Below are 104,293 nucleotides of genomic sequence, written 5' to 3'. Positions count from 1 at the left end.
CACGCGGCCGGACCCGCGACCCTGCCACCGGACATTCGTTCGGACTTTCTGTTATCGGCGCGTCGCCGGGTGGTCTCCCAGGTGTCGGCACCCGACCCGCCGACCTGGACAGAAAGCGTGGGCACGTGAACAGCGACGACAGGACGACCATCCTCCCGGCGAACGGTGCCGAGAGCGGTGCACGGAGCGGAGCCTCCGGCCGACCCGGCGGCCGCGCCGCGCGCCGGGCCGCCCAGCGGCACACGGAACGCCCCGGAGACCGGGGCCGCCGGGCCCGACGGCGCGGTCCGGTCGGCCCGGTCGCCGCCGTCGCCGCCGCCGTGGCCGGCACTGGACTGCTCGCCGCCCTGGTCGGCGCCGGCTACGCGGCCTACGGCGGCAAGCAGGCCGACCGGGACGCCACCGGCCAGGCGCTGGCGGCGGACGCCGCCCTGATAGCAGCCGAGGCCGGCACCCACGACGGCATCCAGGTCCCCGGCGCCGGGGGAGCGGGCCCCGACGTCGCCGCGCCGCCGGTCACCCCGGCCGCCACCGACGCGGCACCGGCCCCGACCAGTGCCGCCGCGACCACCCCCGCCGCTCCGGCGTCCCCGACGGCCCTGGCGACCGCGACGCCGACCCGGACGGCCACCGGGAGGCCGAGCCCGAGCACGCCCGTGACCGCTCCTGCTCCCGCCAAGTCCGCCGGCACCCCGGCCGCCGCGCAGCGCACCGGTGCCCCCGCCCCCACGAGCGCCTCGGCGCCCACCCCGGTCGGCGGCGGCGCCGCTCCCTCCTCCGCCCAGCAGGTCGTCGACCTGGTCAACGTCGAACGCGCCAAGGCCGGCTGCGGCCCGGTCAGCGCCGAGCCCCGGCTGGCCGGCGCCGCCCAGTCGCACAGCGACGACATGGCGGACCGCAACTACTTCGACCACGCCAGCCCCGACGGCGAGCACGCCGACCACCGCATCGAGGTGACCGGCTACCGCTGGAGCACCTGGGGCGAGAACATCGCCCGCGGCCAGAAGGACCCGGCCGCGGTGATGGATTCCTGGATGAACAGCCCCGGTCACCGTGCGAACATCCTGAACTGCGCGTTCAAGCAGCTCGGGGTCGGTGTGCGGACCGGTTCCGGCGGCCCCTGGTGGACCCAGGTCTTCGCCGCCCCGGCCTGACCGGCCCTCCGGCAGGGTCCGTTTTCCGATTCCGCGCAAATTGTTGTTATCTGATCACTCACCACAGGTCTCCGAGGAGGCAGCGGCGAACGGAACACGGCAAGACGGAGTGCGGACCATGAACGCTGACGTGCAGAACAGGACCGGGACCACCCTGGTACGCGCGGCCCAGGCGGGCGACCGGCAGGCCCAGGAGGCGCTGGTCGCCGCCTGGCTGCCGCTCGTCTACAACGTCGCCGGGCGCGCCCTGGACGGTCACGCCGATGTCGACGACGTCGCCCAGGAGACCATGATCCGCGCCCTGGACGGCCTGGACGGGCTGCGCGAGCCGGAGTCCTTCCGCTCCTGGCTGGTCGCCATCACGATGAACCAGATCCGTCGTCGCCACGCCGCCGGCCAGCAGCAGCCCACCGTCGGGGGCCTCGACGAGACCTGGGAACTCGCCGACCCCAGGGCCGACTTCACCGACCTCACCGTCCTGCGCCTCGGCCTCTCCGGCCAGCGCCGGGAAGTCGCCGAGGCCACCCGCTGGCTCGACCCCGACGATCGCGAACTCCTCGCCCTCTGGTGGCTGGAGGCCAGCGGCGAACTCACCCGCACCGAACTGGCCGAAGCCCTCGACCTGACCCCGCAGCACACCGCCGTCCGCGTGCAGCGGATGAAGAAGCAGCTCGAAGCCGGCCGGATCGTCGTCCGCGCCCTCGGCGCCTACCCCCGCTGCCCCGAACTCGCCGACGTCACCACCGGTTTCGACGGCACCCCCAACTCCGTGTGGCGCAAGCGCATCGCCCGCCACATCCGCGGCTGCGCCACCTGCGACCGCCTCGGCCGCGACCTCTTCCCCGCCGAAGGACTGCTGGCCGGCCTCGCCCTGGTGCCGATCCCGCTCGGCTCGCCCGCGCTGCTGCACTTCCAGCACACCGCGGCCACCGTCGCCACCACCGCCCCGACCGCCGCGAGCACCCACGCGGGCTGGGCCGGGACCGCCGCGCGCAAGGCCGTCCTGGCGAGCGGTGCGGTGGCGGTGGTGACCGTCACCACCCTCGCCCTGGTCTGGTCGCACCCCGCCGACACCCCGAGGGAGGCGACCCCCGAACCCACCACCCCGGCCGCCGCTCCCGCAGCCCCGGTGCCCCCCGCGACCCCGGCCGCCGCCCCGGTCACCCTGTCGGCCACGCCCACGCCGACCCCCAGCGAGACACCGACGGCCACGCCGTCACCCACCGCCACCCGGTCGGTGGCCCCGCCGCCGCCCAGCCCGGAGCGCCAACTCGTCGACCTCGTCAACGCCGAACGCGGCAAGGTGGGCTGCGCCCCCCTGCGGATCGACCCCCGGCTGCACGCGGCCGCCCAGAAGCACGCCGACGACATGGTCGCCCGTGGCTTCTTCGACCACGTCAACCCGGACGGCGTCCGCACCGACGCCCGGCTGACGGCCGTCGGCTACCGCTGGTCCCAGTGGGGCGAGAACCTCGACCGGGGTCCGACGTCCCCCGCCACGGTGGTCGCCCACTGGATGGACGGCGGCATCCACCAGACCAACATGCTGGACTGCGGCTTCAAGGACGTCGGCGTCGGTCTGGCCACCGGCCCCGCCGGCGCCTACTGGACCCAGGACCTCGGCGCCCCGCTGTCCTGACACCGCACCGCAGCACCGTCGTACCGACACGTTGTCGCGCTGCTGCGAGCTAGGCGGGGGTGACCCCGACCAGTCCGTCGGCCGAGCCCGTCACGTACCCGGTCGCCTCCCCGACCACACCGCCCGCGTCCCCGACCTGCCCCGGCAACGCGTCCGGCGCGCTGGTCAGCGATCCGGACAGTCCGTCCTGCCCCCCGACGGCACTGGCGTGCGCACTCGGTGCGGTGAGCGAGGCCACGAAACCCACGGCGAGCGAGGCGACGGCGAGCATGCTGCGCTTCTTCATGGCGGGTCCAACGACGATCCGCCGGGCGGGTTACGAGGACGGCGGCGGATTCCCTCGTCCGTGGCCGTGCGGCCGGGGCCGCGGCACAGCCGCAGCCCGGTGACGGCCGGTCGGCCGAACGGTGGCGCCGCGGGCCCCGGACGGGCTGTCGGGCCCCGGGCCTTTTCCGGTGGCGGGAGGCGTGGGAGGGCGGTGGGATGGGGAGGGGTCGGGAATGATTCCGGCAAATCGGTTGAATCACCACACTTTCGGTCTCATCGACGTCGGTCTCATCGACCAGGACCCCCCACCGCGACACGAAGGGCACCCGATGCACGCAGCCGAGCTCACGCCAGCCGTCCTCGCCGAGCTGCGCCGCCCCCGGCGCTACCCGGCCGTCTCCGTTCTGCTGCCCACCCACCGCAGCGAGCCCGACAACACCCAGGACCCGGTCCGCCTGCGCAACCTCGTCGCCGAGGCGAAGAACCGGCTGCACGCCGACGAGGCGGTCAGCCGGGCCGACCGGCTGGACGTCGTCGAGCAGCTGGACCGCGCGCTCACCGAGGTCGACCTCGTGCACGCCGAGGACGGTTTGGTGATCTACGCCGCCCCCGGTGAGCACCAGGTGTGGTCCCTGCCGCGCCCGGTGCCCTCCCGGGTCGTGCTGTCCGAAACCTTCCTGACCCGCAACCTGGTCTCCGCCTACACCGCCGGTGCGCCCTACTGGGTGCTGACCGTCGCCGCCGACCGGGTCGCCCTGTTCAGCGGCAGCGGGGCGCACCTGGCCGAGCACACGGGTGCCGCCTTCCCGCTCGACCAGGTCCGGCCGGACTGGGACGTCGAGCGCCAGGAGCGGATCGGGGACGTACCGAGCACCTTCCGCGACGAGGAGACCCGCCGCTTCCTGCGTTCGGCCGACACCGCGCTGGCCGCCGTGCTGGAGGCCGACAACCGCCCGCTGTACGTGCTCGGCGAGGCCGCCGCGATCTCCCTGCTCGACGAGATCGGCACCGCTGCCAAGCGGGCCACCGCCCAGGTCTCGCACGGCGGCCTCGGCCACGCCGCCGCCGCCGCGGTGGCCGAGGCCGTCCGGTCCACGGTCGCCGAGCAGGGCAGCAAGGCCGTCACCGAGTTGCACGAGCGCCTCGACCAGGCCCAGGGCGTGAAGGGCCTGGCCGCCGGCATCGACGAGGTCTGGCAGACCGTCGCCGAGGGCCGCGCCGCGCTGGTCGCGGTGGAGGAGGACTACTGGCAGCCCGTCCGGGTGACCGACAACCACCTCGTCCCGGCGGCGGCCGGTGAGCCCGACGTCCGCGAGGACATGGTCGACGAGATCGTGGAGCGCGCCCTCGACACCGGCGCCAAGGTGCAGTTCGTCCCCACCGGCGAACTCGACGCCCGCGGCCACATCGCGGCCGTCCTGCGGTACTGACCCGCCCGGTACTGACCCGCCCGGTACTGACCCGCTCGGTGCGGGCCCGGCACGGCACCGGGCCCGCACCGCCGTGTCACGGCCGCGTCAGGACCGGTGGAACGCCCGCCCGGCGGCACCCGAGGAGACCGACCCGACCCCGGGTATCAGCCCGCCGGTGATCGGCCGGGCGTCCGCACCGCGCAGGGCCGCCCCGCCGCCCGCGCCGTACCACCGCGCTGTCCACCGGTCGCAGCCCCCGGCACCTACCCGTCGCCGCTCGCCACCCATGAGAGGACCCCCGTTCTCTGATCGTGCTCGGGACGCTAGCAGGAGCCACTGACACTGAACCCAGGTCGGCCAGGTCGGCCCGGACGGTCCTCAGCGGGTCGTGGTCGAGGAGGGAGTGCTCCCCTCGGAGGTCCGGATCGAGTCCAGCACCTGCTGCACCTGCTGGATCGTCACGTGCGACGGCTCCCGCAGGCAGGCCGTCAGCTGGATCAGCACCAGCGTGCCGGTCCGGGCGACGGCCCGATGGCCGATGAGCTCGCGGGTGCCGCCGAGCGTGAGGCATTCCTTGTCGAGCGTGACGTCGGAGGTGACGGCCAATGAGGTGGTGAACTTCCCGACCAGGTCCGGTTGGTCCACCAGCCGGAGGGTGAGGAGGGCGCCGCCGACGGGCAGCAGCGTGTCGGACGGGCAGGCGATGCCCGCGGTCCGGCAGGGGGACGCGGGGCTGATCGGCCCGGTGGCCAGGTAGCCGATGCCGTTCCGGGGGTCGCCGTTGAAGGTGCTCTGGCTGTACCAGCCGCTCGGCAGGTCGAGCGCCAGGTTCGGGTACGACGAGAAGCGGACCTGCGATCCGGGCGTCGGCACCATGGTCGGTGTCGCGCTGGGGCCGATCGTCGGAGTGGGCGGTACCCCGCCCGGCACCGTTTCGGCCGGTCCGGTCACCCCCGGTCCCGCAGCCGTCCCCAGTCCTGCCGCCACCCCGCGCTCCGGCGTGGGCGCGATCGCGGGCGCGGCGGCCAGCGCCGCGGCGACCAGCCCGGCGGTCAGTCCGGCCCCGAGCCCGGCGGCCCGCCGTCGGCGCCGGGTGCCGATGGCGCGGGCGCGTACCCGTTCCATCCGGTCCTCGGGCGTGGCGAGCTCCGGTACGGCCTGGTGGAGCAGGATCCGCAGCTCCTCGCCCTCACCGCCGTCCGGCCTCGGGTCGTCCGGGTCCAGCAGGTCAGTACCGATCACGGGGTCCCCCCGCCAGCAGCAGTTCCCGGGCCGGCAGCCGGCCGCGCAGCGCGGCGAGCGCGCGGTGCGTCTGGCTCTTGACCGTGCCGGTGCTGCAACCCAGGACCTCGGCGGTCTCCTCGACGCTGAGGTCCTCGAAGAAGCGCAGCACCACCACGGCCCGTTGGCGCGGCGGCAGGGCACGGACGGCCTGGGCGACCACCTCTCCGAGCACCACCCCTTCGTACGGGTCCGCGCTCGCCGGCGGCGGCTCCGGCAGTTCGCCGTGCGGCAGTTCGCCGGTCCAGCGGCGGCGCCACCAGGAGACGTTGCAGTTGACCAGCACCTTCCGCAGGTAGGCCTCGGGCCGGTCGATGGAGATCCGGTCCCATTTGGGCCAGATCTTGGCGAGCGCGGTCTGCAGCAGATCCTCCGCCTGGTGCGGGTCGCCGGTCAACAGCCAGGCCACCCGCAGCATCTTCGGGCCGCAGGCGGAGACGAACTCCTCGAAGTCCGGTGTGCCATCCCTCATCCCGCCGTCCCCGCCATGGTGTCCGTGCCGTCCCTGTCAGCCGTGGCGGCCTGCTGGGCCGCGATCGTGGTGTCCTACTCACAGCTGATGAACGTGCTGGACGGTGTTTCGGGTTGTCTTCCGGGCACGGGGATTTTCGGCCGGCCGGCGCGGGGAGGTTGGACGGCCCGCGAGCCGGCCGGGACTCGGCCGGGCGGCGGGCGGGCCGTGGGCACCACGATGGCCGCGTCGGTCCCGTCCGGCCAGAGGCGCTCACGGGGCGTCCGGGCGCACGATGCGGCGCGCCAGGGGCGTACGGGTGGGACGCAGGGGGCGGCGGACCACGGACCGGGCCAACCGGGTGACGGCGGGTCAGAGCGTCCCGGAGCCGTGCGGCGCCTCGGTGGGGACACCGCGGGCGGCGGCCGCCGGGTCCGAGGTCACCGGGGTGACCGTCCAGTCGGGGTGGCCGGGCATCGGCGGGGTGCGCAGCCCGTACAGCCAGTCGGTGAGGAAACCGGAGAGGTCCTGGCCGGAGACCTCGGAGGCGGTGCGCAGGTAGTCCCGGGTGGTGGCGGTGCCGTACCGGTGCCCGCGCAGGAAGGTGTGCTCGATCCGGTCGAAGGTCCCGGCGCCGACCCGCTCGCGCAGTGCGAACAGCACCAGCGCGCCGCCGGTGTAGCGCTGGCTGTCGAAGAGCTTGGCGGCGCTGGGAGCGGCGACCGGTCCGGAGTCGTGCCGCCACTGGTCGCCGAGGCCGTAGAGGGCCCGCATCCGGTCGACCAGGGTGGTGTGGCCCCAGGCGTCCGGCCAGCCGCGCTCGTAGCGGTAGACCAGGGCGTAGTAGTCGGCGTGCCCCTCGTTGAGCCACAGGTCCGCCCAACTGGCGGGGGAGACGCTGTCGCCGAACCAGGAGTGCACCAGCTCGTGCATCTGGTGCGAGCCGATCGCGGACTCGGGCTGGCGCAGGAAGTCAGGCTTGTAGAGGGTGAGGGTCTGGGTCTCCAGGCCGGTGAAGCCGAACGCGGCGGGGTCGTCGGTGTCGGCCGGCAGGAGGCCGTAGGTCTCGAAGGGGAACGGCCCGAGGTGCTGCTCGGCCCAGGTCAGCTGGTCGGTGGTGAGCGCCAGGGCGGGTTCGAGGTCGGCGGCCCGGGCGGTCGGGACGACGTCGCGCAGCGGCAGGCCGTGCGGGCCGGTGCGCTCGCGGACGGTGTAGTTCCCGACGGAGACCTGCACCAGCTCGGTGGCCATCGGCTCGCGGGAGGCGTAGCGCCGGGTGGTCCGGCCGTCGCCGAGCCGTTCGGTCTGCGTCAACTCCCCGTTGGCGACGCCCAGCAGGCCGTCGGGCGCGGTGACGGCGATGGTGAACCGGGCCTTGTCGCTGGGGTGGTCGTTGCACGGGAAGACGGTGTGCGCGCTGTCCGGCTGGCCGGCCACCGCGAAGCCGTCCGGGGTCGGGACCCAGCCGGTGTGCGGGAGCCTGGCGTGCGGGTCGGCGGTGTACTCGACGGTCAGCCGCGCGGTGGTGCCGCGGTGCAGGGGCCGGGGCGGGGTGATGGTCAGCTTCTCGTCGTGGGCGGCGAACCCCGCCGGGCGCCCGTCGACCCGCACGGCGCGCACGGTCAGGCCCAGCGCGTCCAGCTCCAGGTGTGCCAGGGTGCGGGACGGCCGGGCGGTGATCACCGCGGTCGCGTCGACCGTGCGGGTATCGGCGCGGTAGTCGAACGACAGGTCGTAGGCGAGCGCGTCGTACCCGCTGTTGCCGAGTGAGGGGAAGACCGGGTCGCCGAGGCCGTCCGCGGCGGTGGCGGCCGGGGTGCCGGCGGACAGCAGCACCGCACTGAGCACGAGTGGGAGGACGAGGCCGACACGGGGCCTGGACAGGGTGATCACCGCACTTCGGGAGTCGTGGCCTCGGGGGGCCTGGCTGCGGGATTCGTGGCTTCGGGAGCCCCGGTGAGGAGCGGGGCCGGGCGGCGGTACGTGCGCGACGCACCGGGCACGGACCCTAGCGGACCGGGGCGCCCGCCAGGCGCCGCCGCCCGGACGGTTGTCGACACGAGTCCATCCCCCGGACGGCCTACAGCGATGGCGGGGCCGCCGCGCGCTGGCTAACGTTCGAAGTGCTTCGCCCCCTGACGGACGAGGCCACGGCCGTCGGAGAACCTGGCCAGGTCCGGCGGCCGTCCTTCATGCCCGGGTGCACCCCGTAGGCTGGCGGCCGAGACGACGCCCGCGTACCGGATGCCAGGAGCCGCCGTGACCAGCCCCGATTCGCACGTTCTGGTGATCGGCGAGTGCGTCGCCGACATCGTCCGCACGGATGGCGCCCCGGACACCGTCCACCCCGGCGGCAGCCCCGCGAACGTCGCCTACGGCCTGGCCCGGTTGGGGCGGCCCGCCACCCTGCTCACCCAGCTCGGGGAGGACGCCAACGGCCGGCTGATCCGGGCGCACCTGGAGTCGGCGGGGGTGGTGGTCCGGGCCGCCGGGGTGGCGCGGACCCCCTCGGCCGTGGTGCGTCTCGACGGGCAGGGGCGGGCGCGCTACACCTTCGACATCGGCTGGACGTTGCCGCCGACCGAACTCGCCGAAGCGCCGGGCGCGATCCACCTCGGCTCGATCGGGGCGGTCACCGACCCGGGCGCGGCGGCGGTGCTGGCGCTGGTCGAGCGGTGGCGCGGCCGGGCGCAGATCAGTTACGACCCGAACGTGCGCCCCGCGCTGATGGGCGAGCGGGCGCGGGCCGTGCGGCGGGTCGAGCGCTGCGTGGCGCTGAGCGACGTGGTCAAGGCGAGTGATGAGGACCTGGCCTGGCTCTACCCCGGTGAGGATGCGGAGGCGGTCGCGCGCAGCTGGCTCGCCCTCGGCCCGGCCGTGGTCGCGGTGACCCTGGGCGCCGACGGCGCGTTCGCGCTCACCGCCGGGGGCGGGCACGCGCGGGCCGCAGCCGTTCCGGTGCCGGTCGCCGACACCGTCGGCGCCGGGGACTCCTTCACGGCGGCTTTCCTGCACGCCCGCGCGGCCGGCGCCGACCTCGCCGGCTGCCTCACCCAGGCGGTGACGGCCGCCGCGCTGACCGTCTCCCGCCCCGGCGCCAACCCGCCCTCGACGGCGGAGCTGACGGCCGCCCTGGCGCAGGCGAGTTAGGGCGTGCTCTAGCCGGCCAGCTCCTTGCCGTACCAGATCTGGGCGTACGGGCCGCTGCTGTAGGCGGGGATCTCGCGGTAGCCGTGGCGGGTGTAGAGCGCGCGGGCCTCGACCAGGTCGAGGCGGGTGTCGAGGACGATCCGCCGGGCGCCGAGCGAGCGGGCGGCCTCGTCGACGGCGGCGAGCAGCCGGGCGCCGCCGCCGGTGCCGCGCAGGCCGGGGCGGACGAACACCCGGGTCAGCTCGACGGTGTCGGCGTCGCGCCGGCGCAGCCCGGCGCAGGACTGGGCCGCGCCGTCGTAGTGGCCTAGCAGGAAGAGGCCGTCCGGTGCGGCGAGGTCGTCGCTGGGGGAGCCGGCCAGCCCCGACTCCAGTTCCTCGGGGGTGCCTTCGCGGCCGAGGTGCAGGCGGTAGTAGCGGTTGGCCACGTCGTAGTAGTACTCGCGCAGCAGGGCCAGGGCCTCGGGTGCGGTGACGTCCGCCGTGGCGACGGACCAGAGGCGGGCGGTGCGGGGCGCGGTGTCGGTCATGGGCGCATGATCGGTGGTCGCGGGCCCGGTCCGCAATCGGGTTTCGCACGGCCGCCCGGTCGGCTCGGGTGCCCGGCCGGTTCGGCAAAGGAAGGGCAAGGAGCCCGGCGCGTCGTTGCCCCGCACGGGTGATGAGGGGGTTGGCGGGGGTGCGCTGCGGGGGAGCAGTGCGTCTATGAACAGATCATCAAATCATCGCATTAATGCGGGTTTGAGAGGGATTCAGGGACGCGGCGCCGGTGCTCGGGCGGGTGTGCGGACCGGTTTGCTGGCCACCGTCTGCCTCTCCGCCGTCGCCGCCGGCTGTGCGGGGCCGGCCGACCCCGCGCGGCCGGCCGTCGTCCCGCCCGCGCCGGGTGCCGTGCCCGTCGTCGAACACGGGGTCGGCCGCCCGCCCGAGGCGCTGCCGGTGCTGCCGGGCCTGGCCCGCAAGGAGGAGGAGGTCGGCACCGAGGCGGTCGCGCGCCGGGATTCGGAAACCCGGGCGGCCCTGGAGACCGCGCACCGCTGGGGCCTGGAGGCCCCGCCGCTGAAGGCGCCGCCACGCCCGGCGACCAGGCCGGTGCTGGCCCAGTCGCAGGGCGTGAAGCTCAAGGAGGGGCGGCCGCCGGTGGTCTACCGGGTGCCGACCGACGAGAAGGTGGTCTTCCTCACCGTCGACGACGGCTCCGAGAAGGACCCGGAGTTCTCCCGGATGGCCGACGAACTCGGCATCCCGCTCAGCACCTACGTTTCCGACTACCTGGCCCGCGAGAACTACGGCTACTTCCGCGACCTGCACGCCCAGGGGGTGGAGATCAACAACCACACCATCAACCACCGCAACCTGAAGGTCCTCGGCTACGAGGCCCAACGCGACGAGATCTGCCGTCAGCAGGACCAGCTGGAGAAGCAGATCGGCGTCCGCCCCCGGCTGTTCCGGCCCCCGTACGGCGAGTACAACGACGACACGCTGCGCGCGGCGGCGTCCTGCGGGGTCCAGGCGGTGCCGCTGTGGAACGAGGAGGCCTTCCCGGACCACATGGAGTGGCGCTACGACGACCGCAAGCTCCACTCGGGCGACATCATCCTCACCCACTTCCGGGGCACCGACCTCTGGAAGGCCTCGATGCCGGACCTGCTCCGCAAGGTCGTCAACGACGTCACCGCGCAGGGCTTCGCCCTCGGCCGGCTGGACGACTACCTGTAGGAGTTCGCCCGTCGAGGGCTCCGAGGATCAGCCGAGCGAGAGGGCGTCGAGGTACACCCAGGCGCCCTCGTGCCGGACGAACCGGCTGTGCTCGGTGAGCACGCCCTGCTCGCGGCCCTCGGTCCAGTGCGCCCGGAAGGCGACCGTGCCCTCCGCGTGGAAGGCGCCGCCCTCGGTGGTGGCCACCACCTCCAGGCCGGTCCAGCGCAGCGCCGGGTCGAAGTCCACCTCGGCGGGCCGGGTGTCCGGGTGCCAGGTGCGCAGCAGGTAGGCCTCGTCCTGGGCGGCGAAGGCGCTGTACCGCGAGCGCATCAGGGACTCGGCGGTGGTGGCCGCCGTCTGGCCGCGGTGCAGCCGCCCGCAGCAGTCGCCGTAGGCGGCGGGCAGGCCGCAGGGGCAGGGGGAGGAGGGCAGCAGCCGGGGCGCGGAGGCGGCGGCGCGGGGCGCGGGGTGACGTCGGGACATGCGGTCCATTCTCTCCCTCCGGCCCCGGCCGCCCCGACCGGGGCCGGTGGGGCGTCCGGGTGCGGGTGCTCAGCAGTGGGCGGAGTCCGGTTCGCCGAACCAGGCGTGCAGCGCGCGCAGCAGCCCGTCCGGATCCTCCTCCCCGGGAGCGGCGGCCCAGGCGACGTAGCCGTCCGGGCGTACCAGCAGCGCGCCGGCGGGTGGTTGCGGGCAGTCGGCCGTGAGCACGTCCACCCGGCCCTTCCAACCGGCCGCGAGGTCGGCGAGCCGTGGCGGGCCGTCCGCGAGGTCGAGCAGCAGGGCCCGGCCGCCGCGGGCCAGTTCGGCGAGCCGGGTGGGGCCGGTGGCGGTGGTCAGCGGGAGGTCCGGCGCGAAGCCGCCGGCGAGCGGGTGCGGGCAGTCGGTGTCGTACCGGACGTCGCTGCCCGCCATGAGCGCGGCGATCCGCCCGAGGTTGTCCTGGTACGCGAGCAGCTCGCCGAACAGGGCGCGCAGGGCGGTGACGGCCGGGCCCGGGGACATCAGGGCCATCTGGGCCTGCGAGTGCATGAAGACCCGTTCGCCGATGGGGTACCGCTCGCGGTGGTAGCTGTCCAGCAGGCCGGGCGGGGCCCAGCCCTGGAGGTCGGCGGCCAGCTTCCAGCCGAGGTTCGCGGCGTCCTGGAGCCCGAGGTTGAGGCCCGGACCGCCGGTGGCGGCGTGCACGTGCGCGGCGTCGCCGACCAGCAGCACCCGGCCCTCGCGGTAGCGCTCGGCGAGCCGGGTGTTGTGCCCGACCTGGCGGCGCGGGGTGTGCGCGCCGGGCGTGTCGGCCGGGGCGAGCGGCAGGTCGGCGCCGGTCACCCGGCGGACGCTGGCGCGCAGTTCGTCCAGCGTGGCCGGCACGGTCTCGTCGACGGGCGGGCCGGCCCACTCCATGGTGGCCATCATGGCGAGTTCCGGGCCCATCGGGGCGAGCACGAACACGCCGTGCGCGGTGCGGGTGTGGGTGAACGGGCGGAACGGCGTCGGGCAGCCGGGCAGCAGCACCTCGCCGGTGTCGAGCACCCGCAGTCCCTCGGGCGGGCGCACGTGGGCGATGCGCGCGACGGGGTCGGGCGAGGTGACCCCGGGGAAGCCGATCCCGGCCAGCTTGCGGACGGTGCTGCGGCCGCCGTCGGCGCCGACCAGGTAGCGGGCGCGCAGCCGCTCCGGCCCGTCCGGTCCGAGGACCTCGACGGTCACCCCCGCCGCGTCCTGGCTCAGGCCGGTGACCTCGCGGCCGTGGTGCACGGTCACGCCGAGTTCGCGGGCCCGCTCCGCCAGGGCCTGCTCGATCCGGTGCTGCGGCACCGGCAGGGCGTACAGCGGGTTGCCGTCGAGCTCCCGGAGGTCCAGCGGGAACGCGCCGAACACGAAGCGGGGCACCGGGGCCGGGGCGCCCGGGCCGCCGAGCCGCTCGTACAGGCCGCGGTGGTCCAGCAGCCGGATCACCTGGCCGACCAGCCCGTTCGCCTTCTGCTCCGACGAACGTTCGGCCAGCCGGTCCAGCACCACCGGCCGGACTCCGGCCAGCGCCAGTTCGCAGGCCAGCATCAGCCCGTTCGGGCCGGCGCCGGCGATGATGACATCGTGGGTCATGGTAAATCCCCCTGTGCGACGGTGAGTTCACGAAGACGACGGTTCGGGGAGGCCGGCCGCCAGCTGCCGCAGTGCCTCCGCCAGGAGCGTTTGCAGCGGTACCGGCGGGTCGGCGCGCAGCCATACGTCGCTGGCCGCCTTGAGTGCGGCCAGGACGCCGGCGGCGACCAGTCTGGGGTGGAGGCCGCCGGGGTCGACCCCGGTCCGGGCGGCCACCGCCGCGGTGAGCCCGGCCTCGGCGTCCGCGCCGGCACGGGCCAGCTCGGCCTGGAGGGCCGGTTCGCGCAGCAGTAGCCGCACCGCGGCGGTCCACCGCGGGTCCGGCTGCTCCGCCGCGCCGTCGAAGGGCGCGAGGGTGGCCCGGGTGAGCGCCTCCCAGAGCGGTTCGGCGGCGGGCCGCTCGCTCAGCGCCTCGCCGACGAGCCGGATGCGGTCGCAGTGCCGGGAGACGATGGCCTCGGCCTTGCTGGAGAAGTAGTTGTTGTAGGTGCGCGGCGACACCCCGGCCGCGGCCGCGATGTCCTCGACCCGGACGTTCTCCAGGCCCCGTTCCACCGCCAGGCGCAGTGCGGCCCAGCTCAGCGCCTCCCGGGTCGCGGCCTTCTTCCGTTCCCGCAGACCGATCTGACTCTTCGTCATGACCACCACTCTCCCCAGAAGCCTGCGCGCCGCGCAAGACTGCGCGGCACGCAACTTTTTCGGAGCCGACACCCCGGGCGGATCCGCCCCGGCGGGGTTGCGAGGAGTCGCGCGGCGGCTCGGCGAGTCGCCCTGCCCACCCGGTTGGTCACTGATAGTAGTGGCCTGGTTGCGGAGCGGTCTCCCGCGCCGGTTCGGCGGGACGGTTCGACAGGACGTCCCGACAGCACACCTCGACAGGACATGAGGAGCGGTCATGGGTGGCAGACAGCGTCCGCCGGGAGCGCGGACCCCTCGGCAGGGCAGGCCCGTCGCGGGCGGCCGGGTGAACGCCCGGGCGGAGATCGCCCGGCTGGAGGGTTATCTCGCCTGGGAGGCCGAGGTCGCGGCGGCCGAGCGGGACGCCCGGGCCTTCGCCGGGCAGTTCCCGTGGCTGCCCGCCGCGGAGCGGGAGAGCCTGGAGCAGGCCTACGCCGCCGACCGGCTGCGCTACGCCGAGGAGGTCGTCGACCGCGCCGTCGAGCGCTGCCGCCGGCTGGCCGCCCGCTACCGCAGCGAGTGCCGCCGGATCTGCGCCCGCTGGGCCGCGCTCTGCCTCTCCGTCACCCTGGCGGCGGCGCTGTTCGCCGTCGTCCCGGCGGCCCTGCGGGCCTGAGCCGGGCCGATCCGCCGGCACGCCCGAGGGCCCGCCGCGCCGATGACGGCGCAGCGGGCCCTCGGGCGTGCGCGGGGATCAGTGGTGGCCGTGGCCGCTGCTGATCTCCTGGTGCTCCTCGGCGGTGGGCTTGGCGATCTGGCTGCCCTCGCCGTAGAAGCCGCGGGACAGCTTGGCCCTCGTCCGGGCGAACAGCCCGGCCTTGCGGACCACCCCGTTCTCGTCCACCTCCGGCGGCAGATCCTCCGGCTGCGGCTGCTCGTGCGCGGTGAGGGTGTACATCCGGCCCGGCGGGAGCGGGGCGTGCACCTCGACGAACTCGCCGTGCTGGAGCCGGTTGATCACGCCGGTCTCCCGGCCGTGCAGCACCTTCTCCTTGTCGCGCCGCTGCAGGCCCAGGCACCACCGCTTGGTGACCACGAAGACGACCACCGGCACGACGAAGAAGCCGGTGCGCACCGCGTAGGTGATCGCGTTGATCGACAGGTGGAAGTGGGTGGCGAGCAGGTCGTTGCCGCCGCCGGCCAGCAGGATCAGGTAGAGGCCGATCCAGGCCGCGCCGAAGGCCGTGCGCACCGGTGCGTTGCGCGGCCGGTCGGCGAGGTGGTGCTCGCCGCGGTCCCCGGTGACCCAGGCCTCCAGGAACGGGTAGCACCAGATGATCAGCAGCACGGTCGGGAAGACCATCAGCGGGACGAACACCCCGAGGTTCAGGGTGTGGCCGCCCCAGACGCTGATCTCCCAGCCGGGCATCACGCGCACCAGACCCTCGGAGAAGCCCATGTACCAGTCCGGCTGGGCGTCGGTGGACACCTGGTCGGGCCGGTAGGGGCCGTACGCCCAGATCGGGTTGACGGTGGCGATCGCCGACATGAACGCGACCACGCCGAAGACCAGGAAGAAGAAGCCGCCGGCCTTGGCCATGTAGACCGGCATCAGCGGCATGCCGACCACGTTGTCGTTGGTCCGGCCGGGCCCGGCGAATTGGGTGTGCTTGTGGTAGAAGACCAGGATCAGGTGCGCCGCGAGCAGGCCGACCATGACCCCCGGGATCAGCAGGACGTGCACGGTGAACAGCCGCGGCACGATGTCCTGGCCGGGGAACTCGCCGCCGAACATGAAGAACTGCAGGTACGAGCCGACGATCGGCACGGCCAGGACGGCACCCTCCATGAACCGGATGCCGGTGCCGGAGAGCAGGTCGTCCGGCAGCGAGTAGCCCATGAAGCCGTCGAACATGCCGAGGAACAGCAGCAGCGCGCCGAAGACCCAGTTGATCTCGCGGGGCTTGCGGAACGCGCCGGTGAAGAAGACGCGCATCATGTGCGTCAGCATCGAGGCGACGAACACGATCGCCGCCCAGTGGTGGACCTGGCGCATCAGCAGGCCGCCGCGGACCTCGAAGCTGATGTCGATGGTCGAGGCGTAGGCCTCCGACATCTGGATGCCCTTGAGCGGGACGTACGAGCCGTCGTAGATGACCTCGCCCATGCTCGGCTTGAAGAAGAGGGTCAGCCAGACGCCGGTGATGATGATGATGACGAAGGTGTAGAGCGCGATCTCGCCCAGCATGAAGGACCAGTGGTCCGGGAAGATCTTGCGCAGATTGGCCTTGGCCAGGGAGTAGATGCCGACCCGGCCGTCGGTCCAGTCGGCCAGGGCCTCGGCCTTGTTCGCGGGGTTGGCGCGCGTGCTGGTCACCGGTCCCGGCTGCGACTGCTGGTCGGTTCTCACGACGGACTCCCCGGCGTCCTCGGCGTGCCGGGCTGGAGGCCCGCCGGCAAAGACGCCGGCCGGCGAAGTGTTGTGATCATGGGACCTCTCGATACGGGCCCGCCGGCTGAACCGGCACGCGGAGCGGGTGACCCACTGGCCCGTTGCTCAGGGTGATGGAGCGCTTACTCTGTCATGCTGTCGGCAGGGGGCCGACTGTGCACGTCCATCGGTCCGTACGGCCGCTCGTGTCGGGCCGGACGGGGGGTCCTGACGTCCGATCGGCCGCCGGACGGGTGGCGGTGCTGCGCCCGGGTGCCGCTGAACCGTTTCGGCGCGCGCCGCGTCCGGAGGTCGCGCGATTCCGGGCCTACGCTGCGCCAATGGTGGATCACCCTGAACTCTTCGAGGACGTCACCGCGGCCCTCGCCCGCGCCGGGATCGACGCCGGGCCGGGCCCGTCCCTGCTGCGGATCGGCCATCGGCCGCCGGGGGTGGCGGTCGGCTGGTCGCCGGGGGAGGGGCCGGACGGGCCGCCCTCCCGGGGGGCGCGCGAGGCGGTCAGCGGTGCGGTCGCCGTCGTGCTGCGCGAGTGCGGCTACCTGGTCGCCGAGACGGCCGGCGGCGAGCTGTTGGTGACGCCCGCCGCCGCACCGGTGGCGGTGCCGGCGGAGCCGGAGACGGTGCCGGAGCAGTGGTGGGGCTGAGCCGGGCCGGCTCGGCAGCCCTCATACCGAACCCTTACCTGAACGGGGGGTCCTGTTGACCGCGGCGGCTCTAAGGTTTGCCTAAGCTAAGTCGAAGCGCCCTGGACCCCCGTGTCCGGGGCGTTCGGCTGTGCCGCGCCGCCGCCACCCGCGGCGGGCCGCCGAGTTCAGGTACGACCCGGGGTGACCGGGGGAGGAGCCCGCTGCATGTGGGATGAGGCGTTTCCCAGCTTTCTGATCGGGCTGCGCGAGGGTCTGGAAGCCGGACTGATCGTGTCGATCCTGGTCGCCACGCTCGTCCGCTTCGGGCACAAGGCCCGGTTGCCGCAGGTGTGGACCGGCGTCGCGGCGGCGATCGCGCTCAGCCTCAGCTTCGGCGCGGTGCTCACCTTCACCGCCGCCAACCTCTCCGGCCACGCCCAGGAGGCGTTCGGCGGGGTGCTGAGCCTGATCGCGGTCGGCTTCGTCACCGCGATGGTGTTCTGGATGCGCCGCTCGGCGCGCACCCTCTCCGCCGAGCTGAAGGAGAAGGTCCAGGCCTCGCTGGCGATGGGCGCCGGCGCGCTGGTGCTCACCAGCTTCCTGGCCGTCGGCCGCGAAGGCCTGGAGACCTCGCTCTTCCTGTGGACCAACGTGCGCACCGCCGGGGAGTCCACCGGGCCGCTGCTCGGCGCGGCCGTCGGCCTGGTGCTCTCGGCCGGCCTCTGCTGGGGCCTGTACCGGCGGGCGCTGAAGATGAACCTCACCCGGTTCTTCACCATCACCGGCGTCGGCCTGATCGTGGTCGCGGCGGGCGTGCTCGGTTACGGCCTGCGCGACTTGCAGGAGTCCGGGCTGGTCGGCGGCGGCAGCTCGTACGCCTTCGACCTGAGCGGCCACCTGGACGCCTCCTCCTGGTACGCCACGTTGGTGCAGGGCACCCTCAACCTGACCGTCACCATGACGGTCCTCCAGGTCGTCGGCTACCTCGCCTACCTGTGCATCGTGATGACGCTGTTCGTCGAGGGCGTCCGCGGCGGCAAGACCGCTCCGGCCGCCGGGAAGGCGGCGCAGGGCGAGGCGACGCAGGGCGAGAAGGCCGGGGCGGCCGCGCCCGAGGCCGCCGGGCCGGCGCGGTCCGGACGGCCGCGCTGGGCCGTGCCGACCGCGCTGGTCGCGGTGCCGGTGGTGGTCGCCGGGGCCGTGATCGCGGTCAGCGACGGCAAGCAGGGCAGCTCCGCCACCGTGTCCGTCTCCGAGCAGGAGTGCGGCAAGGGCTTCAGCACCCCGCTGCCCGGCCAGCAGGTCTTCCAGATGCACAACACCGGGGACAAGGTCTCCGAGGTCTACCTGGTCAACCCGGCCAGCGGCGCCGTCTACGGCGAGATCGAGGGTCTGGCCCCCGGCACCACCCGCGCGCTGACCGCGACCATCGGCTCCGGCGACTACGCGTGGCGCTGTGTGCCCACCGGCGGCACGTCCGTCACCTCGGCCGCCGTGCACGTCACCGGCGGCGGCCAGGTCAAGGCCGTCAAGCCGGTCGCCGAGGACGACCTCAAGGGCCCGCTCGACGCCTACAAGGACTACGTCGACAAGGGCCTCGCGACCCTGCTGACGCAGACCCAGAAGCTCCAGGCCGACGTCCACGGCGGCGACCTCGCCACCGCCAAGGCCGACTGGCTCACCGCCCACCTCCAGTACGCCTCGCTCGGCGCCGCCTACGGCACCTTCGCCGACCTCGACGGCAAGATCGACGGCCGGCCCGACGGGCTCGCCGACAAGGCCCAGGACAAGGACTTCACCGGTTTCCTGCGCCTGGAGTACGGCCTGTGGCACGGCCAGTCCGCCGCCGACCTGACGCCCGTCGCCGACCAGCTGGCCGCCGACGTCGCCAAGCTCGGGCAGGACTTCCCCGGCCAGGACTTCGACCCCGGAGACCTCCCGCTGCGCGCCCACGAGATCCTGGAGAACACCCTCCAGTTCGAGCTCACCGGCGACACCGACCAGGGCAGCGGCACCAACCTGGCCACCACCCAGGCCAACCTGGCCGGCACCCGGGAACTGCTGACCGTCCTGCAGCCGCTGCTCGACGAGCGCGACCCGCAGTTGCTCCCCCGCGTCGACGCCGGGATGAAGCGGGTCGGCGACCTGGTCGCCTCCGCCCACAAGCCCGAGGGCTGGACCGCACTGGAGCAGCTCCCCGCCGACGCCCGCCGCCAGCTCAACGGCGCCACCGGCCAACTGCTCGAAGACCTCGCCCCCATCCCCGCCCTGCTCGAGATCCGGAAGGCCGCCTGATGACCGACCACACCGCTGCCACCGGAGGCTCCTGCCCGTTCCCGCACGCCGCCGCGCCCGCCCCGGCCGTCGCCGAGGGCGGCTGCCCGGCCGGCCCGGCCCGCCGCAGCTTCGTCCGGACCGCCCTCGGCGCCGGCGCCGGAGCGGCCGTCATGGCGGGCGGGGCGTTCACCCTGGCCGCCGGTCCGGCCTCCGCCGGGGACAGCCGCCAGGCGAAGAGCGGAGTCGTCCCGTTCCACGGCGACCACCAGGCCGGCGTCACCACCCCGGCCCCCGGCTACGCCGCCTTCGTGTCCTGCCAGGTGATAGCCCAGGACCGCAACGGCCTGGAGGACCTCCTCAAGACCCTGACCGAGCGGATCCGCTTCCTCACCGCCGGCGGCACCCCGCCCGACCTCGGCGTCGGCGCGCCGCCCGCCGACAGCGGCATCCTCGGCCCCACCGTGCCCACCGACAACCTGACCGTCACGGTCGGCGTCGGCGCCTCGCTGTTCGACGACCGGTACGGGCTGGCCAAGGCCAAGCCGACCAAGCTGGCCCCGATGAAGACCTTCCCCAACGACAATCTTCAGGCCGCCGAACTCCACGGCGACCTCTCGCTGCAGATCTGCGCCGACCGCCAGGACACCGTGCTGCACGCGCTGCGCGACATCACCCGGCACACGCGCGGCGCGATGCAGATCCTCTGGCGGATCGACGGCTTCCAGAGCGAGTCCCGCCCGGACGGCGCCCAGCGCAACCTGCTCGGCTTCAAGGACGGCATCGTCAACCCCGACACCACCTCCGCCCGCGAGATGGACCGGCTGATCTGGGTCACCGACGGGCTGGGCGAGCCCGCCTGGGCGACCGGCGGCAGCTACCAGGTGATCCGGATCATCCGGATGCTGATCGAGTTCTGGGACCGCGTCACCCTCGCCGAGCAGGAGAAGATGTTCGGCCGCCGCCGCGACACCGGCGCGCCGCTGGACGGCCGCCAGGAGACCGACGCGCCGGACTACGGCAAGGACCCGGAGGGCAAGGCGATCCCGCTCAAGGCGCACATCCGGCTCGCCAACCCGCGCACCGCCGACACCGACACCTCGCGCATCCTGCGCCGCGGCTTCAACTACGACCGGGGCGTCGACCAGGCCGGCAACCTGGACATGGGCCTGGTGTTCTGCTGCTACCAGCAGGACGTGGTGCGGCAGTTCGAGGCCACCCAGACCCGGCTCGTCGACGAGCCGCTGGTCGACTACATCTCGCCGACCGGCGGCGGGTACTTCTTCGTCCTGCCGGGCGTGAAGGACAACGCCGACTGGCTCGGGCGCGGGCTGCTCGCTGCGGTCTGACGGCGGTCTGACGGGCGGTCTCACGGCGGCCGACGTGACGCCGGGCCCCGGGCGCTGCCGCGTGCCCGGGGCCCGGCGGCGTTGCGCGTGCCCCGGAGCCGCCACGCGGACGGGAGGTCGAGGACACGCCCTACGGGCCGAGGGTGAAGCCGATCACCGCGCCGCCGCCGTCCCGGTTGGCGGCGAAGGCCTCGCCGCCGTGCGAGCCGGCCACCTCGTGCACGATGGCCAGGCCCAGCCCCGAACCGGGCAGGCTGCGCGCGGCGGTGGCCCGGTAGAAGCGGTCGAAGACCCGGGAGAGGTCGGCCTCGTCGATCCCCGGCCCGCCGTCGCGCACCTCGACCCGGCGGCCGCGCACCACCACCTCGATCGGGGCCTTCCCGGCCGGGTCGAACTTGGCGGCGTTGTCCAGCAGGTTGCCCACCGCCCGGGCCAGCGCGTCCGGGCGGGCCGTGACCACCGTGTCGTCGGCGTCCACGGTGATCTCCCGGCCGCTGCGCCGCCGGGCCTGTGCGGCGGCCTCGCGCACCAGCTCGGCCAGCACCAGCTCGGTCGGCTCCTCGTCGGCCTTCCGGTCCGCGGCGAGTGCCACCAGCTCCTCCACCAGAAGCGTCAACTCCCTTGCCTCCTCGGCCAGATCGGCCATCAGTGCGGCCTGTTCGGCGGGCGGCAGGCGGTCCAGGCTGGGCAGGACCGAGAGGTTGGTGCGCAGGCTGGTCAGCGGGGTGCGCAGCTCGTGCCCGGCGTCCTGGACGAGCCGGCGCTGGTTCTCCTTGGCCGTGGCGAGCCGGCCCAGCATCCGGTCGAAGGCCCGGCCGAGCCGGCCGACCTCGTCCGTTCCGGCGGCCGGCACCGGAACGTCCAACCGTCCGCTGGCGGCGACCAGTTCGGCCGCGTCGGTGAGCCGGACCAGCCGGCCGGTGATCCGCCGGGCGAGCAGCCAGCCGGCCCCGCCCGCGAGCACCGCGACCACCGCCACCGACACCCCGGTACGGATCCGCAGCGTCGCCAGCAGGTGCTCGGTGGGGCCCAGTTGCTGGGCGATCTGGACCGCGCCGCGGCCGCCGCCGAGCGAGACCACGGCCACCCGGTAGGTGTCGCCGTGCACGTGCCGAAGCCCGGACGAGGTCTGGCCGGGGTCGTCGGAGCGGGCGAGGGAGCGGTCCTCCGGGGTCGGCCGGAGGTCGATCCGGGCGGTGCCGGGCAGCACCTCCCCGTCGGGGCCGAGGGACTGCGAGGTGACCCGGATCGGGCGCAGCAGATCCTCGCTCAGGCCGCCCGTGCCGTTGAAGTCGCCGGGGAACAGCATCTCCCGGCCGACCTGCTGGTGCACCGCCTGGACGGCCGCGGTGAAGTCGGCGCCCTCGTCGTCCCGGATCAGCCGGGCGGCGGAGTGGTAGCCGAGCGCGCCGATCAGCACCGCGACCAGGGCGGCCATCGCGGCGAAGGCGAGCGAGACGGTGGTGCGCAGCCCCGGGCGCGGCCACAGCGGCCGCGGCCGCGACCGGCCCCGGCCGGTCACGACTCGCGCAGCGTGTAGCCGACGCCGCGGACGGTGTGGATCAGCGGTGTCAGGCCGGGCCGGTCCAGCTTGCGGCGCAGGTAGCCGATGAACACCGCGAGGTTCTTCGAGCCGGGGCCGAAGTCGTAGCCCCAGATCCGCTCGTACACCGTGGCCTGGTCGAGCACCGAGCCCGCGTGCCGGGTCAGCAGCTCCAGCAGGTCGAACTCGGTCCGGGATAGCTCCAGTTCCTGCCCGGCCCGCCAGGCCCGCCGGGCGTGCGGCTCGACCCGCAGGTCGGCCACCGCGAGGACGCCCCCGGCGGGTTCGGGCGCGTTGCGGCGCAGCAGGGCGCGCAGGCGGGCGAACAGCTCGTCCACGTCGAAGGGCTTGACCAGGTAGTCGTCGGCCCCGGCGTCGAGCCCGGCGATCCGGTCCGGGACCTCGACCCGGGCGGTGAGCATCAGGACCGGGATGCGGTCGCCGTCGGCGCGCAGGCGGCGGCAGACCTCCAGGCCGTCCGGGCCGGGCATCATCACGTCCAGCACCAGCAGGTCCGGGCGCTGCTCCGTGAGGGCGGCCAGGGTCTGCGCGCCGTCCGCGGCGGTGCTCACCCGGTAGCCCTCCAGCTGGAGGGCGCGGGTGAGGGAGTCGCGGATGGCCCGGTCGTCCTCGGCGATCAGCACGGTGTGGGTCATGGCCCCGATTCTCCCCGGCGCGCCCACGGCGGCGTCCGGCGGGTCCGGGCGGCGGCGCGTGACGGGTCTGGGGGAAGGGTCTGGGCGAGGGCGGTGTCCGGCGGGTCCGGGCCCGGCCGGTGGCCGTGCCGGCCGCGGCTTTCGCAGCGCCGGGGAGGGGCGTACGGTGGCCACACGGTGGCGTGTCCGCCGGGGGCGCCACCGGGTCCTTGTCGGCACACCCCGCCGGAGGCCGCGATGGCAGACCGGATGGCCTTCCTCACCACCCCGCGCGCCGAGCGCGAGCGGCGGGACGCACAGCAGCGACTGGGGGACTCCCGGGAGGTGTACCGGCCGCGGACGCCGCTGCCGGTGGTGGGCGGGCAGGCGGGCCGGTGCATGGACTGCGGGCTGCCGTTCTGCCACCACGCCTGCCCGCTGGGAAACCTGGTGCCGGAGTGGAACCGGCTGGTGGCGGACGCGGACTGGCGGGCCGCCGCCGCCCGGCTGCTGGCGACCAACAACTTCCCCGAGTTCACCGGAAGGCTCTGCCCGGCACCCTGCGAGAGCGCGTGCGTGCTGGCGATCGACGGCGCGGCGGTGGCGATCAAGAACGTCGAGCTGGCGATCACCGACCGGGCCTGGGAAGAGGGCTGGGACCTGCCGCAGCCGCCCGAGCGGGGCGCCGGGTGGCGGGTGGCCGTGGTCGGCTCGGGCCCGGCGGGCCTGGCCGCCGCGCAACAGCTGACCCGGGCCGGGTACGCCACCACGGTGTACGAGCGGGCCGACCGCCCCGGCGGGCTGCTGCGCTACGGGATCCCGCCGTTCCGGCTGGAGAAGCACCGGCTGGACCGGCGGCTCGACCAGATGCGGGCCGAGGGCACGGACTTCCGCACCGGGGTGTTCGTCGGCCGGGACCTCGCGGCCGGGGAACTGCGGGCCGGGTGCGACGCGCTGGTGGTGGCGGTCGGTGCGACCGCCTGCCGGGAGCTGGCGGTGCCGGGGTGCGCCCTGCCCGGCGTGCACCAGGCGATCGACTACCTGACCTGGGCGAACCGGGTCGACGAGGGCGACCGCGCGGCCCCGCCGGTGTCCGCCGAGGGTCGGCACGTGGTGATCGTCGGCGGCGGGGACACCGCGGCCGACTGCCTGGGGACGGCGCTGCGCCAGGGCGCGGCCTCCGTCACCCAGCTCGACATCAACCCGTGTCCGCCGGTGTGCCGGGCGCCGGAGCAGCCCTGGCCCGTCCACCCGAAGGTGTACCGGGAGACCACCTCGCACGAGGAGTCGGGGGCCGCGGCGGCCGGTCCCCGGGTGTTCGCGGCGACCACGGTCGGCTTCGAGGCCGGACCGGACGGCCGGCTGGCCGCCGTCCGCTTCGCCGAGGCCGAACCGGCCGACCGCAGCCCCCGGACCGGCACCGAGCGGAGCATCCCGGCGGAGCTGGTGCTGCTCGCGCTGGGCTTCAGCGGCCCGGAGCCGGACCAGGGGCTGATCGCCCAACTCGGCCTCACCACCGGCCCGGACGGCGCCCTGGCCCGGGACGACGACTTCGCCACCGGCGCGCCGGGCGTCTTCGTCGCCGGGGACGCCGGGCGCGGGCAGTCACTGATCGTGTGGGCGATCGCCGAGGGGCGGGCGGCGGCCGCGGCGGTGGACCGCCATCTGCGCGGCGGCACCGAACTCCCGGCGCCGATCCGGGCGTCGGCGCGGGCGCTCACGCTCTGAGGGGCGTGCGGGCGCTCACGCGCTGAGGGGCGCGCGGGCGTTCATTGCTCTGAGGGGCGTGCGGGCGGGCCCGGCGGCCCGGCCGCACCTCCGCGCAACCCATTGCGGTGTGGGGTATCTGCTGCCGGTGCGGTGAGCGGGGCCGGGCCCGGTCGATTTCGGGTCAGAGCAGCGGCAGCCGGCGGAGGAAGACGTCAGGGGCCTGGTTGGTGTCGCCCGGGACGAGCGTGCCGTCCTCGGAGGTGAACAGCACCGTGGTGCCGAGGGCGTCGACGAACGGCCGCTCCGAGGCGCCGGCGGTCTGCGAGCCGTCCGTCGCCACGCTGACCCGCTCGGTGCGGCCGGTCCGCAGGTCGCGCCGGAAGACGTCCCCGGCGTTGTTGGTGTCCCCTGGCACCAGGTTCGCCGCGTCGGAGTCGAAGTAGACCCAGCGGGCGTCGGCGGTGATCTGCGCGTGGTAAGAGTCGCCGGAGGTCTTCGTCCCCGGGAGCCCGGCGCTGACCAGGGTCTCGGTGTCCTCCTCCAGGTCGCGGACGTACACCTCGAAGTGGTGCCCTCGGGGGCCGTTGCCGTCCTGGAGCAGCGCCGAGTAGACGGCGTAGCAGCCGTCCCGGCTGAGCGCCGGGGAGGCCGCCCCGCGGTAGCCGCCCGCCCCGCCGGTGCTCACCAGGACGCTCTGCTCGTCGCGGAGGTCGCGGACGTAGAGCGGGTAGAAGCGGGGCTTGAGGATCGTCGGCTGGTCGTCGTGCCGGAAGGAGTCGCGGACGAACTCCTCGTCGGAGACGCCGTCGAGCTCGGCGGCGGCCTTCGCGGCGAGGGCGCCGGGCTTGTCCTGGCCGATGATGTTGGTGGCCTTCGAGATGAAGCCGACCGAGCCGCCGTCCCCGCTGATCACCGGCTCGGCGGAGGAGGCGTTCGCCTCGGTTCCGTCCGCGCCGACGCTGACCAGGCGGGTCCCGCCCGTCGAGCGGTCGGTGACGTAGATGTTGCCGCCCGTCCAGGTGACCGTGCCGGGGGCCAGGTCGGAGCGGTTGGACTGGTAGGCGACGTACCGGCCGTCCCAGCTGATCGACGGGTGGCTGGACTGCCGGCCGGCCTGCGGCTTGGCCGGGTCGTGTCCGGTGGACACCAGCTCGGTGGTCCCCGTCCAGCGGTCGTGGACGTAGACGTCCTCGAAGCCGAGGTTCCCGCCGGGGGCGAGGTTGGTGGCGTAGGAGCTGAACGCCACGTAGCGGCCGTCGCCGCTGATCGTGGCGTTGAAGGAGTCGTCGGCCGCCTGGGCGCCGTTCGCGCCGGTGCTGACCCGTTCGGTCCGGCCGGTCCACAGATCCCGGACGAAGACGTCCGACGTGCCGTTGGTGTCGCCGGGAACCAGATTGGCGGCCTTCGAGGTGAAGACGGCGAAGCGGCCGTCGGCGCTCAGACCGGCGGCGTCCGAGGCGCCGTCGGTCTGCCTCTGGCCGAGCCCGACGGATACCCGTTCGGTGCGGCCGCGCGGCGCGTCCGCCTGGGCGGGCGTCGCCACCGTGACGGCGGCCAGCGCGGCCGCCGCCAGCGCGCCGGCCGCGCGCAGCAGGTGTGGTGCGGAACGTGCGCGAGTCATCCGGTTCCTCCCCTGGGTGCGGCCGGCCGCGTCGAACTCCCCGGCGGCCGGCTCGTGGTGAGCCAACCGCCGGGTGCGGCGGGAGGTCAACGATGCCCGCCCGGGAGCGGCGGAATCGCGTCACCGGGAGGAGACGGAGAGGGTGATGGATCGGGTGCACACGGCTTTTGCTAGCATCCGGCGGCAGATGCGTCGGAGGGGGTTCGGGTGGACGGTGGCAAGCGGGTGGAGGAGTCGGTCGAGGTCCGCTACACGCCGACGACCGCGGACTTCCGGGCGGCCTTCGCGGCCCGGGCCCGGGGTACGGCGGCGGGTCGACGGTCCCGGCGGTCGAGGTACCTGACCGCCTCCTGCGCCGGGGCCGGTGCGGTGGTGCTCTCGGTCGCCGACCGGACGGTGGGCCCACCGGCGCTGGTGATGCTCGCGGCCGCGCTGCTGCTGGTGGTCGGACTGCCCTGGCTGCAACTGCGTCAGGTGCGGCGGATGGCGGCGGACAAGGGTGAGTTCCGGATCGTCCTCGGCGAGGCCGGGGTGACCGTCACCAACGCGGTGTCCAGCACCGAACTCGCCTGGCGGGAGCTTCCGCACTACCTGGAGACGCCCGGACTCTTCGTCCTGCTGGGCGGGGACGAGCAGACGCACGTGCTGACCCTGCTGCCCAAGCGCGGCACCGGCGACCCGGGCCGGCTCGGCGCGTTGATCGCCCGGCACGCCACGGTGCCCGCCCGGGGCTGAGGGGCGGCGCCCCGGTCCGCCGCTGTCGAGGTGGGCGGTCATGGCGTGGACTGCTGGTCGGGCCGGACGGGCTGGTGGTGTCGGTCGGGTTGGTCGCGGGTGTTCAGCTGGTCGCGCTGGTCGTAGCGCCAGAGCGCGGGCAGCGCGGCCGACAGGGCGGCGGTGCCGGCCAGGCAGAGCAGACCGCCGGTGCGCAGCGCGACGCGGATGCCCTGCCGGGCGGCGAGGCCGCCAGCCCGCAGGTCCCCGAGGGCGGGGCCGGCGGAGCCGATCAGCATCTCCAGGCCGGCGGCGCGGCCCCGCAGTTCGTCCGGAATGGACTGGTTCCAGATCGCGCTGCGGAAGGTGTCGCCGATCTGGTTGGCGCCGCCCGCGACGAGCAGGCAGAGCAGGACGGCCCACAGGCCGGGGGCGATCGAGGCCGCGGCCGTTGCCGCGCCGACGAAGGCGGCGCAGAGCAGCACCGGCCGGCCGTGCCGGTGGACCCGCTCGGTCCAGCCGCCGGTGGCGGCCGCGAGCAGGGCGCCCGCCGCAGCGGCCGAGTAGAGCAGGCCGAGCGCCCACACCGCGTCCAACTCCTGGGCGAGGAAGGGGAACAGCGCGGTCGGCAGGGCGCAGACGGTGGCCGCGAGATCCGCGAGGTAGGTGCCCAGCAGGTCGGGGCGGCGGGCCGCGTACCGGGCGCCGTCGACGAATTCCCGCAGCCGCGGTGCCTCGGCGTCCCGCTGCGAGGGGACGGGCCGGACCCGGGTGAGCAGGGCGATCGAAACCAGGAAGGTGCCGAGGTCGACCAGGTAGGCGGCCGGGACGCCGGCCGTGGCGATCAGCACCCCGGCGGCGGCCGGGCCGGCCAGTCCGGCGATGCTCCAGCGCAGCGAGAGCAGGTTGCCCGCCGCCACCAGTTGGTCGGGCGGCACCAGCCGGGGGATCATCGCCTCCGCCGAGGGCTGCTGAAGGCCCTGCAGTGCCGCTGCCAGTCCGGCGGCCGCGTACAGCGGCCAGAGCGCGGGGGTGCCGAGCAGCGCGTTGGCGAGCAGCAGGGCGCTCAGTGCGGCGAGTGCGAGTTCGGTGACCAGGGCGACGGTGCGGCGGTCGGCACGGTCGGCGAGGACGCCGCCGTAGAGGCCGAACACGATGGTCGGCAGGAGTTCGACGGCGCCGACCGCGCCCACGGCCAGCGGTGAACCGGTGAGGTCGGCGATCTGGAGCGGGATCGCCGTCATGGTGAGGACGGAGCCGAGCAGGGTGACGGTACCGGCCGTCCAGGTGAGGCGGAAGTCGCGGGAGGACCGCCAGGGCGCGGTGTTCGGCAGCAGTCGGGACCTGGGGCGGTCCGTTCCTGGGGTCATGGGGTTGTGGTCCCTTCGGGCCGTCGATCACGACGGCTCTCCTTATCACTGATAAATTCCAGCTCGGAACTTAGCGGCGATAAGGTGGAGTGGGCAAGCGGATAACGGAGAGGTGGCCGGCGGTGGCGCTGCAACGCGACGAGGTGGTGCGCACCGCGCTGCGCGTACTCGACGAGGAAGGCATCGACGGCCTGACCACCCGGCGGCTGGCCCGCGAACTCGGCGTCCAGTCACCCGCGCTGTACTGGCACTTCAAGAACAAGCGGGAACTGCTCGACCTGATGGCCGAGGCGATGCTCGCCGAGGCCCTCCCGGCCGACCGCAGCCCGGATCCGGAGCACTGGCCGGACTGGCTGGCCGCCGACGCCCGCGCCAAGCGCCACGCCCTGCTCGCCTACCGCGACGGCGCCCGGGTGCACGCCGGAACGCTGCCCACCGAAGACGAACTGCCCGCCGTCGAAGCCCAGTTGGACGCCCTCCGGCAGGCCGGCCTGCGGCCCCGCACCGCGCTGCGGCTGCTGCTCACCATCGACCGCTACATCATGGGCTGGGTCACCGAGGAGCAGGCCTGGCGACAGGACGCCGCCGACCGCGCCCGGCCGCCCTTCCCGGACGAGGTCCTGCGCGACCTCCCGTTGCTGCGGGAGGCGGCCGACGTGCTGCGCATGACCGACCACGACGCCGACTTCGAGTACGGGCTGCGCGTCCTGATCGAGGGCTTCCGGGCCGAGATCGCGCGCGAGGCGCTCGGGACGGATGGGCCCGCGTGACCGGCCGTGATCGGCCGGACAGCGCCTAACGGTGGGCGTGCAGCGCCTCGCGCAGCCGCCCGCCGGAGGCGGCGAGCTGCCGGGCGGCGGTCGGCGCGTCCACGTCCGCGAGCAGGACCAGGATCGCGTCCTTGGCCCGGCCTCCGGTGGCGGCGAGCGCGCGGCGGACCGCAGCCTCGTCGGCGCCGGTGGCCTCCGTGACGATCCGGTGGGCCCGTGCGCGGAGCTTGGCGTTGGTGGCCCGGACGTCGACCATCAGATTGCCGTACGTCCGGCCGAGCCGGACCATGACGGCCGTCGACAGCATGTTGAGCACCAGCTTCTGTGCCGTGCCCGCCTTCAGCCTGGTCGAGCCAGCCAGCACCTCCGGGCCGACCTCCACCTCGATCCCCAGCTCGGCCGCCGCCACCAGTGCCGAGCCCCGGTTGCACGCCAGTGCGACCGTCAGCGCCCCGGCCGCCCGTGCGGTCCGGACGGCCGCCACCGTGTACGGCGTGCGGCCGGAGGCGGAGACGCCCACCACGGTGTCGGCCGGGGTGAGCCGGAGCGCGGCCAGCTCGGCCGCCGCCAGCTCCGGGCGGTCCTCGGCGCCCTCGACGGCCCCGGTCACGGCGGTCCCGCCCCCCGCGATCAGGCCCACCACCAGGCCCGGATCGGTGCCGAAGGTCGGCGGGCACTCGGCGGCGTCCAGCACTCCGAGCCGCCCGGCGGACCCCGCCCCGGCGTAGACCAGCCGCCCACCGGCCGCCATCCGTGCCGCCGTGGCGTCCACCGCGGCGGCGATCCGGAACAGCTCCCCGGCCACCGCGGCGGGGACGGTGCGGTCCTCGGCGTTCATCAGGCGGAGCAGGTCGGTGGTCGGCAGCTGGTCGATCCCGGCCCAGTCGGGGCAGATCGTCTCGGTCGGCGGCAGGGCGTCCTGGTCCATGCGGCCAGCGTCCCCGGACACGGCGGTCGCCAATCGGCGCGGGGCCGCGCGTGGTGGTGGTCTCCGGGTCCTCGTCGTGGCGGCGCCATGGCGGACGCCGGGAAAGGCGCGGTGGGAGCGACCGGTGTGCCCGTGATGCCCTCCACGTGCGGAGTGAGTGCTCAGCCCGTCAACGGGCGTCGCCGTCGCCGAGGTGACGGGCGATGCGGGCGATGGCGGGTGCGTTGTCCTCGAACAGATGGGCCTGCATGCCCACCGCCCGGGCGGCTTCGACGTTGGGCGCGTGGTCGTCGACGAAGAGGCAGTCGACCGGGCTGACGCCCAGGGCGGCGCAGGTGATCTCGTAGGCACGCGGGTCGGGCTTGCCGGTCCCGATCTCGTGCGAGTAGACGATGTGCTCCACCAGCTCGTCGAACCGGTAGAGCGGGACCTCGCGTTCGCGGGCGCCGACGAAACTGTTGCTGAGGATGCCGAGCCGGGCCCGCCCGCGCAGTCCGCGCACGTGGGCGATGAGCTCCTCGTTCGGCGTGCCCAGGTACTCCTCCCAGAGGTCGGCCATGAAGGCCTCGACCTGGGCCGGGCCCAGGTGCAACCGGGCGGCCACCTGCTCGCGCACCTCCGGCTCGGTGATGCCGCCGATCGCGCCGGCCCGCCAGACGTTCCGCAGCCGCTCGTCGATCGCGTTCGGCGGCAGCTCCAACCGGCGCTCCCAGCGCTCCGGCCAGCCCGTCCTCGGCGTGTACTCCAGGACGCCGCCGATGTCGAGGATGAGGCAGGGTGCGTTCACGGGTGGTCCCCTCTCCGTTGCGGCCGCCGTGGCGCGGCCCGCACCTGCCACTCTCGGGGGTGCGGGCGGGGCCGGGTCAAGGGGGCGGTGAGTCCTCGGAGGTTCCGGCGAGCGCGTTCGGTGGCCGCGTCGGGCGGCAGGGCGTGCTGTGGGCCCGTCAGGCCATCCAGAAGAAGACGGCCGTCATCCGACGCTCCGGCAGCTCGGTGCCGTAGTAGGAGGTCGCGCTGTGCATGAGGTTGGCGTGGTAGAGGAGCAGTTGGTTGTAGCGGTTGGGGACGCGGACGTCCTCGGTGAAGTGGTCGGCGGGCACGTGGCGGGTGCCGAGCGCCTCGACCAGATTGTTGTGCGGCGCGTTGACGAGGTTCCCGCCGAGGCGTCCGCCGGGGAACTGCTGGCGGAAGAAGCTGGTGCCGGCGTCCTTCGGCGCGCCCGGGCTGAGGTAGAGCACGGCGGCGTAGCGGCAGAGCGTGCGGGAGTCGGTGTGCGGGCGGGACTCCGACTCCCCGGCGCCGACGACCTGGACGCAGTTGTGGTTGAGCGTGCCACCGCCCGGGGTGCTCTGCACCCAGAGCCGGGAGGCGCCGGTGGCCTTGCGGACCAGGGCCTCCACCCGGGCCAGCTCGTCGGGCTCCAGGCCGGGCATGGTGCGCAGGCCGGGCCAGGTCTCGGGGCGGTACGGGTAGCCTTCGGTCCAGTCGCCGCGGGCCAGACAGCGTTCGCGGACGGCGTCCGGGTCGGTGAGGACGTTGTCCAGGACCCAGTAGTCCCGGCCTCGGGTGGGCTTGCGGTAGGGCAGGACCGGCAGGGTGGTGGGCCTGATGGGCTGTGAGGGCATGGGCCGACGATAGGGGCGGCGGTCGTCAACCTTCTGCCGTGAGCAGGTCAACCTTTCGTCAAGGGCTGTCCATGGGCGGGCGCCTCGCGCCGCAGGTCAGGAGCCCGGCCGGACGGCGAAGGTGCCCAGGGCGCCCTCCAATCGGTCGAAGGCCCGGACGGCCGAGGGGCGCACCGCCGCCGCGATGGCGGCGGCCTCGTCGCCGGCCAGCAGCCGGCGGAACACTTCGGTGAACACCGTGCGGTCGACGGCGGCGAGGAGCCCGGCGGCCACCCGGCTCTCGAAGTCGACCGGTGGGCCGGCCGGTGTGCTGACCGGTGTGTCGGGTGATGTGTCGGGCGGAGTGCCGGTTGTCGTGGGGCGGGTGGCCCCGGACAGGGCCTCGGCCAGGGCGGCCTCGCTCTGCTCGTGCAGCTCGCGCAGCCGGGCGACCAGGGCGGGGCTGTCGGCGACTGTGCGGGCGAACGCCGGGCCGGAGAAGCCGAGCCGCGGGTCGTGCCGGTCGAGGCCGGCCAGGCAGTCGCGGCGCAGCGCGGCGAGGGCGGACTCGCCGGGCGCACGCTCGGCGACCGCCCGGGCGAGCCGGCCGACGATCTCCTCGTGCAGGTCGAGGAGGAGGTCCTCCTTGCGCGGGAAGTGGTTGGTGACGGTCATCTTGGCGACGCCGGCGGCCGTCGCGACCTCGGCGATGGTGGTGCGGTCGAAGCCCTGGTCGATGAAGAGCCTGGTCGCGGCGTGCGAGATCGCCTCGCGGGTGCGGCGCTTGTTGAGCTCGCGCAGGGTCGGGGTGGCCCCGGGCCCCGTCGTGGGCCCCGTCGTGCCCATCGTGGGTTCCGTCACGGTTTCCGTCGTGGGTTCCGTCATGGGGGCAGCGTAGCGCAGTTCGCTGGGTCGGACCCAGAAATTAGGCTTGACCTAATCGCTGGGTTCGGCCTAAGTTCCTTTCGGGCGGTCGGAGCGGCCTCCGGACGGACGACCAGGGGAGGGCGCATGACCACATCAGCCACGTACGGAGGCGCCATGTTCACCCAGCACACCGGGCGGCTCCGCCTGCTCAGCGTCCACGCCCACCCCGACGACGAGTCCAGCAAGGGCGCTGCCACCCTCGCGCGGTACGCGGCCGAGGGAGTGGACGTCCTGGTCGCCACCTGTACCGGCGGCGAGCGCGGCTCGGTGCTCAACCCGGCCATGGACCGCCCCGAGGTCCGGGCGGACCTCGCCCGGATCCGGAGCGAGGAGATGACGGTCGCCCGGGGCGTCCTCGGCGTGCGCCAGCAGTTCCTCGGCTTCGTGGACTCGGGCATGCCGGGCCCGGGCGAACCGCTGCCGGCGGGCTGCTTCGCCGACCAGCCCGTGGCGGCCGCCGCGGCGCCGCTGGTCGCCCTGATCCGGGAGTTCCGTCCGCACGTGGTGGTCACCTACGACGAGACCGGGGGGTATCCGCACCCCGACCACGTGATGACCCACCAGGTCACGGTCGAGGCCTTCGAGGCCGCCGCCGACCCGGGCCGCCACCCCGAGGCGGGGGAGCCCTGGCAGGCGGCGAAGCTCTACTACCACCTGGCGCTCTCCAGAGCCTGGTTCCAGACCCTGCACGACGCGATGACGGAGCGGGGTGTTCCCTCGGGCATGGGCGCACTGCTCGCGGACTGGCCGGACACCCCGCCCGCCCTCGCCACCACCACCCGGATCGCGTGCGCCGAGCAGTTCGCCGTACGGGACGCGGCACTGCTGGCGCACGCCACCCAGATCGAGCCCGGGGTCGCGTTCATGGCCCACCCGCGGGACATCGAGCGCGAGGTCTGGCCGACGGAGGACTACCACCTCGCCCGGAGCCTGGTGCCGGGCGAGGGCGAGAGCGAGAGCGAGGACGAGGGGCCCGAGACCGACCTGTTCGCCGGGCTGCGCTCAGGAGGGGCGGGGCTGCGCCAAGGAGAGGGGGACGGATGAGCCGGAGGTCGGGTTTCGCCCGCTCAGTACTGGCCGTCGGCGAGCACGAAGTAGCCCGGGCCGGTCTGCTTCAGGGTGTGCGTCACGAAGGTGTTCCAGAGGCCCATGCTCTGGCCCGAGCCGAGTGCGTAGGTCAAGCCGCCGCTCTGGGTGGCCCGCCCGGCCCGGACCTGGTTGTAGTTGCTGTCGGTGAAGCACTGCTCGGCGCCGCCGCCGGTGGTCGCCGTCACCGCCGCCGATCGGGTGCCCACGGCCCCCGACGGGTCGACCGCCGCCACGGTGTAGCCGTACGACGTGCCGGGGGCGAGCCCGGTGTCGGTGAAGGACGGGCCGGTGGCACTGCCCGCCATCGTGCCGTCCCGGTAGACCTGGTAGGAGGCGGCCCCGCTGACGGCCTGCCAGGCGAGGGCGATCGAGCCCTGGCCCGCCGGGGTCGCGGTCAGCCCGGTCGGGGCGGGCAGGCCTGGGTTGGTGGGCCCCGTGCCGCCGTCGAGGCCCCAGAACTGCGCGGTGTAGTAGCTGGAGCAGATCGTGTTGAGGAAGTAGCTGCCGGTGGCCCCGCACCGGTCGGCTGCGGAGCCGGGGTTGACGGCCAGCCCGTGGCCCATCCCGGCGATGGTGAACAGCGCCACGGCGGGCCGCCCGCCCGCGTCGGCGTAGACCTCCTCGGTGGTGCCGCCCGGCAGGCTCCGGGTGCCGGTCGGGCTCTGGCCGACACCCTGGACGTTGGTCCACTGGTCGCGCAGTTCCGTCGCGTTCACCGGCCTGACCACGGTGTCCGCGCCGCCCTGCCAGATCGCCACCCGGGGCCAAGGACCGGCGTAGCCCGGGTACGCGGCCCGGACCTTGTCGCCCCACTGGGCCGGGGTGAGCCCCTGGTCGGAGTTCTGGCAGCCGGAGGCGGCGCCCTGGGTGGTCGCGCACTGGGCCGGGAGGCCGGAGTCGATCGCCCCGCCGGCGAACACGTCCGGGTAGTCGGCCAGCAGGTCGGAGGCCATCCCGCCGCCGGCCGACAGCCCGGTGACGAACACCCGCCGGTCGTCCGAGCCGTACAGGGCCTTGGCCTTGGTGACCATCTCGATCACCGACTCGGCCTCGCCGGCGCCCCGGGCGTCCTTGGTCGCGTCGAACCAGCTGAAGCAGGAGAGGCTGTTGTTGGCACTGCTGGTCTGCGGGAAGACGACCGCGAAGCCGTACCGGTCGGCGAAGGTCGTCCAACCGGAGTTGCGGTAGTAGTCGTTGGCGGTCTGCAGACAGCCGTGCAGCGCGACCACCAGCGGCGCGCCACTCGGCAGTCCGGTGGGGGTGTAGGAGTACATCGCCAGGTTTCCCGGATTGGCGCCGAATCCGGTGACCTGCTGGAAGGTCCCGCTCACGGTGTCGGCCGCAGCCGGGGCGGGTGCGGTGGTGCCGATCGCGAGTGCGGCGGCCGTCAGCAACGCGGCGGCGGCAGGACGGAGAGGCATGGGGGCTCCTGGGTGGGGGAGGAGTGGGGGCGGATGCCGTGCAGCGTGGCGCGCCCCGCGCCCCGGTGCCATGTGACGGCCACCCGAGGTCCACCGCGCCGCCATGGCGTGGACCGCCATGGTCCGATGCCAGGGGGACGCGCGCCGGCCGTACCCCGGAAGGCACTTGAGGGGCGTGCGCGAACAGGGCAGGTTGATCCCATGACGACGAACGAGGCAGACCCCGGCGGCGCGACGTCCCCGGAGGGCCAGGAGCTCCTTGAAGGCCAGCAGTTCCTGGAGGGCCAGGCGCCCCGGACCCGGACGCACACCTGGACGGCGGGCCCGCCGATCTCCGCCTTCCCACACCTGAGCGGAGAGGAGATTCTGCACGAGATCCTCGCGGGCCGGATTCAGGAGCCCGCGATCTGCAGCACCCTGGGGTTCCACCTGACCGAGGTGAAGCCGGGTACGGCAGTGTTCGAGGGCGAACTCGGCGACCACCTCTACAACCCGATGAACACCGTGCACGGCGGTTACCTCGCCACCCTGCTCGACTCGGCGCTCGGTTGCGCCGTGTTGAGCCGGCTGCCCGCCGGGATCGGTTACACCACCACGCAGTTGAACGTCCACATGCTGCGCCCGCTGTTCGCCGACTCGGGGCTGCTGCGCTGCGAGGGGCTGGTGCTGCATCTGGGCCGGACGATGGCGACGGCCGAGGCCAGGGTGGTCGGGGTGGAGAACGGCAAGCTCTACGCGCACGCCACCACCACCTGCGCGATCCTGGCGCCCCGCCCGGTGGCCTGACTTGATGGCCTGACCGGTGGATTGATCGGAGGCCTGGTCGGAGGTCTGGGCTGAGGTTCGGCTGAAGGTGCGGCCGGGCCCCGGTCGTTGCGGCGGCCGGGGCCCGGGGTCGGCTGCGGTTCAGAGGGCCGCGAGCAGCCCGCAGAGCGCGAGGAGGCCGCAGATCCCGAAGTTGACCAGCTTGTGGGAGAGGAACACGGCGGCGAACTCGCGGATCGTCGCGCTCGGCCAGTAGTACGCGGCGGTCGGCGAGCCGAACACCTGCCCGTTGACGCCGGTCTTGCGGGCGGTGAGCGCCGCCCGGAAGGCGTGGAAGTTGTTGGTGACCACGACACAGCGGTAGTCGGGCTTGGCCTGTTCCATGATGGCCTTGCTGAAGAGCAGGTTCTCCTCGGTGGTGCGGGAGCGGTCCTCGCGCTCGATGTGTTCGGCCGGGAAGCCGCGCCCGGTCAGGTAGTCGGCCATCGCGTGGGACTCCGGCAGCTTCTCGTCCGGGCCCTGGCCACCGGAGGTGATCAGCACCGGCGGGTTGCCGCGCGCGGCCTGCTTGTCGTACACCTCCCGGCCCCGGTCGAGCCGGCTGGCCAGCAGCGGCGGGACGCGCTCGCCGCCGATCAGGCCGGAGCCGAGGACGACCACGAAGTCCACGTTCCGGCGCGGCCGGTGGCGGCCGTAGAGGAACGCGTAGCCGACGAAGCAGACGAACAGGAAGGAGATGTAGCCGACCACCAGGACGGCGGTGCCCGCCAGGACGCCCAGCTGGTGCGAGCGGGTGGCCAGGGCCGCGAGCAGCAGCGCGATGACGGCGAGGATGCCCAGCCCGGCGAGGAGGGACAGCAGGTTGGCGGGCCGTCTGCCCTCCTTGCGGATCATGGTCAGGCCGTTGGCGATCAGGAACCAGACCAGGGCCGCCGTGCCGAGGGCCGGCAGCAGGATGATCGCCACCGCTGCCAGTCCCATCACCAGCGTGGGCGCCTTGCGCAGCTCGGCGAGCAGGGCGAGGGCGAGCAGGGAGACGGCGATGCCGAGCAGGACGGCATTGCTGAACTGGCGGCGGTCGCGTAGTACCCCGACTCCGAACAACAGGAAGAACAGGGCGGCTGGGACATAGGCGATCATGCTTCGTATCGTAGGCGGAGGCCGTTAGCGCGAACCGGCCGTCCGCCCGAACCGTCCGCCCGAACCGTCCGCCCGAACCGTCCGCCCGAACCGTCCGCCCGAACCGTCCGCCCGAACCGGCCGGGCGGACTGGCCGAGCGGACCGGTCAGGCGAACCGCTCGATCGCTGTGAGGACCGCCTCGGTCATCGCCGGACTCCCGGTGTGCCCGGACTCGTCGATGACGGTCAGTCGGGCCTCCGGCCAGGCCTGGACCAGCCGCCACGCGGTGTCGAGTGGCGAGCCGAGGTCGAGGCGGCCGTGGATCAGTTCGCCTGGGATGCCGGTCAGCCGTCCGGCGTCGCGCAGCAGTTGGCCGTCGGCCAGGAACGCGTGGTGCGCGAAGTAGTGCGCGGTGATCCGGGTGAACGCCATCAGCGCGTCGGTGGGGCGGTCGCTGTAGGCGTTCGGCTTGCCCAGCGCCTCGTGCGCGATGACGGCGTCCTCCCAGGTGGCCCAGGCGTTCGCGGCGGCCCGCCGGACGGTCTCGTCCTGGTTGTTGAGCAGCCGGCTGTAGGCGGCCACCAGGTCACCGTCGCGGTCGGCGGCCGGCAGGAAGTTCCGGAACTCCTCCCACGGGCTGGGCAGGAAGCGGGCGACGCCCCGGTAGAGCCAGTCGGTCTCCTCGGGGCGGGTCGTGGTGACGCCGCAGAGCACGATCTCGGAGACCCGCTCGGGGTGGGCCTGGGCATAGGCGAGGATCAGCGTCGAGCCCCAGGAGCCGCCGTACAGCAGCCACTTCTCGATGCCGAGGTGTTCGCGCAGCCGCTCCATGTCCGCGATCAGCCGCTCGGTGGTGTTGTGCTCCAGCCCGGTCGTCGGGTCGGCGGCGTGCGGCAGGCTCTGTCCGCAGCCGCGCTGGTCGAACTGGACCACGTGGTACCGCTCGGGGTCGAAGTACCGCCGGGTGCCCGGCCGGTGGCCGGATCCGGGCCCGCCGTGCACGATCGCGGCGGGTTTGCCAGCCGGGTTGCCGGAGGCGTTCCAGTGCATCCGCTGACCGTCTCCGACGTCCAGCAGGCCTTGCGCGTAGGGCTCGTAGTGGGGGTGCAGCTCGGGCATCGCGGAACTCCTCCGTGGACGTGCGGCCGGACAGACCCTAGCGGGCGCTCGCAGGCCGGGCCGCGGATTTTCGGCGGGCCCGGGGCGGGGCCCGGTCGGCCGGGCCCGCGGTGGTGGGGTCAGCGCCGTTCGGCGGGCAGCAGGGTCGCGAGCCCGTCGAGGACGCGTTGCACGCAGAACTCGAAGCGGGTGTCCATGTCGGGTTCGGTGAGGTCGTCGGCCAGGGCGACGAGGTTGGGGAAGGTGTCGGCGGGCAGGGCGCGGAAGCGGTCTCCGGTGGCGTCGGCGATGTCCCGGCGACTGGTGCCGAGGACTTCGGCGGCCGAGATCGGGGACTGTTCCTGGAGGACGAACCCCTGGACGAAGGCGCCCAGCAGGTAGGTGGCCATGGCGGCGTCGGCGTCGGAGAAGCCGGCCGCGCGGAGCCGGTCGAGCTGGTCCTCCATCAGGCCGAGCAGGTGGGGGCCGGGGGAGAGGCGGCCCGAGACGACCTTGGCGGCGTCGCGCTTGTCGAGCAGCAGTCGGCGGTAGCGCCAGCAGTAGGCGTGGAACTGCTCGCGCCACCCGCCCTCGCGCGGCGGGGGTTCGGCCGAGGCCATCACCGCGTCGGTGAGCAGGTCGAGCAGTTCCTGCTTGTTGCGGACGTGCCAGTACAGCGAGGCCGCCTTGACGCCGACCTCGGCGGCGACCTTGCGCATCGACAGCCCGTCGAGGCCGTCCCGTTCCAGTACCCGCAGCGCGGCCTGGGTCAGCGCGTCCCTGGTCAGCGGCGGTGTCGTGTCGTCGTTCTCCGGCATGGCTGTGCGGACGCCTCCAGCGGTCTCATCCGGTCGCGAGTCTCGTGGCGACTGTCCGTGGCGAGTGCCCGTCGCGAGATCCCGCTTGCAATCTAACACCGTTAGGGGCACTCTGTGCGTGCCGCACCACTCCCTAACGCTGTTAGGGGCCAGGAATCGGGAGGGTTCCCATGCAGGAGTCGAGCGCCCGGCGCAAACGGCTCGCGCTACTGACGCTCTGCGTCACCATGTTCATGTCCATGCTGGACAACGTCATCGTCAACAACGCCCTGCCCCGCATCGGCCAGGACCTGGACGCCGGGATCAGCGGCCTGCAATGGGTCGTCGAGGGATACAGCCTCGTCTACGCCGGGTTCGTGCTGACCGGCGGCGCGCTCGGCGACCGGCACGGCCGCACCCGGATGTTCCGGTTCGGCCTCGCGCTGTTCACGGTCGGCTCCGCGCTCGCCGCGCTCGCCGGAACGATCGGCCTGCTGGTCGGCGCCCGGATGCTGCAAGGCGTCGGGGCCGCGCTGCTCACCCCGGGCAGCCTCGCCCTGCTGCGCCACGTCTTCACCGACGAGCGCGAGCGCGTCAGGGCGATCGGCCTCTGGTCCGGGGTCTCCGCGTTGGGTCTGTCGATCGGCCCGGTGGTCGGCGGGCCGATGGTCGAGCACCTCGGGTGGGCCAGCGTTTTCTGGATCAACGTGCCGATCGGCGTGGCCGGACTGGTGCTCGCCGCCCGCGTGCTCCCGGACATCCCCCCGCGTGCCCGGCGGATCGACCTCGGCGGCCTCGTCCTCTCCGCCGCAGGCCTCGGCCTGCTGGTCTACGCGCTGATCGAGGGGCCGACCCGTGGCTGGACGGACACCCGGGTGCTCCTCTGCGGCGCTGCGGCGCTCGTGCTGCTGGCCGCCTTCCTGGTGCTCGAACTGCGCCTCGCCGAACCGATGCTGGAGCTGCGGCTGTTCCGCGACGGCGCCCTCGGCGGCGCGCTGCTCAGCGGCTTCATGGTCAGCTTCGGGATCTTCGGCGCGCTCTTCTTCCTGCCGCTGCTGATGCAGGGCCCGCTCGGCTGGTCCCCGTCCGACGCCGGCTACGCCGGGCTGCCGATGACCGGGATGATCGTCGTCGCCGCCCCGCTCTCCGGCCGGCTGACCTCGCGGTACGGGCCCCGGCTGCCGTTGGTGCTCGGTCTCGTGCTGTGCGCGGCGGGCCTCGGCGGGCTGTCCCTCTACGGCGAGCACGCCCACTACGTCGAGTACCTGTGGACCCTGTTCGCGATGGGCCTCGGGATGGGGATGACCTTCACCCCGGTGTCGATCGCGGTGCTCCAACGGGTCGCCCCGGCGCAGACCGGGATGGCCTCGGCGAGCATCAACACCCTGCGCGAGCTGGGCGGCGTCCTCGGGATCGCGGTGCTCGGCGCCGTGCTGACCAACCGGATGACCGGCAGCCTGACCGCCGCCCTGCACCGGCTCGGCGTGCCGCCGGACGCCGTCGGCCCGATCGCGGACGCGCCCGCCGGGGCGGGGCACGGCGGTGGCGGCGCGGCCGCCGTGCTGCCCGGCCCGGTCCAGGACGCGGTGGACGGCGCCTTCATCGAGGGCCTCCACCTCGCGGCGCGCTGCGGTGCGGCCGCGCTCGTCGTCACCGCCGTCCTGGTCGCCGTCCTGCTGGGCCGGGCCCGCCCGCTCGCCCAGAGCGGCACCGGCCTCCCGGAATCGGCCCCCGACTCGGCGTCGGCCCCCGACTCGGCGTCGGCCCCCGGCCCCGGCCCCGGCCCGGACTCCGGCCCCGGCCCGGACTCCGACCCTGGCCCCGACCTCGACCCGAACTCCGGTCCGGAGCCGCTGGCCGAGGCCCGGACGGTCCGACCGACCTGACGGGTCCGGCCGACCTGATCGGTCTGACCGATCCGCGTGCCGACGCCGCGTCAGCGGATGCCCTCGACCGCCGCCTGCGCCGTGCGGGCCAGTTCCCGGCGCGCCCCCGCCCGGGTGGCCTGCGGCGCGGGCGGCGGAATCGGTGGCAGGAACGTCACGTCGGCGACCAGTCCGCGTACCGCGACCACCCGGGCGAGCGAGGTGAGCAGTCCGTCGTCGCCGATGAAGGCGGGCACGCTGGTCGGCCGTCCGTCCGCCAGCCGGTAGCGGATCGTCACCGGCTGGACGAAGGCGCCCGCCTCCACCGCCGCCTGGAACAGCGCGGGCCGGAAGCGGCCGCTCTCCCGTCCGCACCAGGTGGACCCCTCCGGGAAGACGATCACCGGCTGGCCGGCGCGCAGCACCTCGGCCACCGTCGCCACGGTGTCGGGCAGCGCGCGGAGCCGGTCGCGGTCCAGGAACACGGTGCCGCCCCAGGCGATCAGCGGCCCGAGCACCGGCCACCGGCGGACCTCGGTCTTGGCCAGTGAGCGGCCCGGGCGGCCCGCCGCGATCAGCGGGATGTCCAGCCAGGACACGTGGTTGGCCACCACGAGCGTCCCGCCGCCGAGCGCGCCGCCCGGCGTCCCGAGGTGGACGGTGACCCCGAGGGTGTGCAACAGGACGCGCGCCCAGAGCCGGATCAGCCGCTCCCGGGTGCCGTGCGGGAGGAGGCGCAGCGGCAGGCTGAGCAGCACGCCCGCCAGCACCGCCGCCAGGCAGGCCGCCAGCCGCAGCGCCCGCCGGGGGTGCGAGACGGCGGGCGCCGTCTCGGCCAGGCAGGTCTCGGGCCGGCAGGGGGCCGTCGGCAGCCAGACGCTCATGATGAGGCGCCGAGGGGCCGGGCGGGCAGTCCGGACAGGAAGTGCCGCAGGTAGCGCGGGTCGGTGCGCTCCAGCGACAGCAGCACGTACAGGTCGACGCAGTCGAAGTCCGGGTCGTACGCGGGCTCGCCGCAGACCCAGGCGCCGAGCCGCAGGTAGCCGCGGAGCAGGGCGGGCAGCGCGCCGCGCTCGGCGCGCGGCACGCCGGTGGCGTCCCAGCGGCGGCGCGGGGTGACCCGGTACTGCTCGGGCGCCAGGTACTTGGCGCTGACGGTGTCCCAGACCCGGGCCGCGGTGGCGCCGCCGTCGTCCAGCGGGATCGAGCAGCAGCCGCCGACCCAGGTGTTGCCGGTGTCGGCGAGGTAGCGGGCGATGCCGCCCCACATCAGGTTGATGACGGCGCCGTTGCCCCGGTGGTCGGGGTGGATGCAGGAGCGGCCGAGTTCCACCAGGCCCGGGCGGACCGGGGCCAGGGCGGAGAGCTCGAACTCGCCGTCGGAGTAGAGCCGTCCGGCCCGCCGGGCGGCCTCGGGGCGCAGCAGCCGGTAGGTGCCGACGACGGCGCCGTGCTCGCCCTCGCGGACCAGGAGGTGGTCGCAGAACTCGTCGAAGGGGTCGACGTCGAGGCCGGCGACCGGGCTGTGCAGGACGGCACCGAGCTCGGCGGCGAACACCTGGTGGCGCAGCCGCTGGGCGGCGCGCACGTCGTCGGCGTCGCGGGCGAGGGAGACGGTGTAGGCGGCCGGGGCCTGCGGCCGGCGGGGGGCGGGGACGGCGGGGGCGTCCTGGGTGGGGGCTACTGCGGTCGGAGCGTACGTGGGGACGGTGGTCATGGCGGACCCTCCAGGGCAGCACGATCGGCGGCGCCCTGGATCGCCAGGGCACCGGCCCGGCCCGCAGGCGTTGGGCCTGCACGCGAACCGGTCCCCGTATATCTCTCCGAGCCGGTTGGCATCCATGTTGCGGCGCGGCGGAGCGCAGATGTGCAACTGCTGAATGGGACCACCCGTCGCCTCCCGGTCATCTGCCGGGCACCGGGCGCTCGCCCGCCGGGGGTGGACAGCCCGGGCGCCTGTGCGCCCGGGCCTGCCACCCTCCCCCGGGATTCCCCCGGAACTCCCGTGGACGGGTGTGGTGTTGCGCGCGACCGGCGTGCTCCGAGAAGCGCGCGCCCCGGCGGGGCCTAGAGGGCCTGCCAGCCCTGCGGGTCGACGTCGCCCGGGATGACGGGCGCGGGGCCGTAGGGTTCGCGGGTGAGGACGAAGGAGCCGAGGTCCAGGTGGCTGACGGTGCCGTCGGCGGCCCGGACCACCCGCAGGGTCTCGCCCGTGTAGTAGTTGTCCAGCCCCGTCCAGGTGCCGTCCGGCTCGGCGCGGAAGCGGGAGCTGCGGGCTCCGCCGACGAGCGAGGTCAGTTCGAGGCCGCGGTCGGCCCGCAGCCGCAGGGCCTGCGCCGAAGTGCCCCAGTACCAGGGGCCGGTGAGGGCCAGCAGCTCCTCGTCGACCTCGGGCAGCGGACGCCAGGGTTCGGGCAGCCGGGGCTCGTGCTCGGCGGTCAGCGTGATCAACTGGGCGGCCACCAGGGTGGTGCCGGCGCCGGTGGTGGCGTTGGACAGGGCGATCGCGGCCAGGCCGTCCTCATCGCTGACCCACAGTGCGGCGGTGAAGCCGGGCATCGAGCCGGTGTGGCCGTACAGCACCCGGCCTTCGTGGCGGCGCAGTTGCAGGCCGAGGCCGTATCCGGAGGTCCAGGCCGTGTCGTCGGGGCCGGTGGCGGGCCGGCGCATCTCGGCGAGCGAGTCGGCGGCCAGCACCTTGTCGTCCCCGGCGGAGAGGAAGGCCGCCCAGCGGGCCAGGTCGGCGACGGTGGACCAGAGTTGGCCGGCCGGGCCCATCAGCCCGGTGTCGGTGAGCGGCTCCGGCAGCATGACGTCGGCCCACGGGTGGACGGCGAAGCCTCCGGCGTGCGGGTGCTCGGGCAGCAGGGTGGTGCGGTCCATGCCGAGCGGTGCCAGCACCTCGCGCCGCAGCACCTCGCCCCAGGGCTCGCCGCGCAGCCGCTCGACCAGCGCGCCGAGCAGCGCGTAGCCGGGGTTGGAGTAGTGGTGGAGGCGCCCGGCCGGGTGCTTGATCGCGGCGCCGGGCTCCAGCAGGTCGTCCAGTCCGGGCCGCAGGGAGCCGTCGGTCCGTTCCCACCAGGGCCCGGGTGTCTCGGCGGCGAGTCCGGCGGTGTGGGCGAGCAGTTGCGCGACGGTCGCGCCGTCGGCCGGGGTGCCGGGCAGGTGTCGGGCGAGCGGGTCGGCGAGGTCGAGCAGGCCCTCGTCGCGCAGCCGCAGCACGAGCACGGCGACGAAGGTCTTGGTGAGCGAGCCGATCCGGTACTGGACGTCGGGGGTCGGCGCGTGTCCGTCGATCATGCTGCGGGCGCCGCTCCAGACCAGTCGGCCGTCCCGGACCACTCCGGCGGCCAGGGAGGGCGTGCGGCCTTCGGCCTGGGCGACGGCGATCCGCTGCAGCAGGGCGCGGCGGGTGGTCGGCAGCAGTTCGTCGGACTGATCGGTCATCTGATCCTCTGAATCCTTCGGCGTGGTCCGGCGGGGAGGCCCGTCGGAGTGGTCTGCCACGAGGTCCGCCGACGAGACCGTCGGCGAGGTCCGCAGGCGAGGGCCGCCGGCCAACACGGACGGGCAGCAGACGAACCCAACCTAGCCAGGCCGCTCCGAAGGATCCACCCGTTATCTCCGCAAACGCCCCGCGATCGCCCCCTGAACGCCTCGCGATGTCGCCGCCGGCCCGGTCAGCCCGGCAGCGGCGGGAGTTCGGGCCGCTGCAGCCAGGCCTCGAAGACCGGGGCCAGCGGGGCGGCCGCGTACCGGGAGGCGTGCGCGAGCAGGTCGGCGGTGCCGACGACGCCGTGCCGGTGGATGCTCGTCCAGTCCCGCAGCATCGCGAAGAAGGCGTCCTCGCCCAGCGCCCGCCGCAGCGCGTGCACGGCGAGGCCGCCGCGCTGGTACAGCCGGTCGTCGAACATCAGCCTGCGGCCCGGGTCGGCGAGCCTGAGGTCCTGCGGGAGCCCGGCCAGCAGGCCGTGCGCGGCGGCGGCGTGGGTGGCCGCGGCCGGGCCGCCGGCGTGCTCGGACCACAGCCACTCGGCGTACTTGGCGAAGCCCTCGTTCAGCCAGATGTGCCGCCAGTCGGCGATCGTCACGCTGTTGCCGAACCACTGGTGCGCCAGCTCGTGGGCGATCAGCCGCTCGCGCTCCCAGCCGCCGCCGAGGTGGTTCGTCCCGAAGGTGGCGACGCCCTGCGCCTCCACGGGGACGTCCAGTTCCTCGTCCGCGACGACCACCGCGTACTCGCCGAACGGGTACGGCCCGAACACCTCGCCGAAGTACGCCATCATCTCCGGCTGCCGCCCGAAGTCCCGGGTGAACGCGGGGACCAGCCGCTCCGGCACGTAGCCGGTCTGCGGCACGGCCGGGCGGGCCGCCAGCGGCACCGGCCGGTAGTGGCCGATCGACACCGTCACCAGGTACGGCGAGGTCGGCGCGCTCTGCTCGTACACCCAGGTGGTGCTGGACGCCCGGGTGGTGCGGGTCAGCAGCCGGCCGCTCGCCAGCACGGTGAACGGGGACGGCGTGGTGACCGCGATCTGGTACGTCGCCTTGTCGGCGGGCCGGTCGTTGCACGGGAACCATGACGGCGCGCCGATCGGCTGGCTGGCGACCAGCGAGCCGTCGGTCAGCTCCTCCCAGCCCAGGCCGCCCCACGGGCTGCGCACCGGACGGGGGTTGCCGGTGTAGTGCACCTCGACGGTGAACGCCGCCCCCGCCGCCAGTGCCCTGGCCGGACGGATCCGCAGCTTGCCGGCGCGGTGGGTGTAACGGGCGGCCTTGCCGTCGACCAGCACCCGCCCGATCCGGAACTCGGCCAGGTCCAGCGCGAACTCGGCCAGCGCCGCGTCCGCCACGGCGCTCAGCCGGGCCGAGGCCGCCAGCCGGTTCGGCCCGGGCCGGTAGTCCAGCACGAGCTCGTAGCGGTGGACCCGGTAGCGGTGGTCGCCGTTGGCCGGGAAGTACGGGTCGGGGGCGCCGGCGGTCGCCGGGACGTGCTTGGGCTTCACGGGGGCGGGCACTTCCTGCGGGCCGGGACGGGTGGTCATGACGTGGGCTGCCACGCCTCGATGGGGTTGCCCAGCCACCGCGTGTCGGCGGGGACGGACTCGGCGCGCATCACCAGCGAGGCCGGGCCCAGCGTGCTGCGCGCGCCCACCGTGCTGCCGGGCAGCACGATGCCGCCCGGGCCCAGGGTGGCGCCCTCGCGGAGGACCACAGTATCCATCCGCATGATCCGGTCGTGGAAGAGGTGCGTCTGCACCACGCAGCCCCGGTTGACGGTGACGCCGTCCCCGAGGGTGACCAGGTCCGCCTCCGGCAGCCAGTAGCTCTCGCACCAGACGCCGCGGCCGATCCGCGCGCCGAGCGCCCGCAGCCAGAGGTTCAGCACCGGCGTGCCCGGCACCGCGCCGACCAGCCACGGCACCGCCAGCACCTCGACGAAGGTGTCCGCGAGCTCGTTGCGCCACACGAAGCTGCTCCACAGCGGGTGCTCCACCGCCCGGAACCGGCCGACCAGCAGCCACTTCGCCGCCACCGCGACCAGGCAGGCCACCGCGCCGGCGCCCAGCAGCACCAGGCCCGAGAGCAGCGCGGCCACGCCCGCCGACCAGGAGACGGACAGCCGGGACAGCACCGCGACGGTCAGCACGCCGAGCGCCCCCGAGGCGAGCACCGGCAGCAGCCGGGCCAGCTCGACCAGTCCGCGCGCCCAGAGCAGCCGGGCTGGCGGCTCGTAGGTCAGGCTCTGGTCGGCCTCGTCCGCCGCGCGCGGCAGCCGCATCGGCGGCATGCCCAGGTACGAGCCGCCCTTCTTGGCCTTCTCCGGCGTCGCCGACAGCACGCCCACCAGGCCCCGCTTGGGCACCGCCCGCCCCGGCGCGGTCATTCCCGAGTTCCCGAGGAACGCCCGCTCGCCGACCTTCGCCTCGCCGAGCCGCACCCAGCCACCGCCCAGCTCGTACGGCGCGATCAGGGTGTCGTCGGCCAGGAACGCGCCGTCGCCGACGGTGGTCAGGCTGGGCAGCGCCAGCACTGTGGACACCTCCGCGCCCCGGCCGACCCTCATCCCGAGCGCCCGCAGCCACAGCGGCGTGACCAGCCCCGCGTACAGCGGGAAGAGCACCTCCCGGGCCCGGTCCATCAGCTGGGTGACGGTCCACGCCTGCCAGCCGACCCGGCCGTGCAGCGGGTGCACCCCGGGGAGCAGACCGCGGCTCAGCAACCGGACGGCGGCCACCAGCTGCGCCGCGTACACCGCGCCGTACGCCAGGGTGGCGGGCAGCAGGCCGAGCAGCGCGCCGCCGAGCGCCGCGCCGAGGCCGTCGCCCTGGTGGACGAAACCGGCGAGGACCGCGAGCGCGGCCAGCGCGGGCGCCACCGGGAGCAGGCCGAGCGCCGTGCCGCTGGCACCGTAGAGCGCGGCCCAGAAGACCCGGTGCGGCGGGCGCTCCTTGGGCCACGCCCGCTCGACGCGGCCCAGCTTGACGGCGGGCGCGCCGCCCCAGCGCTGGCCGGTCGGCACGTGCCCGGTGACGCTAGAGCCGGGCAGTACCTGGGCGCGCTTGCCGACCCGGGCGCCGGGCAGCAGGGTCGAGCGGGTGCCGACCACGGCGCCGGAGCCGACCTTGACCTGGCCGACCTCCAGCCGGTCGCCGTCCAGCCAGTAGCCGCACAGGTCCACCTCGGCCTCGACGGCGCAGCCCCGGCCCAGCTTCAGCATCCCGGTGACCGGCGGCAGCGAGTGCAGGTCGACCTCGGGCCCGACCTTGGCACCCAGCGCCCGGGCGTAGCGGACCAGCCAGGCGCCGGACAGCGCGGTGGCGCCGCTGAGCTCGGAGAGCCGCTCGGCGGTCCAGAGCCGCAGGTGGACGGCGCCGCCGCGTGGATGGCTGCCCGGGCGCAGGCCGCGCAGCAGCAGCCGGGCGCCGCCGGCCGCGATCGCCAGCCGGCCCGCCGGGGTGTACAGCGCCAGGGCGCCCGCGCCGACCGCCCACCAGGAGGCGGTGGGCGCCCACGGGTAGTCGCCCAGGTGGGAGAGCAGGTTGCCGGCCGCCAGCAGGGCGACCGTCCAGCGCAGGCCGACCACGGTGAACAGCGGGATCAGCAGGAGCAGCTGGAGCAGCTTGGCCCGGGTCGGCACCAGGGCGATGGTGCGGGCCTGGCCGCTCTGGGCGGCGGTGCGCTCCAGGTGCCGGGCGAGCTTGCGCAGCGTCGGGTGCTGGTAGACGTCCAGCACGGCGGCGTTCGGGTAGCGGGTGCGCAGCAGCGTGGTGAGCCGGGCGGCGGCCAGGCTGCCGCCGCCGATGCCGAAGAAGTCGTCGCGCGGGCCGCTCACCGTCACACCGAGGATCTCGGTCCACTGCTCGGCCAGCCAGGCCTCGGTGCCGTACAGCTGCTCGCTCGGCCCGGCGTTCTCCAGCTCGGGCAGCGGCCAGGGCAGGGCGGCCCGGTCGACCTTGCCGGAGGTGCGGGTGGGCAGGGTGTCGACCGGCGCGAGCAGCGGCACCAGGGCGGCCGGCAACTCGGCGCGCAGCTTCTCGACGGCCTGCTCGCGGTCGAAGCCGTCCTGGACGACCAGGTAGCCGACCAGCAGCTGGTTGCCGCCGCGCGCGGTGCGGACGGCGGCGGCCGCGCCCGCCACGCCGGGCAGGGCCTGGAGCGCCGCGTCGACCTCGCCGAGTTCGATCCGGCGGCCGCCGAGCTTGATCTGCTCGTCGGTGCGGCCGAGGAACAGCAGGCCGGCCGGGTCGGCCTGGACCAGGTCGCCGCTGCGGTACGCCCGCTCCCAGCCGAGCGAGGCCAGCGGCGCGTACTTCTCGGCGTCCTTCTCCGGGTCGAGGTAGCGGGCCAGACCGACCCCGCCGATCACCAGCTGGCCGGTACCGCCGGCCGCGACCGGCTCGCCGGCCTCGTCGACCACGGCGAGGTCCCAGCCGTCCAGCGGCAGGCCGATCCGGACCGGGCCGTCGCCGGTCAGCAGCGCGGCGCAGGCGACCACGGTGGCCTCGGTGGGGCCGTAGGTGTTCCAGACCTCGCGGCCCTCGGTGACCAGCCGCTGCACCAGCTCCGGCGGGCAGGCCTCGCCGCCGAAGATCAGCAGCCGCACCTCGTTGAGCGCCTCGGCCGGCCAGAGCGCGGCCAGCGTCGGGACGGTGGAGACCACGGTGATCTCCTGCTCCGCCAGCCAGGGGCCGAGGTCGGCGCCGCTGCGTACCTGGGAGCGGGGGACGGGCACCAGGCAGGCGCCGTGGCGCCAGGCCAGCCACATCTCCTCGCAGGAGGCGTCGAAGGCCACCGACAGGCCGGCCATCACCCGGTCGCCGGGGCCGATCGGCTCGTCCTGGAGGAAGAGCGCCGCCTCGGCGTCGACGAAGGCGGCGGCGTTGCGGTGGGTGACGGCCACGCCCTTGGGGCGGCCGGTGGAGCCGGAGGTGAAGATGATCCAGGCGTCGTCGGCCGGCGTCGGGCGGGGGCGGGGTTCCGCGGCCGCCTCGCCGGGGTCGGGGACCGGGCGTTCGCGGTGGACGGTCAGCGCGCGGTCGGTGCCGAGCACCGCGGCGACGCCGGCCTCCCCGAAGACCAGCTGGGCGCGCTCGTCCGGGTCCTCTGCGTCGACCGGCACGTAGGCGGCGCCGGCGGCGAGCACGGCGAGGATCGAGACGTACAGGTCGTTGGTGCCCGAGGGGACCCGCACGCCCACCCGGTCGTCCGGGCCGATCCCGGCGGCGGCCAGCCGGCGGCGCAGCTGCTCGACCTCGGCGGCCAGGGCGCGGTAGCCGAGCACGGTGCGCCCGTCGTCCAGGGCCGGTTCGTCGGGGTGGGCGCGGACGGTGGCGTCCAGGACGTCGACCAGGGTGCGCGGTGCGGCGGCCGGACGGCCCGGGAAGAGGGCCTGTGGCGGTGGGGCCTGTGGTGGTGTGGCGTGGGGCGGCGTGGCGGACTGCTCCGTGCTCGGTTCAGCTGTCATGGCAGCCCGTACGCTCCTCGTCCTCGCCCCGTTCCGACTGATGCCCGGCCCTTCGGGGCGGTGGGAGCACTCGCCTGACCGGGTGACCCCACTCCGGGGCCGGAGCGGACAACCCGACTGATGGTAGCCCCGGGTGCGAGGCGCCGTACGGCCCGACACTTGGCTCAACTAGGCCGGAAATGGCCTGAGCTGACGTTGTGTCAGTCAACAACTGGGTGGGCCTGGCAGTCATGTGACTGGATGTCAGTCAAATTGACGGATCGTCAGGCCTAATTCTCGATCGTGATCCACGCCACAGCGAATGCTGCTCCCTTCGGGTGGCGGGCCCGGCTTCCCGGCCCGGTTCCGGCCCGGCCGCCGGGCCCGCCAAGGCGTCGGAGCGGTGTCCGAGAGGCGCCGGAGAGAGACCCGAATGGCGCCCGAATGGTGTCAGGGCGGTCAGCGGAAGCGGTGCAGGTACTCCTGGAGGAACGCCTCCAGGGTGCGCGGGGCGCGCCTGGTGAGGTGGGCGAGGGTGCCGTCGGGTGCCTCCCGGCGGACCGCCGCGAGCTGCTGGATCTCCACCACGTGGGAGGCCAGCCAGGGCGGCATCCCGGCCCGCTCGACCAAGTGGGTGTGCAGCCCGGCCGGGGGCAGGTCGAGGTAGCGGACCGGGCGGCCGAGCAGCTCGCCGAGCAGCCCGGTGAGCTCCGGGTAGCTGTACGCCCGGCCGCCGGTGAGCGGATACGTTCCGCCGGCGAGCTCCGGGCGGGTGAGCACCTCGGCCGCGGCGTCGCCGATGTCCCGGGCGTCGACGTAGTTGCAGCGGGCCTGGCCCATGGCGCCGTGCACCACCCCGGCGGCGGCGATGCCGGGGGCCAGCAGCAGCAGCTTCTGCATGAACGCGTACGGCCGCAGCACCGTCGCGGTGACGCCGGACGTGCGCAGGCGCTCCTCGACCAGGTGGTGGCCGCGCGAGACGGCCACGGGGGAGTCCGGTTCGGCTGCGGGTGCGGAGATCTTGACGATGTGCTCCACGCCGCTCTCGACCGCAGCGTCGATCGCGGCCAGCTCGTGCTGGACCTGGTGCGGGCCGTTGGCCATGGTGAGGAAGAGCTGGTGCGCGCCACGGAAGGCTTCGCGCAGGGAGTTCGGGTCGGCGGCGTCGGCCGGGAGCGTCTCGGTCAGTGCGAGGGTCCGGTCGTCGAGGCCGGCCGCGAGGCGGGCGGGGTCGCGGCTGAGTGCGCGGCTCGGTGCACCGAGGGCGGCGAGGCTGCGCAGGGTGGCACCGCCGGTGGCGCCTCCGGCGCCCATGACGACGATCATGAGGTCTGTCCTTCCGGTCGGGTGGAGAGTCGGTGCTGCGGGGATCGGGTCCGGCGGCTGCCGCGCCAGCGCCAGGTGATCACGGTGGCCGCGATCGCCGACGAGACCGGCAGGTCGATCGGAAGGCGGCCGGGCCAGGGGCTGGTGGCGAGCCCGTGGATCTGCGGCAGCCAGTGCGCGGCCGCGAGGCCGACGGTGAGTGCGACGGCCGCGGCGGCCAGGCCGAGTGCGGGGGCCAGCAGGGCGCGCGGTGCCCGGCCGCCCGGGGAGCGGTCGGGCCGGCGTCGCAGGGCGGAGCCGACCAGGGTGGCGACGACGGCCGAGGTGCCGCCGATCGTGGTGGCCGCGGCGATCAACAGCTGCGGCTGGTGCGTGACGGCCCCGCCGATGCCGGCCATCACGGCGGGCATCGCGTAGGCGACGAGGACCTCCCGCCACAGGGTGAAGGGGGGCGGTGCGCCGGGTGCTTTCTTGCTCATGGGCTTCTCCTGCGGAGGTGTTGGGGTGAAGTGATTAGGTGGCTAACTATTAGTGCTTAGGTGCCTAACTATTGGGTCGTGAAGCCGGCGGGCCGCCTTGCGCGGCCCGCCGTTCTCGACCGGGTCAGTCCGCGGTCAGCGCGTCGGCACCCTCGACCACCCTGGCCAGGAGGTCGAGGAAGGTGGCGCGCTCCTCGACCGAGAGCCCGCCGACCAGTGCCTGCATCCGGGCGAAGTGCTCGGGCGCCAGATCGCGCAGCCGCTGCGCGCCGCGTGCGGTGAGGACCACCACGTTGGCGCGGCCGTCCTCGGCGGACGGACGGCGGACCACCAGGCCCTCCCGCTCCAGGCCGTCCACCAGGCCGGTCACGGTCGCCCGCGAGACGCCGAGGCCGGCCGCGAGCTGGGAGGGCGACTTCTCGCCGCCGTGGTCCTCCAGGTCGGCCAGCAGTCGGTAGCGGCCGGTGGAGAGCCCGAACCGGGCGAAGTGCACCTCCCCGGCCTGGCCGATCCGGGCGCCCGCCGCCATCAGCCGGGCCGCGACCAGGATCGCCTGCGGGTCGGCCGTGAGGCCGTAGCGGGCGATCTGGCGGCGCGCCTGGTCGAGAGTGGGGGCGCCGCTGCCGGCGTCGGGGCGTTGTGTCATGAAAGTAATATGGCGCCTCATCAGTTTCCCGGTCAAGTCGACGGCCGCACCGACCGGTTCCCGGACGGTGCGGGCCGCGGTGACGCCGGTCCCTCCGGGGTCGAGGGTGGCCGGGCGGTGCGCCCAGGGCGAGTCTCGTCATTCCCGGCGTCGCGCGCCCGGCGGGAACGGCGGGACACGTCCTACGCGGCGCGGCGCGCGCCGCCGTCCGCACCTTCCTGGCCGACCAGGGTGTGCCCGACCCCGACGGGCGGACCGCCACCCTGCTGGCCTGCGTCGACGGACTGGTCTTCGACCGGCTGGTGGGCGGCGGGGAAGTCCGCGTGGACGAGGTCCAGGGGCTGGTGGCGGCTGCGCTGCGCGGGACGGCCGGACGGTAGGGCGTTTCTTCGAACTCCCGTCGCTTGGAGGCAGTTTGAAAAGGCGCCCCCGGCGGGGTGTGGCGGCCTCGCCGCACGAAGTGCCGTAGGGCGGCGCTCCGGCGGCCCGGATGCGGCGGTGGCCGGGGTGGTGGCTCGGTGGTGACGAGCAATCAGGTCAATCAACCGTCAAGTTGGTTCATTCACAGAATAATCCGGTCGCAAAGTGGACGGCATCGAAACATTTACGCTGCTTCCAGGTCTTCACATGGAGATCTCAGACTGACAGGCTGGGGCCGCCCTTTCAGTACTGAGGAGGTTCCTTGTCCCGTATATCCACGCTGGCCGGAGCGGTCACCTGCGCCCTCGCCCTCGTCACCGGTAGTGCTGTCGCGGCATCGGCAGCGCCGATAGACCTGGCGCCGGGTGCGGCGGCCGAGGCGAAGGTCGCCGCTGTCAACTGGACCCCGTGTAACCCCGACCCGAGCAAGCCGGACCCAGGTATCTACGACTGTGCCGTGTACCCGGTTCCGCTGGACTATGACAACCCGTCGGGTGAGAAGATCGGCATCGCCATGATGCGCCGGCGGGCGAGCGACCCGTCCAAGCGGATCGGCTCGCTGTTCCTCAACCCGGGCGGCCCGGGTGGTAGCGGCTACCTGTGGGCGACCACCACCCGGTTCGGTACCGAGGTGCAGTCGCGCTTCGACCTGGTCGGTTTCGACCCCCGTGGCGTGGCCCGGAGCAACCCGCTCAAGTGCTTCAAGACCCAGGAGGACGCCGACGCGGTCAACGGCCGCATGGTCGGCGTGCCGGTCACCAAGGCCGAGATCAACGAGACGCTGGACGCGGACCAGGACTACACCGACGCGTGCAGCAAGAACGCCGGCCCTCTGATCGAGCACATGTCGACCATCAACGTGGTCCGCGACCTCGACCGGATGCGCCGCGCCGTCGGCGACTCCCAGCTCAACTTCGCCGGGTTCTCCTACGGCACCCTGATCGGCGCGACCTACGCCGGGATGTACCCGAACAAGGTGCGCACGATCATCGTCGACGGCAACGTCGACCCGAACCTGCGCCTGCACGACGGCCTGGAGTACGACCGTCAGCGGGCGGGCGGCTTCGAGCTGGCCCTGGACGAGTTCCTGAAGCGCTGCCAGGCCGCCGGCGCCCCGCGCTGCGCCTTCGGCGAGGGCGACACCCGGGCCAAGTTCGACCAGCTCCGCGACCACCTGCGGACCAGCCCGGTCACCCTGCCGAACGGCTCCCAGGTGACGCTGAGCACCTTCACCAGCGAGGTGGCCAGCGCGCTGTACTCGCAGGCCAAGCTGGCGCCGCTGGCCAAGTCGCTGCAGGCGACGTACCAGCTGGTCCAGAAGCCGGCCGCGAACACGCTGATGGCGCCGAAGGCGACCGTCTCGGACGACGACGCCAACATCCTCGCGGTGAACGCCCCGCGGGCGCTGCGTGAGGCCCCGGCCGACTCCGAGTACACCGCCGACGACTCCTACATGGGCGTCAACTGCCAGGACAAGCCGTACCCGTCGAACGACCGGGTCTTCCCGAACGTCGCCAAGGCCTGGGAGAAGGAGTCGCCGACCTTCGGCCGCTACCAGGCCTTCGACGCGCCCGCCTGCGCGAGCTGGCCGGCCCCGGCCCGGGACGCCGAGCGCTTCAGCGGCCCGTGGAACAAGAAGACCTCGAACACCGTCATGGTGATCGGCAACCTCTACGACCCGGCCACCCAGTACAAGTTCGCCCAGCGGATGCAGCAGCAGCTGGGCAACGCCGTGCTGGTCAGCGTGGACTCGATCGAGCACTGCGCCGTCGGCCGCAGCCAGGCGCTGAACGCGCTGGTCACCCGCTACCTGGTCGACGGCACCGCGCCGAAGCCGGGCCAGCTGCTGAAGCCGGACGCGGCGATCTTCCCGGCGGCCTGACGGGGCCGAGCGGCTGGCCGGTGCCGGCCCGCGCGGCCCGCAAGGCCCGCCCGGCAGGACTGGCCGCGCGGCCCCCGGAGGCCTGAGGTACGTGTGAACGGATGTGGTGGTCGGCGGCGCCGGCCACCACATCCGCGTTTTCCGGCCGAGCCCCCGGAGGACGGCGTGAACGCGGATGGCCGTGCGAAAGCGGATGACGGCGCGAACCGGGTATGCGGCGTGAATGCGGCGGTGGATCGCCATCCGGCCCTCCTCGGAAACGAGTTCATCTCGGATTCTTCTCGGATGTCGGGGACCGTAGCCGATACCACTGACAATCGGCCGCCGGGCCCGCAGCGGCCTGGGACCTGCGCTGATTCGCCGAAAATGACGTACTGTCACACTAGTTCGTTAAAGGATTCCCACCCTCGAATACCTGTGTTAGCGTGCCGCCGCCAGCTTCTCTCATCGCCGAGAAAGTGAGGTCGGGCCATGGAGGGCGCATTCTCCCGACGGGGATTCCTGGGCACCGCCGGTGCGGCGGCCGGGGTGTCCGCCGGCTCGACGGGCACGGCGCCCGCGGCCGGGGCGCGCCGGGAGCCGCCGGAGGGGCGGTCGGTCCGGCCGGGCGATCCCCGCTACCGGACGCTCGGCCAGGGCTTCAACCAGCGCTGGCGCAGCAGCCCCGCCCACATCCGCCTGGTGGCCGACGAGGCCGACGCCGTGGGCGAGTTGAACCGGGCGCTGGACCACGGGATGCGGCCGACCGTCCGCGGCGGCGGCCACTGCTACGAGGGCTTCGTCGACAACGACGGGGGCGTCATCCTCGACCTCAGCATGATGCGGGGTGTCGCCGCCGCCACGGACAAGTTCGGCCGTCCGACGTACTGCGTGGAGGGCGGGGCCACCAACTGGGACGTCTACACCACGCTCTTCCGCGCGTACGCGGTGACGCTGCCGGCCGGGTCCTGCTACTCGGTCGGCGCGGGCGGGCACATCTGCGGCGGCGGGTTCGGCCTGCTCTCGCGGCGGCACGGGCTCACCGTGGACCACCTGGTCCAGGTCGACGTGGTCACCGTGCGGGGCGGCACCGCTGTGGTGACCAGGGCGCACCGCGACGACGGCGAGGGCTCCCCGGAGGCGGACCTCTTCTGGGCCCACACCGGGGGCGGCGGCGGGAACTTCGGGGTGGTGCTGCGCTACCACTTCGCGGTCGGCGTGCCGAAGCCGCCGCCCCGGGTCTGGCTCAGCAGCGTCGCCTGGCCCTGGGGCGAACTGGTGGAGCGGCCCGGCGACTTCGAGACCCTGGTGCGCAACTTCGGCGCCTTCATGGCCGAGCACAGCGGCCCGCGGGAGCCGACCTACCAGGGCCTGTTCGCGATCCTCAAGCTCACCCACCGCTCCAACGGGAACGTAGTCCTGGTGAGCCAGTGGGACGGTGACGACCCGGGGCCGCTCGACGCGTTCCTGGCGGCCGTCGAGCGCGGGATGGCGACGCGGTCGGTGGTCCAGACCCACAGCGCCGGCGGGCTGTTCCTGCCCTACCCGGAGAAGCGTCGCCAACTGCCCTGGTTCCAGGCCACCATGACGCTCAACCCGTCGGGCGACAACCAGCGCGGCAAGTACAAGTCGGCCTACCACCGCGAGCCGTTCAGCCGGGCCCAGATCGCCACCTTCTGGGACTGGCTGGTGCGGGAGGTCGAGGGCGTGGACCTCACGAAGACGCTGGTGCAGATCGACTCCTACGGCTGCCGGATCAACACCCGCGGGCCCGAGGAGACCGCTGTCCCCCAGCGCGACTCGATCATGAAGCTCCAGTACCAGACGTACTGGACCGACGAGGCCCAGGACGCCGACCACCTGGCGTACCTCGGCGGGCTCTACCGGGACGTCTACCGGGAGACCGGCGGTGTCCCGGAGATCGACACCGCGACGGACGGCGCCTACGTCAACTACCCGGACGTCGACCTGGGCACGGCCGACCAGCCGGACCCGGCCTACCAGCGGCTCTACTACAAGGGGAACTACCCGCGGCTGCAGCGCACCAAGGCGTACTGGGACGGCGCGGAGGTGTTCCACCACGCTCAGTCGATCACCCTCCCCGGGGCCTGACCGGGAGGGGGCCCGCCACCGGATGCGCGAGCCGCCGTAGGGGCGCAGGGTCGAGGTATGAGCGGAGTGGTCGTGCTGGTCGAGCTGGAGCCGTCCACCGAGGTGCTGGACGCGGGCGAGGTCGACGTGGGCGCGCGGATTCGCTGGGTGCACGCGGCGCCGCCGGATCCGGACGTGCCGGAGGATCCGGGGCCGGTGACCTTCTGCGGCCTCGACACGGCGGACCTCGAACGGGAGTCCTACCGCCCGGCCGGGCCCGGCGAGCCGTGGTACCCGCCGTCCCAGCGCACCCGGCGGTGCCGAGCCTGCGAGGCGGTGCTCAAGGCACCCTGAACGGGCTCGCGGAGCGCGGCCGGTTCCACCACCGGCCGCGCCCGGGAGCGCGGGCCCGCCCGACCGGACAGGCCCGCCCGACCGAACGGCCCGGACAGGCCGGACAGGCCGGCGTACCCCCGGGCCACCCCTACGCGGCCGGCTTCGCCGCCTCCTCGACGATCCGCCCGTCACGCAGCTCGATCACCCGGTCGGCGAGTTCCATCAGCGTCGGGTCGTGGGTGGCGACCACCACGGTGACGCCCTCGCTGCGGACGACGGCGCGCAGCAGCTGCATGATCGAGCGGCCGGTCTCCGAGTCCAGCTGGCCGGTCGGCTCGTCGGCGATGATCAGGCCGGGCTCGTTGGCCAGCGCGCGGGCGATGGCGACGCGCTGCTGCTGGCCGCCGGAGAGTTCGCCGGGCCGCTGGTTGGCCTGGTCGGCGAGGCCGACGAGGGCCAGCAGGGTGTGCGCGCGCTCCTCGCGTTCGGCGGCCGAGACCTTGCGCAGCCGCATCGGCACGCCGACGTTCTCGGCGGCGGTGAGCATCGGGATCAGCCCGAAGGACTGGAAGACGAAGCCGATCCGCTCCCGCCGCAGGGCGAGCCGGCCGTCCTCGTCCAGTTCGGCGAGGTCGGTGCCGTCCAGGGCGATGCTGCCGGCGGTCGGGGCGTCCAGGCCGCCGACCAGGTTGAGCAGGGTGGTCTTGCCGGAGCCGGACCGGCCCTTGAGCGCGGCGAGTTCGCCGCGGCCGACGGTGAAGGAGACGCCGCGCAGCGCGTGCACGGTCCGCTCGCCGGTGCCGAAGCTGCGCCGGAGGTCGGTCACGGCCACCATCGGGGCGTTGGTGGTGGCGGTGGCCTGAGGCTGCGTCATTGAGGCTTCCCCCTGTGTGTGTCTACCCAGTGTCTACGGACGGGTGGCGCCACGGGTTCACGGTTTCGGGCGGCGATTTCCGGGGTGCCGGTCGGCGTTCCCAAAGGCGTGCTGTGGAGCCTGAGTTATGAAATGTTCATGGCATTCTGGCGGGCGCCCGAAGTGCAGGTGCTGCCAATGCAAGGAATTTGCTCATTACTTACTTGTTAGCGCAAGTCCCTTCCGTTCCTGGATCGAATCTGACAGAGTCGTCCGCTATCCGGTGATCAAATGCCGGTGATCATTGCGTTGATGTGCCCTAAGTGTGTCCATTCGTGGCCGAGTTGTGACCGAATCGGATCGATGAACGGGGCTGGGACGCGACCTGGGGACGTAAAGACCGGGGAGGAACTTGATGCTCGGCTTCGTCGTGCGCCGACTGCGCGGGCGACTGCCGCTGGCTGCCGCCGTGCTGCTCGCTGTACTGATCACCACGGCCGTGCTGACCGCGCTGGTGGCGTTCAACCGCAGTGTCGGCGAGGCCGGTCTGCGGCAGGCGCTCCAGGGGCCAGGACATGCTCGGACCACGGTCGTGGTGACCGCCGAACACGGGCTCGACCAGCGTGCGAAGGACGAGGCGGAGCTCGCCGCCTACCGCGGCAGGCTCTTCGGGGACCTGCCCGTGCGCACCGACAGCCTGCTGCGCAGCCGCTCCTACGGCCTGCCGGACGGTGCCGGCACCACCGGTACCAACGGGACCAGCGGCGCCACCAGCACCAGCGGCGCCCCCGGGTCCGCGGTCCCCGGACCCGGGACCCAGCCCGACCTGACGGTCCTCGCCGACCTCGACCGCGACCGGGCCCGCCTGCTCGCCGGCGCGTGGCCCGCCGCGGCCTCCGGCCCGGTTCAGACCACCGCCCCGCAGGTCGCCGTCCCGCAGACCATGCTGGCGCGGCTCGGCCTCACCGACCAGGCCCTGCCCGCCGATGTGCAGGTGGCGGACCGCCTCGGCGGCAAGTCGCTGACCGTCCGCGTCACCGGCGTCTACCGGGCCGTCGACCCGACCGACGCGTACTGGCGCATCGACCCGGTCGGCGGCCACGAGGTCGAGGTCAGCGGCTTCACCACCTACGGCCCGATGCTGGTCGACCAGAGCGCCTTCACCACCGGCGGGTTGGTGCAGAGCAGCCGCAGCTGGCTGCTCGACGCCGACTTCGCGGGCATCGGTCGCTCCGCGGCGGAGGCCATGGGCGACCGCGCCCAGGGCCTCGCCGACGACCTGCAGACCCGCGCCAGCATCAGCTCGCGGACCGAACTGCCAGACATCCTGCGCGAGTTGTCCTCCAGCATGATGGTCGCCCGGACCACCCTGCTGATCGGCGCCCTCCAGCTGGCCGTGCTCGCCGTCGCGGCGCTGCTGCTGGTCGTCAACCTGATCGCGACCCGGCAGACGGCCGAGAACGAGCTGCTCGCCGCCCGCGGCGCCTCCGGCGCCCGGCTCGGCGCCTTCACCGCGACGGAGTCGCTGCTGCTCGCCCTGCCCGCCGCGCTGCTGGCCCCCCTGCTGACTCCGTTCCTGGTCCGCGCCCTGGCCGGCTTCGGGAGCGACCACCAGGTGCCCCTGGACACCGGCATCAGCTGGTCGCTCTGGCCGATCGCCGTGCTCTGCGCCTTCGCCTGCGTCCTGCTGGCCAGCCTGCCCAGCCTCCTGCGCGGCGCCGGAGCCGCCCTGCGCAGCCGCTCCGGCCGCCGCCAGGCCCTGGTCTCCGGCATCGCGCGCAACGGCGGCGACCTCGCCGTGCTCGCCCTGGCCGTGCTCGCCTACCAGCAGCTCAGCCAGTACGGCGGCGGGCTGTCCACCGACTCCTCCGGCCGGCTCGGCGTGGACCTGCTGCTGGTCGCCACCCCGACCCTGGCGCTCTGCGCCGGCACCCTGGTGGTGCTGCGCCTGCTGCCGCTCGCCGCCAGGCTCGGTGCCCGGGTGGCCGCGCGCGGCCGTGGCCTCGGCCCGGCCCTGGTCGGCTGGCAGCTGGCCCGTCGGCCCGCCCGTGCCACCGGCCCCGTGCTGCTGCTGGTGATGGCCGTGGCCACCGGCGTGCTGGCGCTCGGCCAGCACGCCACCTGGACCGCCTCCCAGCGCGACCAGGCCGCCTTCAACACGCTCGGCGGCCTGCGGATCTCCGCCTCGCACAACGCCCTGATGGGCCAGGGCGGCCGCTACGGCGCGCTGCCCGGCGGCGACCGGCTGGTCCCGTTGGTGCGCGAGGAGCAGTCCCTGCCCAACGGCAAGGGGCAACTGCTCGCCGTGGACACCGCCGCCTTCGCCGAGCGCGTCCCGGTCCGCTCCGACCTGCTCGGCGGGCGCACCCGCGAGGACCTGTTCGGGTCGCTCGCCCAGCCCGCCCCCACCGGGCCGCAGGCCGGCCTGGAACTGCCCGGCCACCCGCTGCGGATCGACGCGGAGGTCACCGTCCAGCAGCCGGAGCAGCAGGCCGGGACGCCCGGCGGCAGGACTGGTCCGTCGCTTCACCCGGAGGCCAGGTTGCTGCTGCGCGACCGCTTCGGCATGATCCACAAGGTCTCGCTGGGCACGCTCCCGCTGACCGGCGACGCCAAGGTCTCGGCCTCGCTGACCACGCTGGTCGACGCCCCGCTCGGCTCGGCCGCCGCGCCGTTGACCGTGGTCGGCGTGATCGTCGCCTTCGGCGACCGGTCCAACGGGGAGCTGACCGTCCACCGGCTGTCCGTCTCCGACAGCGCCGACGGCCCCGCGACCGCCGTCCAGGTGCCGGCCGGCTTCGGCTGGACGGCGACGGCGCCCCCCGTCCGGGCCATCGGCGACGTGGTGCCCGGGCCGGCCGCCGTCCTCGGATCCGAACCGACCGGCGCCGACCGCTTGTTCACCATCCGCTACCGCTTCGCCAACGGCCTCGGGGACATGGTCCGCGCCGTCCTCCAGCCGACCGGGACGAGCGTGCCGGCCACCGTGTCCGGCATCGTCACCCGCGACTACCTGAAGGTCGTCGGCGGCTCCGTCGGCGACACCGTCCAGGTGCCGTTCTCCGGGATCGTCCTGCCGGTCAAGATCACCGCCGTGGTCGACGCCCTGCCGGCGGCCGGCCTCAACGCGCTCATGGTCGACCTCTCCACCACGGCCCGGCTGCTGGCCGCACAGGGCGGCGAACTGCCCAACCGCGCCGAGTGGTGGCTGCCCGCCACCGGCCCCGGCGACCGGACCCCCGCCGAGGCCGCCGCCGCACTGCGCGCCGCCCCCGGCGCCCAGGACGTCCAGCTTTACGAGGAGGCCGTCGAGGACCTGCTCAGCGACCCGGTCGGCGCCGCTCCGCAGAGCGCGCTCATGGTCATCGCGGTCGTCACCGGGGTGCTCGCCGCGATCGGCTTCGGCGCCGCCGTGGCCGCCTCCGCCCGCGAACGCTCCCGGGACTCCGCCCTGCTGCTCGCGCTGGGCGCCCGCCGCAAGCAGGTGACCCGCACCATGGCCGCCGAACAGGCCCTCCTGGTCGCCCTCGGCGGGGCCGTCGGACTGGCCCTCGGCACGCTGCTCGTCCACCTGATCGTGCCGTTCGTCGTGCTGACGCCGGCCGCCCGCCGCCCGACGCCCGGGGCGCTGATCGAGCTGCCGCTCGGCCAGGCGCTACTGCTCACGGCCGCGATCGCCGTCGTTCCCCTGTTGTCGGCCTTCCTGATCGGACGCCGCCGTCGAGACGTGGCCGCCCGGCTGCGCCACGTGGAGGAGATGTGACCACCAAGGCCGGGACCACCGTGCCCACCCCTTCGCCCGCGCCCGCCCACGGCCCCGCGCCCTGGGTCCGCACCCGGCTGCGCGCGACGCCGCTGGCCACCCTGCTCATGGCGGCGCTCGCCTTCGTCACCGTGTTCATGGCGGCGGCCTTCCCCCGCGTCGTCGACCGGGGCGCGGACAGCGCCCTGCGGGACTTCGTGCACCAGAAGGGCGTCAACGCGACCAGCCTGCAAGCCACCTCCGAGCCGAACCTGAGCGACCCGACCTCCGCTCTCGACGACGTGCAGCAGAAGCTGACCGCGGAGATCGGCCGGAACCTGCCGCTCACCGAGACCAGCCAGCTCTACGGCAGCCGGGCCAAGTCCCCGCGCAAGATGTTCAACGAGGGCTACGCCCGTCTCTCCGACCATCCGCCGGTGCTCGGCCTGCTGTACCTGCACGGGCTCAAGGAGCTCGTGACCCTCACCGACGGCGTCTGGCCGGGCCCCGCGGCCGAGGGCGCACCCCTGCCGATGATCGTCAGCCAGAAGGCCGCCGAGACCATCGGCGTCAAGCTCGGTGACGTCGTCGACAACGGCAGCGACCTGACCGGCCGGACCCGGTCCACCGTGGTCGGCTTCTACCGCGTCAACAACCCCACCGACCCGACCTGGGACGACATCGGCTGTCCCGCCCGCGCCTGCCTGGAGGGCCAGGGCACGGAGCTCCACTGGGCGACCACCGGTTTCGTCGGCGACAGCGGCCTGCACCAGCTGATCCTCTGGGGCAACGGCGGCGTGAACTTCTGGCGGCTGCCCGTCGACTCCGGCGCCCTGCGCGCCGACCAGCTGGCCGAGACCCGCGCCACCGTCGGCTCCTACCTGGTCGGGCGCGGCGCCACCACCCTCGCCGACGTGACCAAGCGCCCGGACCTGCACGTCACCTCGCTCCTGCCCGACGTCTTCACCCGGGCCACCGCCCGCTACGACGCCGCGGCCCCGCTGGCCGCGATCGGACCGGCCGGAGTGGCGGGGGTGGCCGTCGTGGTGCTGTGTCTCGCGGCGGCCCTCACCGCCGACCGGCGCACCGCCGAACTCCGGCTGCTCCAGGCCCGCGGCGGCTCGCGCGGCGGCATCCTGCTGCGCCTGCTCGGCGAGGGCGCGGCGACCGTGCTGCCCTCCGCCCTGCTCGGAACGGCCCTCGCCCTGGTGCTGCTGCCCACCCCCCGGTGGGGCAACGCCCTGCTCACCGCCCTGGCGGTCACCCTGATCGCCGTGCTGGCCTTCCCGGCGCGCGCCGCCGTACTGCTGTCCCCGCCGAAGGCCGTGGCCGGCTGGCGCCGACTCGTCGGCGAACTCGCCGTCCTGGCCGTCACCGCCGCGGCCGTGGCCGAGGTCCGCCGCCGCGGCGTCGCCCCCGGCAACGGCCTGGACCCGCTGCTGGTGGCCGCCCCGCTGATGCTCGCCCTCACCGGCGGCCTGCTGCTGGCCCGGATCCAGCCGCTGGTGGTCGGCTGGCTGGCCGCCCTCGCCGGGCGTGGCCGCGGCCTGATCGGCTTCCTCGGCCTGGCCCGCGCCGCCCGCGACAGCTCGGGCCGCCGCCGGCCCTCCGCGCTGCCGCTGCTCGCCCTGGTGATCGCCGTCACCACGACCGGCTTCGGCGCCACCGTGCTCGACACCGTGGACAGCGTCCGGCTGCGCGCCGGCCGGATTGCCACCGGCGGTGACGTCTCCGTCACCCTGCCGGTCTACGCGACCCTGCCGGAGGCGTTCACCACGGCCGCCGCCGAACTGCCCGGCGTACGGGCCGCGACCGGCGTGTGGGTCGAGCCCGGGGCCTTCTTCACCGGCGCCGACGGCGACTCCACCTCGGCCATCCTCGTGGTGGCCGAGCCGAAGGCCTACGCCGAGATCGCCCGGACCTTCGGGGTGGGCGAGTTCGACCCGGCGGTGCTCGCCGGCACCCCCGGCGGCCCGGACACCCCGGTGCCGGCACTGTTCAGCAGCGGCCTGTCCAAGCAACTGGCCGGCGGCCCGCCCCGGCTGCGCACGCCCAACGGGGGCCAACTGCGCACCACCGTCGCCGGGATCGTCACCGGCACCCCCGCCCTGCCGGACCCCGGCAAGCCGTTCATGGTGGTGCCTGTCGGGCCCGCCTCCGAGCGCCTTCCGGAGCTCAAGCGGACGAACAAGTGGCTCTCCGCCGGCAACGTCGACGCCGGCCAGGTCAGGAACCTGCTCCTGGACCGGGGCCTGACCACCGCCACGGGCCTCGCCAAGCTGATCCGGGACGAGGCCGTGGCCGCCGGCAAGGGCAGCTACGGGCTGCCCCCCGGGTACACGGCCCGCAGCAGCCACGAGGTGGCCGCCACGCTCGCCGCCGACCCGCTGCAGCGCTCCGCGGAACGCCTGTTCTGGTACTCGGGTGCCGCCGGCGCCGGGTTCGCCCTGCTGGCCGTCCTGCTGACACTGGTCCGGGCCGCCCCCGAGCGCACGGCCCTGCTGGCCCGACTGCGCACCATGGGCCTGCGGCCCCGGCAGGGGCTGGCGCTGATCATCACCGAGACGCTGCCGCAGGCCCTGGTGGCGGCCGTCGGCGGCGGGCTGGTCGCGCTGGCGGCGGTCGGACTGCTCGGGTCGGCCTTCGACCTGTCGGCGCTGGTCGGCGCCAACGTCGGCGACGTGCTGACCCCCGTCCTGCTGCCGGTGCTGCTCCCCACGGCGGGCCTGGCGCTGGTGGTCTGCCTCGGGGTGGTCCTGGAGGCGGCCGTCTCCGGCCGGCGCCAGATCGCCACCGAACTGCGGGCGGGGGACCAGCGGTGAGGGCGGGAGGAGCGGTACGGGCCGTGACACCGGCGCCGGCCGCCGGGACCGTGGGGACCGTCAAGGTCGTCGAGATTTTCAGGACCGTCAGGACCTTCAGGACCGCCAGGACCTCTAGGACAGTCAAGACAGGAGACGAGCGGTGAAGAGCACTCCCCAGGAGCAGCCGGTCGCCGAGGCCCCCAGCTTGCAGGAGCTCCGGCAGCGGGCCCTCGCCGCCGCCTCGCCCAAGGCGTACGGCGAGGGCGCGGCCATCGTCTGCGACCGGCTGGTGCGGATCTTCAGCGCCGAGGGCGTCGAGGTCCAGGCGTTGCAGGGCTTGGAGCTGACCATCCAGCAGGGCGACCTGGTCGCCCTGGTCGGTGCCTCCGGCAGCGGCAAGTCGACCCTGCTGACCATCCTGGCCGGGCTCGACGTGCCGACCGCCGGAAGCGCCACCGTCGCCGGCTGCGACCTGCTGGAGATGTCCGCCCGGGAGCGGCTGCGCTACCGGCGCGAGGTGGTCGGCTTCATCTGGCAGCAGACCGCCCGCAACCTGCTGCCCTTCCTCACCGCCGCCGAGAACATCGCCCTGCCGATGCAGCTGCGCGGGCGCCGGGCCGGGGCCGGGCGGGCCAAGCAGCAGGCCGACCGGGTGGCCGAGCTGATGGAGGCGCTGGAGATCGGCGACCTCGCCCACCGCCGCCCCAACGAGCTCTCCGGCGGCCAGCAGCAGCGGGTCGCGATCGCGGTGGCGATGGCCAACAACCCGCCGGTGCTGCTCGCCGACGAGCCCACCGGCGAACTGGACTCCGAGACCGCGGGGGTGATCTTCGAGTCCTTCCGCACCGTCAACCGCGAACTCGGCGCCACCGTCGTCATCGTCACCCACGACCCGATGGTCGCGGGCGAGGTGCGCCGCACGGTCGCCATCCGGGACGGCCGGACCAGCAGCGAGGTGCTGCGCCGCACCGTCACGGACGAACACGGCGAGGAGTCGGTCAACGAGCGCGAGTACGTGATGCTGGACCGCACCGGCCGGGTGCAGCTGCCGGTCAAGTTCCTGGAGGCGCTCGGGATGGAGCACCGGGTGGCGGTCGACCTCGCGGCCGACCACATCGAGGTCCGTCCGGACGACATCGCCGGGCACTGAGGCGGCGGGCACCGAGGAAGCGGGTGGGCGGCGGCCGTCGGGTCCGTCAGCTGTCGCCGCCCATCCGCTGGAAGAGCCCGCTGCCTTCGGCGTCCGCGCGCAGGTCGGGTGCGTCCTCACTGGCGCGCTCGCCCCGGGCGGTGGCGGTGCAGAGGGCGAAGACGAGCACTGCACTGGCCGCGACGGCGAGGATTCCGAGTGCGGTCAGGACGCGTAGCCAGGTCAAGGAAGTGCCTCCTGGGGACGGTGCGGAGGAACGCCGCCGGGGTTGTATCGGCAGTTCGGTCCGCACGGTCGAGTGTCCACAGGCGGTTCTTCCCGTCGTCCGCCGCGCGAGAGGTCGCCCGCGCGGGCGCTCGAAGCATCAGTAGGGCGCGTCACACTCCCTCGCGCGCCCCTGTAGGGGTGACGGTCCGGCCCTCCGAGGACGTGGCCAACGCCCGCAGCGCGTCGAGGTCCGGCTTCCCCGCCCCGGTCAGCGGGATCCCCGGCAGCACCAGGACGGAGTCCGGCGCGCACCGCGGCCCGACCCGCTCCCGGGCCCAGCGGCGCAGTTCCTCCGCCGTCGCCCGCGATCCCGGCCCGGTGACCACGGCCGCGTGCACCCGTTCCAGCCGGTCCGGGCCGGCCGTCGCGAACATCACCGCCTCCCGCACCTCCGGGTGCGCGCGCAGCGGCTCCTCGACGTCCCGGGGGAAGACGTTGTGCCCGTCCACGATCGCCATCGGGCGGCGCCCGGCCACCGTCAGATAGCCGGCCGCGTCCAGGCTGCCCAGATCGCCGGTGTGCAGCCAGCCGTCCCGCAGCACCCGGGCGGTCAGTTCGGGGTCGCGCCAGTAGCCGACCATCGCCGTCGGGGTGCGGACGCAGATCTCCCCGGTCCGGCCCGTCGGCAGCACCGTCCCCTCCTCGTCCACGATCCGCACCTCGGTGTCCGGGAACGGACGCCCGGCCGTCGCCAGCAGCCGCGGGTCCAGGTGCTCGTCCGGGCCCAGCCTCGTCACCGGCCCGCACTCCGTCAGGCTGTACGTCTGGTGCAGCACCCGGCCCAGCCGCCGCGTCGCCTCCGCCAACCGGCGCGGCGACGGCGGACAGCCGGTGTACGTGACGCGGCGCAGGCTGCCGGTGTCGGTCGCGCGCAGCTGCGGATGGTCCAGCACGTGGTAGAGCAGGTGCGGCGGCAGATACACCCGGGAGACCCGGAACCGCTCGATCGCCGCCAGCACCGCCTCGGCGGCGAAGGCCTCCTGCAACACCACCGTGCCGCCCGCCGCCAGCGCCAGATCCGCCGTCGTACCGCCGCCGTGGCACAGCTCCGTACAGAGCAGGAACGTCGAACCGGACAGGAGCGCCGGTCGCGGCGGCCGGGCGAACCGGCGCAGCACACCCTTCGGCCGGCCCGTCGTCCCGCCGGTGAACCGCACCGCCATCACGTCCTGCGGGCGGAACCGCGGGGCCAGCGGCTCCGGCGAGCAGGACGCGGCCGACGCCGACAGGTCCACCCCGAGCGCCGACGGCCCCAGCGCGAACAGGCCCGCCGAGGGCAGCGCCCGCGCGATCCCCGCGGCGGCGGCCCGGCAGCGGGCTGGATCGAAGACCAGCGCCGACGTCCCGGCGAACCCGGCCAGCGCCACCGACTCCCCGACCGGGCCGTCCGGATGCGGCATCGCGACCCGGCACCCCAGCAGGTTCGCGGCCAACCGCACCAGCACCGCCTCCGGCCGGTTCCCGGCCAGCACCGTCACCCCGTCCCCGCGCCCGAGCCCGGCACCCGCCAGCGCCCGCGCCGTCCGGTACACCCCGTCCAGGCACTCCCGGGCGGTCAGCGCCTCCTCCCCCCAGCGGATCGCCACCCGCCCCGGATCCCGCTCCAGCCCCGCCAACACCAGCCCGGTGTACGTCGGCCCCGACTCCGCCATGCTGCGGCCTCCTGTCTGATGGGACGTCAGCTTAGGGCGGGCGCGGTGGTGGAGTGGTGCCGGGGATCCCGGGTGCAGGGGCCGCTGCCGGGGCGTCCTGCCGTGACCGGAGCGGAGTGCCGTACCCGCGGCCGGGAGTTGTTAGGGTTCCCCGTCGGACAGGGACGGGGGACACGTGGGCACCAGCACGGGCACGGCCGAGGCGCCGGGCGGGCAGGGGGCCGAGGAGCGCCCGCACGGCGTCCTCGACCTGCGGGGCGTCGCGGGGGCGGCGTTCACCGTGGGCTACCCGCCCGATGCCGTCGTGGTCGTGTCGGGCCTGCCGGGCGCGGGCAAGAGCACGCTGCTGCGGCGCTGGTCCGGGGCGGGGGCGGTGCCGACCGTCGACCCGCGCGCCGTCCACGAGGCCTGCGAGGCGGTCATGCCCGCGCGCCTGCCGTACGCGGTCTACCGGCCCTGGGCCCGACTGGAGCACGTCCGGTTGCTGCGCGCCTCCGTGCGGCGCGGCGGGCCACTGCTGGTGCACGACTGCGGCAGCCGCGCCTGGATGCGCCGCTGGCTCGCCCGCGAGGCCGCCCGGCAGGGCCGGCAACTGCACCTGGTGCTGCTCGACGTCGGTGCCGCCACCGCGCTGGACGGCCAGCGCGCCCGGGGCCGCCACGCCTCCGCCCGGGTCTTCGCCCGCCACCGCCGGGGCCTGGACCAACTGCTCGCCGCCTTCACCCGCCACACGCGCTCCGGCGCGCCGACGCCGGCCCCGGAAGCGGCGTCCGTCCTGCTCCTCGACACCGCCTCCCGCTCCCGCGCCACAGCCGTCCACTTCGGCCCGGCCCGGTGAGGCCCCCGGCGGAGGCGGTGACCGGGAGCAGTGCCTGAGCCGCCGGGAGCGGTGAAGTCCCCTGGCCGGAGCGGTGGTCAGAGGAGGCCGAGGTGGGGGTCCACGGCGGCGAGTCGGCAGGTGGCGTCCCAGAGGCGGTCGGCGACGGCGCGGTCGGTCAGGTGGGGCTGGGCGGGTTCGAGGCGGGGGGCGCCGCGCAGGCCGAAGACGCGGGGGCCCCAGAGCTGGCCGCCCTGCGCCTGCGGGTCGAGGACGGCCCGGACGATCGGCCACGCGCCGTGGTCCTTGCCCTGGAGGAGGAGCCCGGCCGGCAGGCCGCGCAGCCCTTCGCCGACGGTCCGGGTGTGGACCGGCGGGCGGGGCGGGGTGAGCGAGTCGAGTGCGCCGCCGGGGTGCGCCAGCAGGCTGAGCACGGTGCTGCCGGCGGCGCGGAGGCGTCGGTCGAGTTCGAGGCCGAAGGTCATCTGCGCCAGTTTCGAACGGCCGTAGGCGCGTTTGGGCCGGTAGTCCACGGCCGACTGGAGGTCGTCGAGGTCCAGTCGCTCCGAGCGGGCCGCGAAGCTGCCGACCGTCACGATGCGGCCCGCCGGTGCGGCCGCGAGCAGGGGGGCCAGCCAGCGGGTGAGCGCGACGTGCCCGAGGTGGTTGGTCGCGAACATCAGCTCGTGCCCGGCGCCGGTCTCCCGGCGCGGCGGATCGTCCAGCGCGACCCCGGCGTTGTGGACGACCGCGTCGAGGTGGTCGAGGGCGAGCCCGTCCACGGCGGCCCGCAGGGAGGGCAGGTCGGCGAGGTCCAGCGGGAGGTGGCGCACCACGGCGCCGGGGACGCGGGAGCGGATCGACGCCATGGCGGCCCCGGCCCGACCGGCGTCCCGGCTGCCGAGCACGACCGTGGCGCCGGTCCCGGCGAGCTGCTCGGCGACGAAGTAGCCGATACCGGCGTTGCCCCCGGTGACCAGGACGCTCCTCCCGGCGGCGGCCGGCGGCCGGTGAACGTCCCACGGCCGGCTGCGGGTTGTGGACGACATGCTGATGACCTCCTGGCGAATTCGGGGCCGCCGGGACACCCGCGATTCGAGACCGCGGCCCCGCCGGCAGCCCCACGATCACAGGCCTGACCGGCAGATCGCTGACAGATCGCCGTCACCGCCGTCGGGCCTCAAGATCGTCGAACCGCCGGGTTTCGGGCCCGCGTCGGGTGGGGCCCTGCGAGACTGGGGTCAGCAGAGTTCGTCACGGAGAGAGGTCCGCATCCGCATGTCCAGCAGTGCCGCCGTCGACAACCCGTGGTTCCGCCGCTTCAGTCCGTCCGACTCCGCCCCCGCCCGGATCGTGATCTTCCCCCACGCGGGCGGCTCCGCCAGCTACTACATGGAGTACGCCAACGCGCTCGCGCCCTACGCCGACGTGCTCACCGTCCAGTACCCGGGCCGTCAGAACCGCTTCGCCGAACCGGCGATCGACTCGGTGCTGGAGCTCGCCGAGCAGCTCTACCGGGAGCTGCGCGACTGGACGGACCGGCCGCTGACCTTCTTCGGGCACAGCATGGGCGCGGCCGTCGCCTTCGAGACCGCCCGCTGCTTCGCCCGCGACGGCCTCCCGGGGCCCGAGCGGCTGTTCGTCTCGGCGGGCCGCGCGCCCTCGCTGCCCCGGGAGACCGCCGTCTACCGGCTGCCGGACGACGGGCTGCTCGACACGATCGTGCGCCTCGGCGGGACGGACGAGCGGATCCTCACCATCCCGGCGCTGCGCGAGCTGATCCTGCCGGCGCTGCGGGCCGACTACACCGCCATCGAGACGTACCGCTGCGCGCCGGAGGCGACCGTGCCGCAGCCGATCACCGCGCTGGTGGGGGAGACCGACCAGAACGCCACCGTCGACCAGGCGGCCCAGTGGGACCGGCACACCACCGGCGGTTTCGACCTGCGGGTCTTCCCCGGCGGGCACTTCTACGTGGCGGACCAGACCGCGGCCGTGGTCGAGGTGCTCACCGCGCACCTGCGCGGCTGAGCCGGCCGCGCCGGGGCGTGGACGGCGCTGGTGGAGCCCCGGACCGAGCGGCCGGGCGCGCCCGGCCCCGGTGACGCGCCCCGGCGGCTCGGCTACTGTGCCTGCGTGACGGGCCGTCAGCCGGGCCGCCGGCGGCGCCGTCAGCCGAGACCACCCACCCTGGAGGCCGCCATGCGCCGGATCGCCGTCGTCGGAGCGGGCCAGGCCGGCCTGCAACTCGCGCTGGGGCTGGTGGCGGCCGGCTACCAGGTGACGCTGGTCGCCGAGCGCACCCCCGAGCAGGTGTGCGGCGGGCGGGTGCTGTCCACCCAGGCGATGTTCGGACCGGCGCTGCGGACCGAGGCGGCGGCCGGGCTCGACCTGTGGGCGGGGGAGGCGCCGGCGGTCCGCGCCGTCCGGTCGGTGCTCGCCGTGCCGCCCGGGGTGCGGGCGCTGGAGTTCACCATGACGCTCGACGAGCCCGCCCAGTCGGTGGACCAGCGGCTGAAACTGGCGCGCTGGCTGGAACTGCTGGAAGAGCGCGGCGGCCGGGTCGAGTACCGCTCGCTGGACCGGGACGGCCTGTGCGAGCTCGCCCGCCGGCACGAGCTGACGGTGGTCGCGGCCGGGCGCGGCGAACTGGCCGGGGTCTTCGAACGCGACGCCGCCCGCTCGCCGTTCGACCGGCCGCAGCGGGCGCTGTCCTGCCTGTACGTCCACGGGGTGGGATCGCCGGATCCGGCCACCGAGCCGCGGGCGCGGATGCACGCGCTGCCCGGCCTGGGCGAGCTGTACCTGCAACCGGCCCTGACCCTCTCCGGCCCGTGCGCGATCCTGTTGTGGGAGGCGCTGCCCGGCGGGCCGCTGGACGCGTTCCGCGACGCCCCGGCGCCCGACGCCCAACTCGCCCGGATCCGCGCCCTGTTGCGCGAGTACCTGCCGTGGGAGGCGGAGCTGTGGGCGGACGCCGAGCCGACCGATGCCGGGGCCGGACTGTCCGGCGCCGTCACCCCGGTGGTGCGGCGGCCGGTGGCGGAGCTGGGCACCGGCGTCGACGCCGTCCACGTGCTCGGCCTCGGCGACGCGGTGGTGGTGAACGACCCGATCGCCGGCCAGGGCGCCAACAGCGCCGCGCGGGCGGCGCAGGCGTACCTGCGGGCGATCGTCGAGCACGGCGAGGCCCCCTACACCGCGGACTGGATGTGCCGCACCGCAGAGCGCTTCTGGCGGCAACACGCCCGGCACGCGGTCGAGTTCACCGCCGCGATGCTCACCGTGCCGGACCACGTGCAGGGTGTGTTCGCGGCCGCCGCCGAGCACGAGGCGGTCGCCCGCCGGCTCGCCAACACCTACGCGGAGCCGAGCGACCACGCCACCTGGCTGGCCACCCCCGACCTGACCGCCGCCTACCTCGCCTCGGTCCGCGACTAGGTCGTGTCCGACCCGCCCCGGGAGCCTCCGCGGTTGCCTCCGGGTGCCCCACGGGACGAGGCTGGAGGGGGAACGTCAACGGGGGCGGGAGGCGTCACTCGTGGACGGTCGCGGACCCGCGGGGCGTGCCGGCAGCGGCCACCGGACCGTGCCGCACACGGCGGACCTGCGGGTGGAGGCCTGGGCGCCGACGGCCGAGGGCTGCATCGGCGAGCTGGTGCACGCCGTCGTGGGCGGCTTCGCGGACCTCTCCGCCGCGCGGATCGTCGGCGAGCGCGGCTGCACCGTCCTCGCGGCGAGCGACGCGGACCTGCTCGCGGGCGTCCTGGAGGAGGTCGTCTACCGGATGGACGCCGACGGCGAACTTCCCGCCGGGCTGGCGCTCGGCCCGATCCGCGGTCTGGACGGCGCCCGGACGGTCGAGGTCCGCTTCCGGATGGCGGACGCCGCCACCGCGGCCCTGGTCGGCGCCGTGCCGAAGGCGGTCTCGCTGCACGACCTGGACCTGCGTGCCGGCCCGGACGGCTGGACCTGCCGGGTGACGGTGGACGTCTGAGCGGGCCGGGGGCGGCACCGAGCGGGACGGGCCGGGCACGGAACGCGGAACGGGCACGGAACGGGGTGAGCGAAGTGGAGATCGCACTGGTCGGCGGCGTCCCGGGCGGTCAGCGCAGGTCGAAGGCGGCGGGGTGGTGTCCGGCCCAGATCCGGCGGGCGGTCTGCTCGGGGTAGCGGACGGTGCGGGGGCGGGCGTCCAGGACGCGGGTGAGCTGTTCGTCGGGGTGGAAGGCGGGCCAGCCGGGATCGCCGGTGGTGGCGAAGGAGACCCAGGCCCGGTGGAGCTCGTGGGAGACCGCGACGGCCTCCGGCGAGGGGGTGTCGCCGAGGAGCTGCCGCCCGATCGGGCTGTCCAGCGTTCCGAAGGCCAGGGGGACGTCGAGGCTGTGGCAGGCGCCCAGGACCCCGCCGAGCGCGGGCAGGGCCAGCTCGAACAGGTAGGAGGTGCCGCCGGCGGCGGTGTTGGCCTCGGCGAGCTGGAGCGAGGGCATTCGGAACAGGGCGTCGGAGCGGACGGACTCCAGCAGTTCGTCCGGGGTGGCCCGCGGGTACGCGGCGCGGTAGGCGTCGGGGCCGTGCGGCTGCGGGGCGAAGAGGTCGAGCGCGGTGCGGGCGTCCTGTTCGGTGAAGGTGCCGAGGAGGCCGGCCATGACGGTGAACAGCCGGAACTCGTCGCGGGTGTGGCCGACGAGCAGGTCGATCCCGGCGGCCCGGCCGGCGGCCAGGGCGGGCCAGGGTGCTTCGGGCAGGACGTCGCCGTCGACGACCGGGCAGACCGCGAGGCCGGACTGGGCGAAGGCCCCCCAGCGCTCGCCGTGTCCGGGCAGATCGGCGCTGAGGGCGGTGAGCTCCCCGGCGAGGCGCCAGGGGTCGACCGCGGACAGGGCGGCGGCGGTGGGCGCGGTGCCGAGCCGGCCGGCCAGTGCGGCGGTGACGTCGGCGGCCAGGGCGGGGGTGCAGTGGCTGCCCGGCACCGAGTGGGTGACGGCGCGTCGGAACAGGCCGCGCACCGGCTTCATGGTGAGCAGTGCGGCGATCGAGCCGGCCCCGGCGGACTGGCCGGCGACGGTGACCTGGTCGGGGTCGCCGCCGAACGCGGCGATGTTGCGCCGGACCCACCGCAGTGCGGCGGCCTGGTCGAGCAGGCCGCGGTTGGCCGGGGCGCCGTCGAGCCGGCCGAAACCCTCGACGCCCACCCGGTAGTTGAGGCTGACCACGACGAGTCCGGCGGCGGCCAGGGCCGCGGCGTCGTACATGGGGTCGTCCGAGGCCGCCGCGACGTAGCCGCCGCCGGGGATCCAGACCAGGACGGGCAGTCCGGCCGCGCCCGGGTCGGGGGTGTGGACGTTGAGCGTCAGCCAGTCGGTGTCCCCGGCCGGGCTCGCGGCTGTCGGCCCGGACTGCGGCGGGGTCGGGCCGAACCGTGCCGCCTCGCGGACGCCGTCCCAGGGTTCGGCCGGGGCGGGGGCGGCGAAGCGCAGCGCTCCCACCGGGGGCCGGGCGTACGGGACGCCCCGGAAGACGGCGTGCCGGCCGAGGAGGCGGCCGCGCAGCAGGCCCTCGGCGGTGCGCACGGTCGGGTGGGTGGGCAGGTCGAGCTCCGGCACGGGTCTCTCCTCGGTCCGGCTGCTCCGACCGCCTCCAGGGTAATCGACGGCCCTCGACCGGCACCCGGACGGGCCGTTCGCCCGTTTCCGACCGACCGACCGGTCGGCGATCCTGTTTCCGGGCGCGGTGGTTGACGAGGTGTCAGGCATGGGCGAAAGGGCAGGATCCACTGTACGAACGGGCCGCTCCGCTTGCCCGTTCGGGCGGATGACCGGTCCTGGCGGGCCCTATGGCGTCCGCCGGGCTTCCGGGCGGGTGTCACTCACGTCACTCTCTGTCCCATCAAGGCCGGGTTGGTGTTAGAAACGACTACTGAACCCGCCAGTAATGTCGCACTCCATTGACAGGTGCATGGTGTGAACGAGAAGTGAGGGAGAGGTGCGGTTTCAGCGCTTGATATCGCTCAACTGCCCACTGACGTTCAGCAGTTCGTGGCACTGGGTGGCCTGCTTCCCCGAGGCGGGCGTACCCGGCTGCTGGCAGACAACGCTCGCCGTCACCGTCTGGTCCTCGGGGACCTCGATGGGAGTCACCCAGTGATAGTCCTGGTTACGGAAGGTCTCCAAGGCGATGGTCGTGATCGTCTGCTCGCCGAACTTGATGGTCAACAGCCCTTGGTCGCCCTGGAAGTTGGCGGCGACGATGTCGGTGATGCGGAAGACCTTGCCGTGGTCCACCCGGTAGGCGCCCACCGCGGAGCCGCCGGTGTTGGTGGTCACGTCTACCGTCGTGGAGAACTGCTGCTCCGTCCCCGGGACCGAGCGGCCGGAGCCCCCGCCCGAACCACCGCCGGAGCCGCCGCCCGCAGCGCCGCCCTGCTGCCCCTGACCGCTCGGAGTCGCTCCGGGGGCCGGGGCCGGCGGAGCCGCGACGGGGGCCGGGGTGAACGAGGCGACCTTCTGCTCGACGGCCTTGTCGGCGGCCTGCTTCGCGGAACTGCGCACCGCCGGCCGGACCAGCGTGAGCCAGGCCAGCAGCAGCGCGATCAGCGCCGCGATGAGCGCGAGCAGCCACTTGGGCAGCAGCGCGTGCTGGACGAACTCGCCCTCCAGGACGTGCGGCCGCTCGGCCGGCTGCGGGCCGTCCGTCTTGGCGGCCTCGCCCTCCTGGCCGACGGTGACCTCGAAGGGCCAGGTGGCCGGCTTGCCGAACCAGATCAACTTGCGCGCGCGCACCCGAAGCCGGGTCTCGGCGGACTCGCCCGGTGCGAGTCGCAGCCGCTCCGGGGCGAACCCGAAGCGCAGCTCCTCGCCGGGCTGCGCCGGGGCGAACGTCACGACGGCCGCGGTGTTCCCGAGGTTGCGCACCGACGTCCGGTAGCGGGCGCGGAGCCAGCCCCGGCGGCGCCGGGGAGCGAGCGCGGCGCGCAGCTCCCGGAACGGCGTCACGGTGACGGTCGTCTCCGGCACGGTCACCAGTTCGGGGCGCTCGGCGGGCAACACCCGGATGCCGAGCGGGAACTCACCCGCCCGCACCTCGTGCGAGCGGGCCGGGGCGAGCCGTATCGTCACCGTCTCGGACGTCCCCGGGAAGAGCGAGAGACGGGCCGGCTCGACCGTCGTCCACGGAGCGCAGGCCCCGACCACCTCCAGCGAGTACGCCTCAACGATATCGGTGTCGTTGCGTACCGTCAGGGTCGTCGTGGCCACGTCTCCGGGCGACACCGTCAGCGCGGGAAGGCCGAGTTCGGCGGATGCGGTCATGCCGTGACGGTAGGACCGGAGGACACCCCCAGGAGAGAGCCCCGCGGGCAAGCCGCGGGCACACCCCTTGCCCGCGGGAACAACCGGGCCCTGCCCGGGGCCGATGCCCCGCCCCCAGCCAACGCTCCCCACCCCGTCCCCCCGGCAACACCCGCGGCCGGCTCCATGACATGGCGCCCGGCCGTCCTCACCATGCGTCCGGTGACGCAGACGAAGCAGAACGGAACAGTTGGATGACGATGATCGAAACCACCACCCATGAGGCCGTCGGGGCGACCAGGTCCGTGCAGGCCCGACCGCGTGGATCGGCCGAGCCCGCCACGGTGCGCGTGAACGTGAAGCCGGGCCGGGTCCAGGTGGCGGTGTACGCGGAGGACATCATCCTGCACACGGGCGTCGTCCAGCAGCTGAGGCACCGGCCGGAGGTGGAACTGCTCGCCGAGGGCGACGTCGCGCGCGCACAGGTCTCCCTGATGGTGGTCGACGGGCTGAACGACGCCGTGACCGACCGGCTGCGCCGGCTCCGCCTCAACACGCAGAGCCGGACCGGGCTGGTCGTGGGCCACTTCGAGGCCGGCGGCCTGCAGACCATCATCGAGTGCGGCGTCGGCGCCGTGCTGCGCCGCTCGGACGCCGACCAGGACCGGCTCGTCCACCTGATCACCGCCCTGGCCAACGGCGAGGGCGTCATGCCGGGGGACCTCCTCGGCAAGCTGCTCGACCGGGTCGGCAGCCTCCAGCGCACCATGCTCGACCCGCGCGGGCTGACCCTGTCGACCCTGACCGCGCGCGAGGCGGAGATGCTCCGGCTGGTCGCCGACGGCCTCGACACCAGTGAGATAGCGGCCGAGACCTCGTACTCCGAACGCACGGTCAAGAACGTGCTGCACGAGATCACCACCCGGCTGGGACTGCGCAACCGCGCCCACGCCGTCGGGTACGCGATGCGCCACGGCCTCATCTGAGGACGCCGCCGGAGCGTCGGCGCCGGATTGCCCTCAGGGGCACCGGTCGCTACCCCCGGCTCGGGTGCCCGGGGCCTGTCGCCCCGGCGCCCGGGCCGGGGAGACTGCCGGACGTACCCTTCTCGGTCTGTGAGGTTGAGCGTGATCGGCGCCACCGGCACTCCCCGCCCCCTGCGGCGCTCGGCGCGAGCCGCCGTCGCGACGTTGCTGTCCCTGGCCGTGGCCGTGGTGACGCTGGGCACCGCGAACTCCGACGGCGACGGACGAGGCACCGCCCCGGTGGCCGCCGGGGCCACGGCGGAGAGCGGACGGATCGTCTACGCCGGCACCGGCCACCGCAGCCTGGCGCGGCTGACCGGGCCGACGTCGAGCGCGTCGCTGTTCGGGCCCGGCCCCGTCCACTTCGACACCGAACCCTCCGCGCGCGGCGACCAGTTGGTGTTCACCAGCCTGCGGGACGGCCCGCTGCCCCAGGTCTACCTGCGCGAGGCGTCGGGCGCGGTGCGCAGGCTCACCACCGACATGGACACCGCGGAGCCGACGCTCGCCCCGGACGGCAGGACCGTCGTGTTCGACGCGGTGGAGCCCGGCGGGCGCAACGGGCAGACCCAGCGGGACCTCTGGGTGGTCAACACCGACGGCACCGGCCTGCGCAGGCTGACCGACACCGCGGACTCCGAGGCGCACCCGACGGTCTCGCCCGACGGCAAGTGGGTCGCGTACACCTGCGACGTGGACCCGGCGCACACCCAGGTCTACGTCATGCCGCTGGCCGGCGGCGCGGCGCGGCGGATCACCGCGGTGACCGCCGGCAACGCCGTCGAACCGGCGTGGAACCCGGTGGACGCGCCCGACCTGCGCGACCAGATCGTCTACACCTGGGACCAGGCCGGCCAGACCGGGCCGCAGCTGCGGGTGATCTCGCCCGAGGGCACCAACGACCGGGCGTTCTTCCCCGGCGTCGGCGGCGACTGGCGGACCAGGTCCGCCGGTTGGCTGCCCGACGGCAGCGGCGTGCTCTTCCTCAGCCCCAACCGGCAGAACGCCGACCCGACGCCGTACGAGAACGTGTACCGCGCCCTGACCTGCTTCTGCGGCGGGGCCGAACTGGTGGCGAGCGAGGACCGTGCCGTCCGCACACCGGTCTGGCTCGGCCCCCAGAAGGGCGGCGGGCCCGTCGTGGACCGCAACAGCGCCGACACCCCCAACGTGGCCGACCTGTCGGACATCCGCCCCGACGGAGCGGACCCGCGCGACCTGGGCGTCAGCGTGCTCCGGGAGGACCCGGCCGCCGACACCGACACCGACCCCGCGGCCGACCCCCTGTTCAACCCCCGCCCCGGCTACGACCCGTGGTTCGAACGGCAGACCTACACGCCGGACGGCCGGCGGATCGTGCTGACCCGCTTCGAGGACTCGCCCGCCGGCCGGATCGAACGGATCTGGCAGACCGGCGCCGACGGCTCCGACCCGAAGCCGATGAACCTCGCCGGGCGCGGACCGAAGGACTGGGACACCGACCCGGAACTCTCGCCCGACGGCCGCCTGATGGCCTTCACCAGGACCTCGCCCGGCGGCGTCGGGGCGGCCTCCGGCCCCGGGCGGGTGCTGATCGCGGACGTGTCGACCGGCGCGATCGTCGGCACCGTCGAACCGACCGACGGCCAGCCGGCCGCGTCCATGGCCCAGCCCTCGTGGTCCCCGGACGGCAAGCTGATCGCCTACACCAGGACCGAGGTCGTCAACGGCAACGGCGGCAACAAGCACGTGTGGACCGTGCCCGCCAACGCCCTCGACCGGCCCACCGACCTCAGCCGAAGGGCCTGCCCGGGTGCCTGCGACGTCATCGACGACAGCCCCGCGTTCTCGCCCGACGGCCGGCGCGTCGCCTTCAACCGCAAGACCGGCGACGGCGGGCTCAACCAGCAGAACGGAGTCCTCGTCAGCTCGGCCACCGGCGACGGCTGCACGGTGGTCCTGCCCGCCGGACTGAGTCAGGACCGGAACGCCTGCCGCCGCCCGCTGCCGGACACCTCCGCCACCGGCCCGTTCCAGCCCCGCGACGTCGCCTGGACGGCGGACGGCGGGCAGCTGGTGCTGACGTCCCGCCGGGCCCTGCCGGCGAACTCGCCGGAGGCGCTGCAGAGCTACGACTTCGCGACCGGCCGGCTCACCTCCATCAACTCCAGGCTGCCGGGGCGGCAGAAGGAACCGAGCGTCCAGCAGTCCGTCGACCTGTCGCTGAGCGCGCCGGCCGCCACCATCCCGATGCAGATCGGGGGCTCCACCACCGTGGCCATCACCGTCACCAACCACGGCCCGGCGCCCTCACCCGGCACCGCGTTCACCGCGTCGGTGCCGACGGGCGCCCGGCTCACCGGGCTCAAGGCCACGGCCGGCACCTGCGCCGCCGACGCCCTCCGGTGCGAACTCGGCACCCTGGCCCCGGGCGCGGTCGTCCAGGTGACCGCCACCGTCGTCGGGACCGTGGCCGGCGACCAGCGGTTCGGCTGGTGGGTGACCGGGGCGGTGGTCGACCCGAAGCCCGAGGACAACATCGCGCAGACGGTCGTACCCGTCCAGGCCGCGTCGCCGTCCCCGAGCCCGTCTCCGACCCCGACCCCGACTGCCTCGCCGATCCCGACCCAGACCCCGACCCCGACACCGCCCGTCTCCTCACCCCCGGCCCCGCCGCCACCGCCGCCCGCCCCGGCCCCCGCACCGCAGCCGGCGCCGCCCGCGCCGAAGGCCGGACCGGCCGTGACGGTCGGCGCCCAGCCGAACCCCGGATACGTCGGCGGCCGGGTCACCGTCACCTACACCGTGCGCAACGGCGGCCAGGCCCTCGCCACCGGACTGCGGGTCTCGCTCGGCCTGCCCGCCGGCGTCCCCACCGGGCCGATGCCACCCGGCTGCACCGGCGGCGTCTGCGACGTGGCCGACCTGCCCCCGGGCGGCAGCGCCGTCGTGCAGGTGGTGCTCGCCCCCGAGGCGACCCTGGACACCACCATCACCTCCGTCCTGACCACCACCGGCACGGACGCCGACCCGGGCGACCACGTCGCGCGGACTCCGCTGCGCATCCTGCAGCCCCGCATCGTCGCGGTGCCGCCGATCGGCAAGCCCGGCTTCGTGACCTCCGTCCGCGGCGTGGACTTCCCGCCCGGCACACCGGTGACCCTCACCTGGACGCCCGGCATCACCGCCGCCGCGGCGCCCACCGTCCCCAAGACCGACGGCACCTTCGCGGGCCAGCTGCTCATCCTCGCCAAGGACGAGACCGGCCCCCGGACCATCACCGCGAGCGGCCCCGGCTTCTCCCCGGTGACCACCCCCTTCCTCGTGGTGACCGGCAGCGTCGGCCCGCCGGGGGAGGTGCAGCGGCGGTGATCCACGAAGTCGACGAGGCGCTGCGGCTCCTGCTCGTCGAGAGCGGCCTCCAGGAACGCGGGATCGAGCTGGTCTTCGAATCGCCGACCCGGGACTGGGCCGCCCGGCGCAACGCCCCCACCGTCAGCGTCTTCCTCTACGGCATCCGCGAGGACGTGTCCCGCCGCCAGGCCGGCGCCGCCGAGCAGCACGACGCCGACGGCGTGGTCGTGGCCTGGCGCAGCGCGCCCCGCTGGTTCGAACTGGCCTACCTGGTGACGGCGTGGACCAACCGGGCCCAGGACGAGCACCGGCTGCTGTCGGAGGTGCTCCGCTGCCTGACGGCCGCCGACGCGCTGCCCGCCCGGCTGCTCACCGGCACGCTCGCCGAACTCGGGCTCACCGTCGGGCTGGAGACCGCCGGGCGCGGCGAGGGCATGCCGTCGGTGTCCGACGTGTGGTCGGCCCTCGGCGGCGAGCTGAAACCCTCGATCGACCTCAGGGTGCTCGCCCCGCTGTCCGGCCGACGGGCCCAGGCGGGGCCCCCGGTCACCGACGGGCTCGTGCTGCGCGCCGTCGACAAGGGCGGCGAGAGCGGCGAGAGCCACGAGAGCGACGCCGACGCCCCGGAGGCCACGGGTGACCCGGGCCGCCGGCTGCGTTACGAGGGCGGCACGGACCCCGGCGCGGACGGCTTCGCCGCGCCCCGGGAACGCCAGCTGCCGCCGGGCCGCAGACGGCGCGGCGGTGCGCCGCGATGACCCTCGACCTGGAAGCGGCGGCCACCAGCGGGCCCGCCGCCGACCTGGACGACCTGTGGGTGCGGCTGAGCCGCCTCGAACAGCGGATCCGGGCCGCCGTCCGCGAGCGCAGGGCCGACGACCCGGACCCGGACGACCCGTACCGGGGCCAGTACCTCACCCCGGAGGCGGCGGAACGGATCCTCGCGGCGCCCGCCGCGACGGGCCGGGCCGGCGCCGACCTCGGGGAACCGCCGCCGCCACCGCCCGGATCGAGGACCGAACGGCTCGTCGACGGCTTCGGACTGCTCCCGCTGGACCTCGAACTCCTGCTGGTGGCACTCGCCCCCGACCTCGACACCCGCTTCGAACGGCTCTACGGGTACCTCAACGACGACCTGACCCTGCGCCGGCCGACCATCGGGCTCGCGCTCGAACTGTGCGGGCTGTCCGGGGCGGGCGCCGGCCGGTTCCGCTTCTCCGCCCAGGCCCCGCTGGTCGCCGGCGGCCTGCTGGAGGTCACCGAACCGGAACGCCCGCTGCTCTCCCGGGGCCTGCGCCTGCCCGACCGGGTGACGGCCCATCTGTTCGGCTCGGACGAACCCGACGGCGCGCTGCGCGGGCTGGTCCGCGTCGGCCGGTCCGGCGCCGGCACCCCGCCGCAGGCCGCGCGCCGACTGCGCGCCACCGTGGCCAACGGCGGCGGACTGGTGCACCTGCTGGACCGGGGCGGCAACGCCGGGCGGCTCGCGGTCGACGCCCTCGCGGGCCTCGGCCGCCGGGCCCTGGTCGTCGACGTCACCGCGCTCGCCGCCCGCCCCCCGGAGGCCGTGGTCCGGGCGCTCGCCCGGGAGGCGCGGCTGAGTGGCAGCGGTGTGGTGCTGGGCCCGCTGGAGCGGCTCGAACCCGAACGCCCCGAGCGGGCCGGGCTGTTGCGCGAGCTGTGCGCGGAACTCGCCGAGGTGCCGCTGCTCGTGCACGGGTCGCGCCCGTGGGATCCGACCTGGGCGCAGGAGAGCCCGGTGGTGCTCGTGGCCCCTCCGCTGGACCCGGCGCAGCGTGCAGAACGCTGGGCGCACGCGCTGGGCGGGGCTTCGCACGAGCCTTCGGGTGAGCCTTCGGGCGAACCCGGGGAAGGCCCTGCGGAAGGGCCGTACGAGGGCGTGCTGAGACCCGAGTTGGCCGAGGCCGTCGCCCCGTACCAGTTGGACGAGGACCAGGTGGCCAGGGCCGCCGGGGTCGCGACCAGGACGGCCGCCGCCGAACACCGCCCGGTGACCGCCGACGACCTGCGGGCCGCCGTACGGGCGCAGAACGGGGCGGGGCTCGCCCGCCTCGCCCGCCGGATCGAGCCCGCCGTCGGGTGGGACGACCTGGTGCTGCCCGAGCCCACCGCGCGCCAACTGCACGAGCTCGCGCTGCGTGCCAGGCACCGCGACCAGGTGCTCGGCCAGTGGCGGATGCGGCCGGGCGGAGGGCGCGGGCGCGGGGTGATCGCGCTGTTCGCGGGGGAGTCCGGCACCGGGAAGACCATGTCGGCCGAGGTGGTCGCCGCCGAACTCGGCATGGAGCTGTACGTCGTGGACCTGTCCACCGTCGTGGACAAGTACATCGGCGAGACGGAGAAGAACCTGGAGCGGATCTTCACCGAGGCCTCGCACGTGAACGCCGTCCTGCTGTTCGACGAGGCCGACGCGATCTTCGGCAAGCGGTCGCAGGTCAAGGACGCCCACGACCGCCACGCCAACGTGGAGTCGGCGTACCTGTTGCAGCGGATGGAGTCCTTCGACGGGATCGCCGTGCTGACGACCAACCTGCGCGCCAACCTCGACGAGGCGTTCACCCGGCGGCTGGACGTCATCGCGGAGTTCCCGGTGCCGGACGAGGAACAGCGGCACGCCCTGTGGGAGCGCTGCCTGGGCCCGCGGATCCCCCGCGGCGACGACCTCGACCTGGCGTTCTGCGCACGGCACTTCGAACTCGCCGGTGGCTCCATCCGGGCCTGCGCGGTGACCGCGGCCTACCTGGCCGCCGAGACGGGCCGCCCGCTGGGCATGGCGGAGCTGGTGTTCGCGGTCGAGCGGGAGTACCGCAAGCTGGGCCGGCTCGTCCTGGAGAGCGAGTTCGGGCCGTGGTCGCGTGCCTCCGGGGGCGCCGGGCGGGCCTGAGCGCGCGGCCGGGCGACCACCGGCCGACGGTCGGCCGGTGACCGGCTGACGACCGGCTGACGACCGGTGAGGCCCTGCCGGGGTGCCCGCCGGGGCAGCGGCTCTGCCCCTGGTCCGGGACCTGCGGACATGTCGCGGGTGGCGGCCCGGCAGCAGACTCGGTGGCGAATGATCGGCCACCCCGAAGGAGCGAGCATGCCGTCGTACCTCACCCCGGGCGTGTACGTGGAGGAGGTCCAGTCCGGTGCCCGGCCGATCGAGGGTGTCGGCACGGCCGTCGCCGCCCTCGTCGGCTTCGCCCAGACCGGCCCCTTCCACGAGCCCACCCTGGTGACCAACTGGGACCAGTACGTCCAGCAGTTCGGCGGCTTCTCCGAAGGCACCTACCTGCCCCACGCCGTCTACGGCTTCTTCGCCAACGGCGGCGGCGCCGTCTACGTCGTGCGGATCGGCGAGCCCGGCGGCGAGACGGACGGCGGCTGGCCGCCGGTCGCCCGATCGGCGCCCGCGCCCACCGCCCACGCCGGCTTCCTGTTCACGGCCCTGCCCGCTGGGGGCGCCGACCTGACCGTCGAGATCGCCGACGTCGAGGGCGACAACGTCCCCGACGACCGGTTCCGGCTGGTGCTCCGCAAGGGCGCCGAGGTCGCCGAGACGTACGACGTCTCGACCCGCAAGAACACCAAGGGCTACGTCGTCACCCAGCTGCGCGAGTCCAAGCTCGTCGCGGTCAGCGAGCAGCCGGGCACCGCGCCGAGCCGCCCGGAGCGCCAGACGCTCGCCCTCGCCGCAGCCCCCGCGCCCGGGCCGGTCGCCCCCGCCGCCACGACCCGGATCAGCCCCGCCGAGTACGTCGGCGACGCCTCGGCCCGCACCGGGTTCTCCGGCCTGGAGGCGATCGACGAGATCACCATGGTCGCGGTGCCCGACCTGATGAGCGCCTACCAGCGCGGGGACATCGACGCCGAGGGCGTGCGGACCGTCCAGCTCGCGGTGATGTCGCACTGCGAGCAGATGGGCGACCGGATCGCCGTCCTGGACGCCCCGCCCGGGCTGAGCGCCCAGCAGGTGCGCAACTGGCGCAACAACGAGGCGGGCTTCGACTCCCGCTACGCGGCCCTGTACTACCCGTGGATCAAGGTGTTCGACCCGGCGACCGGCCGCAACACGATGGTCCCGCCGAGCGGGCACGCCGCCGGGGTGTGGGCGCGCAGCGACGCCGAGCGCGGCGTGCACAAGGCGCCGGCCAACGAGGTCATCCGCGGCGCGGTGGACCTGGAGATCCGCCTCAGCAAGGGCGAGCAGGACCTGCTGAACCCGATCGGCGTCAACTGCGTGCGGGCCTTCCCCGGGCGCGGCATCCGAATCTGGGGCGCCCGGACCCTCTCCTCGGACCCGGCGTGGCGCTACCTCAACGTGCGGCGGCTCTTCAACTACCTGGAGGAGTCCATCCTCCTGGGGACCCAGTGGGTGGTGTTCGAGCCCAACGACGACCGGTTGTGGTCCAGCATCCGCCGCAACATCACGGCGTTCCTGACCGAGGAGTGGCGGCGCGGAGCGCTGTTCGGCGCCACGGCCGCGGAGGCCTTCTACGTCAAGTGCGACCGTGAGAACAACCCGCAGGAGTCCATCGACCTCGGGCAGGTGGTGTGCGAGATCGGGGTCGCTCCGGTGAAGCCCGCCGAGTTCGTGGTGTTCCGGCTGTCCCAGTTCTCCGACAGCACGAGCCTCGTCAACGAGTGACCAGCAGGCCAGCACAGACCGGAAGGTGACAGGAAGTCATGGCTGAAGGCGATCCGCTCTCCACACACATATTCGGCGTCCAACTCGGCGGCTACAACGTCGAGTCCGTCAAGGAGATCAGCAACCTGACCGTCGACCAGGACGTCGTCGAGTACAAGCAGGTGACCCAGCAGGGCAAGCTGATCGTCCGCAAACAGCCCGGCGCGCGGCTGCCGGGCGAGGTGACGATCACCCGCGGGCTCGACAAGAGCGGGGCGTTCACCAAGTGGATCAACGAGACCCTCAACAACGGCGCGATCAACACCGCGCGGCAGAACCTCACCATCGAGGTCAAGGACACCACCGGTGCCACCCTCCGGCGGATCCAGCTGATGAACGCCTGGGCCAGCCGGTGGGAGGGCCCCACCCTCACCGCCGGTGAGTCCAGCGCCGCGACCGAGACGGTGACCATCGTGTTCGAGGAGATCACCGTCGAATGAGACGACGGATCAGCCTCGACGAACTCCTGGAGCAGGCTCCGGCAGCCGCCCCCGCTCCCGCCGCGGCCCCGCAGGCCGCCGCGCCGCAGCGGGGGCGGGGCCCGCAGGGGCACGGACTGCACACGGAGTTCGAGTTCGAACTCCCGCGCGGGTACCTGGACGACGAGGGCGTCCTGCACCGGCACGGCGCCATGCGCCTGGCCACCGCGCGGGACGAACTCATGCCCCAGATCGACCTGCGGGTCAAGGAGAACCCGGCGTACCTGAGCGTGGTGCTGCTCAGCCACGTGATCACCCGGCTCGGCACCGTCACCGACGTGCACGCCGGCGTCGTCGAGCAGATGTACGCCACCGACGTCGCGTTCCTCCAGGACTTCTACCAGCGGATCAACAGTGAGGGCCACACCCGCGCCGCGGTGACCTGCCCGCACTGCGACGGCTCCTTCGAAGTCGACCTCGCTGGTGGGCGCCTGGGGGAATGGTGACGTACGCGACCACCCGGCTGTACGAGGAGGTCGCGTACATCGCCTACCACTTCCACTGGCAGCGGGAGGACATCCTCGACCTGTCCCACCAGGAACGCCGCGCGTGGGTGCGGGAGATCGCGCGGATCAACACCCGCGTCAACGAAGGCGGGTGAGCGCGGGATGGGGATTCGGGACCGGCTCGGGCGCCGGAAGGCCGGCGGTCCGGGCGAGGCGGGCGCTTCGGGTGCCCCGGGCACCTCGGGTGCTGCCGGCGGCACGGGTGACGCGGCTCCCGCGCCCCGGGCCGACGCGCCCGCCCCGGACGGTGGTTGGCGCGCGGTCGCGCCTCTGACCCCGACCCTCGCGGGAGCGGCGGGCGGGGTCAGCGACGGCCTGCGGTTCCGGTCCCGGCTCGCCTCCTGGCAGAACCCCTCGCTGACCGGTGCACTCGGGCACGCGGTCCTGCCGTCCGCCCCGGCGGGCATCCTGCGGGCGGTGGCACGGCCCCTCGGCCCGGCGGTCTCCGCCGGGGCGGACGGGCCCGTGCTGCCGTACGCCGCACCGGCGGTGGCGCCGTCGGAGGCTGCGGATCCGGTACCGGCCTCGGCTTCGGATTCGGCTTTGGATTCGGTGGGGCGCGGGCCGGGCGCGACGGGCGGGCTCGGTCAGGTGCGGCAGGTGCAGAGGTCCGGCGCCGTGGTGCGACGGCTGCCCGTACGGGCGGTGGCTGCCGAGGGCGGCGACGCGCAGGCTGCCTCCGCGCCCGCTGCCCCCGCGCCCGCTGCCCCCGCGCCCGCTCACGGTTCCGAGGTGCCGTCTGCCGGGCAGGCCAGGACTGCCAGGCCGGTCCCGTCGCGTCGCGTCGGGAAGCCGCTGACCACCGCACCCCGCCCCCGGTCGCTGCCGACGCGCGCGGTGGCCGTGATCCCGCCCCGGCCGGTGCAGCGTGCCGCGAGCGCGACGACGGTGGAGCGTGCCGCTGCCGTCGCGTCGGTGGAGCCTGTTGAGGGCGCGGCCCCGGTGGAACGGCCCGCGAGCGCGCCGACGGTGGAGCATTCCGCCGCCGTCGCTCCGCCCGTCGTGGAGCCGGGTGCCACCGCGCGGCCGTCCGAGACCTCCGAACCGGCGCCGGTGCGGCCGACCGATGCCCCGACCCCGCGCACCGGCAACGCCGTGCAGCGCGCCGCGAGGGGAGGCGCCGCGCCGGGCCGACCCGTGCTCGGTGCCCCGCTGACCTCGCTGCCCGCCAGCGCCTCGCCACGGCTCAACGCCGACGGCGCGTCAGGCATCGTCCCTGGTCAAGGCCCCGAGGCCGGGCACGGACCGATGCCGATCGTCTCCCCGCCCGCGCAGCAGGAAGCTCCGGCGGGGAGCGGGCCGGACGGTGCGGAGCCGTCGGCACCGGGCAGCCCGGCGCGCTCGGCTCGCCCTGCCCGTCCCGAGCCCGGACGGCGCGGGGACGCCCCTGTGCAGCGCGCCGTCCAGACCGGCGGCGGTCCGACCGCCGTACAGCGCGCCACACAGCCGCGCACCGAGCAGGCGCGCCCCGAATCGTCCAACGCCCGCACGCACGGCGGCCTGGGTGCGCCGCTGACCGCGCTGCCGCCGACGGCGGGCGCGGCACCCGGAGCACGGGCCGCCGGTACGGCCGACGGCCGGCGCGGCCCCGTCCGGCGGACCACGGCCCCGGGCCACGGAGCCCCCGCGACTCCCGACACCCCACGGACTCCCGCCACCCCCGTCACTTCCGCACGACCACAGCCGACCGGCCGAAGCGCGGCGGCCCCGAGCCCGGAAAGCGCTCCTCGCGCCACGGGCACGGCCCCCGCCGAGCCGGGCGCCACGGCAGTCCAGCGTGCGGCTGCGCCCGGCGCGCGAAGCGCTGACACGAGCGGGCAGGGCGGCTCCACCGAGCCCGGCCCCGCCGTCGGGCCGCAGTCGCCCCCCGGGACGGCACCGCAGGACGCGGGCCGCCGGGCCCGGCGCAGCGGTGGTACCGGTGGTACGGGTGGTACCGGTGGCGCCCGGGACGTGCGGCCCACCGCTTCGCCGGGCGAGCCCGGCCCGCTGGTCGTGGCCCGCTCGCCGATCGGCGGCACCGCCGCACGTCCGGTGGCTGGCCCGGGCCACCGCACGCTGGGCCTGCTCGGCGAGCGCCGCATGGCGTCCACACTCGCCGCACCGGCGACGGCGCCCGCACCGGTGTCCGGCCGAGCGCCGGCGCCGGCGCCCGCCCCACCCGTCGTCAGGGCCGCCTGGCCACCGGAGCCGCCGGCGCGCACCCAGGTGCCGCAGGCCCCGGAACCGGTGGCACCCGCGAGCTGGCGGCACCGGGCCGCCGCCGTCCTGCGCCTGCCCCGACGGGCACAGGCGAGCCGACCCGACGCTGCGCGCCCGGCGTCCCCAGCGGCACCGGCGTCCCCAGCGGCACCGGCGTCCCCGGCGGACCCGGAAGGCACCGGCCCGGCGGCGCGGGGTGCGCGGGGTGCCGTGGTGGCGCGTGCGGGTGCGCGGGGACCGGCGTCCGGCGGCTCCGCCGACCCTGCCGGCTCGGGCGCGGTAGGGCGTTCTGCTGCCGTGAGGCGTCCGAGCGTGCAGCGTTCGGCGGCCGGCGGCGCCGGCCCGGTGAAGGCGGATGCGCGCTCATCGGCGTCGGCAGGCTCGGCGGCGCGGGGGCCGCGGCCGTCGGAGCGCGGTGGGGCCCCCTCGGGGCGTGCGGGTGTGCGGGGTCCGGCGACTGATGGCACCGGTCCGGTGGCCGTCGGCCCCGGTACCGGCCCGATGGAGGCGGATACGCGCCGGTCGGAGCACGGCGGTCCTCCTGCGGGGCGGGCCGGTGTGCAGCGTTCGACGACGGCCGGGGGACCTCGCCCGGAGGCGTCGGACGGGCAGCCCGTAGCGCCGGACACCGCCCCGGCCGGGCGGGCGCGACGCGGGGAGACTCCCGTGCCGCCGCCGGCTGTGGAGCGTGGCGGCCGTGGTCCGGCGGTGCAGCGGTCGGTCTCCGGCGGTCCGAGCCCCGTCGAGCCGGGTGTCCGGTCGGCGGAGCCGCGAGGTGCTGCGGTGCCTGTCGTGGTTCCCGCCGGGCGGGTGCGGCGCGGGGAGCGTCCAGCACCCCCGGTCGTCGTGGCCGATGCCGGCCCGGCGGCCGTGGGCGCCTCTCGTGTCGGGCGCGCTGCGAGCGTGCAGCGCTCGGTGTCCGCCGGCCCTGTTGTCGCGGGCCTTGCCGCTGCTGCCGCTGGCCCTGCCCTCGCCCCCGGCCCGGTCGAGGCGGCCGTGCGACCGGCGTTCTCCGACGACGCGTCGGCGCCTGCCGCGGTCCCCGCCGTCCCCGCCGGTCGCGGGGGGCGTCCTGCGTCCGCGCCCGCTGCCTCCTCCGGCGGCCGTGTTCCCAGCGTGCCGTTGGTACGACTCACCCCGCCGAGCGCCCCGGCGTCCCCGGCGGCTCCGGCGATGGTCCAGCGGCTGCCGGTCGCCGGGCCCGCCGGCCCCGCCGTGCCCGCGTCCGCGACGCCGCCGCTGCCGAGCGGTGGCGCCTGGGCGCCGGGCGTCGCGGGGGGCGGCTTCGGCGGACCGGGGGCAGGCGGGGAGTCGCCGTTGCGCACCGGGTCGTGGTCGTGGACCGCGCCGTCCCGAGCCGGCACGGGCCCGTCTTCAGGGCCGTCCGGGCCGGCGCGGCCTTCGACGGAGACGGCCCGGGTGCTGCAACGGGTGGCGGAGCAGGCGGGGTTGTCCGGGGTGCCGTTGACCGCCGTACCGGCCCGCACCCCGGTGACCGTCCAGACCGCCTCGTCCCCGCCGCCGACCGCGGCCCCGCCCCCGCAGCCGGGCGGCGGATCGTCGACCGGGTCCCCGTCGGGGGCCGACCTCGACGAACTGGCCCGGCGCCTGATCGAGCCCGTCGGACGGCTGCTGCGCGTGGAGCTGCGCAGGGGGAGGGAGCGCGCCGGGCGGCCGTACGACGGCCGTCGCTGAGCGCTCGGGGCGCGGCGGGCAGACGGGCAGTGGCAGGTGGCAGGTGGGCAGGGCGACGGAGGCAGGAATGACCGACAACATCTTCGCGACGAGCGTGTTCTTCAAGCTCACGATCGGCGGCAACGACCTGGGCGAGTTCACGACGTGCTCGGGGCTGGGTGCCGAGGTCGAGATCCACCAGTACGCCGAGGGCGGCAACAACGGCTTCTCCTGGCAGTTGCCGGGCCGGATCACCTGGTCGAACATCACGCTCACCCGCGCGGTCACCGCGGACACCGTCAAGATCGCCCGCTGGCTGGACGAGACCGTGCGGCGGGTCCAGCCCAAGAACGGTGAAATCGTGGCCCTGCGGCCCGACTTGAGTCCCATCGTCAGCTGGCAGGTGCTCGGCATCGTGCCCGTCCGCTGGCAGGGCCCGTCGTTCGACCCGGCGAACTCGCAGGCGGCGACGGAGTCCCTGGAGATCGCCCACGCCGGGCTGCGCCCGTCATCGTGACGGCGCGTCGCACCCGGCGCAGGCCACCCATCGGACGACGAACGGAAGGAGGTGCGGGATGTCAGAGGTCCCCGCGAGTGTCACCCGGGCCCAACTGGCCATCATGGAGCCGCCGGCGACGGTCGGCGCCCAGCCCGGCGGGGTGATCGCGCGGCTCCCGCTCCAGTTCAACCCGTCGAGCCTGGTGCTGCGGAAGTCCTCGGAGTGGCGCCGTACCCCGTCCCGGATGGCCGCCGAGTCCGCGCTGCCCGAGTTCGTCGGCAGCGGGCCCCGCTCGCTGTCCATGGAGGTGTTCCTCGATGCGACGGCGACCCATGACGACTCCGTGGAAAAGGCGGTGGAGCAGCTGATGACGGCCTGTGTGCCGACTCCGGCGAGCCTGGCGCGCAAGAAGCCGGCGAGCCCGTGGATACGGCTGGACTGGGGCACGTCGTCGACGACGTCGTTCAACGGGGTGCTGACCGGCCTTCAGGTCACCTACTCGCTCTTCGACGTCGACGGCAAGCCGCTGCGGGCCACCTGCTCGTTCACCATCGACGAGGCCAGTGTCGACACGCCGGGCCAGAACCCGACCTCCGGCTCGATGGAGGCGCGCAGCACCCACCGGGTGATCGCGGGCGACAGCCTGCCGCTGCTCGCCTGGCGCGAGTACGGCGACGCGACGGCGTGGCGCACCATCGCCGAGGCCAACGACATCGACGACCCGATGGTGCTCGTCCCCGGGGTGGAACTGATCGTGCCGGGGATCGACGAGCCCACCCGAGGAGGGCGGTCATGACCACTCCCGAGGCACGCGGCGGCCGCTCCTTCGCCGCGGATCCGATCGTCGAGGCGCCCGGCCCGCTGCCGCCGGTCTGGGCGGCCCAGCTGGTCTCCTGCGACATCGAGGAGAGCACGGGCCTGCCCGACACGGCCGTGCTGATGTTCCGCGACGCGGACCACACCTTCCTGTCCGCGACCGGGGTCACCATCGGCACCCGGCTGCGGGTCTCCGTGATGACGGTGCAGGGCAACGCGCAGGTGCGGCTGTTCACCGGCGAGGTGACGGCGCTGGAGCTGGACGTGGACACCACCGGCTCGTTCACCGTGGTGCGGGCGTCCGCCATCACCCACCGGCTGATGCGCGGGCGCCGGGTGAAGGCGTTCCGCAACATGTCGACGGCGGACATCGTCCGTCAGGTCGCCGCGGGCGCCGGGCTCGGCTGCGGCCGGGTCGACGCGTTCCCCGTCGTCCACGAGCAGCTGTCGCAGGCCAACGTCTCGGACTGGGAGTTCCTCCAGTACCTGGCGCAGGAGAGCGGCGCGCAGGTGCGGGCGGACGACGAGGGGCTGCTGGAGTTCGTCAAGCCCGAGCAGGCCTCCTCGGCCCCGGCCCCCTCGACGCCCGCTCCGCAGAACCCGATGGTCCTGGAGTACGGCCGCAACCTGCTGGAGCTGCGCGGTGTGCTGACGGGCGGCGGCGGGGCGGACACCGTCGAGGTGCGCGGCTGGAACGTCCTCACCAAGAAGGCCCTGGTCGCCACGGAGCCGTCGGTGGCCAGCGAGACGGTGCGGCCCGGGATGAGCCCGTCGACGGCGGCCGCCGCCTTCGCCGGGAAGGCGCGGATGACCGTCACCGACACCCCGTACCGCACGCAGGCGGAGACGGCGGCCGCGGCCGGGTCGGTCGCCGCCTCGGTGGCCGCCGGGTTCGGCGAGCTGGAGGCGGTCGTCGAGGGCAACCCGAAACTGCGGGCGGGTGTTCCGGTCGCCCTGGGCAACGTCGGCGCCGCCTTCTCGGGCCGCTACACGGCCACCGCGGTGCGCCACCTGCTGGAGCCCTACCGCGGCTACCGGACGACCGTCGTGGTCAGCGCGGCGCCGGACCGCTCCCTCGCGGGGCTCGTCGCCGGGGGCGGCGCGGTGCCGCGCGGGCCGCGGATGCCCGGTCTGGCCATCGCCGTGGTCACCGACGTCCGGGAGCCGGGGGGCGCGCAACGCGGCTGGGTGCGGCTGAAGTTCCCGTGGCTGGACGACACCTACGTCTCCGACTGGGTGCGCACCGTCCAGTGGGGCGGGCAGGGCGGCGGCGGCGTGTTCAGCCCCGAGGTGAACGACGAGGTGCTGGTCGGCTTCGAGCAGGGCAGCCTGGACAGCCCGTACGTGCTGGGCGGCCTCTACAACGGCGTCGACAAGCCCTCGCCGCACGAGGTGCCGCTGGTCGACCCGGCCGGCGGGAAGGTCAACCGCCGCTCGCTGGTCTCCCGTTCGGGCCACCGCCTGGAACTGCTGGACGTGCCGGGCGGCCAGTCCGGCGTCCGGCTGGCCAGCGGGGACCGGAAGCTGGAGGTGCGGCTGGACGAGCAGCACGGCGAGATCGTCCTGACCGTCTTCGGCGCGGCCGGTGCGGCGGCGGCGAGTTCGGTGCGGCTGTCCTCCACCGGCATCACCATCGACGCCGGCGCCGGGGCGGTGAACCTGCGCGGGGGATCGGTGAACGTCACCGGCCGCACCGAGGTCACCGTGGAGGGCGGAGCGCTGGCGGTGCTCAAGGCGGCCCTCGTGCGCATCAACTGAACCACCGTCGGCACGGCCCGACCCTCCGGCCCCCTCGAACCACCCGATTGGAGAACGCAGATGCCCCCCGCAGCCCGGATGGGTGACACCACCAGCGACGGCGGTGCCATCACCACCCCGCCGCCAGGCGCCCTCGCGGCGGCGACCGTACTGATCGGCGGCCGCCCGGCCGCCGTCACCGGCAGCCTGCACGTGTGCGTGCCGCACGTGGAACTCGGGCCCGGCAACGTCGTCATGCCCAGCCCCAAGGCGGCGGCCGGGGGCCTGGTCCTGATCGGGGGGCTGCCCGCGGCGCGGGTGGGCGACCAGACGGCCTGCGGCGCGAAGATCGTCACCGGCGCGTTCAACGTGCTGATCGGGGGCGTCGCGTGAGCGGCTTCATCGGGCGAGGCTGGGCCTTCCCGCTGCGGGTGAACGCCACCGGCGGCATCGGCATGGTGGACCGGGACCGGGAGATCGAGGAGGCCATCCGGCTGATCCTCGGCACCGCCCCCGGGGAGCGGCCGATGCGCCCGGAGTTCGGCTGCGGCATCCACGAGTACGTGTTCGCGCCGAGCGACGGCGGCACGGCGGGCCGGATCGCGCGCGAGGTGCGCACCGCGCTGGAACGCTGGGAGCCGCGGATCGAGGTGGACGACGTCGTGATCGCCTTCGACACCGTCGACGACGGCACGCTCTACATCGACGTCCACTACACCGTGCGGTCCACCAACGACCGCCGCAACCTGGTCTTCCCCTTCTACACCATCCCGAGCTCGCCGGACGCCCCGGATGTCCAGGACGTCCCGGGTGCCCTGGGCGCCGTGACCGGGGGAGTGAGCTGATGGCGCTGCCCTCCCCGAACCTGGACGACCGCCGGTTCCAGCAACTCGTCGACGAGGCCAAGCGGTTCGTCCAGCAGCGGGCCCCGGAGTGGACCGACCACAACGTGTCCGACCCCGGGGTCACCCTGATCGAGACCTTCGCGTACATGGTGGACCAGCTGCTCTACCGGCTGAACCGGGTGCCGGAGAAGAACTACTCCGCCTTCCTCGACCTGCTGGGCGTCCGGCTCTTCCCGCCGGCCGCGGCGACCGCGGAGGTCGACTTCTGGCTGTCGGCCCCGCAGCCCGAGACGGTGCTGCTGCGGGCGGGCACCGAGGTGTCCACGCTGCGGACCGAGACCGAGGAGGCGGTGGTGTTCTCCACCGCCGAGGACCTGCCCGTCGTCCCCAGCTCCCTCGACCGGCTGGTCACCGTCTCCGCCGCGGGGGAGCAGACCGACGCCACGGCGCGGCTGGCCGACGGCGTGGACGTGCCGTGCTTCCAGCCGCGCCCCCAGGTCGGGGACGCCATGCTGTTCGCGCTGCCGGCCGTCGTGCCGCGCTGCATCCTCGTCGTCCGGCTGGACAGCCGGGTCGAGGGCGTCGGCGTCGACCCGCGCCAGCCCCCGCTGGCGTGGGAGGTGTGGGACGGCGCGCGGTGGATCGCCTGCGAGACCGGCTCCGACACCACCGGCGGCCTCAACCGGCCCGGCGAGGTGGTGGTGTTCGTGCCCGCCGGGCAGGTCGCCTCGGTGGTCGCCGGGCGCCGGGCGGGCTGGCTGCGCTGCCGGGTGTCCGCGCCGGAGCCGGGCCAGCCGTTCTACGCGGAGTCCCCGACGATCCGCCGGGCAGAGGTGTTCACCGTCGGCGGCACCGCGACCGTCGTGCACGCCCAGACCGTGACCGACGCGCCGCTCGGCACCTCGGAGGGCGTCGCGGGCCAGCGCTTCCGGCTCGCCAGGCCGCCCGTCCTGCTCGACGGCGGGCCCCCGGTGGTCGAGGTCGCGGCCGGCGACGGCTGGGAGCGGTGGACGGCCGTCGAGCACTTCGGTGACTCGGCGCCGACCGACCGGCACGTGGTGATCGACGCGACCACGGGAGAGTTCGCGTTCCCGCCCGCCGTCCGGGAACCCGACGGCGGCCTGCACGCCTTCGGCGCGGTGCCGCCCAAGGGCGCGCACCTGCGGGTACCGCGCTACCGCACGGGCGGCGGCACCGCCGGGAACGTCGCCCGGGCGACGATCACGGTGCTGCGCAGCTCCGTCCCGTACGTGGCCAGGGTCGACAACCGGGAAGCGGCCAGGGGCGGGGTCGACGGCGAGACGGTGGAGAACGCCAAGGTGCGCGCCCCCCACCTGCTGCGGCTCCAGGAACGGGCCGTCACCGCCGGGGACTTCGAGCTGATCGCCCGGCAGGCCGCCCCCTCGGCGGCCCGGGTGCGCTGCGCGCCGGCCGTCGCCGGGGAGGCGGGAGCGGTGCGGGTGCTGGTGGTCCCCGACGCGGTCGCGGACGAGGGCGACCGCCTGCGGTTCGAGCAGCTGATCCCCGGCGAGCAGGTGCTGTCGGCCATCGCGACGGCCCTGGACGAGCGGCGGCTCGTCGGCACCCGGCTCGTCGTCCAACCGCCCGACTACCAGGGGGTGACGGTGGTCGCCCGGCTCGCGACCCGCTCCCCGGACGGCGACCGGGTCCGGGAGGCGGCGCTCGCGGCCCTGTTCCGGCACCTCAACCCGCTGCGCGGCGGCGCCGACGGAAGGGGCTGGCCGTTCGGCCGGGCCGTGCAGTACGGGGAGGTGTTCGCGGTGCTCCAGCAGGTGGCCGGGGTCACGGCGGTCGAGGAACTGCGGCTCTTCCCGGCGGATCCGATCACCGGGCGCCGGGGCGCGCCCGCCGAACGGGTCGACGTCGCCCCGGACGCGCTGGTCTTCTCGCACCAGCACCAGGTCGTGGTCGCCGCGCTCCCGGCGGACGGTCCGCGATGAGCAGAGCGGCCGTCCCCGGGCTGCCCAGCCCGCATCCGATCGGCGAACTCCTGCCCGCGCTCTACGCCGAGGACGACTTCGCCCAGCGGTTCACCGCGGGCCTGGACACCGTCCTCGCCCCGGTCTTCGCCACCCTGGACAACCTGCCCGCCTACTTCCAACCGCGCCTGGCCCCGGCCGACTTCGTCGAGTGGCTGGCGGACTGGGTCGCCGTCGAGACCGACCCGGCCTGGCCGGAGGAGGTCCGCCGGGCCGTGGTCGGCCGCGCGGTCGAACTGCACCGGTGGCGGGGCACCCGGCGCGGGCTCCGGGAACGGCTGCGGCTGATCCTCGGCGTCGGCGCGCAGATCGTGGACGGCGGCGGCGTGGCCTGGTCCACCACCGCGGGCGCGGAGTTGCCGCCCGCGCCCTCCGGGGAACTGCTGGTGCGGGTCTGGCCCGAGCGCACTCCGGCGGTGGACGAGGAGCAGGTGCTGGCGGTCGTCCGGGCGTCCTGCCCGGTCCACCTCACCTGCCGGGTGGAGGTCCTGCCCGGCCCGCCTGGTCCATCCGGTCCGCCTGGTCCATCCGGTCCACTCGGTCCACTCGGTGCGGAAGAGAGCTGAGCAATGCGTACGTGTCCCGAGTGCGGAGTGGCCAACGAGGACGGGGACGACTTCTGCGGCAACTGCGGTGCCTACCTCGGCTGGTCGGGGACGGCTGCCGCCACCTCGGCGGCTCCCGCCTCCGGGGCTCCCGGCTCTGCCGCCGCCCCGCCCGCTGGCGCCAACCCGCCCGCTGCGTCGCCCGCTGCTCCGCCCGCCGGTGCGGCCCGCGAGGAACCGCCCGTGCGGCCGTCCGCGGCGCCCGCCGAACCGCCTGCCGCGCGGCCCGCCGAGCCGGCGAGGCCCTCCTCCGCCGCGCCCGCTGCTGCGCCCGCGCCCGCACCCACGCCCGTACCCGCACCCGCCTCCGAGGTGCCGCCGGTCCGCCCCGGCGCGGTGCCGCCGCAGCCCACGGCCGCCCGGCAGCCGGCGGCGGACCCCGTGGCGGTGCAGCCCGCCAAGCCCGTCGCGCCCCGGCCGACCGTCCGCCCGGCCGCGGCCGACGAGGCCCAGGTCGGCCCACCCTGCCCCCGGTGCGGCACGCCCAACCGGCCCGACCGGAAGTTCTGCCGGCGGTGCGCGGAGCCGCTGACCCCCACCGAACTCGTGGCGGCCCTGCCGTGGTGGCGCACCCGCTGGCCGTTCCGCCGCCGCGTGCGCATCGGCGGCTCCGGCAGCACCCTGCGCCGGATGATCGCGCTGCTCGTGCTGGCGGCGCTGGTGGTCGCGGGCGTGCTGTTCTACCCGGCAGGGCGGAACATCTACGAGGACGTGCTGGACAAGCTCCGCGACGCCTCGGCGATCTCCCCCACCGGGGCGGCGGCGAGCGCGGAGGTCGAGGGCCATCCCGCGAAACTGACCGTCGACGGGCTGAGCAACACCTACTGGGGGGCGCCGAACGTCGGGGACTCGATCAGCTTCCCCTTCGCCCGACCGTTCCGGCTGGTGGACGTGATTATCCACACCGGCTCCTCCACCGAGCCGCAGCAGTTCCAGCAGCAGGCACGGCCCACCGCCCTGGACCTCCGGATGACGACCTCGGACGGCAAGGTGCACGAGCAGAAGGTGACGCTGAACGACAAGCCGGGCCCGCAGACGGTGCTGACCGGCGTCAGCGACGTCGTGAAGGTGACGCTGGTCGTCCGCGCCGCCGCCGGGACGGGGCCCGGAATCCCCATCGCGCTGGCCGAGGTGGAGTTCTTCAAGCGCTGAGGGGCAGGCTGCGGGGGTGGGCCCGGGCGCCGGCGTGGGAGGCTACCCGGGTACCGCCGCAGCCCGCGCCCAGGAGCACCGCCATGCACCGACCCCCCGCCTTCCGTCTCGACGCCACCGCCTCCGGGCACCCGGCGGGGATCCTCGACGCCGCCGAGCGGGCCGAAAGCCGGGGCATGGACCGCCTGGTGGTCGCCGAGACCGCGTACGACCCGTTCCTCCAGCTGGCCCGCGCCGCCGACCGGACCGAGCGGATCGAGCTGGCCACCGGCATCGCGGTGGCCTTCGCCCGCACCCCGATGACGCTGGCCTACCAGGCCTGGGGGCTGCACGCGGCCTCCGGCGGACGGGCCGTCATCGGGCTGGGCTCGCAGGTCAAGCCGCACATCGAGAAGCGCTTCGGGATGCCCTGGGACCGGCCGGCCGCGCGGATGCGCGAGTACGTGCACGCGGTGCGGGCGATCTGGCACAGCTGGCAGACCGGCGAACGGCTGCGCTTCCGGGGCGAGTTCTACACCCACACGATGATGACGCCGGTCTTCTCGCCCGACCCCGTCCCCGCCGGGGTGCCGAGGATCCTGCTGGCCGGCGTGGGGCCGCTGATGACCCGTACGGCCGGGGCGGTGGCCGACGGGTTCCTCAGCCACCCGTTCTCGTCGCCCGCCTACCTGGCCGAGCAGGTGCTGCCCGGTCTGACCGGGGCCCGGGCGCAGGCCGAGGCCGAGGGCGCCCCGTGGACGGCGCGGCCGTTCGAGGTCGCCGGCAGCGTGCTGACCGCCACCGGCCGGACGGAGGAGGAACTGGCGGCCAACCGGGCGGGGGTGCGGGAGCGGCTGGCGTTCTACGCCTCCACCCCGGCCTACCGCCCGGTGCTGGCCCAGCACGGGTGGGAGGGGCTCCAGGAGGAACTGCACACCCACTCGGTGCGCGGCCGCTGGGCGGAGATGGCCGCGCTGATCGACGACGAGGTGTTCGACACCTTCGCGGTGTCCGGTCCGGTCGAGGACGTCGCCCGCGAGCTGACCCGGCGGTACGCGGGCCTGGTCGACCGGCTGTCCGTCAGCCTGCCGGAGGAGGCGGACCCGGAGCTGGGCCTCGACGTCCTGGCGGCCGTCCGCGCCCTCGGCTGAGCTCCGTCGGACCCTCGTCGACCCTCGTCGACCCTCGCCGGACCTCCGCCCGGTCCCGCCGGACCCCTCGCCGTACCCGCGCCAGCCCCCGTAGCCCGACCGGAAACAGCCGCCGACCGAACGCGGTGGGCGGTGGATCGGGCAGGAGACGGCCAAGACCGGGCACATTCGGGCAACGGGTTCCCGGTGGCGACGGCGGGCGGCAGGATCGCGCTGGCAGACCGTGACGGGCCGCCGACTTCACCCACCCCACGGTCTGTCATGTCTTGGCCACCGTCGACGACCGTGGGGGTGCCCGCTTGTCCGTGCCAGACGACCATCCTGCCGTTGACTGCCTCGCCGAGTTCGGGGCGCCCGACGACCTCGCCGACTTCGACGAGTTCCTGCGCGTCTGCGCCGAACTGACCGGCTTCGACGAGCCCGAGCTGCGCGCCACCGGCATGGCGCACGAACACCACCGCACCACCCTGGCCCACCGGGTCCGCGACGACCACGCCCTGGTCCACCTCTGGTACGTCGGCGCCTGGCCGGGCGAGACCCCCAGCTCCGCCCGCGCCTACGACCAGGGCCTGGCCTGGCGGACCTTCCGCGCCGACCCGCCCGGCGCCGCCGCCCCCGGCCACGGCAGTTGGGCCGAGGCCCCCCGAGGGGTTGAGGAACGGTGACCGCCCGCTGGGACGTCGTCGTGGTCGGCGCAGGCTTCGCCGGAACGCTGGTCGCCCACCGCCTCGGCGCGCAGGGCCGGCGGGTCCTCGTCCTCGAAGCCGGCCGGGCCGCGCCCTCCGGGCCCGAGACCGCCGCCGCCTTCCGCGCGGCCGGCGGCGGCCCGCCCACATCGCCCTACCCGCACGACCCCGACGCCCCGTCCCTCGACGTCACCGACCTCACCGGGCTCCCCGGCGGTGGCTTCACCGCCACCGGACACCTCCGGCAGGACGGCCCGCTGCCCTACGCCAGCGGCTACCTGCGTGCCAACGGCGGCACCGGACTGCTCTGGACCGGCCTCACCCCGCGCATGCACCCGGAGGACTTCCGCACCGGCGACCTCGGCCGCGGCCGCAACTGGCCGATCGGCTACCACGACCTGGAGCCGTACTACCGCGCAGCCGAACACGAACTCGGCGTCGCCGCCGACGCCGGGGAGCAGCGCCGCGCCGTCGGACTGCCGATCCCGGACGACTACGCCTTCCCCATGCGGGCCATCCCGGCCAGCCACCTCGACCGCCGGCTCGCCCACGCCCTCGACGGCCGGACCGTCCGCGACCCCGCCATGCCCGGCCCCGCCCGGCTCGCCGTCACCGGCACCCCGCACGCCCGCAACGGCCTGCCCACCCGGCCCGGCGACAGCTTCGGCCAGCCCTGCGCGGGCAGCGCCAGCTGCGTCCCGGTCTGCCCGACCGGTGCCAAGTACACGCCGCTGCGCACCCAGGCCCGCTGGGCGCCCTGCGTCGAACTGCGCACCGGGGCCGTGGTGGCCAGGGTGCTCGCCGACCCGGTGACCGGGCGCGCCACCGGGGTGGAGTACCTGGCCGGCGGCGCGGCCCACCGGGTGGACGCGGACCTGGTCGTCCTCGCCGCGCACGCCGTCGAGAACGCCCGGCTGCTGCTCCTGTCCGGCCTGGCCAACCGCAGCGACCAGGTGGGCCGCAACCTGATGGACCACCCGGCGCTGCTCACCTGGGGGCTCATGCCCGGCCAGGTCGGCCCCTACCGGGGGCCCGGCTCCACCAGCGGCCTGGAGGCCTTCCGCTTCGGCCCGGCCCGTGCCCGCCGGGCCCCGTTCCGGATCGAGATCGGAAACTGGGGCTGGTCCTGGGCCGGTGGCTCCCCCGAGGCGGAGACGGCCGCACTGCTGGCCGCCGGGCTGCGCGGCAAGGAGCTGCGGGTACGCCTCGGCGACCGGCTCGGCCGTCAGTTCTCGCTCCAGTTCGAACTGGAGCAGCCCGCCGACCCGGCCAACCGGGTCACCCTCGACCCGGACCGGCGCGATCCGCTCGGCCTCCCCGGCCCGGCCGTCCGCTACGACCTCGACGAGTACGTCCGCGCGGGCATGGTCTCGGCCCGGGCCGTCTCCGACCAGCTGTTCGCCCTGCTCGGCGCCGAGGACCACACCGCCTACCCGGCCGGTCCGCAGTGGCCGGGCCGCCTCGAACACCTGGGAACCGCCTACGGCTACCGGGGCGCGGGCCACGCCGGCGGCACCCACGTCATGGGCGACTCGCCCGCCACCTCCGTCGTCGACCACTGGCAGCGCTGCTGGGACCACCCCAACCTGTACGCCGTCGGGTGCGGCTCGATGCCCTCGCTCGGCACCTCCAACCCCTCGCTCACCATGGCCGCCCTGGCCCTGCGCAGCGCCGACCGGATCCACCAGGACCTGCTGGACCTTCACCGCCCGGTGTCCGTCGGCACCAGGCTGCCGACCCCCGGCCCGCCTCGCTCGCCCGTGCTCCCTTCGCCCGGCACCCCTTCGCCCGGCACCCCTTCGTGCGTCGCTCCTTCGCTTGCCACCCGTTCGCCCGCCTTTCCGGAGACACCATGACCGGCCTGCCGCTCCCGCCCGTACCGGAGCCGTACCACCTGCCCTTCCACTACGGCGCGCTGCACAACATCGGCGTCGACTACCTGGTCCAGCCCGAGCGGGCGCGCGAGCTGCTCGGCAAGCGCCACCCCGGCCTGACCGCCGCCGTGTTCGACGGCGGGGCCTGCGTGTCCCTCAACTACCAGCTGTACTTCGCCCAGTACCCGAACGGCGGTGGCATCACCGAGGAGCTGGAGATCAACCTGGTCGCCCACCCGATGTTCGCCGGGGACCGCCTGCCGGTCCTCAACTACGGCCAGTACGCCCGGGGTTACGACCAGACCAAGCTGCTCGGCATCGCCCGCCTGCACGTCCTGTGCGACAACCCGCTCGCCATCGACGCCGGGCGCCGCCTGTACGCCGAGCCCAAGCACCCCGGCTGGTTCGAGACCGCGCTGCCCTCGCTCAACGCCCCCGCCTTGCGTGAGCGCTGGTCCGTCTCCTGTCGCCGGGCCACCCTCGGGGCGGACGGGCTGCGCCGCCACGACGAGCAACTCCTCGCCCTCGACGTGAACCTGATCGGCCTCACCGCCGAATCCGTCAACAACACCCCGATCACCGGCTACGGCACCGACGACGAGGGCAAGCTGCTCGCCGGCCCGCTCAACGTCTACCACCCCTACCGCTACTACGCCCTGGACGACCGCACCGCCGACCGCGTCCGGCTCGACCTCGGCAACCCCGCGGAGGAGTCCGCCCGCGACCTCGCCCACCTGATTGCCGACGCCCCGGCCGCCGGGGTCTGGACCTACCAATCCCCGCCGGTCGCCGCCCACAACCGCGCCTACTACGTCCGGTGATGTGCCCGCCCGCCGAGGGCGGGTTACGGTCAGGGTCGACACCACCTGAGTGGGCGGGCAGCGGACCGTTGGCGCCGTTCTCGCGTGCACCCCTGACCGCTCCTCCGCAGCTGGGGGTGTGCTCGTGAGTGTCCACTGACAAGGGTAGCCTTACCCATTGCGCAGGTGATCGGCAGTGGGGAGGGACCCTTGTTGGAATTCCGGCTGCTCGGACCAGTGGAAGTCCGGTGCAACGGGCAGTTCGTCGAGATCGGGCCACCGAAACGCCGGACCTTGCTGGCGATGCTGCTCCTCGCCAACGACGCGCTGGTCACCAACGACCGCCTCACCGACGCCCTGTGGGGCGAGCAGCCGCCCAGACACGCCAAGACCGTGATCCAGGGGCACGTCTCCCAACTCCGCCGGCTGCTGCACCCCGTGGGCCCGGTCACCATCGCCACCGCCTGTGACGGCTACCTCCTCCAGGTACCGTCCGACCACATCGACGGTGAGCGGTTCCGCGCCGCCGTCGCCGAAGCGCGCACCGGCGACGGCGCACCGGCCGGGATCCCGGCGCTGCGCAAAGCCCTCGCGCTCTGGCGCGGCCCGGCGCTCGCCGGACTCTGCGGCACACCCCCGGTCGTCGCCGCGGCAGCGGAACTGGAGGAGGCGAGGCTCGGCGCGGTGGAGGAGCTCGGCCAGGCGCTGACCGCCGACCGGCGCGCCGAAGAGGCCGTCGCGGTGCTGCGCGGCCCGGCGGACCGGCATCCGCTGCGCGAGTCCCTGGTGGCGCTCCTGCTCGACGCCCTGCTGTCGACGAACCGGCAGGCCGAGGCCATCGAGCTCTACCACCGGACGGCCCGACTGCTCGGTGACGAACTGGGCGTCGACCCTGGCCCCGCGATGGTCGAGGCCTACGACCGGATCCTCGGCCCGCCACGCGCCGCACGCCGACGGGAGGACACGCACCGGCCCGGGGACCCCCACGGACAGGAGGCCGCGGGCCGGCAGGAGGCCGCCCGCCGCCAGGCGGACGCGCACCGCCGAGCTGACGCGCACCGTCAGGCGGACGCATACCGCGGCGCGGGCCAGCCGGGCGCGAACGACCTGCGGCGACCGCTCCTGCTGCCCCGCCGACCGGCTGGCTTCACCGGGCGCAAGCGCGAACTCGCCGCCCTCGACGCGGCCGTGCGGCACACCGCACACGACTCGCCCATCTGTCTGGTCACCGGGCCGGCCGGGATCGGAAAGAGCGCGCTGGTGGCCCACTGGGCCCAACAGGCCGCGGCGGACTTCCCGGACGGCGTGCTCTTCGCCCGGCTCGGCGGCTTCGTCGACACCGCCCCGATCGCCGACCCCGCCTTCGTCATCCGGGACTTCCTCGGCGCGCTCGGCATCCAGCCCGACGACATCCCGCAGAACACCGCCGCAGCCGAGGCGCTCTACCGCTCGCTGCTCCGGAACCGCCGCCTCCTGGTCATCCTCGACGACGCGCTGAGTTACGACCAGGTCCGCCCGCTGCTCCCCGGCGCCCACGGCTGCGCCACCGTCGTCACCAGTCGCAACCGGCTGGAGAGCCTGGTCGCCGGCGACTGCGCCCGCCCGCTGCTGCTGGACCGGCTCGGGCCGGGGGAGGGCGAGGCACTGTTCGCCCGCATCCTCGGCCCGGACCGGGTCGGAGCGGAGCCGGACGCGGCCGGGCGCCTGGTGCGGCTGTGCGACGGGCTGCCGCTGGCCCTGCGACTGGCGGCGGCCCGGCTGGCGGTGCGGCCCGAGCGCTCGCTCGGCGACGCGGTCGAGGAACTCCGCGACGGGCAGCGGCGGATCTCGTTCCTCGCGGTGGACGGCATCGACTTCGCCTCCGTCCTGCGCGTCAGCGTGGACCACCTCCCGCCCGACGCGGTCGCCGTCCTGCGGCTGCTGGCCCACCACTTCGGCCCCGACATCGACGTGGCGGCGGTCGCCGCGCTGGCGGACGACAGCCCGGCCGGCAGCCGCGCCGTGCTGGAACGCCTCGTCGCCGCCAACCTGGTGGAGGAACGGGGGCACGACCGCTACGCCCTGCACGGACTCATCCGGCTGTTCGCCCGCTCGCTCGGCCCCGCCCCCGGGGACGACCGCCTCCTTCCGCTCCTCGACCACTACCTGTACGCCGCCCTGGCCGCCGCGAGCGCGGCGGTGGCGGGCAGCCAACCCTGCTGCCGGCTCCCGGAGGACTTCCGGACGCCGGTGTCGACGCCCGTCTTCGCCGACCGGGAGGAGGCCATGGCCTGGTACGCCAGGGAACGGCGCAACCTCGTCGCCGCCACCGCGGCGGCCGCCGCCGGCCGGCACCACCACCGGGCGTGGCGACTCGCCCTGCTGCTGTGGCCCCTGGTCGTCCAGCAGCCCGGAGCCGACTGGGAGGCTCCGCTCGGCCACGCCCTCGGCTCCGCCGTCGAACTGGCCGAGGCCGACGCGGAATCCCGCGTCAGGAGCCTGCTCGGCTGGGTCCTGGGGCAGAACGGCCGGTACGAGGAGGCCCTGCCGCACCTGCTGCGCGCACCCGACCTGGCCCGGCGCGCCGACGACACCGAGGGCGAGGCGATCGCCACCGCCAACCTGGCCCAGGCCCGGGAGGCACTCGGCGACACGAACCTGGCCGGCCTCGGCTACGAGCGGGCCGCGCAGCTCGCCCGCAGGGCCGGCAGCCCGCAGACCGAGATGCTCACGACCTACTACCTGGCCCGGTACCACCTGCTGAACGAGCGACCGGCGAAGGCGCTCACCCTCGCGCGGCACGCGCTCGACCTCGCCCCGGAGGACCAGGTCGTCGCGCGCCGCGCGATGCTCCTGGACATCTGCGGGAGGGCGCTGGCCACCCTGGACCGCAACGGCGAGGCGTGGCACCACTTCGACCGCGCGGGCCGCCTAGCGGAACAGGACGGCTTCACCGCCGACGCCGCCGACTACTACGCGCGCGCCGCCGCGGTACGGACCTGCGGGAACGGCTAGCGGCTGCCGGCCGCGGGTCCCGTTCCCCCGCCCCGGACGGAACCGCGCCCGAAGGCTGCCCGGTCGACGCGAGCGCGCCCACCGCGGCACCGAAGCCCACCGGCCCGCCAGCCC

At 74.7% G+C, this 104,293-nt stretch carries 83 protein-coding genes and 1 pseudogene; 48 read left to right on the top strand and 36 right to left on the bottom strand.

Features of this window, described 5'->3' with window-relative positions:
- Positions 1 to 125: 125 nt before the first annotated feature.
- Together AB0O82_RS21745 and AB0O82_RS21740 are read left to right on the top strand one after the other, a co-directional pair.
- The gene (locus AB0O82_RS21745; protein WP_363585619.1) at positions 126 to 1,154 is read left to right on the top strand and encodes a CAP domain-containing protein; all 1,029 of its coding nucleotides are present in this window, start codon (positions 126 to 128) and stop codon (positions 1,152 to 1,154) included.
- 118 nt (positions 1,155 to 1,272) lie between these two features.
- On the top strand, positions 1,273 to 2,793 hold the full coding sequence (locus AB0O82_RS21740; RefSeq protein ID WP_363585618.1) for a sigma-70 family RNA polymerase sigma factor: 1,521 nt from the start codon (positions 1,273 to 1,275) through the stop codon (positions 2,791 to 2,793).
- Positions 2,794 to 2,842: 49 nt separating this feature from the next.
- Here AB0O82_RS21740 and AB0O82_RS21735 read toward each other — a convergent pair whose 3' ends face one another.
- Positions 2,843 to 3,079 (bottom strand): hypothetical protein, encoded by a 237-nt coding sequence (locus AB0O82_RS21735; protein ID WP_363585617.1) that lies wholly within the window; start codon positions 3,077 to 3,079, stop codon positions 2,843 to 2,845.
- Positions 3,080 to 3,389: 310 nt separating this feature from the next.
- Here AB0O82_RS21735 and AB0O82_RS21730 point away from each other — a divergent pair, with 310 nt between their 5' ends.
- Positions 3,390 to 4,490, top strand: coding sequence for a chemotaxis protein (locus AB0O82_RS21730; RefSeq protein WP_363585616.1), 1,101 nt, complete (start codon positions 3,390 to 3,392; stop codon positions 4,488 to 4,490).
- A 360-nt stretch (positions 4,491 to 4,850) separates the two neighbouring features.
- Here AB0O82_RS21730 and AB0O82_RS21725 read toward each other — a convergent pair whose 3' ends face one another.
- From AB0O82_RS21725 to AB0O82_RS21715, 3 genes are all read right to left on the bottom strand, one after another.
- On the bottom strand, positions 4,851 to 5,714 hold the full coding sequence (locus AB0O82_RS21725; protein WP_363585615.1) for a hypothetical protein: 864 nt from the start codon (positions 5,712 to 5,714) through the stop codon (positions 4,851 to 4,853).
- On the bottom strand, positions 5,701 to 6,225 hold the full coding sequence (locus AB0O82_RS21720) for a SigE family RNA polymerase sigma factor (protein ID WP_363585614.1): 525 nt from the start codon (positions 6,223 to 6,225) through the stop codon (positions 5,701 to 5,703). Before AB0O82_RS21720 ends, AB0O82_RS21725 begins: the two co-directional genes overlap by 14 nt.
- 351 nt (positions 6,226 to 6,576) lie before the next feature.
- A complete protein-coding gene (locus AB0O82_RS21715; protein WP_363585613.1) occupies positions 6,577 to 8,052 on the bottom strand; it encodes a M1 family metallopeptidase in 1,476 nt (491 codons plus the stop codon).
- 411 nt (positions 8,053 to 8,463) lie between these two features.
- Between AB0O82_RS21715 and AB0O82_RS21710 the strand changes: the two genes are divergently transcribed.
- Complete coding sequence (locus tag AB0O82_RS21710) at positions 8,464 to 9,354, top strand: carbohydrate kinase (protein ID WP_363585612.1); 891 nt, start codon at positions 8,464 to 8,466, stop codon at positions 9,352 to 9,354.
- An 8-nt stretch (positions 9,355 to 9,362) separates the two neighbouring features.
- On the opposite strand, the gene AB0O82_RS21705 is transcribed toward AB0O82_RS21710, so the two are convergent.
- Positions 9,363 to 9,884 carry a GNAT family N-acetyltransferase gene (locus AB0O82_RS21705; RefSeq protein WP_363585611.1) on the bottom strand — a complete coding sequence of 174 codons (522 nt, stop codon included), beginning with the start codon at positions 9,882 to 9,884 and terminating at the stop codon, positions 9,363 to 9,365.
- A gap of 265 nt (positions 9,885 to 10,149) precedes the next feature.
- On the opposite strand from AB0O82_RS21705, the gene AB0O82_RS21700 reads away from it, so the two are divergent.
- A complete protein-coding gene (locus tag AB0O82_RS21700) occupies positions 10,150 to 11,073 on the top strand; it encodes a polysaccharide deacetylase family protein (protein ID WP_363585610.1) in 924 nt (307 codons plus the stop codon).
- Positions 11,074 to 11,100: 27 nt separating this feature from the next.
- On the opposite strand, the gene AB0O82_RS21695 is transcribed toward AB0O82_RS21700, so the two are convergent.
- The 3 genes from AB0O82_RS21695 to AB0O82_RS21685 all read right to left on the bottom strand — a co-directional run bounded on the left by AB0O82_RS21695 (position 11,101) and on the right by AB0O82_RS21685 (position 13,797).
- Positions 11,101 to 11,538: a YchJ family metal-binding protein gene (locus AB0O82_RS21695; protein WP_363585609.1), complete on the bottom strand. Its 438-nt coding sequence runs from the start codon at positions 11,536 to 11,538 to the stop codon at positions 11,101 to 11,103.
- A gap of 69 nt (positions 11,539 to 11,607) precedes the next feature.
- Entirely contained in the window at positions 11,608 to 13,158 is a 1,551-nt protein-coding gene (locus AB0O82_RS21690) for an FAD-dependent monooxygenase (protein ID WP_363585608.1), read from the bottom strand.
- Between the two features lie 27 nt (positions 13,159 to 13,185).
- Positions 13,186 to 13,797, bottom strand: a complete 612-nt coding sequence (locus AB0O82_RS21685) for a TetR family transcriptional regulator (protein ID WP_363585607.1) — start codon at positions 13,795 to 13,797, stop codon at positions 13,186 to 13,188.
- 256 nt (positions 13,798 to 14,053) lie between these two features.
- Here AB0O82_RS21685 and AB0O82_RS21680 point away from each other — a divergent pair, with 256 nt between their 5' ends.
- Complete coding sequence (locus AB0O82_RS21680; RefSeq protein WP_350881931.1) at positions 14,054 to 14,452, top strand: cytochrome C oxidase subunit I; 399 nt, start codon at positions 14,054 to 14,056, stop codon at positions 14,450 to 14,452.
- A 78-nt stretch (positions 14,453 to 14,530) separates the two neighbouring features.
- Here AB0O82_RS21680 and AB0O82_RS21675 read toward each other — a convergent pair whose 3' ends face one another.
- Positions 14,531 to 16,153 (bottom strand): ubiquinol-cytochrome c reductase cytochrome b subunit, encoded by a 1,623-nt coding sequence (locus AB0O82_RS21675; RefSeq protein ID WP_363585620.1) that lies wholly within the window; start codon positions 16,151 to 16,153, stop codon positions 14,531 to 14,533.
- 395 nt (positions 16,154 to 16,548) lie between these two features.
- Between AB0O82_RS21675 and AB0O82_RS21670 the strand changes: the two genes are divergently transcribed.
- The 3 genes from AB0O82_RS21670 (at position 16,549) to efeB (ending at position 20,477) form a co-directional block, all read left to right on the top strand.
- Positions 16,549 to 16,872: a hypothetical protein gene (locus AB0O82_RS21670; RefSeq protein ID WP_363585606.1), complete on the top strand. Its 324-nt coding sequence runs from the start codon at positions 16,549 to 16,551 to the stop codon at positions 16,870 to 16,872.
- A gap of 207 nt (positions 16,873 to 17,079) precedes the next feature.
- Positions 17,080 to 19,149, top strand: a complete 2,070-nt coding sequence (gene efeU, locus AB0O82_RS21665) for an iron uptake transporter permease EfeU (protein WP_363585605.1) — start codon at positions 17,080 to 17,082, stop codon at positions 19,147 to 19,149.
- On the top strand, positions 19,149 to 20,477 hold the full coding sequence (gene efeB, locus AB0O82_RS21660; RefSeq protein WP_363585604.1) for an iron uptake transporter deferrochelatase/peroxidase subunit: 1,329 nt from the start codon (positions 19,149 to 19,151) through the stop codon (positions 20,475 to 20,477). Before efeU ends, efeB begins: the two co-directional genes overlap by 1 nt.
- A gap of 130 nt (positions 20,478 to 20,607) precedes the next feature.
- Here efeB and AB0O82_RS21655 read toward each other — a convergent pair whose 3' ends face one another.
- Both AB0O82_RS21655 and AB0O82_RS21650 read right to left on the bottom strand, forming a co-directional pair.
- Entirely contained in the window at positions 20,608 to 21,999 is a 1,392-nt protein-coding gene (locus tag AB0O82_RS21655) for a HAMP domain-containing sensor histidine kinase (RefSeq protein WP_363585603.1), read from the bottom strand.
- Positions 21,996 to 22,676: a response regulator transcription factor gene (locus tag AB0O82_RS21650; protein ID WP_363585602.1), complete on the bottom strand. Its 681-nt coding sequence runs from the start codon at positions 22,674 to 22,676 to the stop codon at positions 21,996 to 21,998. Before AB0O82_RS21650 ends, AB0O82_RS21655 begins: the two co-directional genes overlap by 4 nt.
- A 237-nt stretch (positions 22,677 to 22,913) precedes the next feature.
- Between AB0O82_RS21650 and AB0O82_RS21645 the strand changes: the two genes are divergently transcribed.
- Positions 22,914 to 24,383 carry a glutamate synthase subunit beta gene (locus tag AB0O82_RS21645; RefSeq protein ID WP_363585601.1) on the top strand — a complete coding sequence of 490 codons (1,470 nt, stop codon included), beginning with the start codon at positions 22,914 to 22,916 and terminating at the stop codon, positions 24,381 to 24,383.
- A gap of 163 nt (positions 24,384 to 24,546) precedes the next feature.
- Here AB0O82_RS21645 and AB0O82_RS21640 read toward each other — a convergent pair whose 3' ends face one another.
- On the bottom strand, positions 24,547 to 25,986 hold the full coding sequence (locus AB0O82_RS21640) for a hypothetical protein (RefSeq protein ID WP_363585600.1): 1,440 nt from the start codon (positions 25,984 to 25,986) through the stop codon (positions 24,547 to 24,549).
- A gap of 207 nt (positions 25,987 to 26,193) precedes the next feature.
- Between AB0O82_RS21640 and AB0O82_RS21635 the strand changes: the two genes are divergently transcribed.
- Positions 26,194 to 26,721, top strand: coding sequence for a YcxB family protein (locus tag AB0O82_RS21635; RefSeq protein ID WP_363585599.1), 528 nt, complete (start codon positions 26,194 to 26,196; stop codon positions 26,719 to 26,721).
- A 38-nt stretch (positions 26,722 to 26,759) separates the two neighbouring features.
- Here the strand turns inward: AB0O82_RS21635 and AB0O82_RS21630 are convergent, their stop codons facing one another.
- The gene (locus AB0O82_RS21630; RefSeq protein ID WP_363585598.1) at positions 26,760 to 28,070 is read right to left on the bottom strand and encodes an MFS transporter; all 1,311 of its coding nucleotides are present in this window, start codon (positions 28,068 to 28,070) and stop codon (positions 26,760 to 26,762) included.
- A 122-nt stretch (positions 28,071 to 28,192) separates the two neighbouring features.
- Between AB0O82_RS21630 and AB0O82_RS21625 the strand changes: the two genes are divergently transcribed.
- A complete protein-coding gene (locus AB0O82_RS21625; protein WP_363585597.1) occupies positions 28,193 to 28,840 on the top strand; it encodes a TetR/AcrR family transcriptional regulator C-terminal domain-containing protein in 648 nt (215 codons plus the stop codon).
- A 25-nt stretch (positions 28,841 to 28,865) separates the two neighbouring features.
- Here AB0O82_RS21625 and murQ read toward each other — a convergent pair whose 3' ends face one another.
- The 4 genes from murQ to AB0O82_RS21605 all read right to left on the bottom strand — a co-directional run bounded on the left by murQ (position 28,866) and on the right by AB0O82_RS21605 (position 32,257).
- Positions 28,866 to 29,768 (bottom strand): N-acetylmuramic acid 6-phosphate etherase, encoded by a 903-nt coding sequence (gene murQ, locus AB0O82_RS21620; RefSeq protein WP_363585596.1) that lies wholly within the window; start codon positions 29,766 to 29,768, stop codon positions 28,866 to 28,868.
- A 169-nt stretch (positions 29,769 to 29,937) separates the two neighbouring features.
- Positions 29,938 to 30,555, bottom strand: coding sequence for an HAD family phosphatase (locus tag AB0O82_RS21615; protein ID WP_363585595.1), 618 nt, complete (start codon positions 30,553 to 30,555; stop codon positions 29,938 to 29,940).
- Between the two features lie 157 nt (positions 30,556 to 30,712).
- Positions 30,713 to 31,393, bottom strand: a complete 681-nt coding sequence (locus AB0O82_RS21610; protein ID WP_363585594.1) for a DUF6445 family protein — start codon at positions 31,391 to 31,393, stop codon at positions 30,713 to 30,715.
- Between the two features lie 96 nt (positions 31,394 to 31,489).
- On the bottom strand, positions 31,490 to 32,257 hold the full coding sequence (locus tag AB0O82_RS21605; protein ID WP_363585593.1) for a helix-turn-helix domain-containing protein: 768 nt from the start codon (positions 32,255 to 32,257) through the stop codon (positions 31,490 to 31,492).
- 126 nt (positions 32,258 to 32,383) lie between these two features.
- Between AB0O82_RS21605 and mca the strand changes: the two genes are divergently transcribed.
- Positions 32,384 to 33,343 carry a mycothiol conjugate amidase Mca gene (mca, locus tag AB0O82_RS21600; protein WP_363585592.1) on the top strand — a complete coding sequence of 320 codons (960 nt, stop codon included), beginning with the start codon at positions 32,384 to 32,386 and terminating at the stop codon, positions 33,341 to 33,343.
- Between the two features lie 23 nt (positions 33,344 to 33,366).
- Here mca and AB0O82_RS21595 read toward each other — a convergent pair whose 3' ends face one another.
- Positions 33,367 to 34,809, bottom strand: a complete 1,443-nt coding sequence (locus AB0O82_RS21595) for a PHB depolymerase family esterase (RefSeq protein WP_363585591.1) — start codon at positions 34,807 to 34,809, stop codon at positions 33,367 to 33,369.
- Positions 34,810 to 35,010: 201 nt separating this feature from the next.
- Between AB0O82_RS21595 and AB0O82_RS21590 the strand changes: the two genes are divergently transcribed.
- Positions 35,011 to 35,595 carry a PaaI family thioesterase gene (locus tag AB0O82_RS21590; protein ID WP_363585590.1) on the top strand — a complete coding sequence of 195 codons (585 nt, stop codon included), beginning with the start codon at positions 35,011 to 35,013 and terminating at the stop codon, positions 35,593 to 35,595.
- A gap of 120 nt (positions 35,596 to 35,715) precedes the next feature.
- Here the strand turns inward: AB0O82_RS21590 and AB0O82_RS21585 are convergent, their stop codons facing one another.
- The 3 genes from AB0O82_RS21585 to AB0O82_RS21575 all read right to left on the bottom strand — a co-directional run bounded on the left by AB0O82_RS21585 (position 35,716) and on the right by AB0O82_RS21575 (position 38,611).
- Positions 35,716 to 36,714 (bottom strand): YdcF family protein, encoded by a 999-nt coding sequence (locus AB0O82_RS21585; RefSeq protein WP_363585589.1) that lies wholly within the window; start codon positions 36,712 to 36,714, stop codon positions 35,716 to 35,718.
- Between the two features lie 146 nt (positions 36,715 to 36,860).
- Positions 36,861 to 37,814 carry a prolyl aminopeptidase gene (gene pip, locus AB0O82_RS21580; protein WP_363585588.1) on the bottom strand — a complete coding sequence of 318 codons (954 nt, stop codon included), beginning with the start codon at positions 37,812 to 37,814 and terminating at the stop codon, positions 36,861 to 36,863.
- Positions 37,815 to 37,933: 119 nt separating this feature from the next.
- Positions 37,934 to 38,611 carry a TetR/AcrR family transcriptional regulator C-terminal domain-containing protein gene (locus tag AB0O82_RS21575; protein WP_363585587.1) on the bottom strand — a complete coding sequence of 226 codons (678 nt, stop codon included), beginning with the start codon at positions 38,609 to 38,611 and terminating at the stop codon, positions 37,934 to 37,936.
- Positions 38,612 to 38,781: 170 nt separating this feature from the next.
- Between AB0O82_RS21575 and AB0O82_RS21570 the strand changes: the two genes are divergently transcribed.
- Complete coding sequence (locus AB0O82_RS21570; protein ID WP_363585586.1) at positions 38,782 to 40,476, top strand: MFS transporter; 1,695 nt, start codon at positions 38,782 to 38,784, stop codon at positions 40,474 to 40,476.
- 50 nt (positions 40,477 to 40,526) lie between these two features.
- On the opposite strand, the gene AB0O82_RS21565 is transcribed toward AB0O82_RS21570, so the two are convergent.
- From AB0O82_RS21565 to AB0O82_RS21530, 8 genes are all read right to left on the bottom strand, one after another.
- Positions 40,527 to 41,339 (bottom strand): lysophospholipid acyltransferase family protein, encoded by an 813-nt coding sequence (locus AB0O82_RS21565; protein ID WP_363585585.1) that lies wholly within the window; start codon positions 41,337 to 41,339, stop codon positions 40,527 to 40,529.
- Entirely contained in the window at positions 41,336 to 42,172 is an 837-nt protein-coding gene (locus AB0O82_RS21560) for a GNAT family N-acyltransferase (protein ID WP_363585584.1), read from the bottom strand. Before AB0O82_RS21560 ends, AB0O82_RS21565 begins: the two co-directional genes overlap by 4 nt.
- Positions 42,173 to 42,522: 350 nt before the next feature.
- Positions 42,523 to 43,902, bottom strand: coding sequence for a serine hydrolase domain-containing protein (locus AB0O82_RS21555; protein WP_363585583.1), 1,380 nt, complete (start codon positions 43,900 to 43,902; stop codon positions 42,523 to 42,525).
- Between the two features lie 233 nt (positions 43,903 to 44,135).
- Complete coding sequence (locus AB0O82_RS21550) at positions 44,136 to 45,500, bottom strand: M1 family metallopeptidase (RefSeq protein ID WP_363585582.1); 1,365 nt, start codon at positions 45,498 to 45,500, stop codon at positions 44,136 to 44,138.
- Positions 45,497 to 49,423, bottom strand: coding sequence for a Pls/PosA family non-ribosomal peptide synthetase (locus AB0O82_RS21545; RefSeq protein ID WP_363585581.1), 3,927 nt, complete (start codon positions 49,421 to 49,423; stop codon positions 45,497 to 45,499). The genes AB0O82_RS21550 and AB0O82_RS21545 overlap by 4 nt, the downstream gene beginning before the upstream one ends.
- A 438-nt stretch (positions 49,424 to 49,861) precedes the next feature.
- Positions 49,862 to 50,728, bottom strand: a complete 867-nt coding sequence (locus tag AB0O82_RS21540) for an NmrA family NAD(P)-binding protein (RefSeq protein ID WP_363585580.1) — start codon at positions 50,726 to 50,728, stop codon at positions 49,862 to 49,864.
- On the bottom strand, positions 50,725 to 51,207 hold the full coding sequence (locus AB0O82_RS21535; RefSeq protein WP_363585579.1) for a hypothetical protein: 483 nt from the start codon (positions 51,205 to 51,207) through the stop codon (positions 50,725 to 50,727). The genes AB0O82_RS21540 and AB0O82_RS21535 overlap by 4 nt, the downstream gene beginning before the upstream one ends.
- A 124-nt stretch (positions 51,208 to 51,331) precedes the next feature.
- On the bottom strand, positions 51,332 to 51,853 hold the full coding sequence (locus tag AB0O82_RS21530) for a MarR family transcriptional regulator (protein WP_363373080.1): 522 nt from the start codon (positions 51,851 to 51,853) through the stop codon (positions 51,332 to 51,334).
- Between the two features lie 194 nt (positions 51,854 to 52,047).
- On the opposite strand from AB0O82_RS21530, the pseudogene AB0O82_RS21525 reads away from it, so the two are divergent.
- From AB0O82_RS21525 to AB0O82_RS21510, 4 genes and pseudogenes are all read left to right on the top strand, one after another.
- Positions 52,048 to 52,233, top strand: a pseudogene (locus tag AB0O82_RS21525) (TetR family transcriptional regulator); the annotation flags it as partial.
- A gap of 302 nt (positions 52,234 to 52,535) precedes the next feature.
- Positions 52,536 to 54,155 (top strand): alpha/beta hydrolase, encoded by a 1,620-nt coding sequence (locus AB0O82_RS21520; protein ID WP_363585578.1) that lies wholly within the window; start codon positions 52,536 to 52,538, stop codon positions 54,153 to 54,155.
- A 471-nt stretch (positions 54,156 to 54,626) separates the two neighbouring features.
- The gene (locus tag AB0O82_RS21515) at positions 54,627 to 56,246 is read left to right on the top strand and encodes an FAD-binding protein (RefSeq protein WP_363585577.1); all 1,620 of its coding nucleotides are present in this window, start codon (positions 54,627 to 54,629) and stop codon (positions 56,244 to 56,246) included.
- Positions 56,247 to 56,303: 57 nt separating this feature from the next.
- Positions 56,304 to 56,579, top strand: a complete 276-nt coding sequence (locus AB0O82_RS21510; RefSeq protein WP_363585576.1) for a hypothetical protein — start codon at positions 56,304 to 56,306, stop codon at positions 56,577 to 56,579.
- A 130-nt stretch (positions 56,580 to 56,709) separates the two neighbouring features.
- Here AB0O82_RS21510 and AB0O82_RS21505 read toward each other — a convergent pair whose 3' ends face one another.
- Entirely contained in the window at positions 56,710 to 57,435 is a 726-nt protein-coding gene (locus AB0O82_RS21505; protein WP_363585575.1) for an ABC transporter ATP-binding protein, read from the bottom strand.
- Positions 57,436 to 57,829: 394 nt separating this feature from the next.
- Between AB0O82_RS21505 and AB0O82_RS21500 the strand changes: the two genes are divergently transcribed.
- The 3 genes from AB0O82_RS21500 to AB0O82_RS21490 all read left to right on the top strand — a co-directional run bounded on the left by AB0O82_RS21500 (position 57,830) and on the right by AB0O82_RS21490 (position 65,110).
- Positions 57,830 to 61,177, top strand: coding sequence for an ABC transporter permease (locus tag AB0O82_RS21500; protein WP_363585574.1), 3,348 nt, complete (start codon positions 57,830 to 57,832; stop codon positions 61,175 to 61,177).
- A complete protein-coding gene (locus AB0O82_RS21495; RefSeq protein ID WP_363585573.1) occupies positions 61,174 to 63,978 on the top strand; it encodes a hypothetical protein in 2,805 nt (934 codons plus the stop codon). The genes AB0O82_RS21500 and AB0O82_RS21495 overlap by 4 nt, the downstream gene beginning before the upstream one ends.
- A 142-nt stretch (positions 63,979 to 64,120) precedes the next feature.
- Positions 64,121 to 65,110 (top strand): ABC transporter ATP-binding protein, encoded by a 990-nt coding sequence (locus AB0O82_RS21490; RefSeq protein WP_363585572.1) that lies wholly within the window; start codon positions 64,121 to 64,123, stop codon positions 65,108 to 65,110.
- A 46-nt stretch (positions 65,111 to 65,156) separates the two neighbouring features.
- Here AB0O82_RS21490 and AB0O82_RS21485 read toward each other — a convergent pair whose 3' ends face one another.
- Both AB0O82_RS21485 and AB0O82_RS21480 read right to left on the bottom strand, forming a co-directional pair.
- Positions 65,157 to 65,336, bottom strand: a complete 180-nt coding sequence (locus AB0O82_RS21485) for a hypothetical protein (protein ID WP_363585571.1) — start codon at positions 65,334 to 65,336, stop codon at positions 65,157 to 65,159.
- Positions 65,337 to 65,487: 151 nt separating this feature from the next.
- A complete protein-coding gene (locus AB0O82_RS21480) occupies positions 65,488 to 67,029 on the bottom strand; it encodes an AMP-binding protein (protein ID WP_363585570.1) in 1,542 nt (513 codons plus the stop codon).
- 175 nt (positions 67,030 to 67,204) lie between these two features.
- Between AB0O82_RS21480 and AB0O82_RS21475 the strand changes: the two genes are divergently transcribed.
- Entirely contained in the window at positions 67,205 to 67,867 is a 663-nt protein-coding gene (locus AB0O82_RS21475; protein WP_363585569.1) for an AAA family ATPase, read from the top strand.
- Positions 67,868 to 67,944: 77 nt separating this feature from the next.
- On the opposite strand, the gene AB0O82_RS21470 is transcribed toward AB0O82_RS21475, so the two are convergent.
- Positions 67,945 to 68,895, bottom strand: a complete 951-nt coding sequence (locus AB0O82_RS21470) for an SDR family NAD(P)-dependent oxidoreductase (RefSeq protein WP_363585568.1) — start codon at positions 68,893 to 68,895, stop codon at positions 67,945 to 67,947.
- A 229-nt stretch (positions 68,896 to 69,124) separates the two neighbouring features.
- Between AB0O82_RS21470 and AB0O82_RS21465 the strand changes: the two genes are divergently transcribed.
- The 3 genes from AB0O82_RS21465 to AB0O82_RS21455 all read left to right on the top strand — a co-directional run bounded on the left by AB0O82_RS21465 (position 69,125) and on the right by AB0O82_RS21455 (position 71,843).
- The gene (locus AB0O82_RS21465; RefSeq protein ID WP_063346019.1) at positions 69,125 to 69,877 is read left to right on the top strand and encodes an alpha/beta fold hydrolase; all 753 of its coding nucleotides are present in this window, start codon (positions 69,125 to 69,127) and stop codon (positions 69,875 to 69,877) included.
- Between the two features lie 105 nt (positions 69,878 to 69,982).
- Entirely contained in the window at positions 69,983 to 71,287 is a 1,305-nt protein-coding gene (locus tag AB0O82_RS21460; protein WP_363585567.1) for a styrene monooxygenase/indole monooxygenase family protein, read from the top strand.
- Positions 71,288 to 71,387: 100 nt separating this feature from the next.
- A complete protein-coding gene (locus AB0O82_RS21455) occupies positions 71,388 to 71,843 on the top strand; it encodes an archease (protein ID WP_363585566.1) in 456 nt (151 codons plus the stop codon).
- A 109-nt stretch (positions 71,844 to 71,952) separates the two neighbouring features.
- Here the strand turns inward: AB0O82_RS21455 and AB0O82_RS21450 are convergent, their stop codons facing one another.
- On the bottom strand, positions 71,953 to 73,452 hold the full coding sequence (locus AB0O82_RS21450) for a carboxylesterase family protein (RefSeq protein ID WP_363585565.1): 1,500 nt from the start codon (positions 73,450 to 73,452) through the stop codon (positions 71,953 to 71,955).
- A gap of 387 nt (positions 73,453 to 73,839) precedes the next feature.
- Entirely contained in the window at positions 73,840 to 75,156 is a 1,317-nt protein-coding gene (locus AB0O82_RS21445) for a hydrolytic protein (RefSeq protein WP_363585564.1), read from the bottom strand.
- A 233-nt stretch (positions 75,157 to 75,389) separates the two neighbouring features.
- Between AB0O82_RS21445 and AB0O82_RS21440 the strand changes: the two genes are divergently transcribed.
- The 8 genes from AB0O82_RS21440 (at position 75,390) to AB0O82_RS21405 (ending at position 85,260) form a co-directional block, all read left to right on the top strand.
- On the top strand, positions 75,390 to 76,121 hold the full coding sequence (locus AB0O82_RS21440; protein WP_363585563.1) for a LuxR C-terminal-related transcriptional regulator: 732 nt from the start codon (positions 75,390 to 75,392) through the stop codon (positions 76,119 to 76,121).
- 129 nt (positions 76,122 to 76,250) lie between these two features.
- Positions 76,251 to 79,511 carry a hypothetical protein gene (locus AB0O82_RS21435; RefSeq protein ID WP_363585562.1) on the top strand — a complete coding sequence of 1,087 codons (3,261 nt, stop codon included), beginning with the start codon at positions 76,251 to 76,253 and terminating at the stop codon, positions 79,509 to 79,511.
- Positions 79,508 to 80,251: a DUF4255 domain-containing protein gene (locus AB0O82_RS21430; RefSeq protein WP_363585561.1), complete on the top strand. Its 744-nt coding sequence runs from the start codon at positions 79,508 to 79,510 to the stop codon at positions 80,249 to 80,251. The genes AB0O82_RS21435 and AB0O82_RS21430 overlap by 4 nt, the downstream gene beginning before the upstream one ends.
- On the top strand, positions 80,248 to 82,398 hold the full coding sequence (locus AB0O82_RS21425) for an AAA family ATPase (protein WP_363585560.1): 2,151 nt from the start codon (positions 80,248 to 80,250) through the stop codon (positions 82,396 to 82,398). Before AB0O82_RS21430 ends, AB0O82_RS21425 begins: the two co-directional genes overlap by 4 nt.
- A gap of 195 nt (positions 82,399 to 82,593) precedes the next feature.
- Positions 82,594 to 84,141 carry a phage tail sheath family protein gene (locus tag AB0O82_RS21420; protein WP_363585559.1) on the top strand — a complete coding sequence of 516 codons (1,548 nt, stop codon included), beginning with the start codon at positions 82,594 to 82,596 and terminating at the stop codon, positions 84,139 to 84,141.
- 38 nt (positions 84,142 to 84,179) lie between these two features.
- The gene (locus AB0O82_RS21415; RefSeq protein ID WP_063346012.1) at positions 84,180 to 84,620 is read left to right on the top strand and encodes a phage tail protein; all 441 of its coding nucleotides are present in this window, start codon (positions 84,180 to 84,182) and stop codon (positions 84,618 to 84,620) included.
- A complete protein-coding gene (locus AB0O82_RS21410; protein WP_363585558.1) occupies positions 84,617 to 85,105 on the top strand; it encodes a hypothetical protein in 489 nt (162 codons plus the stop codon). The genes AB0O82_RS21415 and AB0O82_RS21410 overlap by 4 nt, the downstream gene beginning before the upstream one ends.
- Positions 85,102 to 85,260 carry a DUF6760 family protein gene (locus AB0O82_RS21405; protein WP_347878560.1) on the top strand — a complete coding sequence of 53 codons (159 nt, stop codon included), beginning with the start codon at positions 85,102 to 85,104 and terminating at the stop codon, positions 85,258 to 85,260. The genes AB0O82_RS21410 and AB0O82_RS21405 overlap by 4 nt, the downstream gene beginning before the upstream one ends.
- 624 nt (positions 85,261 to 85,884) lie before the next feature.
- Here the strand turns inward: AB0O82_RS21405 and AB0O82_RS21400 are convergent.
- Positions 85,885 to 86,376: a hypothetical protein gene (locus AB0O82_RS21400; RefSeq protein ID WP_363585557.1), complete on the bottom strand. Its 492-nt coding sequence runs from the start codon at positions 86,374 to 86,376 to the stop codon at positions 85,885 to 85,887.
- 2,410 nt (positions 86,377 to 88,786) lie between these two features.
- Here AB0O82_RS21400 and AB0O82_RS21395 point away from each other — a divergent pair.
- The 14 genes from AB0O82_RS21395 (at position 88,787) to AB0O82_RS21330 (ending at position 104,179) form a co-directional block, all read left to right on the top strand.
- Positions 88,787 to 89,062: a hypothetical protein gene (locus AB0O82_RS21395; protein WP_363585556.1), complete on the top strand. Its 276-nt coding sequence runs from the start codon at positions 88,787 to 88,789 to the stop codon at positions 89,060 to 89,062.
- Between the two features lie 67 nt (positions 89,063 to 89,129).
- Positions 89,130 to 89,558 carry a phage tail protein gene (locus tag AB0O82_RS21390; RefSeq protein WP_363373130.1) on the top strand — a complete coding sequence of 143 codons (429 nt, stop codon included), beginning with the start codon at positions 89,130 to 89,132 and terminating at the stop codon, positions 89,556 to 89,558.
- Positions 89,559 to 89,616: 58 nt separating this feature from the next.
- Positions 89,617 to 90,336 carry a peptidase M23 gene (locus AB0O82_RS21385; RefSeq protein WP_363585555.1) on the top strand — a complete coding sequence of 240 codons (720 nt, stop codon included), beginning with the start codon at positions 89,617 to 89,619 and terminating at the stop codon, positions 90,334 to 90,336.
- Positions 90,333 to 92,114, top strand: a complete 1,782-nt coding sequence (locus tag AB0O82_RS21380; protein WP_363585554.1) for a VgrG-related protein — start codon at positions 90,333 to 90,335, stop codon at positions 92,112 to 92,114. Before AB0O82_RS21385 ends, AB0O82_RS21380 begins: the two co-directional genes overlap by 4 nt.
- Before the next feature lie 60 nt (positions 92,115 to 92,174).
- Positions 92,175 to 92,486: a PAAR domain-containing protein gene (locus AB0O82_RS21375; protein WP_363585553.1), complete on the top strand. Its 312-nt coding sequence runs from the start codon at positions 92,175 to 92,177 to the stop codon at positions 92,484 to 92,486.
- On the top strand, positions 92,483 to 92,938 hold the full coding sequence (locus AB0O82_RS21370) for a GPW/gp25 family protein (RefSeq protein WP_350881814.1): 456 nt from the start codon (positions 92,483 to 92,485) through the stop codon (positions 92,936 to 92,938). Before AB0O82_RS21375 ends, AB0O82_RS21370 begins: the two co-directional genes overlap by 4 nt.
- The gene (locus AB0O82_RS21365) at positions 92,938 to 94,899 is read left to right on the top strand and encodes a putative baseplate assembly protein (protein ID WP_363585552.1); all 1,962 of its coding nucleotides are present in this window, start codon (positions 92,938 to 92,940) and stop codon (positions 94,897 to 94,899) included. Before AB0O82_RS21370 ends, AB0O82_RS21365 begins: the two co-directional genes overlap by 1 nt.
- Positions 94,896 to 95,504, top strand: coding sequence for a phage tail protein (locus AB0O82_RS21360; protein ID WP_363585551.1), 609 nt, complete (start codon positions 94,896 to 94,898; stop codon positions 95,502 to 95,504). The genes AB0O82_RS21365 and AB0O82_RS21360 overlap by 4 nt, the downstream gene beginning before the upstream one ends.
- A 3-nt stretch (positions 95,505 to 95,507) precedes the next feature.
- Positions 95,508 to 96,695 (top strand): zinc-ribbon domain-containing protein, encoded by a 1,188-nt coding sequence (locus AB0O82_RS21355; RefSeq protein ID WP_363585550.1) that lies wholly within the window; start codon positions 95,508 to 95,510, stop codon positions 96,693 to 96,695.
- Positions 96,696 to 96,778: 83 nt separating this feature from the next.
- Positions 96,779 to 97,825: a TIGR03617 family F420-dependent LLM class oxidoreductase gene (locus AB0O82_RS21350; protein ID WP_363585549.1), complete on the top strand. Its 1,047-nt coding sequence runs from the start codon at positions 96,779 to 96,781 to the stop codon at positions 97,823 to 97,825.
- A gap of 305 nt (positions 97,826 to 98,130) precedes the next feature.
- Positions 98,131 to 98,490, top strand: a complete 360-nt coding sequence (locus tag AB0O82_RS21345) for a hypothetical protein (protein WP_363585548.1) — start codon at positions 98,131 to 98,133, stop codon at positions 98,488 to 98,490.
- Positions 98,487 to 100,367, top strand: coding sequence for a GMC family oxidoreductase (locus AB0O82_RS21340; RefSeq protein WP_363585547.1), 1,881 nt, complete (start codon positions 98,487 to 98,489; stop codon positions 100,365 to 100,367). Before AB0O82_RS21345 ends, AB0O82_RS21340 begins: the two co-directional genes overlap by 4 nt.
- Positions 100,364 to 101,206, top strand: a complete 843-nt coding sequence (locus tag AB0O82_RS21335; protein ID WP_363585546.1) for a hypothetical protein — start codon at positions 100,364 to 100,366, stop codon at positions 101,204 to 101,206. The genes AB0O82_RS21340 and AB0O82_RS21335 overlap by 4 nt, the downstream gene beginning before the upstream one ends.
- Positions 101,207 to 101,371: 165 nt before the next feature.
- The gene (locus AB0O82_RS21330; RefSeq protein ID WP_363585545.1) at positions 101,372 to 104,179 is read left to right on the top strand and encodes a BTAD domain-containing putative transcriptional regulator; all 2,808 of its coding nucleotides are present in this window, start codon (positions 101,372 to 101,374) and stop codon (positions 104,177 to 104,179) included.
- Positions 104,180 to 104,293: the final 114 nt, after the last annotated feature.

Origin of the sequence: Kitasatospora sp. NPDC088264 (assembly GCF_040685715.1) — a bacterium.
In the GTDB taxonomy this organism is placed as follows: Bacteria; Actinomycetota; Actinomycetes; order Streptomycetales; family Streptomycetaceae; genus Kitasatospora.
The sequence above is the reverse complement of the archived record's forward strand: the minus strand, read 5'-3'. Positions and strand labels throughout refer to the sequence as shown.

What these genes read in the sequence shown, in the direction of transcription:
- AB0O82_RS21740 (WP_363585618.1), top strand. Translation starts at nt 1,273, where the DNA reads ATGAACGCTGACGTGCAGAACAGGACCGGGACCACCCTGGTACGCGCG.
- AB0O82_RS21735 (WP_363585617.1), bottom strand. Translation starts at nt 3,079, where the DNA reads ATGAAGAAGCGCAGCATGCTCGCCGTCGCCTCGCTCGCCGTGGGTTTC.
- AB0O82_RS21730 (WP_363585616.1), top strand. Translation starts at nt 3,390, where the DNA reads ATGCACGCAGCCGAGCTCACGCCAGCCGTCCTCGCCGAGCTGCGCCGC.
- AB0O82_RS21720 (WP_363585614.1), bottom strand. Translation starts at nt 6,225, where the DNA reads ATGAGGGATGGCACACCGGACTTCGAGGAGTTCGTCTCCGCCTGCGGC.
- AB0O82_RS21705 (WP_363585611.1), bottom strand. Translation starts at nt 9,884, where the DNA reads ATGACCGACACCGCGCCCCGCACCGCCCGCCTCTGGTCCGTCGCCACG.
- AB0O82_RS21695 (WP_363585609.1), bottom strand. Translation starts at nt 11,538, where the DNA reads ATGTCCCGACGTCACCCCGCGCCCCGCGCCGCCGCCTCCGCGCCCCGG.
- AB0O82_RS21690 (WP_363585608.1), bottom strand. Translation starts at nt 13,158, where the DNA reads ATGACCCACGATGTCATCATCGCCGGCGCCGGCCCGAACGGGCTGATG.
- AB0O82_RS21685 (WP_363585607.1), bottom strand. Translation starts at nt 13,797, where the DNA reads ATGACGAAGAGTCAGATCGGTCTGCGGGAACGGAAGAAGGCCGCGACC.
- AB0O82_RS21680 (WP_350881931.1), top strand. Translation starts at nt 14,054, where the DNA reads ATGGGTGGCAGACAGCGTCCGCCGGGAGCGCGGACCCCTCGGCAGGGC.
- AB0O82_RS21670 (WP_363585606.1), top strand. Translation starts at nt 16,549, where the DNA reads ATGGTGGATCACCCTGAACTCTTCGAGGACGTCACCGCGGCCCTCGCC.
- efeU (WP_363585605.1), top strand. Translation starts at nt 17,080, where the DNA reads ATGTGGGATGAGGCGTTTCCCAGCTTTCTGATCGGGCTGCGCGAGGGT.
- efeB (WP_363585604.1), top strand. Translation starts at nt 19,149, where the DNA reads ATGACCGACCACACCGCTGCCACCGGAGGCTCCTGCCCGTTCCCGCAC.
- AB0O82_RS21650 (WP_363585602.1), bottom strand. Translation starts at nt 22,676, where the DNA reads ATGACCCACACCGTGCTGATCGCCGAGGACGACCGGGCCATCCGCGAC.
- AB0O82_RS21645 (WP_363585601.1), top strand. Translation starts at nt 22,914, where the DNA reads ATGGCAGACCGGATGGCCTTCCTCACCACCCCGCGCGCCGAGCGCGAG.
- AB0O82_RS21640 (WP_363585600.1), bottom strand. Translation starts at nt 25,986, where the DNA reads ATGACTCGCGCACGTTCCGCACCACACCTGCTGCGCGCGGCCGGCGCG.
- AB0O82_RS21630 (WP_363585598.1), bottom strand. Translation starts at nt 28,070, where the DNA reads ATGACCCCAGGAACGGACCGCCCCAGGTCCCGACTGCTGCCGAACACC.
- murQ (WP_363585596.1), bottom strand. Translation starts at nt 29,768, where the DNA reads ATGGACCAGGACGCCCTGCCGCCGACCGAGACGATCTGCCCCGACTGG.
- AB0O82_RS21610 (WP_363585594.1), bottom strand. Translation starts at nt 31,393, where the DNA reads ATGCCCTCACAGCCCATCAGGCCCACCACCCTGCCGGTCCTGCCCTAC.
- AB0O82_RS21605 (WP_363585593.1), bottom strand. Translation starts at nt 32,257, where the DNA reads ATGACGGAACCCACGACGGAAACCGTGACGGAACCCACGATGGGCACG.
- mca (WP_363585592.1), top strand. Translation starts at nt 32,384, where the DNA reads ATGACCACATCAGCCACGTACGGAGGCGCCATGTTCACCCAGCACACC.
- AB0O82_RS21595 (WP_363585591.1), bottom strand. Translation starts at nt 34,809, where the DNA reads ATGCCTCTCCGTCCTGCCGCCGCCGCGTTGCTGACGGCCGCCGCACTC.
- AB0O82_RS21590 (WP_363585590.1), top strand. Translation starts at nt 35,011, where the DNA reads ATGACGACGAACGAGGCAGACCCCGGCGGCGCGACGTCCCCGGAGGGC.
- AB0O82_RS21585 (WP_363585589.1), bottom strand. Translation starts at nt 36,714, where the DNA reads ATGATCGCCTATGTCCCAGCCGCCCTGTTCTTCCTGTTGTTCGGAGTC.
- pip (WP_363585588.1), bottom strand. Translation starts at nt 37,814, where the DNA reads ATGCCCGAGCTGCACCCCCACTACGAGCCCTACGCGCAAGGCCTGCTG.
- AB0O82_RS21575 (WP_363585587.1), bottom strand. Translation starts at nt 38,611, where the DNA reads ATGCCGGAGAACGACGACACGACACCGCCGCTGACCAGGGACGCGCTG.
- AB0O82_RS21570 (WP_363585586.1), top strand. Translation starts at nt 38,782, where the DNA reads ATGCAGGAGTCGAGCGCCCGGCGCAAACGGCTCGCGCTACTGACGCTC.
- AB0O82_RS21565 (WP_363585585.1), bottom strand. Translation starts at nt 41,339, where the DNA reads ATGAGCGTCTGGCTGCCGACGGCCCCCTGCCGGCCCGAGACCTGCCTG.
- AB0O82_RS21560 (WP_363585584.1), bottom strand. Translation starts at nt 42,172, where the DNA reads ATGACCACCGTCCCCACGTACGCTCCGACCGCAGTAGCCCCCACCCAG.
- AB0O82_RS21555 (WP_363585583.1), bottom strand. Translation starts at nt 43,902, where the DNA reads ATGACCGATCAGTCCGACGAACTGCTGCCGACCACCCGCCGCGCCCTG.
- AB0O82_RS21550 (WP_363585582.1), bottom strand. Translation starts at nt 45,500, where the DNA reads ATGACCACCCGTCCCGGCCCGCAGGAAGTGCCCGCCCCCGTGAAGCCC.
- AB0O82_RS21545 (WP_363585581.1), bottom strand. Translation starts at nt 49,423, where the DNA reads ATGACAGCTGAACCGAGCACGGAGCAGTCCGCCACGCCGCCCCACGCC.
- AB0O82_RS21540 (WP_363585580.1), bottom strand. Translation starts at nt 50,728, where the DNA reads ATGATCGTCGTCATGGGCGCCGGAGGCGCCACCGGCGGTGCCACCCTG.
- AB0O82_RS21535 (WP_363585579.1), bottom strand. Translation starts at nt 51,207, where the DNA reads ATGAGCAAGAAAGCACCCGGCGCACCGCCCCCCTTCACCCTGTGGCGG.
- AB0O82_RS21530 (WP_363373080.1), bottom strand. Translation starts at nt 51,853, where the DNA reads ATGACACAACGCCCCGACGCCGGCAGCGGCGCCCCCACTCTCGACCAG.
- AB0O82_RS21515 (WP_363585577.1), top strand. Translation starts at nt 54,627, where the DNA reads ATGGAGGGCGCATTCTCCCGACGGGGATTCCTGGGCACCGCCGGTGCG.
- AB0O82_RS21510 (WP_363585576.1), top strand. Translation starts at nt 56,304, where the DNA reads ATGAGCGGAGTGGTCGTGCTGGTCGAGCTGGAGCCGTCCACCGAGGTG.
- AB0O82_RS21505 (WP_363585575.1), bottom strand. Translation starts at nt 57,435, where the DNA reads ATGACGCAGCCTCAGGCCACCGCCACCACCAACGCCCCGATGGTGGCC.
- AB0O82_RS21500 (WP_363585574.1), top strand. Translation starts at nt 57,830, where the DNA reads ATGCTCGGCTTCGTCGTGCGCCGACTGCGCGGGCGACTGCCGCTGGCT.
- AB0O82_RS21480 (WP_363585570.1), bottom strand. Translation starts at nt 67,029, where the DNA reads ATGGCGGAGTCGGGGCCGACGTACACCGGGCTGGTGTTGGCGGGGCTG.
- AB0O82_RS21470 (WP_363585568.1), bottom strand. Translation starts at nt 68,895, where the DNA reads ATGTCGTCCACAACCCGCAGCCGGCCGTGGGACGTTCACCGGCCGCCG.
- AB0O82_RS21465 (WP_063346019.1), top strand. Translation starts at nt 69,125, where the DNA reads ATGTCCAGCAGTGCCGCCGTCGACAACCCGTGGTTCCGCCGCTTCAGT.
- AB0O82_RS21445 (WP_363585564.1), bottom strand. Translation starts at nt 75,156, where the DNA reads ATGACCGCATCCGCCGAACTCGGCCTTCCCGCGCTGACGGTGTCGCCC.
- AB0O82_RS21440 (WP_363585563.1), top strand. Translation starts at nt 75,390, where the DNA reads ATGACGATGATCGAAACCACCACCCATGAGGCCGTCGGGGCGACCAGG.
- AB0O82_RS21425 (WP_363585560.1), top strand. Translation starts at nt 80,248, where the DNA reads ATGACCCTCGACCTGGAAGCGGCGGCCACCAGCGGGCCCGCCGCCGAC.
- AB0O82_RS21420 (WP_363585559.1), top strand. Translation starts at nt 82,594, where the DNA reads ATGCCGTCGTACCTCACCCCGGGCGTGTACGTGGAGGAGGTCCAGTCC.
- AB0O82_RS21415 (WP_063346012.1), top strand. Translation starts at nt 84,180, where the DNA reads ATGGCTGAAGGCGATCCGCTCTCCACACACATATTCGGCGTCCAACTC.
- AB0O82_RS21410 (WP_363585558.1), top strand. Translation starts at nt 84,617, where the DNA reads ATGAGACGACGGATCAGCCTCGACGAACTCCTGGAGCAGGCTCCGGCA.
- AB0O82_RS21400 (WP_363585557.1), bottom strand. Translation starts at nt 86,376, where the DNA reads ATGCCTGACGCGCCGTCGGCGTTGAGCCGTGGCGAGGCGCTGGCGGGC.
- AB0O82_RS21390 (WP_363373130.1), top strand. Translation starts at nt 89,130, where the DNA reads ATGACCGACAACATCTTCGCGACGAGCGTGTTCTTCAAGCTCACGATC.
- AB0O82_RS21385 (WP_363585555.1), top strand. Translation starts at nt 89,617, where the DNA reads ATGTCAGAGGTCCCCGCGAGTGTCACCCGGGCCCAACTGGCCATCATG.
- AB0O82_RS21380 (WP_363585554.1), top strand. Translation starts at nt 90,333, where the DNA reads ATGACCACTCCCGAGGCACGCGGCGGCCGCTCCTTCGCCGCGGATCCG.
- AB0O82_RS21375 (WP_363585553.1), top strand. Translation starts at nt 92,175, where the DNA reads ATGCCCCCCGCAGCCCGGATGGGTGACACCACCAGCGACGGCGGTGCC.
- AB0O82_RS21365 (WP_363585552.1), top strand. Translation starts at nt 92,938, where the DNA reads ATGGCGCTGCCCTCCCCGAACCTGGACGACCGCCGGTTCCAGCAACTC.
- AB0O82_RS21360 (WP_363585551.1), top strand. Translation starts at nt 94,896, where the DNA reads ATGAGCAGAGCGGCCGTCCCCGGGCTGCCCAGCCCGCATCCGATCGGC.
- AB0O82_RS21355 (WP_363585550.1), top strand. Translation starts at nt 95,508, where the DNA reads ATGCGTACGTGTCCCGAGTGCGGAGTGGCCAACGAGGACGGGGACGAC.
- AB0O82_RS21350 (WP_363585549.1), top strand. Translation starts at nt 96,779, where the DNA reads ATGCACCGACCCCCCGCCTTCCGTCTCGACGCCACCGCCTCCGGGCAC.
- AB0O82_RS21335 (WP_363585546.1), top strand. Translation starts at nt 100,364, where the DNA reads ATGACCGGCCTGCCGCTCCCGCCCGTACCGGAGCCGTACCACCTGCCC.